This is a genomic window from Stenotrophomonas sp. IS26 (genome assembly GCF_054188265.1).
On the sequence record NZ_JBSZJV010000008.1, the window covers coordinates 56,893 to 160,869 of the forward strand.

Genomic DNA, 103,977 nt, shown 5'->3' on the forward strand with positions numbered 1-103,977 from the left:
TCCAGCGCCTGCTTGATCTGATCCACGTAGTCGCGCGAGTGCGCCTGGTAGTCCTGCTGGGCCCGCAGCAGCGCCTGCCAGCGCGCCTGGTGCTCGCGGCCGGGACCAAACGCCGGGCTCTGCAGCCACGGGCCAAGCTGGCGCTGCAGGGTTTCCAGCAGCTGCAGCAGATCCGGCCCCTCGGCATGGGTGTGCCCACGCGCGCCTTGCAGCATCCACTGCAGCAGCCCGTCGCCCTGGCCCAGCACTGCCGTACGCCACGCCTGCGCGACTTCCGCACTGGTGGTGTCGCGGCCGGCGAACTGCGCAGCCACCTGCTGCATGGTGCCGTACCAGCCACCGGCCTGCTCACGGAAACGGTGCACGGCTTCATCGGCCGGGCCGCTGGCGGCGTTGGGCATCATCTGCGCCCACCAGTCGATCGCCTGCTGCCAGTTGCCCTGCCCCTCGGGGCCGGCGGTATGGCCGGGCGGTGCCGCAGCATGCCGCAGGGCATCGCCCCAGGCACTGAAATACTGCCGCGCCAGGGCCTCTACATCGCCTGCGCCGCTGCCGCTGCCCGCCGTGGTCATGACCGTCCTCCCGTCTCGGGAAACGATGATAGCAATGCCGCGCTGCCCTGCCTCACGGCTTGGGGATGCGCAGGGTCTTGCTGATCATCAGCGAGCCGGACAGCGCGAACAGCAGCACCAGCGGGTGCAGCTGCCACGGGCCCAGCTGCCACTGGCCCAGCCACAGGTCCGCGCCGGTCGCCCCGACGCTGGCCGCCACGGCCAGCACCACCACCAGCGCCAGGCTGGTCGGGATCGGGGTGCCCTCGAAGTACGGCACCTTGTCGCCCTCGCCGGCCAGTGCTTCGGCGGTCACGTTGTAGCGGGCCAGGCGGCTGACGCCGCAGCAGACGAAGTAGCTCAGCACGAGCCAGTCCCAGCCGCCCTGCATGCCGCAGGCGTAGGCCAGCGCGGCCGGGGCGACACCGAAGGAAATGATGTCCGACAGCGAATCCAGCTCACGGCCCAGCGTGGAGCTGGACTTGCGCCAGCGCGCGATGCGCCCGTCCAGCGCATCGAAAATGAAGGCCAAGGGGATCAGGGCCATGCCGAACAGCAGATAGCTGCGCTCGCCATCCTGCAGATACCGTATGGCGGCAAAGACCGCCCCGGTGCCACAGAACGCGTTGGCCAAGGTGAACCAGTCAGCCAGGTGGAACTCGCGCAACATCGAGAAGTGACGTTTCATGAAGGATCAGGTGGCGGCAATCGCAAGAGAGTACCGCGAGCGGCCCGCGCCGGGACAGCGTTCCCTACGCCACCGTACTTCCGCTTGCCGCGCCGTTCACGCCAGCACGACCTGCGGTGAATTTTTGGCCACCCATCTTGACAGCGAGTACCGGCGGGGGCCGGCGGGGCTTATCCACAAACTTGCCCACGAGTCATCCACACCCCCTGTGGACAACTCGATCTCAATAGACGCGACGCTGGTGATTTCTTGATCACCGATCCTCATTGCCGCGGCGCGATCCCCCTTCACGCGCGCGCCCATCGGTGCCATCAGTGGGCTAAGCTGGTGGATGGACTCCGCCGCCGCCAGGTCCTGCCGCCCACCGACAGGAGTCTTGCGCGTGCTTTCCCCCGACCATCTGGCCGCCCAGCTGCGCCACCCGCACGGTGAGCACGCGCTCGTCGTGGCCGAATCGATGAACCGCAGCAACGGCGACCTCAACCGGGCCGCCATCGCCCTGCTGTCAGTGACCCCCGGCGAACAGGTCCTGGAGATCGGCCCGGGCAATGCAGCCTTCGCACCCGATCTGTTGCGTACACCGCACAGCCGCTATGTGGGCGTCGATGTTTCAGCGGCGATGGTCGAGGCGGGCACTGCGGTGCTGGCCATGCATGGGCTGCAGGATCGTGCCGAGGTCCACCTGGGCGATGCCCACGCCCTGCCCCTGGATTCGGCCTGCATCGATGCGGCGCTGGCAGTGAACACGCTGTACTTCTGGGACGAACTGAAATTCCCGTTCGCCGAGCTGGCCCGCGTGCTGCGGCCCGGCGGCCGGCTCTGCCTGGCCTTCGGCGATGCCGCTTTCATGCGCACGCTGCCGTTCACTGCGCATGGGTTCCACCTGCACGAGCTGGCCGAGGTCGAGCAGGCCCTGCGCAGCGCTGGGTTGACCGTACAAGGCTGGCGCGCCCATCACGAAACCGGGCACAGCAACGATGGGCGCGAGCTGACCAAGCACTTCCATCTGCTGCTGGCCCGCCGGTAGTAGCGGCCGTTGGCCGGCCCTACAGCCGGGTGTAACTCCAGGACTGCATGGCGCCATCGCGGTAGGGCATCACGCCATGGAAGGCGCGCGGTTCGTCGTCGAAGACCAGCGGCAGGAAGCTGCGGTCGCCTTCCCACAGCGGCAGGCTGTCGATCTTGTCCACGTCCACCCACTCCAGCGTACCCTCCGGATTGGAGGTCAGCGGCGTGCCGGTGAAGTCATCGATGACGAAAACGAAGCCGAACCAGTCCTCGCCGTTCCTGCCGAAACCCGGCCAGCTGATCGTGCCGCGCAGGCGCATGGTGCCGCACTCGATGCCGGCCTCTTCGCGGATCTCGCGGCGCATGCAGGCGGCGGCGTCTTCATCGCGCTCCATCTTGCCGCCCAGGCCGTTGTACTTGCCCAGGTGCAGGTCACCGGGCCGGGCGTTGCGGTGGATCATCAGCACTTGCTTGCCGTCGGCGGACAGCACGTAGCCCAGGGTGGCCACGATGGGGGTATAGGGCATTTCGCACAGGCTCTGGAACACAGACCCCCGATTATGCGCGATCCGCCCGGGGCCGGCTCAGCGCACCCGGCTCAGGGCACCACGCTGGTGCGGCGCGCGTAGGCCGGTGCCGCCACCGCGCCATCGCGGTGCAGCGTGGCCACGCCGTGGCCGCGCTCGGCCAGGTATTCCAGCCATTTGCCGAGGAAGGTGTTCATCCGCATGCGGTGGCTGATCAGTTCGGCCGGCGGCGGGTACATGCCCATCACGTCCTGCCAGCGGCGACCGACGTAGCAATGCGTGGTCTCGGCCTGGCGGGCGTCACGGTACAGGCGCACATAGGCCGAAGGATCCGGCTGCCCGGTGACCGGGTCGGCGAAGTCGTAGGTCAGGCGCAGCTCGACCGTATAGCGGTGGCACTCGATCACGTCCAGGCGCACATCGAGCCCATCGCCGATCGAGGAGACGTAGCTGCCGGGCATCAGCTCGGACGGTGCGAACAGGCGCACCAGGTGCTGGTAATTCTCGGCGTACAGGCCCATCAGCCAGCTCAGGCGGCTGAGCCGGGGGATGCGTTCGATACGGGGCGATGCCTGGGCCATGGGTCGATCCTACACGTTGATCTCCCAACGTGGGGGCGGCACCGGCCCGGCCAAAGGGGCGGCCCGCAGCCGGTTCACGGACGCAGGGTAGTCCCGGCCCCGGACGAAGGAAGAGGCCCCTTGTTGTTCAAGGGGACGCGCCGGATCAGTACATCTCGCGCTGCAGCCCCAGCGTGCCCAGCACCTTGCTCGAGATTTCCTCGATCGAGGTATGGGTGGTGCTCAACGTCGGGATCCGCTCCATCCGGAACATGGTCTCGGCGGCGGCGACCTCGCGGCGGCAGGTCTCCAGATTCGCGTAGCGCGAGTTCGGGCGGCGCTCCTGACGGATCTGTTGCAGGCGGTCCGGGTCGATGGTCAGACCAAACAGCTTTTTGCGGTACGGGCGCAGGCGCGGCGGCAGGCGGTCCTGCTCCAGATCCTCATCCGTCAGCGGGTAATTGGCCGCGCGGACCCCGTAATGCAGGGCCAGGTAGATGCAGGTCGGGGTCTTGCCAGCCCGGGACACGGCGACCAGGATCACGTCGGCATCGTCGTAATTGATGGCGATGCCATCGTCATGGGTCAGCGCGAAGTTCATCGCGTTGATGCGGCGGTGGTAGGTCTCGAAGTCGACCATGCCGTGGGCCTGGCCGACCCGGGAGTGGCGGTTGACCGCCAGTTCGCGTTCCAGCGGCTCGATGAAGGGGGCGAACACGTCCAGCATCAACCCGCCACTTTCGGCCAGGATGATGCTCAGCCCGCTGTCCACGCAGGAACTGACCACAATGGGCCGAACCTGGTATCGCTCACCCGCTGCACGGATCCTTTCACAGGCTTCCCGCGCTTTTTCCGGATCATCGATGAACGACATTCGGTCGGTGATGAAGCTGAACCCGGAGAACTGGGTCAGGAGGCTATGCCCAATGGTTTCAGCGGTGATACCGGTTCCATCGGACACGTAGAACACCGGACGGATCGTCGACATACGGCTTTTACCCCCTCCGAAGCTTAAAAAGGCCGTCGATACAAGCTTGTGCCGACAGCGGTCTGCCCGGCATCATATCGGCTTCTTCCTACGGACGTGGCCATCCAGCCCGCCTCGGGCGATGGCCAAACGGAGCATCGCGCTTGAACGAGAACATCCTGTGGTTGCACGAACTGCGCCTGGCCGACCTGGCCCGCGTAGGCGGCAAGAATTCGTCGCTTGGCGAAATGATCGGCAATCTTGCCGGTCTGGGGGTGTCTGTCCCCGGCGGTTACGCAACCACCTCTGAAGCCTTCAAGGACTTCATCGCCCACAACGATCTGTCCAAGCGCATCTTCGACAAGCTGGCCACGCTGGACGTGGAAGATGTCGGTGCCCTGACCGTGGCCGGCAAGGAGATCCGCGGCTGGGTGATCGATGCCCCGCTGCATCCGGCACTGGACCAGGACATCCGCACTGCCTATGCCAAGCTCTGCAGCGAAAACGGCGGCGGTGACGTGGCCGTTGCGGTGCGCTCTTCGGCCACCGCCGAAGACCTGCCCGATGCGTCCTTCGCCGGCCAGCAGGAGACCTTCCTCAACGTGACCGGCGCCGACGATGTCGTGCTCAAGGTCAAGGAAGTGTTCGCCTCGCTGTACAACGACCGCGCGATTGCCTACCGCGTCCACCACGGCTTCAAGCACGAGGACGTGTTCCTGTCGGCCGGCGTGCAGCTGATGGTGCGCTCGGGCGTGGGGTCCTCCGGCGTGCTGTTCACCCTGGACACCGAGTCCGGCTTCCGCGACGTGGTGTTCGTCACCTCCTCGTTCGGCCTGGGCGAAATGGTCGTGCAGGGTGCGGTCAACCCCGACGAGTTCTACGTCTACAAGCCCACCCTGAGCGCGGGCAAGCCGGCGATCCTGCGCCGCTCGCTCGGCAGCAAGGCGATCCGCATGGTGTATTCGGATGTCGCCGGTGAGCGCGTGCGCATCGAAGACACTCCGGCCGAGCTGCGCAACACCTTCTCCATCAGCGACGAGGACGTGCAGGAACTGTCCAAGCAGGCGCTGGTGATCGAAAAGCATTACGGCCGCCCGATGGATATCGAGTGGGCCAAGGACGGTGTCAGCGGCAAGCTGTTCATCGTGCAGGCGCGTCCGGAGACCGTGAAGTCGCGTGGCCATGCCACCCAGATCGAACGTTTCGCACTGAATCAGAAGGACGGCAAGGTGCTGGCCGAAGGCCGCGCCGTCGGTGCCAAGATCGGTGCCGGTACCGCCCGCGTGGTGCGCACCCTGGAGGACATGGCCCGCGTGCAGCCCGGCGACGTGCTGATCGCCGACATGACCGATCCCGATTGGGAGCCGGTGATGAAGCGCGCCTCGGCCATCGTGACCAACCGTGGCGGCCGTACCTGCCACGCGGCGATCATCGCGCGTGAGCTGGGCGTGCCGGCCGTGGTCGGCTCGGGCAACGCCACCCAGCTGATCCAGGATGGCCAGGAAGTGACCGTCAGCTGCGCCGAGGGTGACACCGGCTTCATCTACGACGGGATCCTGGAGTTCGAGCGCACCACCACGGATCTGGGCAACATGCCGCCGGCGCCGCTGAAGATCATGATGAACGTGGCCAACCCGGAACGGGCCTTCGATTTCGGCCAGCTGCCGAACGCCGGCATCGGCCTGGCCCGTCTGGAAATGATCATCGCCAGCCACATCGGCATCCACCCCAACGCGCTGCTGGAGTACGACCGCCAGGACGCGGCGACCAAGAAGAAGATCGACGAGAAGATCGCCGGTTACGCGGATCCGATCAGCTTCTACGTCGGTCGTCTGGCCGAAGGCATCGCCACGTTGACCGCCTCGGTCGCCCCGAACCCGGTGATCGTGCGCCTGTCGGACTTCAAGTCCAACGAGTACGCCAACCTGATCGGCGGTACGAACTACGAGCCGCACGAAGAGAACCCGATGATCGGCTTCCGCGGCGCCAGCCGTTACGTCGATCCGAGCTTCTCGGCCGCCTTCGCCCTGGAATGCCAGGCCGTGCTGCGCGTGCGCAACGAGATGGGCCTGGACAACCTGTGGGTCATGATCCCGTTCGTGCGCACTCTGGAAGAAGGCCGCAAGGTCGTCGAAGTGCTCGAACAGAACGGCCTCAAGCAGGGCGAAAACGGCCTGAAGATCATCATGATGTGCGAAGTGCCGTCCAACGCACTGCTCGCCGATGAGTTCCTGGAGATCTTCGACGGCTTCTCGATCGGCTCCAACGACCTGACCCAGCTGACCCTGGGCCTGGACCGCGATTCCTCGATCGTCGCGCACCTGTTCGACGAGCGGAACCCGGCGGTGAAGAAGCTGCTGTCGATGGCGATCAAGTCCGCGCGCGCCAAGGGCAAGTACGTCGGCATCTGCGGCCAGGGCCCGTCCGATCACCCGGACCTGGCCGAATGGCTGATGCAGGAAGGGATCGAGTCGGTATCGCTGAACCCGGATACCGTGGTGGATACCTGGCTGCGTCTGGCCAAGCTCAAAGCCAAGGGGTGATCCTTTTGGCAATGTGATGAACAACAGAACCCCGCTCAGGCGGGGTTTTGTTGTTCAGCGTGGCACTACCGTCAGGCTTCAGCGGGCTCGACCACCTCGGCCGCCGGGTAGTCGGTGAATCCTTCCGCCCCACCCCCGAAGAACGTCGCTTTGTCCGACGGGTTCAACGGCAGGCCCTGCTGCAGCCGCTCCGGCAGGTCCGGGTTGGCGATGAACGGACGGCCGAAGGCGATCAGGTCGGCCCAGCCCTTCGCCAGGGCCTCTTCCGCGCGTTCCACCGTGTACTTGCCGGCGTAGATCAGCGTGCCGCGGTAGATCATGCGCAGCGCTTCCTTGAAGGCCACCGGCATCACCGGGGCGTCTTCCCAGTCGGCTTCGGCGATATGCAGGTAGCCCACCCCGATCGCATCGAGCAGATGCGCAGCGGCCAGGTAGGTCGCCTGCGGCGTGTCGTCCACCGCGCCCTGCAGCGTGGTCAGCGGCGCCAGACGCACGCCGACGCGCTCGGCACCGATCTCCTCGGCCACCGCCTCGGTCACCTCGCGCAGGAAGCGCAGGCGGTTCTGCAGCGAGCCACCGTAGGCATCGGTGCGCTGATTGGCCTGGGAATCGATGAACTGGTTGATCAGATACCCGTTGGCACCGTGCAGTTCGATGCCATCGAAGCCTGCCGCGATCGCATTGCGCGCGGCGGCCGCGTAGTCGCGCACGATCCCGGCGATCTCGTCGATGGCCAGTGCCCGCGGCATCGAGTGCTGCACCATCTCGCCGACGCCGCTCAGCGGGCCACGGCCCTCGGGATCGACGAACACCTTGACGCCGTCGGCCAGCAGCGCTGACGAGGATACCGGGGCGGCGCCGCCCGGCTGCAGGGCCACATGCGAAACGCGGCCGACGTGCCAGAGCTGGGCGACGATGCGCCCACCGGCAGCGTGCACGGCATCGGTGACGCCGCGCCAGCCGGCCACCTGGGCCTCGTCGTGGATGCCCGGTGTCCAGGCGTAGCCCTGGCCCTGCTGGCTGATCTGGGTGCCTTCGCTGACGATCAGGCCGGCCGAGGCCCGCTGGGCGTAGTACTCGGCCATCAGCGGCGTCGCCACGTTGCCCTCCCCGGCCCGCGAGCGGGTCATCGGCGGCATCACGATACGGTTGGGCAGCGCCAGGGCGCCGCGGGTATAGGGGGAGAACAGCATGGGAAATCCTTGATCGGGAGAACCGCCGCAGCGGTGATGCCGACAAGGATGGGGACAGTGCAGACCGGTCAACAGAGCTGCGGCGGCAAAACAGTTGTGCCGCCAGTGCAACGATCGCTCAGCTGCGCTCGGCCGCCAGCATCGAGTAGGCCGCCCGCACGGTCTCATACCCGTAGGTTCGCTCCAGGCGGCGCACGATGAAATGGCCGCGTGCCACGTCCTGGTAGTAGTCGGTGAACATGGTGTTGAGCGTCGCGCCGGCCACCGCCCCCACGATCGGCACCGCCTGCGCGGCGAACTTCTCGGTGACCACCACGCCGAAACGCGCGGCGACCTTCTCCACGAGCTTGGCCAGCCACTTGCCGGCTTCTTTCGGGGTCAGCCCGATCATCACCGGGCTGCCGCCAACCGCGCGGCCGGCCAACTCGGCCGACAGGTGACGCATCACCTCGGCAGTGAAGCCACGCGTGATGTAGTAGCCGGTCTCGCTGGCATCGTCCTTGCCGGAGTTGCCACCGAGCGCAAACACCTCCAGGCAGGCATGCCGGGTGCTCATCTCGCGCAGGTCGAAGCCTTCGCTGCGTGCCACGTCAGCCACGGAGCGCATCATGATCGTGGTGGACACCGGCAGTTCGATGAACAGCGTGGTGAAACCGAAGGCGCCGCCGACCGCACCGGAGGTGGCCGCGGCCAGCTTGTGCCAGCGGGTGGACGCCGCTTTGCCCGGGGTGTTGTCCATCGTCCACAACGCCGCCTGGGCGGATTTGAACAGCGCCGCTTCGACCGCGCCGTGGATGCGGCGGGACACCGAATCCGGCAGGCGTTTGACCGCGAACTCCAGCGGCGAACCGATCAGGTTGGCCATCTTGGCGGTCAGCGTGGGCGATTCCAGCAGGTCCACCGCACGCTGCAGGTCGCGCCAGTCCTGCGAGGTGGGCAGGATCGAGGACTCCAACGGCGGTGGTTGTGGCGAGGTCATGGCGTTCATGGCCGCGATCATAGCGCCGCCGATGTATACCGCTCGTTGCCTCGCCTGCCAGTGGCTGAACGCCCGCGTACAGGCCGCGTTGCCGGGCGACGCCCGGCATTCGGGTCAGGCCGGCAGGCCCGACAGCGCGCCCATGAACTGACGGTAATGGCGCAACTCTTCGATGGAATCATGCACATCGCTCAGCGCGGTATGGCTGGCGGTCTTGCCCACGCCGGCGGCCACGCCCGGGGCCCAGCGCCTGGCCAGTTCCTTGATCGTGGAAACGTCCAGGTTCCGGTAATGGAAGTACTTTTCCAGGCGCGGCATTTCACGGTGCAGGAAGCGACGATCCTGGCAGATCGAGTTGCCGCACATCGGCGAGGCGCCCGCCTTGATCCACTGCTGCAGGAAGGCGATCGTCTGCGCTTCGGCCTGCCCGAGCGTGACGGTGCTCTCGACCACGCGCTGCCACAGGCCGGAACGACGATGCTGGTTACGGTTCCACTCGTCCATCGCTTCCAGCCGCTCGACCGGATGATGGATCGCGAATTCCGGGCCTTCGGCCAGCACCTTCAACTGCGCATCGGTCACCACGGTGGCGATCTCGATGATCGCATCGTTGTCGGTGTCCAGACCGGTCATTTCCAGATCGATCCAGATCAGTCGCTCGCCTTCTGCGCCGTTGTCCGCCATGTGTTCGCCTTGTGCTGGGCCGCCGCTTGCGCCGCGACCTGGAATGGATAAGGCGCCCATGATACCGCCAACCCGTCACGACCCTGTCGCCGTGGAGGCCTTATTCCAGCAGCAGCGGCGGCTTGCCGCGCTTGGCGCGGAAGTAGTTGGTCAGCCGGGTGCTGGCGTCCTTGGCGAGCACGCCACCGTGGATCTCCACGCGGTGGTTGTGGCGCGGATCGCCGATCAGGTCGAACACGCTGCCGCAGGCACCGGTCTTGGGGTCTGTGGCGGCATACACCAGCCGCGCCACGCGTGCGTGCACGATGGCCATGGCACACATCGCACACGGCTCCAGGGTGACGTACAGCGTGCTGCCGATCAGCCGGTGGTTGGTGATCGCCCTGCCCGCCTGCCGCATCGCCACGATCTCGGCATGCGCGCTGGGGTCATGGTCGGCGATGTTGAGGTTCCAGCCTTCGCCGAGCACGGTGCCATCGGCACCGACCAGCACCGCGCCGACCGGAATTTCATTGAATTCACGCTCGGCACGCTCCGCCAGGCCCAACGCGTGGCGCATCCAATGCTCATCCTGGTCGTGCACCGGCACGCCCAGTGGTGGTGGCGGGGCGAGGCGCTCAACCATGGCCGTTGGCCGTGCGCACATAGGCCTCGAATGCGGCCAGGGTGGCCTCGCTGACGTGGTGCTCGATCCCTTCCGCGTCGCGGCGCGCCGAATCGGCGTCCACGCCCAGTGCCAGCAGGAACTGCTCCACCGTCTGGTGGCGGGCGCGCATCTCCACCGCCAGCTGCTCGCCGGCCGGGGTCAGGAACACGCCGCGATATGGCCGCTGGATCGCCCAACCCTCCTTGACCAGCCGCTTGAGCGCCTTGGCCACCGTGGGCTGCGCAACCCCGAGCCGGGTGGCGATATCCACCTGGCGGGCTTCGCGGCCATCGGCGATCAGGTCCGCGATCAGCTCCACGTAATCCTCGACCAGCTCGGACCGGCGCGCCTCACGCACCTGCACGAAGCCCTCGACATGCACCTGGGCATCGATCAGGGGCGAGGTGGCTTTACGGGTCGAGGACGGCATGGTGGCTCCAGCAATAGGCCGGTGGCGAAGGGCTGCGGCGCCCGCACAGTTTACCTCACGGGGGTTTGCGACTGATCCGGGCCGGCCTGGGGCGGCCGGGGCGCCCCGGCCAGCGATAGATGGAGAACAGAATCAAACCGACGTCTCATTCACAGGATCTTTTGTTTGACAAATGATTTTTGGTGCCCGATATATACCCCACCTACTCAGCCATGGACCCGGCCGAAGGCCAAGGAGCAGCATGGACGCATCCGCGCTACGGAAGTACGGCAGCCTCGCGCTGATCATCGTGTTGGCCGCGCTGATGACGGCGCTGGCCGTGCAGAACCGGCAGCTCCGCCAGCAGCAGGCCCTGCTGGTGAGCAAGGTCGAACAGATCTCCAAGGCCGCTCACGGCCTTCCGGAAGGCGCCCAGCCTGAAGCACTCCAGAGCACCGCACTGGACGGCCAGGCGGTCACCCTCGCCGGCCCGGCCAGCGGCCGCCAGGTCCTGTATTTCTTCTCTCCCGCCTGCAAGTTCTGCCTGGCCTCCGTGCCGCAGATCCAGGCGCTGGACGCCGCCGGACGGAACAACGGGAACCGCGCCTTCGAGATGCTCGGCGTCAGCCTGCCGCCCCATGAAAGCGCTGCGGACTACGCGCGCCAGCATGGCTTTGCGTTTCCCGTAGTGAACGATACCGATGACCGAATCCGGCAGCGCTACACCGCGACCATGGTGCCGATGGTAGTGGTGATCCAGGACGGCAAGGTGATCTATCGCCACGTCGGCCAACTCAAGGACAGCTCGGTCAATGCCATCACCGGCGCCTTCGTGGTGAACGCTGCGCGCAGTGCGGTGCCCGTCCCGGCAGGCTGAGTCCCTCTGACGCCGCTCCCGGCGGCGTACCCAAGGTCTGTCCGCACCGGCTCATGGAGCGGATCGACAGTTCGTCGATTTTCCTTCCCATCCGAGGAGTTGAACGATGACGTCGAAACACACGCTGTCCCTGCTTGGCGGCCTCGCCGTCGCCGGCATGCTCGCCTTTGCTTCGGCCGAGGCCTTCGCCACCGCTGCCACGCCCGCCGCGTTGTCCGGCTGCAAGGCGGCACCGCACTGCGACTATGGCGCCAATCCGGACGGCACGTGCTGCCCGCTGACGGATCCACCGGCCCGGTAAACCGCATCGCGCACCACCCGTTGCATCCGCATGATCCACAACAGGAGAAACACCATGAAGTCCAAGAAAGTCGTCTCGGTCTTTGGCGGTATCGCTGTTGTCTGCGCCTTGGCATTTGCTTCGAGCCAGGCGGTGGCAACCTCCAGCCAGCCCAAACAGCTGGAAGGTTGCCCCTACAAGCCCGGCTGCACCTATGGCGGGCACAGCGAGATCCGTTGCTGCCAGCCGGTGTAACACCCCAGCTGCAGCCACACGATCCGCCCGCATCATCCTTGCAAGGAGAGAGTGACCATGATGTCCAGGAAACTGTTGTCGGCCTTCGGTGGCATGACGCTGATCTGCGCACTGGCTTTTGCCTCCGGCCAGGCGCTGGCGACCTCCAGCCAGCCCACGCCACTGGCGGGCTGCGAAGATCAGCCCGGCTGCACCTACGGCGGCCACGGCCTGTATCTGTGCTGCGAGCCGCTGTAAGCACCACGACCATCCCGGCGCCATGCCGGGATGGTTCTATCGGCTTCAGCGTGGTCGACGCTGAAGCGCAGTCTCAAACAGCACGGTGCCTTCGCGATTCTGCGCCACCAGTGTGCCGCCATGCGCACGCGCGAACTCGCTGGCGATGAACAGGCCCAGCCCCAGTCCGCGGCTATCGTGGAAACTGGCCTTGAACGGTTCGAACAACCGCGGCAGCAACGCCTCGGGAATCTGCCCGGCATTGCGCACCTGCAACCGCAGCGGCGCGCTGCGCTCGCCCTCCAGGCGCACCACCACCGGTGCATCACCACCATGCAGCACCGCGTTGCCGATCAGGTTGGACAGCAGCTGCGCCAGGCGATCTGGATCGCCCTGCAAGTGGGCATCACCCTGGACCTGCAGATCGATGGTCGCCTGCGGATGCGCACGCCCGATCTCGGCCACGACCGATGCGGCCACGTCCGCCAGATCGCATTCGGTGCTGTGCAGGCGCAGGCCACCGGTGCGGATCTTCGAGAAATCCAGCAGCTGATCCACCATCCGCGCCATCCGCTGCGCACTGTTCTCAAGGTGGCCAAGCGTGCGCTGCACCGCGCCATCGTCGGGCAGGTCCAGCGACAACTTATCGGCGCACAGCAGGATCGATGCCAGCGGCGTGCGCAGATCGTGCGTCAACACGGCCATCATCGTCTCGTTGAGCTTGAGCGCATGCTCCAGCGCCTCGTTGCGCGTCTTCAGCAGCTGCTTCTGCTGGTAGAGCTCGATGAACACATTGACCTTGCTCATGATCACCTGCGGCTCGATCGGCTTGTGCAGGAAATCCACCGCGCCGGATTCGTAGCCCTTGAAGGCACGCACGGGGTCGTTCGGTGAGGCGGTCAGGAAGATGATGGGTACATCGCGACTGCGCTGCGAGCCACGCATCAGCTCGGCCAACGAGAACCCGTCGATCTCCGGCATGTGCACATCCAGCAGCGCGAGCGCGACCTCATGCTCCAGCAGCAGCTCGAGCGCCTCGGCGCCGGACAGCGCGCACAGGATCTCCAGGCCGGGGCGGCGCAGCAGCGCCTCCATCGCGACCAGGTTCTGCGGGATGTCATCGACAATCAGCAGCTTCACGCAATCGGTGGTGGCAGTCGACCCGGCGGGTTCGATCAGGTTCATCGGGTAAGACCTTTCATACGCGTGCAGATGGAGGTGAGCGGGAGCACGGCATCGGCACCGGCGTGCGCCAGGGCGGATGCGGGCATCATCGAGGAATATGCCTCCTCAGGGCATTGGATCCAGGCTTCGCCGCCGGCCTGGCGGACAGCGGCGATGCCATCACTGCCATCCGCGCTGGCGCCGGTCAGCAGGATCGCCAGCACGCCATCGCCGAACACATCGGCGGCGCTTTCAAACAGCGGATCGATGGCCGGACGCGAGAACAGCACCGGCGGGTCCACCGACAGCGCCAGCGTGGCACGGTCCTCGACCAGCAGATGGTAGTCCGGCGGCGCGAAGGTGACCGTACCCGGCTGCAGGGGCTGCTTGTCCTCGGCCTCGCGCACCGGCAGCGGGCAGCCGGCGTCGAGCAGGCCGGCAATGCGGCTCGGCCGATCACGTGGCAGATGCAGCACCACCAGCACGGGCAGCGCCAGTGTGGTCGGCAGCGATGACAGCAGCGCCTGCAGCGCGCTGACCCCACCGGCCGACGCGCCGATGACCACCAGATCGAACCGGCTGCGTTGCGACGCGCCGCTCATCAGGCCAGCTTCCGATACAGGCGCTGGTCGCGCGCGCAGGCCTCGAACAGGTCGGCATGCGCGCCGAACTGCAGCGATTCCTTGCTGCCCAGCCCGAGGAAGCCGCGATGGACCAGCGCCTCATGGAACAGGCCGATGGCACGGTCCTGCAGGGGCCGCTGGAAATAGATCAGCACGTTGCGGCAGGACACCAGGTGGACTTCGGAGAACACGGTATCGGTGGCCAGACTATGGTCGGCGAACACGATGTTGCGCTTCAGGCGGCGATCGAACACCACGCTGCCGTAGCCGCTGCTGTAGTAATCGGAGAGCGAGCCGGTGCCGCCGGCGGCCAGATAGTTGCGGCTGAACTGCGCCAGCCGGTCCAGCGCGAACGCCCCGGATTCGGCCGCCTGCAGTGCTTCGGGGTTGATGTCGGTGGCGTAGATGATCGCGCGGTCCAGCAGGCCTTCCTCATGCAGCAGGATCGCCAGCGACCACACCTCCTCGCCGGTACTGCACCCGGCGATCCACAGCTTGATCGACGGATAGGTGCGCAGCACCGGCACGGCGTGCTCACGCAGCACCCGGAAATACGGCGGGTCGCGGAACATCTCCGAGACCTGCACGGTGAAGTACTGCATCGCCTGGGCGAAGGTCTCCGGCTCGTGCAGCAGCCGGTGCTGCAGCGCCCCCATGGTCGGGCAGTCGAAGCGCGCCATGGCATGGCGCATGCGCCGCCGCAGCGATGCCAGCGCATAGTCACGGAAGTCGTAGTGGTAGCGCTGGTAGACCGCCTCCAGCAACAGCTTCAACTCCAGGTCGAACAGCTCCGTTTCATTCATCGGCGCGAGCACCACACCCGGCACAGCGAGACCAGCTTGTCCACATCGATCGGCTTGGCGATGTAGTCATTGGCACCGGCCTGCAGGCAGTGCTCGCGGTCGTCCGGCATCGCCTTGGCGGTCAGCGCGATGATCGGCAGGTCGCGCCAGCGGTTGTCGGCACGGATCTCGCGCATGGCGGTCAGCCCGTCCATCTCCGGCATCATGATGTCCATCAGCACCAGGTCGATTTCCGGGCGCAGCTTCTCCAGCGCCTCGCGGCCGTTGCGGGCGATATCCAGGGTCACGCCCAGCGGCTCGAGCACGCTGGACAGCGCGAAGATGTTGCGCACGTCGTCCTCGGCCAGCAGCACGGTGCGGCCATCCAGCACCGCATCGCGGCGGCGGGCCTCGCGCAGCAGGCGCTGCTGGTCGGTCGGCAGCGAGGCCTCGACACTGTGCAGGAACAGGGTCACCTCATCGAGCAGGCGCTCGGGCGAGCGCGCGCCCTTGATGATGATGCTCTTGGAATAGCGGCGCAGGCGCTGCTCTTCATCGCGGGTCAGCGCGCGGCCGGTATAGACGATCACCGGCGGGAACGCGACGGCGTCATTGCCGGCCATGCGTTCGAGCAGGTCATAACCGGTGCCGTCAGGCAGCGCCAGGTCGGTGACCATGCAATCGAAGGTGGAGCCGGCCAGTTCGGCCATCGCCTCGGTGATGGTGCCGACCGCCGTGATTTCCAGCTGGTCGCGGCCGAGCAGCAGTTGCAGGTTGGAGCGCAGCTCGCTGTCGTCCTCGACGATCAGCAGGCGGCGCATGTCGCGCTGGCTGGTGGCCTCCAGCTGCTGGATCGCGCCGAGCAGGCGCTCGCGCGTGGCCGGCTTGATCACATAGCCGATCGCACCCAGCTCCATCGCCACCTGCGAACGTTCCAGCCCGGACACCACGTGCACCGGGATGTGGCGCGTGGCCGGGTCGCGCTTGAGGCGCTCCAGCACGCTCAGCCCGGAGACATCGGGCAGGCCGATATCGAGCAGGATGCCGTTGGGGCGCAACTCGGCAGCCAGACTCAGCGCTTCCTCGGCGGTGCCGGCGACCACGCAATCAAAGTCCAGTTCATGCGCCATCGAGACCAGCGCGCTGGCGAACGCCGTATCGTCCTCGACCACCAGGATCATGCGGCCCGCGCGGCTGCGGCGGCCCCGGTCATCCATCACCTTGGCCGCGGGTGCGGGTGCGGGTGCGGGGGTGGATTCGGCGTGGGCACGGCCCAGCGAAGCAGCGGCAGGCACGGCCGGTGCTGCCACGGCGGCGGGACGTACGTCGTGCACGACGTTGTGGGCGCTGCCGGTACCGCCACCGGCCAGCAGCGGCAGCTCCAGCGTGAAGCAACTACCCCGGCCCGGCTCGCTGGAGACAGCGATGCTGCCGCCCATCCGGGCAGCCAGATCGCGCGAGATCGACAGTCCCAGCCCGGTGCCCCCATAACGGCGGCGGGTGCTGCCATCGGCCTGGCGGAAGGCTTCGAAGATGACCGCGGTCTGTTCGTCGGGAATGCCGATGCCGGTATCGGACACGGCGAACTGGATCCGCCCTGCCCCGGCACTGCGCACCTTCAACGACACGCTGCCGTGTTCGGTGAACTTGACCGCATTGGCCAGCAGATTCTTCAGGATCTGCTGCAGGCGCTGGCTGTCGGCCAGCAATTGGGCCGGCGCGTCCGGCGCGGCGCTGATCTCCAGGCTCAGGCCCTTCTGCACGGCCATCGGCTCGAAGGTTTCCTTCAGGCGCTGCAATACGCTGGACACCGCGAGATTTTCTTCAACCAGCTCGACATGGCCAGCCTCGATCCGCGACAGGTCCAGAATGTCGTTGATCAGCGCCAGCAGGTCGTTGTTGGAGGAATGGATCGCCTGGGCGTACTTGACCTGCTCGGCGGTCAGCGTGCCGTCCTTGTTGTCGGCCAGCAGCTTGGCCAGGATCAGCGAGCTGTTGAGCGGGGTGCGCAGCTCGTGGGACATGTTGGCCAGGAATTCGGATTTGTAGCGCGAACTGGCCTCCAGTTCGGCGCTGTTCTGCACCAGCTGCGCCTGGGCCAGCAGCAGGGCCTGCTGGCGCGACTCCAGCTCATGGGTGCGCTCTTCGAGCTGCACATTGGTCTGTTCCAGCTCGGCCTGCTGCTGCTCCAGGTTGGCCTGGGAATGCAGCAGGCTGCGGCTCTGCTCTTCCAGCTCCTCATTGGCCACGCGCAGTTCTTCCTGCTGGGTCTGCAGCTCTTCGCTCTGGCGCTGGGTTTCCTCCAGCAGTTCCACCAGCTGCGCATTGAGCAGCGCCGCGCGCAGCGCGATGCCGATCGGCTCGGCGCACTGCAGCAGCAGCGCCATCTCCAGGCCACGCGCAGGCGAGACACCTGCCCGGCCCAGCTCGATCACGCCGATCACCACGCCATCGGCGGTGATCGGCCCCAGCAGGCGCTGATGCACGGTAGTGCGGCCCAGGAGGGTATCGATATCCAGCGGGCTGTCACTGTCCTCCAGCCGGCGCGCGCGGCCTTCGCGGATGATCTCGCCCCATTGCCCGGTATGCGCCGGCAGCGTCTCCGGCAGCTGCGAAGGCAGCGCGGCACCACCGACCAGCACCAGCCGCTCGCCCTGCAGGCGATACATGGCGCCGACATCGGCATTGAGCTGCGCGCACAGCGCGCGCATGGCCGCATCGGCCAGTTCACGCGGGGTGGGATCGCCCTGCAGGCTGGTGCCCACCACGTTTTCGCCGGCCTGCAGCCACAGCGCATCGGCCGCTTCACGGCGCGCACTGATGGCCTTCATCACGGTCAGCGCCATCATCAGGAAAGCAACGCCGCCGATGCTGCGGTTGACGAAGGAGAACGCCGAGTTGCTGCTGGACGGGGCCACGTTGTAGCCCACCGCAAGCAGGATGCAGGACCCGATCGCCACCAACAGAGGCACTTCCATGCGGCGCTGGAACAGCGTGATGCCGACCGCCATGAAGTAGGTCAACCAGACCGCGTAGCCCAGCGGCACCACCATCTCCGTGCCCAGCGTGGCGGCCATCAAGGCGGCCGACGCCAGCCAGATCCAACGGTCACGGGCGGTAGGCGCAGAATTCATACCGTGTTCCAGCTCAAAAGGGGCCTGATGGTACCCGAAGCGGTAAACGGGTGTTAAGCGCCAGAAGTCAGCGTGTTTGACGCACGTTCTTGACACTTTCTTCACATGGACGCCCCTACGGTTCGGTCCCTTATCGGGGGAGTCGATAACCGTCGTGGTCCAGGCCGTATCCAGCGTTGCACCGCTCGCCGACGAAAGCCGGCAGCTGAAGCTGTTGATCGACAACGTGAGCGATCACGCGATCTATCTGCTCGATACGCAGGGCAGTATCTGCAGCTGGAACCGTGGCTGCGAACGGGTCAAGGGCTATGCCGCCGAGGCCGTCATCGGCAAGCACGTAAGCCTGTTCTATACCCCCGAAGACCAGCAGCTGGGCGTCCCGGAGCAGGCGCTGGCGTACGCGCGGGACCATGGCCGCTTCGTCGGTGAAGGCTGGCGGGTGCGCTGCAACGGCGAGCGGTTCCGCGCCGGCGAGGTGATCGAACCTGTCCGCGAAGACGGCTGCCTGCTCGGTTTCGTCAAGGTCACCCAGGATGTCACCGAACGCTACCAGGCCCAGCGCCTGCTGCAGGATGCGCAGCGCGCGCACGTGCAGCAGCGCCAACTGGACAATGTGGGCCGGCTGACCCGCGGCCTGGCCCATGAATTCAACAACCTGCTGACCACCATCGGCAACGCCCTGGATCTGATCGCCCTGCGCCCCGGCGCCGACGGGCGTACCCAGGAGCTGGTGGACCTGGCCCATGCCGCCGCCGACCGCGGCTCGCTGCTGACCCGCCAACTCTTGGCCTTCTCCGCTGATCAGACGCTGGTGCGCGAGCCGATCGTGGTGCAGGACTTCCTGCTCGATGCCCTGCCCGTACTGCGCCGCGCCTGCCCGACGGGCATCGAGGTGCAGCTGGATCTGACCTCGGATCTGCCCCCGATCGTCACCGATGGCGTACAGTTGCACAGCGCCGTGTTGAATCTGGTGCTCAATAGCGGCGAAGCGATGCCCCAGGGCGGCACGGTCACGATCACGGCCGAGGTCGAACAGCGGCTGGCGCCGGATCTGTCCCAGCCCATGCGCCGCCACTATGTCGCCATCGCGGTGACCGATCAGGGCAATGGCATGCCCCCGGACATCGCCGAGCGCGCCAGCGAGCCGTTCTTCACCACCAAGGAAATCGGCAAAGGCAGCGGACTGGGGCTGAGCCAGGTGTTCGGCTTCGTTTCCCAGTGCGACGGCTTCGTCGACGTACAAACCGCCCCCGGACGCGGGACCACCGTCCGTCTGTTGTTACCTGTCATTGAGGAAGTCGAGCATGTCTGAGCCCCTACGCGTATTGATGGTCGAAGACCAGCAGGACCTGCGTGAACTGATCGGCCAGGCGCTGCAGGACTTCGGTATCGAAATCCACACCGCCGACGACGGCCCGGCCGCGCTGCGGCTGATGCAGGACCCGGGCGGGTTCGATGTGGTGTTCAGCGATATCAGCATGCCCAACGGCATGAGTGGTGTTGAGTTGAGCGAGCATGTGGCCGATGTACTGCCCAATGCGCGCATCATCCTGGCCTCCGGTTACGCCCGCTCGCAGCTGCCGCCGCTGCCCGAGCATGTCGAATTCCTGCCCAAACCGTATCGTCTTCGCCAGCTGGTGACGTTGCTGCAGTCACCGGTCGCGCCCTGCTGAGCGAGCGCAATGCCGCCAGCGTGAACGCTTCATCCGCGCCGCTCATGCTTCACATCGGTTCTGCATTCCACTGGGGATAGTCGTGGTGTAGTCGGAACAGGGCGCGGTAGATGCTGGACAGAAGTGATGATGTAGATCGGATGGCGCTGATCGAAGCGCTCAACGTGATGGACCCTGCGTTGGGTACTGCGCTGGACCCGATCACCGAACTGGCGGCGTTTACCTTCGGCGTTCCGATCGCGCTGGTGTCCATCTTCGATGCCGAGCACCAGCACATCATCTCGCGCGTCGGGCTGACGCTCACCCGCAACGAACGGCACGCATCGATCTGCGCCTGGGCGTTGGGCGCCAGCGACGTGCTGCAGGTGACGGACCTGCGCCTGGATTCGCGTTTTGCCGACAATGCCCTGGTGACCGGCCCGCAGCAGCTGCGCTTCTACGCCGGCGCCCCGCTGGTTACCAAGGCCGGCATCGCACTTGGCACACTGTGCATCATGGGCCGTGAGCCCCGTCAGTTGTCGGCCGAAGAACAGCTGCAGCTGCAGACGCTGTCACGGGTGGTGGTCGCGCAGATGGAGCTGAAGATGTCGCTGGGCCGGCGCGAGCAGATCAGCGGCCTGCCCAATCGGCAGCAGTTCCAGGCTGACCTCAATGCCCTGTCCCGCCGTGGCCAGGCGCATGCATTCACCGCCGTGCTGCTGGATGTATTCGATCTGCAAAGTGCCAACGAGGCCGGCCAGGCGCTGGGCATGAAGCCGGTGGAAACCTTGCTGCGCCAAGCGGCGCTGCGGGTGCAGGACGTGCTGCGCGATATCGCACAGGTCTATCACGTGGGGGTGACCCGCTTCGCCTTCCTGCTGCCGGACCACTCGCATCACCAGACCGAAGCACTGCTTGACCGCCTGCGCGTCCGCATGCGCCGGCCGCTGATGGCTGGCCGCATTCCGATGTCGCCGCAGTTCCATGCCGGTGTATGCGACTTCCTCCCCGTACCGGGCCAGACCGCGGATCTGGTCCGCAAATGCCTGGTCGCCATGCACCACGCCATCCAGACCGATGCCTGCCTGTGCTGGTACTCGCAGGAACGCGACGATGCCCTGCGCCGGCGTTACCGCTTGGCCTCCGACGCCGGGCGCGGGCTGGCCCAGCACCAGTTCAGCCTGGTGTACCAGCCACGCTTCGATCTGCTCGACGGGCTGCCGGTATCGGCCGAGGCGCTGCTGCGCTGGACCCACCCGATGCTCGGCCCGATCAGCCCCGGCGAATTCATCCCGGTGCTCGAGCGCACCGCGCTGATGCCCGCGATCAGCCGCTGGGTCATCGATCACGCCCTGGCCCAGGCCGCGCAATGGCAGGAGCGCGTGCCCGGCTTCAGCCTCTCCATCAATCTTTCCCCGCGCGACTTCGATGATCAGTGTGTATGGAGCGTGCTGTCCGAGCGACTGCACGCCTACGGGCTCGCCCCCGGCCTGATCGAGATCGAGATCACCGAAGGCCAATGGCTCAATCACCACCCCGCGGCGTTGCCGCAACTGCGCGACATGGCGGCGGCCGGCGTGCCCATCGCGATTGACGACTTCGGCAGCGGCTACAGCAATTTCGGCTACCTCAGCGAGGTGCCGATCAGCCACATCAAGATCGACCAGACGCTGGTCACCGGGCTGGCGCACTCACGCACCGCGCGGCTGAAAGTGGAGGCCATCATCAAGCTCGCGCGGCAGCTCGGGTATCGCACGGTGGCCGAAGGCGTGGAGAACGAAGCCGAACTCTCGCTGCTGCGGCTGTGGGGCTGCGACGAAGCACAGGGCTATCACCTCGCGCGCCCCATGCACCCTGACGCGGTGCTGCAGCTGGTCAGTGGCTGCCGCGCGGGTCCCTTGCCGGATGCCGGCTGAGACCCCGCGACGCGATCGGCAGCCCGGGCGATAATGGCCAGCCCGCCTGCCTCGCTGCCAGACCATGACCGATCTCACCCCGCTGCCCACCCTGCCGCTCGGCCATTACCGCCATTTCAAAGGCGGCAACTACGAGGTCATCGGTATCGTCCGCCATAGCGAAACGCTGGCGCCGATGGTGCTCTACCGGCCGCTGGATTCGCAGGTCGGCCTGTGGGTGCGCCCGTACGAGATGTTCGTGGCACAGGTGGAGGTGGAGGGGCAGTGGCGTGCGCGTTTCGCGCGGGTTGAAGCAAAGGACTGAAAGGCGACCGGTTCGCCCATACCGTGCGATCAGCTCAACGCGGCCCCACGCCCATCCACCAGTTCACGCAACCGCGCCGTCACCGCGCGGAACTGCGCCGGCAGCGTCGCGGCATCCAGTGCATCGACCTGGCGCGACAGCAGCGACAGCGCCTCGGCCATGCTGACCACCGCCTGCCCTGCCTCACCCTGCGCCTCCGGGACATCCAGGTGCGCGCCGATCACACCGGCCAGCACCTCGAAGGCTTTCACCGTAGCGCCATCGAGCCTGGAGGGATTCGGATCGAGCGCGCACAGGGTGCCGTGAAAACCGCCGTCGCGGCGGAACATCGGCACCGAAATGTAGCTTTCGAACCCGTACAGCGCCGGCGTGGGATGGCTCGAGAACACCGGGTGGGTGCTGGCCTGATCGAACTGCACCAGATGGCGATGTTCGCGGATCTCATCGCAGATGGTGGTTTCCAGCACGAGGTCATCGCCGGGTCGCAAGCCAAAATCAAGACGATCATGCACGGCGCAGGCGGTCCAGCGGTCTGCAGTGACGCGCGCCACCGCGACGAAGCGCATGCCGGTCATCGCACTGGCCAGTTCCAGCATGCCCGGCACCGCCGGCATGGCCATCAAAGCGGCCACGTCATCCAGGCGCGGATCCGTGGAATGGGCAAGCGATGCCGCCGGCGCCATGCCGGGACCATCATCGTCCAACGGGTTGTCCAGCGCGGCAAGCCGACGGTTGAGCACCTTCGCGTTGACCTCGTTGAACAGGCCGCGCACGGCGGCCGACAACGCCCTGGCATCGGCAATGGCACCGACGAAATGGATACCCTCCCCGACCAGGCGGATCTGCTCCACGCCGTGATCCACCCGCAGCAATGGCCAGGCCAGACGATGCAGCATTCGCATCCAGTCATTGCGTGGGGTGTCATCCAGCAGCGCGGTCACAATCACGCGCTGCGGCGCCGTGCCCGCTTGCGGACCGGGCAGATCAAAACCGATGAGGGCGGGAAAGCCCGGACGGGTGGACATCGCAACAACCTCTCTGGCGGCACTGCGCAGCCATCGAAGGGGTGGCTTTGGAGCGAAATTGTCGCATGAATGGGCGAGACCGGCCGTGATCGGCTGCCGATCCGGCCCGGAGGCGGACCGCTGACGCTCTCATCCAACGGACGCCCCCTCCAACCACAAGGACGTTTCGATAGGGGCCTGCTTGGGGTGTTGTGGATCGTCGTTCCGTTCGCCATCTTCGGGATCAAGGCGCTGCTGCGGCAGCTCGTGGCGGAGCAGCGATGGACCAATGAGATTCTCAGCCGCGTCCACGGCGACCGTATTCCGCCACCCGCGCCCGAACCGCAACCGTTCAGGGTCGCGCCGTATCCGTGAATGGGAGCGATAAGCAGCGTCCGCCTGGGATACACGGGGGCATCGGCGGTGCGACCAGCGGGGGTGCGAATCCAGCGTTCCATGCGCCCCACTGATTAATGTTGCGCCGCAGCAGTACAATGCCGCGCTTCCCCGATCGACGCCGCCGCCTGCATGAGCTCCTCCTCCGTCCCTCTGGCCGCCCGGCTCTCGCCGCGCGAGCGCACTCTGATCCTGCTGGCCTTGTCGCTGGGCGGCTTCGCCATCGGCACCAGCGAGTTCGCCAGCATGGGGCTGATGCTGGAAATCAGCCGCGGACTGTCCATCAGCGAGACCCAGGTCGGCCACCTGATCAGTGCCTACGCCGTCGGCGTGGTGGTCGGCGCACCGGTGCTGGCCTTCGCCGGTGCCGGCTTCGCCCGCCGCAACCTGCTGCTGGCACTGATGGGGTTCTATGCCATCGGCAACCTGGCCAGCGCGCTGGCGCCGAACTACGGCACGATGCTGCTGGCCCGCTTCGTCGCCGGTCTGCCGCATGGCGCGTATTTCGGCGTAGCAATGCTGGTGGCTGCGGCGATCAGTCCCCCGGCCCAACGCGGCGCGGCGGTATCGAAGGTGCTGCTCGGCTTGTCCGTTGCCATCCTGGTCGGCAACCCACTGACCACGTGGCTCGGCCAGCAGCTCAGCTGGCGCACTGCGTTCGCGGTGGTCAGCGTGCTGGCGATCGCCACCGTGGTGATGATCGCGCGCTTCCTGCTGCCCGATCCGGATGAAGTCCGCACCTCGCCGATGCGCGAACTGCGCGCCTTCAACCGCACCCAGGTGTGGCTGGCGCTGGCGATCGGTTCGGTCGGTTTTGCCGGCATGTTCTGCGTGTTCACTTACCTCGCCCCGACCCTGGTGCAGGTCACCGGCCTGGCCGAATCGTGGATGCCGCTGGCCGTGGGCATCTTCGGTATCGGCGCGATCATCGGCAACGTAGCCGGTGGCTGGCTGGTGGACCGCTTCCAGTTCCGCGCTGCGGCGGTAGTGCTGGTGTGGTCGATCCTGGTGCTGCTCGCCTTCCCGCTGGCCGCGCAGTCGGTGTGGAGCGTGTTCCCGATGATCATCGCCGTCGGCACCATGGGCGCCCTGGCGGCCGTACTGCAGACCCGCCTGATGGATGTGGCCGGCGAAGCGCAGACGCTGGCGGCCGCCTCCAACCACGCGGCGTTCAACACCGCCAACGCACTGGGCCCGTGGTTCGGCGGCATGGCGATCGGCGCCGGCTTCAGCCCGGCGGTGACCGGTTACGTCGGCGCCGCCACCGCGCTGGGCGGCCTGCTGCTATGGGGCGTGGCGATGCTGGTGGACCGCCGCTCGCGCAGCGTGCCGGTGCTGCAGCAGTAAGCGCACCGCCAGCCCCGTCGGCCAATTCGAATCCCTGCCCAGGCAGGGATTTTTTTTATTTCCCCTATCATGGGCATCCGATCAAACCGCGCCACCCGTGCTGTTCCGGCCACGGCCGCAACGATGGCCGCACCTGGATACACCGATGACGTACGAATGGGCCCCGAGCGACTGGGGTCAACGCCTCACGCGATCACCGCACTGGCACCTGCGCCTGGAAGACGACCAGCTGGTCCTGACCGTTGACGGTCGCCCCTGCCCCGCGCCGCTGGAGGCACTGCAGGTGCACCCGCGCCTGCCCTGGGCACGGCTTACCCTGCACCGCGACGGGCATGCCCCGCTGACGCTTGGCGGCTTGAACACGGCTGCGGCTCGACAGTTGGCCTGCACCTTGGCCGAGCTGCGCGGTGAACAGCGCCAGCGCGACCATGTCGCTCTGTTCCAGCAGGCCCACGCCGCGATCCAGCGCTGGCTTGGCCAGGTGCAGACCGCCACCGAACGGGCCGACGAGGAAGCGCTGTGGCTGACCCACGAGCAGCAGCAGGCGCTGCTGCAGGCGCGCCCCACCCTGCCACTCGAGGAAGAGGCGCTGTGGGCGGTGTTCGACAACGCCGCACTGCGCAGCCAACTCGACGGTGATCCCGCTGCGATCGAAGCAACCTTGATGCGGTGGCTGGCCGACTGGCCAGCGACGTGGGCGCGCCGCAATGAGGCGCATCAGGTGCGCGAGCGGATGGCCAGCCGTGCGCTGCTGGATCACGTGGAAAGCCGCCCGCTCACCGATGAGCAGGCCCGCGCGGTGATCTGCTTCGACAACCGCGTCCAGGTGGTGGCCGCAGCGGGTTCGGGCAAGACCTCGACGATGGTGGCCAAGGCGGCGTACGCGATCGAACGCGGGCTGGTCGCGCCCGAGCGCATCGTCATGCTCGCCTTCAACAAGGAGGCCGCCACGGAACTGCAGGCACGCGCCGATCGCGCGTTCCATCGCCTCGGCCTGGGCGAGGTCCGGGTGGAGGCGCGTACGTTCCACGCGCTGGGCCGGCACATCATCGCCCAGGCCACGGGGCGGATGCCGCAGGTGCCGGAGTGGGCCGTGGATGCCACGCAGGGCTTCCACCGGCTGGCCGAGATCATCGACCAGCTCAAGGATCGCTCCCTCCATTTCCGTACCCAGTGGGACCTGTTCCGGCTGGTGTTCGGCCGTGATCTGCCCGTTGCCGGCGGGCCGCTGGAGGCAGAGGAATGGGACAAGGATGGGCAGGTCTACGTGCGTACGCTTCAGGGCGAGCGCGTGCGCAGCATCGAAGAATGCGTGATCGCGGACTGGCTGTTCTACAACGGCGTGGATTACGCCTATGCCCGGCGGCACGCCTTCGATGCCGGCACGGACGAATACCGCCAGTACCGGCCGGATTTCTGCTACCCCGGCATTGCGCTGAACCACGACCACCTCGCCCCGGAGGGACACGGCCAATCGCCGGCGCCTCCAGCTGGCCATCAGCGCTCCCACGGCACCGACCGGATCGAGACCACCTCGCACGAACTGCGCACGGGCGAACTGTTCCTGCGGCTGGGCGATGCGCTGTCGCAGCGCGGTCTCGAACTCGACCCGAATCCCGACCGCGAACTGCCCGAGGGCGGCGCGACACCGATGCCGGATACCGACCTGATCGGCCTGGTCCGGACCTTCATCAGCCACGCCAAGAGCAACGGCCTGCACGTGCAGGACATGGTCGAGCGGCTGCGTCGGCTGCCCGAGGATCACTTCAAGCACCGTTACCGCCTGTTTCTCGAGCTGATCATTCCGATCCTGGACGGCTGGGACGATGCGCTGGTCGCCGAGGGCGGCATCGACTTCGAGGACATGCTCAACCAGGCTGCCGAGCACCTGGAACAGGGCCGCTATGTCGCCCCGTTCGATCTGGTGATGGCCGACGAATTCCAGGATGCCTCGCGCGCCCGGGCCCGTCTGTGCCGCGCGCTGGTGCAGGCGCCTGGCAAGCATCTGTTCGCGGTCGGCGACGACTGGCAGTCGATCAACCGGTTTGCCGGCGCGGACGTCTCGGTGATGACCGGCTTCCTGGACTGGTTCGGCCCGGGCCAGGTGCTCAAGCTTGAACAGACGTTCCGCTGCCCGCAGGCGCTGTGCGATGTTTCCAGTGCGTTCGTGTCACGCAATCCAGCGCAGATACCCAAGCAGGTCCACTCGCTCACCCCGGCGTATGGCGCGGTGCTGCAGGCCTTCCAGGTGGCCTCGCGCGACCGGCTGGCCGGCGCGGTCGAGCAGTATCTGGCCCAGTTGCACCAGCAGTTGCTGACAGGTCAGGTGCCACCAGGCCATGACGGCAAGGTCACGGTATTCGTACTCGGCCGTTACAACGCAGACCGCGCGATGCTGCCGACCACATGGCGGGCACGCCATGGGCAGCACATGGAGGTGAGCTTCCTCACCGTACACCGGTCCAAGGGCATGGAGGCGGACTACGTGATCCTGCCCGGCATGCTGGATCGCCGCTTCCCCAATGCCCGCGCGGATGACCCCGTACTGGCGCTGGCGATGCCGGACGGCGATGCGTACCCGCTGGGTGAGGAACGCCGATTGTTTTACGTCGCGCTGACGCGCGCGCGCCGTTCGGTGGCGATGTTCACCGTGCAGGGCAAACGCTCGGCGTTCCTGACCGAACTGGTCAACGACGGCGCGGTACGCGTGACATCCATGGCCGGTGAAACGATCCACGAACAGGCCTGCCCTGCCTGCAAGGTGGGCGTGATCGTGCCGCGCACCGGGCCGTATGGCGCGTTCCAGTCCTGCTCGGCGTATCCACGCTGCGAATACAAGCCGCCGAAGACAGGGGGCCATGCCGGCTTGCGTACGGTCGCGGGAGCCTGAGCGATGCGCTACCGCTGCATGCGCAGCGCCTCGACCACCAGCGCGAAGGCGGGAGAATGCTGGCGGCGGCTGGGGTAATACAGGTGGTAGCCCGGGAACGGCGGGCACCAGTCCTCCAGCACGCGCACCAGGCGCCCCTGCGCCAGGTGGGGGGCGAACTCGTCTTCCGGCAGGAAGGCGATGCCCAGGCCGTCCAGCGCGGCCAGCACCATGTGCGGCGAGGTGTTGAAGGTCAGCTGTCCATCCACACGCACGTTGACCGCACGCCCCCGGCGTTCGAATTCCCAGGCATACAGCCCGCCACGGGTCGGGAACCGCATGTTGATGCAGCGGTGCGCCGTCAGTTCGGCCGGCACCGTGGGCACGGGCCGGGAGGCGAAATAGGCTGGAGAGGCCGCCGCCGCCATCCGCAGCGGCGGGCCGATCGGTACGGCGATCATGTCTTTGTCGATGCTCTCGCCCAGGCGCACGCCGGCATCGAAACGGTCGGCAACGATATCCCGGAGCCCATAGCTGACATCGAACTCGATGCCGATGTCCGGGTAGTCCTGCAGCAGCGGCGTCAGCCTCGGCAGCAGAAGGGTCTTCAACGGAAAATCGCCACTGGTCAGCCGCACCAGGCCCGCGGGTTTGTCGCGCAGCTCGGTCAGGGCATCCAGCTCAGCCTCGATCTCATCGAACCGGTTGCCGATCGCCGCCAGCAATCGCTCCCCGGCGGCGGTGGCTGACACGCTGCGCGTGGTGCGGGTGAGCAGGCGTATCTCAAGCCGTTCTTCCAGGGCCTTGAGGGCTTGGCTCAGTGCCGAGGGAGTCACCCCGAGCACACTGGCCGCCCGCGTGAAACTGCCCTCCCGGGCGACCGTGACGAAGGCGAGCAGATCATTGAGGTTGCGGCGTGCCATGGGCGCAGTCTGCCACGGCGGATTGATTAGTAAAGCTGCATACCCCCTTCTTCATTCGTTATCTAATCAACGCCCTGCCGCCCCGGCAGACTGGTCCGGCCTCCCCACCTCTCTCTGGACGCCGATGAACAAGACCCTGGCGCTGTTGGCGCTGCTGATCCTTCCCTTGCTTGCCTCAGGAGCCGACATGTCCCACGGCGCAGACAACTTCTACACCAGTGACCAGGTGACCGTGCAGAAGGTCACGTTCAAAAACCAGTACCGCATGCAGGTCGCCGGCAATCTGTTCGTGCCCAAGGCACTGGACCGTTCCACCCGGCACGCCGCGATTGTCGTCGGTCACCCGATGGGTGCGGTAAAGGAACAGAGCGCCAACCTCTATGCCACCCGCATGGCCGAGCAGGGCTTCATTACCTTGTCGCTGGATCTGTCGTTCTGGGGCGAAAGCGAAGGTGAACCGCGCAATGCAGTGTCGCCCGACATCTATGCCGAAGACTTCAGCGCCGCCGTCGATTTCCTGCGCGCGCAATCGTTCGTGGACAAAGACCGCATCGGTGCCATCGGCATCTGTGGCAGCGGCAGCTTCGTGATCAGTGCCGCCAAGATCGACCCGCGGATCCAGGCCATCGCCACGATCAGCATGTATGACATGGGCGGCGCCAACCGCAATGGATTGGGCCATGCCGTCACCGTGGAACAGCGCAAAGCCGCCATCGCCGCTGCCGTCGCCCATCGCGATGCCGAATTCGCCGGCCAGCCGCCCCGTTACACCAGCGGCTCGGTGCATCGGATCGATGCGGATTCCTCGCCGATCGAACGCGAGTTCTACGATTTCTACCGCACGCCGCGGGGTGAGTACACGCCGGCCGGTTCGTCGCCCGAGCTGACCACGCACCCTACCCTCACCAGCAACCTGAAATTCCTGAACTTCCATCCGTTCGCAGATATCGAGACGATCTCGCCGCGCCCGATGCTGTTCGTCACCGGTGAGACCGCCCATTCGCGGGAGTTCAGTGAAGAGGCCTACCGCCTGGCCGGGCAGCCCAAGCAGCTTGTCGTGGTGCCGGGCGCCGGCCATGTGGACCTGTACGACCGGGTGGACCTGATCCCGTTCGATACGTTGACGCAGTTCTTCCGCGCCAACCTGCATTGAACCGGCATCAGGACGTGCTCGTGCCCTCACCGCCGGTGAATGCCACCGCCCGCCAATGGGGCGGCGTGCTGGCGATGTCCCTCGGTGCGTTTGCCCTCGTGGCCGCCGAGTTCATGCCGGTGAGCCTGCTCACTCCGCTGGCGCGCGATCTGCACGTCAGCGAGGGGCAGGCCGGTCAGGCCGTCGCCGTCTCCGGCGCCTTCGCACTGGTCACCAGCCTGATCATCGCGCCTCTCGCCGGCGGGGTCGATCGCAAGCGGCTGCTGCTCGCGCTTACCGTGACCATGATGCTGTCGGCGACGCTCGCCGCATTGGCCCCCGACTTCACCACCTTCATGGTCGGGCGCGCGTTGATCGGCATCGCGATCGGTGGCTTCTGGTCGATGTCGGCGGCCACTGCCATGCGCCTGGTACCACCACACCAGGTGCCGCGCGCGCTGGCGCTGGTCAATGGCGGCAGTGCCCTGGCCATGGTGGTGGCGGCACCGCTGGGAAGCTACTTCGGTGCCGTGGTCGGCTGGCGCGGCGCGTTCTTCCTGCTGGTGCCCGTGGCCTTTGCCGCCCTGCTGTGGAAGATGGCGACACTGCCGCGCATGGAGGCAACCGGTGCGCCCGCCTCATGGAACGTGCTCGGGCTGCTCCGGCACCGCGTTGTGGCGCTGGGGATGCTCGCCACCTGTCTGTTCTTCATGGGGCAGTTCGCACTATTCACCTACCTGCGGCCCTATCTGGAGACAGTGGGCGGCATCACCGTCTCGACGCTGTCGCTGATCCTGCTGATGATCGGCGGTGCCGGGGTGATCGGCACCGTGTTGATCGAGCCGTTCGTGAAGAACTGGCTGTATGTCACCTTGATTGTGCTTCCGTTGCTGATGGCGGCGTTGGCCCTGGCCCTGGCATTGGCGGACCCGGCGCTGCCGCTGACGGCGATACTGCTTGGCCTGTGGGGTCTGTTCGGCACCTCGGCACCGGTTGCGTGGTGGACCTGGCTGGCCAGGACGCTGCCACGCGATGGAGAAGCCGCCGGTGGGCTGATGGTGGCCGTTGTACAGATGGCGATCGCGCTGGGCGCCACCCTGGGCGGCGTGCTGTTTGACGGGCTCGGCTATCGCGCCACGTTCATCGCCAGCGCCGGGGTGTTGATGGCTTCGATGTGGGTCGCGGTGCTTGCCCGGCACGCCAGTCACCGCGGTGCCGCACTGGCGACATGATCATTGTCGTGGCGCCGGCGGCCACCGCTCAGCCGCGCGCAGCGGCCAGTGCAGCATCGATCTGCGCAAGCAACCCACGCCGTTCCGGCACGCCCGGCATCACCCGCACCAGGTTGCGGACCATCCGCAGGTCCTGTTGCCTGCCAAGCTGATCACCCAGCGCATGCAGCGCGCGCGCCTGGTGGCCCGGTCCTGTCCGTTTGACCGAGGCCACGAGCGCACTGTCCAGTGCGGGCATCGCCTCCAGCTGCATCCGCAGGCGACGCACTCTGCGCCGCCAGCGATGCAGGTCCTGCGGATCTGCGGTGCGGGCGGCGCGCTTCTCCGCCTTGGCAGTACGGCGTTCGCTGCGGGCCAGACCCTTGCGGAGATCGCGCGCACTCAGCGCGTCCCATGGCTGCGCCTGGAGTTCACCGGCGATACGCAGCAGCGCCGCGTGACGACGTGCAAACGCCGGGTCGCGCGCCAGCGCCCGGGCGAGCAATACGTCGCGCCGCGCCATCAACCGCCTGCACACCTCTGACCACGGCGGGGCGGGCTGCTGCGCGGCGAGGTGCTGGCAGGTCTCCACCACCACATGGGCATCGCGCAAGGCCGACAACCCGTGGCCGAGCCGGCGCAGGGCCGCGTCAGTCCGGGCGGTCTCAAGGTCGCTGCTCTCCAGCACGGCGAGCAGCGCGCGAAGGCGGCGTATCGTCTTGCGCGCCCGATGCACGGCATCGTGGACATCGGGCTGGAGCGCCAGCGCAGCGGCGATGGCCCTGCACTCACGGTCTGCCAGTGCGCGGGCGGCAGGGCCGATGGCGGGTGGCGACATGGCGGTTTCCCCCGGAGGCGTCGGGGGATTGTACCCATGCCGGCGGTCCGCCAGCTCAGCCCGGGTTGAACATCTGCCGCACGCCCCGAAGCAGCTCGTTCACGCTGAACGGCTTGGGCAGCAACGACATGCCCTGCCCCAGGAACTCATTGCGGACGGCCGCACTCTCTGTGTAACCGGTGACGAACAGCACCGGCAAATGCGGGCGCAATACCCGTGCTGCGTCGGCAAGCTCACGGCCGTTCATGCCCGGCAGCCCCACATCGGACAGCAGCAGGTCCAGCTCGCGGTCCGAATGCAGTTCCAACAGGGCCTGCTGTGCATTGATGGCCTCAACGACCTGATAACCGGCCTCCACCAGCATCTCCCGGACCATCATGCGGACCGAATCGGTATCGTCCACCAGCAGAATCCGCTCGGCGCTGCCACGGGTCAGCTGTGCGGGTGCCAATGTGTCGTGGGCCGCAGACTGGAGCTGCCCCTCGGGCAGCAGCAGCTCGATCTCGGTGCCCTCGCCCCGTTCGCTGGCGATGCGCGCACTGCCGCCGGATTGGCGCGCGAACCCATAGGTCATCGACAGCCCCAGCCCGGTCCCCTCGCCCTGCGGCTTGGTGGTGAAGAAGGGCTCGAATACCTTGGTCAACAGCTCCGCGGGTATGCCGACGCCATTGTCGAGCACGGTCACGGTGATGTAGTGGCCAGGCGCAAGCTCATGGTCGCGCTCGATCTGGGCACGTCCGGCGCGGATGCGGATCAGCCCCTGGCCCGCCAGTGCATCGCGGGCGTTGATGACCAGGTTGAGGATCACGTTCTCGAACTGGTTCGGGTCGGCGACCGCGATCAGCGGTTCAACGCCCAGTTCCAGCTCGATTTCGATGTTCTCACCGATCGATCGCTGCAGCATGTCTTCCAGCGAGCGCACCCGCGCCACGACATCGAAGGTCTGCGGATCGAGCGGCTGTTTGCGGGCAAACGCCAGCATGCGCTGGGTCAGCGCGGCGGCACGGTGTGCCGAGCCCGTCGCGATCTCGACATAGCGCGAAGCCTTGTCCCATTTACCGCTGGAGGCGGCGATCTCGATCATGTCCAGCCCGGAGATGATCGTGGTCAGCAGGTTGTTGAAATCGTGCGCGATGCCGCCGGTGAGCTGGCCCAGCGCGTCCATCTTCTGCGCCTGCATCAACTCGATCTCGGTGCGCTCGCGCTCGGCGATCTGGAAGGCAAGCTCAGAGGTTGCGCTCTCCAGTTCCTGGCGCTGCTCGTTGGCACGCGCATGGTGTTCGGTGGTGTCTTCGATCAGCACCAGGCCCTGCCCTGCGGCCTGGTACGGGGTCACCCGCCACTCGGTCATGCGCACGGCACCGCCGACCCGAAGGCTGAAGGTTCCCTGCCACCGTTCGCCTTCGGCCAGCGCGACTTTCAACGCACTGAGCGGGACGACCTGATCCTGCAGCAGCTGATCGAGTTGACCTGGCCCTGCCTGCTGGCCCAGCAGACGGGTGAACGCATCGTTGGCATCGTGTGCGTTCAGTGACGCATCCAGTACCGCGATCGGGGCATTGATATGGCGGAAAATCTCGCGGAACCGCGCCTCGGTCTCGCGCAGCGCCTCTTCGGCCCGGCGGGCGCGAAGCAGGCTGCGCAGCGTGGCCAACAACACATCCGGATCGACCGGATGGATCAGATAGGCATCGGCGCCGGCGTTCAGGCCGGTGATCATGTCACCGGTGGCGATGGATGCGGCCGAGACGTGCACGACCGGAAGCAACTGCAGCCGCGCGTCCTCACGCAGCTGGCGCACCACATCGAAGCCGCTCATGTCCGGCAGGTTCACATCCAGCACCAGCGCGCCGAAATCATGTTCGGCCAGGCGTGTGAGTCCCTCACCGCCGGTGCCCGCTTCCTCGACATGGAACCCGTGGTGCTCAAGTACGCGGCGCACCGCGTAACGGGTCGCCACATTGTCATCCACCACCAGGATGCGATCAGGACTGGGCATGCGTGGCCTCCGTGGCCAGTGTCAGCGGCAGTACGACATAGAAGTCCGAGCCTTTGCCGATGTCACTCTCAACCCCGACATGCCCACCCAGCAGCTCGGCAAATCGCTTGCACAGGGACAAACCAAGGCCGGTTCCGCGCAGGCGCTTCTGCAGCGGTGTATCCACCTGCACGAAATCCTCGAACAGGGTCGACTGGAGTTCGGCGGGGATACCGATGCCGGTGTCGCGCACGCTGAAGCGCACGGCGCTCTCACCTTCCAGCCGGGTGGATACCACCACCTGGCCATTGGGCGTGAACTTCAATGCGTTGGAAATGAAGTTGCGCAGGATCTGCGCCAGCTTCTTGTCGTCGGTATAGAGCAGCGGCATGACCGGCGGGTCTTCGAATACCAGGTCCACCTGATTGCCCTCCACCAGCGGGCGGAACATGCCACGCAGCGCAGAGAACAGATCCATCAGGTCGAACCAGGCCGGCGAAATGGTGATCCGCCCCGCCTCGATCTTGGCCAGATCCAGCAGGTCGTCCACCATCTCGCGCAGTTCACTGGTCGAGGCGCTGATGAAGCGCACCTGCCGACGCTGCTCCTCGGTCAGCGGGCCATCCATGCCGTCCTCCAACAGGCGCGTCATGCTCAGGATCGAGCCCAGCGGCGTGCGGAACTCATGGCTCATGTACGACAGGAACCGGCTCTTCAGCTCGGACACCTCGCGCAGTTGCTCGGCCTGCTCGTCCAGCTCGGCATACAAGGCGAGCACCCCCTGATTGGTTTCATCCAACTCAGCGCGCAGCGCATCGGCTTCCAGACGCAGCCGTTGCAGCTCCTGATCATCGGGTGAAGCGCTCAATGCAGATCTCCAAGACGCAGGGCAACAATGCCGGCGTCATCCCGGCCACGATCGAAATCACGCTGCAGCACCGCCACGATCAATGCCGGGTGGCGGTGCAGCAGACCGGGGTAGTCACGCAGGCTCCAGCGCGCCTGCAGGCCATCACTATGCATGACCAGCAGCGTGCCTGCCGCGGCGTGAAAATGGAATGGTTGTGCCTTGCGGTACTGCACGCCCACGATACCCGGGTGTGAGGCCAACCCACGCGAACCGGTGGGCTCGCACAGGCTCGCGGCGATATTGCCGATACCGGCAAACTCCACCTGCAGGGTGGCCACGTCCACGCAGGCAACGGCTGCTGCACCGCCCCGGGTGCCGGACATGCCCGCGTGCAGGACGCCGATCAACGCGGCTGCGCCGCCCGCGGCCGTGTGCGCGACCGCCTCCACGCCGGCCCGCGACGCATCGGCGGCGGGCAGTCCATGGCCGAGGCCATCGATCACGGTCACCGCGACGGTCTGTCCGTCGGCGCGGATATGCCATGCATCGCCGCACGCCAGCTCGTGCCGCATCGGAATGCGCAGCGCGCCGTAGGCCACATCGATATCGCGTGGCGCGCGGCTGGCGTAGATCCGCGCCACCACCACCGCCCCCTTGGCATCGGACCAGGCATCCAGCACGGTGGCCTGGCGCTGGATCGCACCGAGCCCCAGCCCTTGGGTGCCCCCGGTCGAGTAGCCGTCTGGAAGACACTCGGCCAGGGAAAAGCCCGGACCGGTGTCCACGGTGCACAGCTCCACACCGTTGCCGCCGCGGCCACAGACCACGGACAGATACATGCGTCCGCCGCGCCCATGCTTGAGCACGTTGGTCGCCATCTCCGTGGCCACCAACGCCGCGCGGCCGGCGTCCATTTCGTCCAGGCCGACATGATCGGCCAGCGCCAGCGCTTCGCGCCGGGCCTGTCCGACCTGGGAGGTTTCTTCGACCAGCACGACCCGCGTTACCTGGCCGGCGAAGTTCAGCTCCATTTGGTGATCGTGATGCGGGTGCCCTGCCCCGGCGCACTCTCCAGTTCGAATTCATCCACCAGGCGGCGCGAACCGGACAACCCCAGGCCCATGCCCGAGCCGGATGACCAGCCATCGGTAAGGGCCTGCGCGACATCAGGGATGCCGGGCCCGTTGTCGGCGAAGACCAGCCGGACGCCTTTGCGCAGGCCTTTCTCCACGACCTCCCAATCCATGGTTCCGCCGCCGCCGTAGATCACGGCGTTGCGGGCCAGCTCGCTGGCGGCCGTGACCAGCTTGGTCTGGTCGATCAGACGCAGCTTGCAGGCCACGCAGATCTGGCGCGCGGCCTGGCGGGCCAGTACGACATCCTGCTCGATGCGGATCGGCAGCGAACCACTGGACGCACTCATGAGGCAGCTTCGTCTTCGTCGGTACGCTGCAGCAGCTTCATGCCCCGCTCCACATTGAGCGCGGTGCGCACGCCACTGAGGGTAAGGCCCAGCTCCACCAGCGTGATCGCCACGGCCGGCTGCATGCCCACCACGACCGTGGTGGCATCCATGATCCGGGCCAGCGACGAAATGGTGGCGATCATGCGGCCGATGAACGAATCGACGATATCCAGTGCGGAAATGTCGATCAGCACACCGCGCGCGGAGGTGCTGCGGATCTTCTCGGTGAGGTCGTCCTGCAGCGTCAGCGCGAGCTGATCATGCATGTCCACCTGGATCGTCACCAGCAGCAGATCGCCCATCTGCAGGATCGGGATGCGCTCCATTTCAGCGGGCGGTCCGGGTGACGGTCTGGCCGGTGCGCTTGAGCGCCAGCGCCAGTGCGTCGGCCAGATTGGCCTTGGTCACGATGCCCTGCAGGTCCAGCCCGAGGTGCACGATGGTCTGGGCGATCTGCGGTCGCACGCCGCTGATGATCGCATCGGCGCCCATCAGGCGGATGGCGGTGACGGTCTTCAGCAGATGCTGGGCCACCAGCGTATCCACGGTCGGCACGCCGGTGATATCGATGATGGCGATTTCAGAACCGGTATCCACGATGCGCTGCAGCAGCGACTCCATCACCACCTGGGTGCGCTGCGAATCCAGCGTGCCGATCATCGGCAGCGCCAGCACACCGTCCCACAGCTTCACCACGGGCGTGGACAGCTCGAGCATTTCTTCCTGCTGGCGCTGGATCACGTCTTCGCGGGTTTTCTGGAACACGCTGACCGTGTGCAGCCCCAGCTGATCGATCAGCTCGGAGATCGCCCACAGCTGGTCGCCCAGCTGCGCCGGGTCATTGGCATACCCCTGCTGGATCACGTCGAACAGCGGTCGCTTGAGCGAGAAGATGAAGCTCGCGGTCTCCGACGAGTTGAATCCCTTCAGCACGCGCTCGCGGGAAAGTTCTTCCAGGAAGCGGCGGATGTCCTGCCACTCCACGCGTGCAATCGAGCTGACGTCGGTGGCCGACACCGCATCGAGGAACAGGCGCCAGAATTCGCGGACCTGGCTGTCCAGCTCGCGGGACGACAGCCGGCCGTCCTGCGCCTGGCTGGAACCGGCCAGATTGCCGGCCCATGCGGCCAGCAGGGGCTCCTGATGGCTGCGGATGAGATCGATCGTGCGCTGCTGCAAAGCCGCCATGGAAAGGGTCCTGAAAGAAGGGATACACCGGGTGGGCTGGCGACCCATCACCGATATGAATGGGGGTCGCAATCTTCAAAGCTTAAATGACTTCAGGAAGATTGGGCATGACGGCAGATGCCGATGGCGTGAAGGTTCCGTGCACCTCCCTGACTCATTCAGATTGTTGCGATAGGCGGTGCGCGTAGCGCCCCTCCATGGGCAGCCCGCCATAACGCATCAGGCCGCCCTAAGGCGGCCTGATGGTGGAGCGGTCAGCGCAGCAGCGCGAACAGGAGCAGCAGCGGAATCGGAATGCCGAGCATCCACAGCAGAATGTACTTCATGGTGTTTCCTTTCTTTGGATGATCAGGTTCACAGGTCGCGGCGACGGCCGCCCCAGGTGGCACTCAGGCTGGCAATGAAGGCACCGATGAGCAGCGTGATGAACAGCCACAGCGCAGCGTAAGCGGTGGCCTTGCGGGCATCGTCCGCCGCCTGCTTGGCCTGCTGCTTGGCGTTGTCCAGGGCCGCACGCAGGCGGGTCTGCACATCGGTCACGCGGGCCTGGGCTTCGGCCTGACTCATGCCCGTCTGTGCCGCCACCAGCTGACCCAGGTACTGCGTATCGGCAGGGTCCATGGTGTCGGACTTGAGGCTGTTGACGATGATGCGGTTGACCTCGGTGCGCACCTCACGACTGTCCGGACGGCGGTCTGCACCCGGCATCGGGCGCGGCGGCGGCGGTGCGCCATTGACTGGCGGTGCCGACAGTGCCGCTGCATCGGCCGGGCCGGCCGGCGGCGCGGGCTGCGCCGCGGTCGGGTTGGCGCGGAACAGCGAATCCACCCAGTACTGCACGTCCCCCTGGTCACTGCCCATCGCGGCCGAGCCCGCACCCGCGGCGGCGATACCACCCGCAGTGGAGGCTGCCGCACCTGCGGTAGCACCAGCCACCTTGGCACCGGCACCGAGAATGCCGCCGATCGCAGAGGTCAGCAGCGCGGCCGTCAGCAGCGTGGCCACGGCCCACGACACGAAACCATGCGCGGTATCGCGGAAGTAGGTTTCATCGCCGTGTAGGTTGCTCCACTTCGTGCGCAGGCGACCGGCCAGATAGCCACCCAGACCGGAGGCTGCGATGGCGGTGAAGGTCAACCAGGCTATGCTGGACCAGCCAAACGTCTCGGCCGTCACGCCTTCAAACGACCACGGCGAGACGGACGACAGGCCCAGGCCCACGCCGAGAATCACCAGGATCAACGAAAGCGCGGCCGCAGCAATCGCACCGGCCAGGATCGCACCCCATGACACGGCGCTGTCGCGCGGAAGATCCACCACCGGCGGTGGGGTGACCACGGCCACGGTCGCCGCAGCGACGGGCTCGGGGTGGGCGTAATCGCCTCGGGTATTCATAGCGTATGGCACTCCTTTTCATGCGCTGCGGACGCAGCTCGCATCGGCAGGCTGCGCTTCAGCTCGTGAAATATGCGAGACGCTGAAAACAAGACGGTGTGGACACCAGGCCTGATCAGACCCGGCGACCGAGCAGCATGATCACACCGACCAGCCCACCCAGCGCACCGACAGCCGCCAGTTCGATGGACGGCTCACGCAGCCGCAATGCCATCACCATGCACAGCGCGCCCAATCCGATGATCACCGCGCCGATGGCGGCCGCACGCGCGGAGCCATAGAAGTGCGTGCGGCGGATCGGCTCGCTGACCGCTGGCTGCTGGCGTTGCCAGGTCGACAGCGCCTGGTCGAATTCGCGCAGCAAGCGATCACGGCTCTGCAGATCGGCCGCACTCACCATCAGTGTCGCCCGGCCCGGCCGCACCAGTTTCAGATAGTCATCGGTGCCCCAGCTGGACAGCTCATCGAAGGGCACCGCATCGCGCCGCGAGAACATCAAACCGTCGGGCAGGACCATCACTTCGTTGCGCGTCGGGAACCCCTGGAAGGCCAGCAGCGGTGGCAGCACCAGGCATAGCATCGCCACCAGGATGGCGACGCCCACCGGGCCGCGATTGAGCACGATGAACATGAAACTGCCCGCCGCCAACGCGAATGCGAGCGGCACTGCCAGCTGGTGCCAGCGGGTGTAGACCGAGACTTGGATACCTTCCCTTGGCGTCACGATGACCTCCCTCCTTTATCGGCCCGCGGCCGAACAGCTCAGGCCACCATGGTCTTCGATGTCGTGCACAGCGGCAAATCCGCTGATATCAAAACGGTTATCAGCCTGCCATCGTCGCGCCTGTGAATATGCTGATGAACATGCGTACCAAGCGGCGATGAACTTTTACGACATTCACGTGGCAATAATCCAGTCACGCCAGGGATGGCACGTGACCGGCCAGGGATGGCCTTTCAGCGGATGCAGTGGAACGGGGGCTGCATCGCCGGCGACTTGGCGCGTCCAAGGGGATTATCTGGAAGCACTCTCATGACACTGGCATTATCCGGTCGCGTTGTCGCGACCCTGTTCCTGGCCTCAAGCCTGTCCTTCGCCGCATCGGCGGCGACCAAGGCACCCTTTCCTGCCGAAGGCGTCTGGCGCGGCGAATTCACCATCGATGGCGACCCCATCCCCTTCAATTTCGAAGTGAAGGGCAAGCGCGCGCAGGACGCGACCTTCACCCTGCTCAACGGCACGCGCACGGACAAATTCAAGGTCACCCCGCGCGATGACGGGACGTTCTCGGTGAGGATGAACACCTACGACGCCGTCCTGGAAGGCAAGGTCTCCGAGGATGGCAAACACCTCGTGGGCCAGTACAAGGACCTGGTGCCCAGCCGCAACGGGGCGCGCAACCTGGCCTTCACCGCCGAACAGGGCGCGGCATGGCGCTTCGTCAAGCCCGGCCAGGACGAGGCGCCGGCGGCGGACCTCAGCGGCAAGTGGGCCGTGCAGACCATCGACAAGGCTGCCCGCCAGGACAAGCGCAACCAGGTGGCCCTGCTCAAGCAGGAAGGAAACCGCCTCTCGGGCGTGTTCATGACCGTCGTCGGCGATACCCGCGAGCTGGAAGGCACCGTACAGGGCAACCGCTTCTATCTGTCCGGCTTCAGCGGGCCGAGCCCGTTGCTGATCCGCGGCACGATCGATGAAGACGGCAACATCCAGGGCGCGTTCGGCAGCGGCATCTACAACGTGGTCAAGTTCGAGGCCGAGAAGAGCGACAAGGTGGAGCTGCCCGATCCGTACAAGCTCACCTTCCTCAAGGATGGCCAGGACCGCATAGATTTCAGCTTCCCCGATCTGCAGGGCAAGCAGGTCACGCTGCAGGACGACAAGTACCGCGGCAAGGTGGTGATCGTTGAAGTGATCGGCACCTGGTGCCCCAACTGCACCGACCAGACCTACTTCCTGGCGCCGTGGTTCAAGCAGAACCATCACCGTGGGGTGGAAGCGGTGGCCGTTGCCTTCGAGCAGGAAGACAACTTCGATTATTTCCAGAAGACCCTGACCACCTTCAAGGATTATTTCGACATCCGTTACGACATCGTGTTCGGTGGTATCGCCGACAAGAAAGTCGCCACCGAAAAACTGAAGGGGCTCAATTACATGGCCGCCTTCCCGACCACGATCATCATCGGCCGCGACGGCAAGGTCCGCGAGATCTATACCGGCTACACCGGCACGGTCACCGGTGAGTATCACCGGGATTACGTGACCCGCTTCAACAGCCTGCTTGACGGACTGATCGCCGAACCGGATCCGTACGCGGCCAGCGCCGCTGCTCCCGCCGCCCCGGCGACGACCGCATCACTGGCGGTCGCCCCGTAACCCGCTGCAGCGGCCAGCGCGTCTGGCCGTTGCTCACCCGCTCCTGCGCTGCCTGCCCGGCACGGCCTCTTCGTGATGCCGCGGGCGACTGCGCGCCACTGCCCAGAGAACTTCACATGCGTACTCCCCTGATACTCGCACTGCTTGCCCTTTCCAGCGCACCCGCCGTGGCGACCGCCGCGCCAGTGACCTATCAGCTCGACCCCACCCACACCGATGTGCTGTTCACCTGGAACCACAACGGTTTCTCCTTCCCGACCGGCCGCGCGGCGATCAGCAGCGGCACGCTCATCTACGATGCGGCCAAGCCCGCTGCGTCGCAGGTGCAGGTGGAGCTGCCACTGGCCGAGCTGGCCACCCACGTCCCGAAACTGGACGAGATCGTCAAGGGCGACAAGCTGTTCGATGTGGCCAAGCACCCGCAGGCCAGCTTCCGCAGTACCTCGGTGGTGTCGCAAGGCACCGGCCGCCTGAAAATCACCGGTGAGCTGACGCTGCATGGGGTGACCCGCCCGGTCGTGCTTGAGGCCACGCTCAACAAAGTGGGCGAACACCCGAGCCGCAAGGTGCCCACGATCGGCTTCAACGCCACGGCCGTCATCCGCCGCAGTGAGTTCGGCCTGACCGGGTTCCTGCCCAACATCGCCGACGAGGTGCAGCTGCGCATCACCACCGAGGGCCAGGGGGCGAAGGAGTGAGTCGCAGCCTTGCCCCGTGGGTTGCCGCGTTGCTGCTCATCCCGTTCGGCGCGGCCGCCGCCGATACCCCGAAGGTCGCACTCGATCCGCGCTTGGAAGCGCGCACCGACGGCACCCGTGAGCTGGTGATCGACGCCCGCATCGAACCCGGTTGGATTCTTTATGCCTCGGATTTCGAGCAACCGCAGATCGGCCCACGGGCAGCGCGGGTGACCCTGGCCGGTGGCGAACATGCGCAGGGACCGCTGCACTCGGTCGCGCCGCGCGAAGGGCACGGCCGCAGTTTCGCCGGCGAGTATCGCTACACCTACTTCAGTGAACGCGGTCAGCTGCGCCTGCCGGTCGCCGCCGGCACCGGACCGGTGAACGGCACCCTGCGTGCCCAGGTGTGCTTCGAGGAGAGTGGGCTGTGCGAGCTGGTCCAGCAGGAGATCGCCGCGCGTTGAGCGCGGCACCGCCATGTCCCGCCCTGTCCGCTCCCTTGCCCTGCTGGCCGCGCTGATCGGCGTGGCGGTACTGGCGCCGGTGTTCTCCGCCGATGCCCCGACCTACGACGGCGATCTCTCCGACAACCCACGCGCCCAGCTGGGCCGCCAGTTGTTCTTCGATCCCATCCTGTCGCGCGACCGTACGGTGTCGTGCGCCAGCTGCCACCAGCCTGCCCGCGCATTCGCCGATGACCGTGCGCTCAGCCTGGGCGTGGAAGGCCGTGTGGGCACCCGCAACACCCCCAGCGTGATGAACAGTGCCGGGCGCACCCGTTTCTTCTGGGATGGCCGCAGCGAAACCCTGGAAGAGCAGGCCCTGGCGCCGATCGCCAACCCGCTGGAAATGGACCTGCCGGTGGACCAGGCAGTGGCCCGGCTGCTTGCAGACCCGGCGTGGGTCGCGCGCTTCCAGGCGACCTACAACGCCGCACCCAGCCCGCGCACGCTGGGCCGGGCGCTGGGCGCCTACCAGAAGACCCTCAATACCGTGGACAGTCCCTACGACCGTTATGCACTCGGCCAGGAAGACGCGATCAGCGACGCGGCCAAGCGCGGCCGCCTGCTGTTCATCACCAAGGCCCAGTGCGTGAGCTGCCACGCCGGCGAGGATTTCACCTCGGACCGTTTCAAGAACATCGGCATCTACAACGGCCGCGAGTTCAATGACGAGGGCCGCGGCGGCATCACCGGCGATCCCACGCAGAAGGGCGAGTTCAAGGTGCCCGGCCTGCGCAACGTCGCACTGACCGCGCCGTACATGCACAACGGCATGTTCAAGACCCTGCGCGAGGTGATCGTGTACTACGACGACCCCGGCAAGGTGATCCCCGATTCGATCGGCCGCGATGCACAGCTGCGCGATCCGCTGCACCTGACCGAAGCGGAGATCGACGATATCGAACAGTTCCTGCACACCTTGACCGATGACCGCTTCGCGTCGCGTGCGACGTCTTCGATGGCCTCCCCTCCATGACCTCTCCTGCTTCGCATCTGCCGGCGCTGCTGGCCGGCGTACTGATGCTCGCGCTGCCCCTGGCATCGCACGCAGCCCCGCCAACACCCCACGCATCCGCCGGCCAGGCCGCGCCCGCCCTGCACTGGACCGATCTGGACGGCGCCCCGGCGGCGCTGGCGCAATGGCGCGGCCGCCCGGTGCTGCTCAACTACTGGGCCAGCTGGTGTGGGCCCTGCCTGAAGGAGCTGCCGGACCTGCAGCATTTCTCGCAGGCGCAGGCACCGCTGCCGAACGGCGTGCAGGTGGTCGGCATCGCACTGGACGACATCGAGGCTGCCAACGCCCTGCGCGACCAGCTTCAGCTCACCTATCGGCAACTGGTGGAGAGCGACGGCCCGCCCGGCAGCGCCGCCACGTTCGGCAACCGCATCGGGACACTGCCCTTCTCGGTGTTGATCGATGCGCAGGGCACGGTCCTGCAGGTCCACAACGGACCGCTGCATCCGGCCGATCTCGAGCGCTGGGCCGCTGCCGCGAGGGGGGCGCCGTGATCCACGCCCGGCACATCGCCGCCGCGGCCGAACGCTGTTGTCCGGGTGCGCTGCCTCACCGCGCCTGATCCGGCGCTACCGCCGTTGCCCGCCCGCCGCATGCCCCTGCGCATCGGCCTTTCTTCTCCCTGGGGATCCTCCATGCTGTCCACGCACCATCGCCTGCCGTTGGCCCTGGCCATCGTTTCCGCGCTCTCCCTGCCCCTTGCCGCCCACGCAGCGCCGGAGACGACTGCCAGTGCCATCACCGCTACCAGCACCGCCACGCTCGATACGGTCACCGTGACCGGCACCCGCGCCCAAGGCCGCACCGTGCGCGAAAGCGCGGCACCGATCGATGTGCTGTCGGCCGAAGACATCCGCGCGGCCAACGCGACCAGCCTGCTGGATGTGCTCAACACCACCGTGCCCAGCTTCAACCTGCCGCTGGAAACCGGCGATCTGAACAGCATGGTGCGCGCCGGACAGCTGCGTGGCCTCAACGCCAGCCACGTGCTGGTGCTGGTGGATGGCAAACGCCGCCACGCCACCGCACTGCTGGGCGCCGGTGGTTTCGGCGGCGCCGCACCGGCCGATCTCGCCCTGATCCCCACCGGTGCGATCGAGCGCATCGAAGTGCTGCGCGATGGCGCCTCGGCGATCTACGGCTCGGATGCCATCGCCGGGGTGATCAATATCGTCACCAACAAGGCGGCGCGTGGCGGCAACGTCTCCTACCGCGATGGCACCTACTTCGCCGGCGATGGCCGTTCGCGCGTGGTGCAGGCCGATGTCGGCTTCGGCATCGGCGATGGCGGCTATCTGCATCTGGCCGCACAGCTGGATGATCAGCACGCCACCGACTACACCAGCCCCGCACGCGATACCTTCCTGTATTACTTCCCGCGCAACGCGGCCGGCACGGCGATCCGGCCCGGTGGCAATCAGGCCAGCAACCCGACGCTACCCGCCGGTGCCACGCCGGATCCGCGCGAAGCCACCCGCGACAACAACGCCTGGCGCAACCGCGGCATCCGCGCGTTCCGCACCAAGACCGCCACCGCCAATGCCAGCCTGCCCCTGGCGGCGACGGTAGAGGCCTACGGGCTGCTGACGCTGGCCCAGCGCGATGCATGGGCACCGCAGAACTTCCGCCAGCCGCTTCGCAACGAAGTGGTGCGGGCCATCGATCCGGATGGCTTCGCACCCACCGAGCACATCGACGAGAACGATGCCGCGCTGACGCTGGGCGTCCGCGGCCAAGCCGGCGAGTGGGATTGGGACCTCAGCAGCGGCTACGGGCGCGATGCGATGGACATCAACCTGCACAACAGCATCAACCCCACTTATGGGCTGGACAGCCAGACCGACTTCTATATCGGCGACCTGCGCTACAGCGCCTGGACCCACAACCTGGATGTGCGCCGCCGGCTGCAGACCGCGTGGCTGGCCGCGCCACTGGAGCTCAGCGCGGGTGCGGAGTACCGCGACGAGCGCTACCGGATCGGCGCCGGCGACGTGCAGTCCTATACCCATGGCGGGCAGCGGGTGCTGGAGGGTCCGTATGCCGGCACCGTACTGGGCATCGGCCTGGGCGGCTCGCAGGCCCTGCCCGGCTACCGGCCGGAAGATGCGGTGGATGTCAGCCGCAACAGCGGCGCGGTGTACGTGGGTGTCGCTGCCGACCTGGGCGCACGCTGGCGGGTGGACCTGGCCGGCCGGCATGAGCGTTACTCGGATTTCGGCAGCGAGACCACCGGTCGCCTGTCCACCCGCTTTGCCCTGCATCCCCGGCTCGCCCTGCGCGGCACGATCAGCAACGGCTTCCAGGCCCCTTCGCTGGCTGCGCAGGCGTACCGCAACACCTCCAATGGCAATTTCTACACCGACCACATCCTGCAGGCCGGCTCGCCGCAGGCCATCGCGCTGGGCGCGCAGCCGTTGCGCCCGGAAACCTCGCGCAGCCTCAGCCTGGGCGTCGTGGCCGAGCCCTGGCCGGGCGCGTCGCTGACCGTGGATGCCTACCGCATCGATGTGGATGACCGCATCGCACTGTCCACCACCTTCCGCGAGGGGCTGTATCCCGGCTCCGGTGCGCTGGTCACCGCGGTGGGCCTCGGCGCGCAGGATGGGGTGCGCTACTTCATCAATGCCGCCGATACGCGCACCGAAGGTGTGGAGGCCACGCTCGAAGGCCGCTTCGATCTTGGTCGCGGCGGCGCCCTGCGCCGGACCCTGGCCAGCAGCCACACCCGCGCGGAGATCACCGGGCTGGCCCCCACACCCGCGGTGCTGGCCGCCTTCAATGTGCCGGTGTTCAGCACCGGATCGCAGAACGAGTTGCTTTACAAGGCGCCGAAGTCCCGGCAGGTGCTGGGCCTTGACTGGAGCTTGGGCCGCTACCGCGTCGGCCTGCGCCAGAGCCGCTACGGGGACATCCAACGCTATGGATCGCCGACCACGGTGGCCAGCAGTGGGCCTTATGCGGGCCAGGCCGAGATCGCCTACGACATCGGCGGCCTCTGGATCACCGATCTGCAACTGGGCGCCACCCTGCCCGGCGGCTGGGACGTGGCACTGAACGCCAACAACGTGTTCGACCGCAAGGTCACGAAACTGCCCGAGCCGCTGCTGGCGGCGAACGAGTACTACCGCTACGCCAATGGGGGTCCGATCGATGGCTCCGGTGGGCTCTGGTCAGCCACCCTCAGTTACCGCTGGGACTGATCCGCGCGCAGCGCAAGGAACACCGTCGCATCCTCACAAATCAGGACGATCGCCTATGCAAAAATAAGGGAACTGTGGCACACCGCGTCGCAGGTGACGGTGTGTGCTCCTGAAAGACCAGGTGCCGCCGTGCCCTTTGGGCGGTGTCCAGCACTGGTAAAGATCAGGAGTCAATGAATGTCCTCGAGGAATTCCGGCGCAAGCGCCTTGGATCTGTCCAGCTGTGCGCGTGAGCCGATCCGTACCCCCGGCGCGATCCAGCCCTACGGATTGATCTTGGTCCTCGACCACCCGACATTGACCGTCAACGCCCGCGCCGTCGCGCGGCCGGAGCTCATCGAGACGCTCGGCGATCCGCTCGGGCAATCCCTTGACACCGTGCTCGGCGGCACGCTGGCCCACTGCAGGCCGCTGCTGGTGGCACTGGAGCAAGGTGCTTCGCACTTCCTCGGCGCGCTTCCGGTCGGCATGGCCGGCCACCACCCTACGGTGGCGCACCGCATCGGGGATGACGTCATCATCGAGCTGGAAGCCCCGGTGCCGGGCGAGCCAGGCTCGCTGGAAGACCTCTATCCCTCGATCCGCCGCTTCATGGCCGCGATCGAGCGGGCGCCCACCACGCAGGCCCTAAGTGAGATCGCCGCGGTGCATATCCGCGAGCTGACCGGCTTCGACCGCACGATGATCTACCAGTTCGACCCGGACTGGAACGGCGCGGTCGTGGCCGAGGACCGCAACAGCGTGTTGCCCTCCTACCTGGATCTGCGCTTCCCGGAATCGGACATTCCCGCGCAGGCGCGTGAGCTGTACCGGCAGAACCGGATCCGGCTGATCGCTGACAGCCACTACACCCCGGTACCGCTGGTGCGCGTGCCCGCGATCGCCGAGGCGCCGCCCACCGACCTCGGCCCGGCCATGCTGCGCAGCGTCTCCCCGGTGCACCTGCAGTACATGCGCAACATGGGCACCGGTGCATCGATGTCGGTCTCGGTGCTGTGCGAGGGCGAACTGTGGGGCCTGATCTCCTGCCATAACCGGCGCGCGCGCCGGGTGCCGTACCACGTGCGCACGGCCTGCGAGTTCATTGGCCAGATCCTGTCGCTGCAGATTTCGCTGAAGCAGCGCGCGGTGCAGGTCGAAGAACGCATTGCACGCCGCGCCATCCAGGTGCGGCTGCTCGGCCGGATGGCCGGCGATACCGACTTCATGGCCGCGCTGGGCCGCGATCAACGCAGCCTGCTCGCGCTGACCCAATCGGCCGGTGCGGCGATCGTGCACCGTGGCGAATGCATCCTGCACGGCGACTGCCCGAGCCAGCGCCAGGTGATGCAGCTGGTCCAGTGGTTGACCGCCCAGCCTATCGAGGGCGACATCTTCTGCACCGACACGCTCCCGCAGCAATGGAAGCACGCCGAAGCCTTCGCCGGCGTCGCCAGTGGCGTGCTGGCCATCTCCATCTCGCAGATCCACGACAGCTTCGTGATCTGGTTCCGGCCGGAGGTGGTCCGCACCGTCCGCTGGGGCGGTGATCCGCGCAAGGAAGAAAGCGAGCAGCCACTGTCGCCGCGCACCTCCTTCGAAGGCTGGAAGCAGACGGTGCGCGAGCAGTCGCTGCCCTGGAACGAGGTCGACCGTGATGCCGCGCTGGAACTGCGCACCGCGATCGTGGACATCGTGCTGCGCAAGGCCGAGGAGATGGCGGCGTTGAATGAACAGTTGCTTCGCAGCAACAAGGAGCTCGAAGCGTTCTCCTATTCGGTCAGTCATGACCTGCGCGCACCATTCCGCCACATCGTGGGCTACTCCGAACTGCTGTGGTCGTCGGCCGGCGAGCGATTGAACGATTCAGAAAAGAGATTCCTCGAGACCATCGTGGAGTCGGCAAAATCGGCAGGGACGCTGGTGGATGATCTGCTCAGCTTCTCGCAGATGGGCCGCTCCACGATGGGCCAGATCGCGATGGACATGACCGCCTTGGCCGACGACGTGCGCCACAAGCTGGACATGGAATACACCGGCCGTGCCATCGCCTGGGAGATCAGGACGCTGCCCAGGGTACTGGCCGACCCCGGCATGCTGCGGCTGGTCTGGCAGAACCTGCTGTCCAACGCGATCAAGTTCACCCGTGACACGCCCGAGCCACGCATCGAGGTGGGCCACCAACGCAATGACACGGAGGACATCTTCTTCGTGAAAGACAACGGCTGCGGTTTCGACATGCGCTATGTGGACAAGCTGTTCGGCGTGTTCCAGCGGCTGCATCACGTCGATGAGTACGAAGGCACCGGCATCGGCCTGGCCAACGTGCACCGCATCATCACCCGCCATGGCGGCCGCACCTGGGCCGAAGGCCAGGTCGGCGCCGGCGCCACCTTCTATTTCACCATTCCCTTTGCTGATGGAGACCACCTATGAGAGATCTGCGACCGATCCTGCTCGTAGAAGACAACCCGAAAGACGCCGAATTGACGATGGCGGCGCTTGCGCGCTGCCAGCTGCTCAACGATGTGACTCATGTGCGCGACGGCGTGGAAGCGCTGGAGTATCTCCGCTGCCAGGGTCCCTATGCAGGCGCCATGCACGGCGGCCCGGTGGTGGTGCTGCTGGATTTGAAACTGCCCAAGCTCAACGGCCTGGAAGTCCTCAAGGAAATCCGCAACGACCGCGCCCTGAGCAGCACCCCGGTGGTGATGCTGACCTCCTCGCGGGAAGAACAGGATCTGATCCGCAGCTACGAACTGGGCGTGAACGCCTTTGTGGTCAAGCCGGTGGATTTCAAGGAGTTCCTCGAGGCGATCCAGGGGCTGGGCATGTTCTGGGGCATCACCAATCAGCCGCCACCGCACGGCACCCTGTTCGGTGGGAAGAGTACAAACGATGGCTGAGGCCGCCACAACAAAGACCATCAGGATCCTGATGGTCGAAGACAGTGCACTGGATGCAGAGCTGATCACCGCGCAGCTGCGCCGCGCCGGGCTCCCGTTCACGGCCGAACGCACCTGGTCGCACCAGGGCATGCTCGATGCCCTGACCACCGCCTCGTTCGATGTGATCCTGGCCGACCACGTGCTGCCAGGCTTCGATGGCGACGCTGCCCTCGCCCTGGCCAGCGAGATCGCCCCCGGGATTCCTTTCATCTTCGTTTCCGGCACGCTTACCGAAGAACTCGCCGTGCAGGCGCTCAAGCGCGGCGCGCGCGACTATGTAGTCAAATCGCGCCTGCAGCGCCTGCCCGATGCCGTGGTCCGGGGCATCCATGAAGCCCAGGAGCGCCGCCGGCTGCTGCGTATCGAGGCCGAACTGCACGACAGCCACCAGCGGCTGAAGCTGATCACCGATTCGCTGCCCGCGCTGATCGCCTACTTCGGCCATGACCACCGCTACCGTTTCGCCAACAACGCCTATGTCGAGTGGCACGGCCGCACGCCGGAGAGCCTGATCGGCCGACATACCCGCGAGGTCGTCGGCGAGGACACCTTCAACAGCATCCAGCAGCACCTGGAGCGGGTCCTGCTCGGCGAAAAGGTGAGCTTCGACCTGCTCTCGCTGCGCAGCGACGGTACGCCCCGCCACGCACAGGTGGACTGCGTGCCCGAGCTGGCGCCGGATGGCGCGGTGCTGGGCTATTACGCCATGGCGCGCGACATCAGCGAGCTCAAGCATGCGCAGTCGCTGCTCAAGGCCAGCAACGAATCCCTGGAACGCCAGGTGGATGAGCGGACCTCGGCACTGCACCGGAGCGAAAGCCGGCTGCAGGCGCTGTTCGAATCCAGTTTCCAGCACCAGAACCTGCTGACCCTGGATGGCCACATCATCGACACCAATTCGGCCTCGCTGGCCGCCATCCTGGCGGACAAGCAGGACGTGCGTGGCAACCTGTACTGCGAATCGGCCTGGTTCGCCGACACGCCCGGCGTTCCCGGCGTGGTCTGCACGGCCATCCTGGAGGCTGCGGCGGGCACGGCGTCGCGCCACGAACTGGAACTGCGCCTGCCAACCGGCAAGCGCACGTTCGATTTCTCCTTCCGCCCCCTGTTCGACCATCAGGCACGGATCACCGCCGTCGTCTCCGAGGCCGTGGAAACCACCGCGCGGCGGCAGGCTGAAGAAGCGCTGCGGCACAGCCAGAAAATCGAGGCGGTGGGCCAGCTGACCGGTGGCATCGCGCATGATTTCAACAACATCCTGACCGTCATCGCCGGCAACATCGAGTACGCCAAGATGCTGACCGACCGGCTCGGCGACACGGCAGGCAATTCCTCACGCGCGCTCGACAACGCGATGAAGGGCGTCATGCGTGCGGCCAACGTCACCCAGCGCCTGCTCGCCTTCTCGCGTCGGCAGCCGCTGAAGAACCTGCCGGTGGATCTGAACGAAGAAATGCGCGGCATGCAGGACATGCTCAAACGGTCGCTGGGCGAGCTGGTGCAGATCGACATGGTGCACAGCCCGGATATCTGGTGCGTGGAGATCGATCCGAGCCAGCTGGAAGCCTCGATCCTCAACCTGGCGGTGAATGCACGCGATGCCATGCCCGAGGGCGGCCGCCTGACCATCGAGATGGACAACATCCACCTGGACAAGGATTACGCGGCGCAGCACCCGGACGTTCCGCCCGGCCAGTACGCCATGGTGCGCGTCCGCGACAGCGGCCAGGGCATGCCGCCGGAGGTCATGGCGCGGGTGTTCGAGCCGTTCTTCACCACCAAGGAGGTTGGCCGTGGCACCGGGTTGGGCCTGTCGATGGTGTATGGCTTCGCCAAGCAATCCGGCGGGCACGTTCTGCTCGATTCCACCGAGGGCAGCGGCACCACGATCACGCTGCTGTTCCCGCGCTCAGCCTCCGCCCTGCCGAGCGTGCGCCCGGCCGATGCACAGGCGCTGGACGCCTTCGAGGTCGAGGCGGAAACGACCGTACTGGTCGCCGAGGACAACGACGATGTGCGCGCTTACACCGTCGATACCCTGCGCCAGCTGGGCTATCGCGTGCTCGAGGCGCATGACGGCCCCTCGGCGCTGCGGTTGCTGGATCGCACCGACGTCAGCGTGGACCTGCTGTTCTCCGACATCGTGATGCCGGGCATGTCCGGCTGGGCCCTGGCCAAGCAGGCACTGGTCCGCAAGCCCGGCCTGCGGGTGCTGTTCACCTCGGGTTATCCGCGCGATATCGACGCAAGCGGCACCATCGCCCTGTTGGCCAAGCCCTTCACCCGCAGCGATCTGGCGCGGTCCATCCGCACTGCCCTGTTGGATGAAAGCCCCACCCAGAGCGGCAGCGCCTTGAACTGAGGCCATGCCAGGCGGTGCCGTGACGGGCACCCGCCCCCGGTCAAGACATGGGGCTGGCACGCGATGCACGGCCGGCTAACACGCACCGGCGCTAAGGTGGAGATCCGCACCGGTGGCGGCACGCCACGAGGATCTCCGCCCGCGATGACTGCCGCACGAACCCACCCACGATGCCGCGTGCTTCTCGTCGAAGACGATGCGCCCATCCGGGAGATGACCAAGGACATCCTCAACGACGATGGCTTCGATGTCCTCGACGTCGGCGATGCCGAGGCCGCGCTGGGTTGCCTCAGGCACGACGGCCCGTTCGACCTGCTGGTGTCCGATGTCGGCCTGCCCGGCATGGACGGTCGCGATCTGGCCACGATCGCCACGACCCTGCACCCGGCAATGCCGATCCTGCTGGTGACCGGCTACGCGGGGCCCGCCGGGGCCCGGCCCGACTTCCGCGGCGAGGAGATCAAACTGCTGCGCAAGCCATTCACGCTCAAGCAACTGGTGACCTCGGTCAGGTCCCTGCTCTGACAGCAGCTGGCCCGGCTACGACGGGTTCCTGATCGCCAACAGCGCGCGGGCACGTCGCTCCAGTTCAGCGGTCGTGAAGGGCTTGGTCAGCACTTCCATGCCGTCCTCCAGCTGGCCCGCGCCCACCGCTGCCGAGGCCGCGTAGCCGGTGATGAACAACACCGGCAACGCGGGACGCACCTGGCGGCCGGCGTCAGCGACCTGGCGGCCATTGAGCCCACCGGTCAGCCCCACATCGGTGATCAGCAGGTCGATCGTCTCATCGGAGCGCAGCAGGTCGATGGCCTGGCCTCCTTCCGGCGCCTGCAACACCCTATAACCCGCGCCGCCAAGCACCTCGGTCAACAGCGCGCGGATCGCTTCCTCGTCTTCCACCACCAGAATGGTGCCGACGCTGGGCGCTGAACGCGCCGGCAGATCCTGTGAGGGTTCTTGGGCGGCGTCCGCAGGGGTCTCGCCGACGAAGCGCGGCAAGTAGAGTTCCACCGTGGTGCCGTGGCCAACCTGGGAATCGATCCGCACCTGCCCGCCGGATTGGCGGGTGAAGCCATAGATCATCGACAGCCCCAGGCCGGTCCCCTGCCCGATCGGCTTGGTGGTGAAGAACGGCTCGAATACTTTTTCGATCACCGCCGCCTCCATGCCGGTCCCCGCGTCCTTGACGGCCAGCCGGACGTAATCGCCCGGCGGCGTATCCAGCGCCGCCGCGCCCTCGCCACGCAGGCTCACGTTGGCCGCGCTGATCAGCAGCGGGCCACCCTGAGGCATCGCGTCGCGGGCATTGATGCACAGATTCAGCAGCGCATTTTCCATCTGCGGCACATCCACCAGTACCGCCCAGGGATCGGACGCCAACTGCGTGGAGATCGCGATCGAAGGCCCCAGCGTGCGCGAAATGATATCCAGCATGCCGCGCACCATCGCATCAGCCACCACCGGCGTGGGCGCGAGCGTCTGCCGGCGGGAGAACGCCAGCAAGCGCTGGGTGAGCGCCGTGGCACGCGACGCGCTGGACTGCGCCATCTCCAGGTAGCGGCCGATGTCGTCATACCGCCCCTGATCGATCCGCAGCTCCAGCAGCTCCAGCCCCACCGAGATGGCGGTCAGCAGGTTGTTGAAGTCATGCGCCAGGCCACCGGTCAACTGACCCACGGCCTCCATCTTCTGACTCTGCCGCAGCCGCTCCTCGGCCACCTGCAACGCGGCGCTGCGGGTCTGCACGCGCTCTTCCAGGGTCAAGGTCAACTCGCGCAGCTGCTCTTCGGCCTGACGCCGCTCGGTCACATCCGAGGCGGTGCCGAACCACTCGGTGATCTCACCGGCGCTGTCCAGCAAGGGCACCGCACGCATCTGCACCCAACGCACACTGCCATCGGCCAGCAGGCTGCGGTGCTCCAGTTCCAGCGGCAGCCGCTGCGCCATCGCACGCGCAATGGCCTGCTCAAGCAGGGCACGATCATCGGGGTGTACGTAGCGTTCTCGCCAGTCGGTGACCGCAGGCAGGCTCTCGTCCGGTGCCACCGGCCCGGTCGCCAGGATCTGACGCATCTCGCGCCAGTCCGCGGTGACCGCATACAGCGACTGCGAGGAGGCGCTCACCAGCGCGCCGAGGCGGCGCTCGCTATGGGCCAGTGCATCGCTGGCGCGGCGCTCCTGGGTGCGGTCGCCCAGTACCTTGACGAAGCCCAGCACGGCGCCATCTTCATCGCGCAGCACGGTCATCGCCCCGCTGGCCCAGAAGCGCTCGCCGGACCTGCGCGCCAGCCAGCGCTCACCACTGACCCCACCCGAGGCCATCGAGACGCCCTGGTTGTGCCGCAACCGCTTGGCCTGGATATCGTCAGCGGTGTAGATCACCTCCACGTTCTGACCCAGCATCTCCGCCTCGGTCCAGCCGAAGATGTGCTCGGCCCCGGCATTCCACAGGGTCACCTTGCCCTGCAGGTCCGAGGCGACGATCGCGTAATCGCTGGCACTGTCGATGATCTGGCGATTGCGCGCCTCCACCTGCCGCATCGTGCGCTGCAGCTCGATGTGGGAGGTGACATCCAGGCCCTGAACGAATACGCCTGCCGTGCTGCCATCCTCACCGGCCACAGGCTGGAAGACGATATCCAGCATGCGCCGGGCCGAGGACGGATCGGACGGGAACGGCGCGTCGTACACCACCTCGCTGCCGATATACGGTGTGCCGGTGCGGTACACCTCATCCAACAGCGGCATGAAACCCTGGTCGACGATTTCCGGCAGCGCCTCCCGGATCGACTTGCCCAGCACATGGCGATTGCCCACCAGCCGTTGGTAACCCGGATTGGCCAGCTCGACCCGATGCTCAGGCCCGCTGAGGAAGGCCATGAACATCGGCGACTTGTCGAACAGCGCGATGAGCCGCTCGTTCTCCTTGGCCAGGCGCTGCTGGGCCACGATGATGCTGGTCACCTCGTTGGTCACGCAGAACGCGCCACCGACCCTGCCATCGTCGAGGAAGATCGGCGAAAACGAGAACGTCCACCAGGTCTCTTCAGGCACGCCCTGACGGCTCATCGCCACCGGCAGGTTCTCGTAGCGGGAGGATTCACCGGCAAAGGCGTTCTCGATCGGCGCGCGTACGGCATCCCAGGCATCGGCCCACAGCTCCCTCAACGGTGCGCCCAGCGCGCCCTCCAGGCGGGGCCCCAGAATCGGGCTGTAGGCATCGTTGAAGAAGAACGTCAGGTCATCGCCCCAGACCACGTACATGCTTTCGGGCGAGGCCAGGATCAGATTGACCGCATTGCGCAGCGCGCCCGGCCAGGTCTCGATCGGCCCCACCGGGGTCGCCTGCCAATCCAGTGCACGGACCTGCTCGGCCATCGGCCCGGTGCTGCCGGGAAAGCGCCCCGCCACTGCGCTCATGCGCACCGCTCCAGAACCACCGGGGGGCGCGTGCCGCGCAGCTGCGCGGCAGACCAGGGAAGGACGGACATCATCGGGGCACCGAACCTTGAACTGAAGGCATTGCAGGAGCTGGGGGAACGGCAGGCAGCGGGGGCCAGCCGGAAGGCGGAAAGCAATGTAAGCCAAGCGGGGCAAATCCATGTCAAGGCCGGCAGACGGTGCCAGCGCCTGGATCGATGTGCACGCGCCCGGGACGCACCGTTGGCGATGATGCGCGCACCTCCCCACCCCACCACTGCCATGGCCAAGCCAACGGGCTCCCGTCTCGTCATCTATGCCGCCCTCGCCGGCAACCTGGCCATTGCCATCGCCAAGTTCGTCGCCGCCGGCATCTCCGGCAGCTCGGCCATGCTCAGCGAGGGCGTCCACTCGCTGGTGGACACCATCAACGAGTTGCTGCTGTTGTACGGCCTGCGCCGTGCCGAGCAGAAGCCGGATACGCTCCATCCCTTCGGCTACGGGCGCGAGCTGTACTTCTGGAGTTTCATCGTGGCGCTGCTGGTGTTCGCCGCCGGTGCCGGTGTATCGGCCTATGAAGGCATCCAGCACATCCGCACCCCCGAGCCGGCCACCAACCACCTGATCAGTTACGTGGTGCTGGGCATCTCCTTTGTGTTCGAAGGCACCTCATGGTGGATCGCGCTGCGCGAATTCCGCGCCACCAAGGGGGCGATGGGTTACTTCGAGGCGTTCCGCCGCAGCAAGGACCCCTCCACCTTCACCGTGCTGCTGGAAGACAGCGCCGCCCTGCTCGGCCTGGGTTTTGCGCTGGTCGGCCTGCTTGCCGCGCAGTTGCTGGACATGCCGGTCCTGGATGGCGTGGCGTCGCTGTGCATCGCCGGCGTGCTGGCGGTCACCGCCTTCCTGCTCGCCCGCGAGACCAAGGGCCTGCTGGTCGGTGAGCCCGCGCACCCGGCCGTCGCCAAACGTATTCTTGCCGTCGCCACCCACGATGCGGACCTGCGCCGCGCCAATGGCGTGACCACGATGCAGATGGGCCCGGACCAGGTGGTCGCGATGCTGAGTGCGGAGTTCGAGGATGATCGCACCACCCCGCAGATCGAGGCCTGCATCACGCGCATTGAAAAGGCGGTGAAAGCCGAGTACCCGGAGCTGGTCGCGCTGTTCGTGAAACCGCAGACGCCGGAGGTGTTCCAGGCGCGGCGGGCAGCGTTGGGGGAACCCCATCCCGACACGTGACTCCCTTGCAACGCGTGCAACATCGCAGGCGCTGCGCACGATGCCGTCACGGATGCCGTTGGATGCTCAGCTGCCATGCGCCGCTTCGCACAAGCCATCGCTGATAGCGAGTCACTCCCCGCCGGCCTTCCTGCTGAGTTGGCGCGGACGCTGGCGGCCGCGCCGGACCACTACAACATCGCCAAGGGTGGCGTGGCCACGGTGCTCGCGCGCGACCATGACGGCTCCATCGCCGTGGCCGACATGGTGTGGGGCCTGGTGCCGCGTTGGTCCAAGGAGCCGGCCACGCCGTATACCACGGTGACCGCACGGCTTGACCGCGCGCCACGCAGCCGCATCTACGCGCAGGCCTGGGCGCAGCGCCCGTGCGTGCTGCCCATGACCGGCTACTACAAATGGGATCGCGAGCGCCGCCCCCCCTGGCCCCTGTTCGTGCAGCGCACGGATGGCCTTGCCCTGCTCGCAGCCGGCTTGTGGGAGCACTGGGAAAGCGACGACGGCCAGCAGCTGGACAGCTTCACCGTATTGACCGGCCCCAACAGTGCGATCCCTTCCCCACTCACACCGGACGGGCCGATCTTCATCGCGCCGGCCACCGCCCTGGACTGGTTGAGTGGCGCCTTCCAGACGCCTGCGGCATTGCGTGCCCGCGCCTCCACCGCGGCGTTGGAGGCCTATCCGGTCAGCCGCGCGTTTCGTGATCCTTCGCGTGACGATTACACCCTGTTGGAGCCTGTCGATCCGGATACCACCGTAGCCAGCACCGAACCGCAGCCATGGGATGGCGATGGATGGGATGAACGCGATGCGGATGAGTGACGTGCAGCGCACGTGAGCATCAACCTTTCCGGCGCTTGAACGGATTCCGGGCCCGCGCGCAGATTTCACCTTCGCGCCACCGCGTTCCCGTCAGGGTGGAGATGCCCAGCAACACGGGCCCTCTCTCTAACCAATTGTGGAGTCAACCATGGACAAGAATCGCACTGAAGGCGCCAAGAACCAGGTCAAGGGCACCGTAAAGGAAGTCGTGGGCAAGGTCACCGGCGACAAGACGAAAGAAGTGGAAGGCAAGATCCAGAAGGGTGTTGGCGAAGTCCAAAGCGACGTGGGCAAGGCGCGCGACGACGCTCGCCGCTGAGTCTTGACCCCACCGCTCTCTGACCCACATCGGGCAGAGAGCAGTGGGAGGCTAGCCGTGTGCATCGCCGGCGTACGCCACCCAACCTCTGAACGAAAGCGCGGCATAGAACAGACTCGGCCGCTCGAATCCTGCCTCCTCCAGCAGCTCGACTTCTTCCTCCGGCGACAGGGTGGGCAATCGGTTGGCGATCGTATCGGCTCGTACAGCGGCCGTCTCACCGCCCAGTCCACGCGCTGTCACGAACGCCGCCCAGCGCTGGAACCACCGGCGTTTCCCTGCCGGATCGCCCGGCACGCTATGGTGCGCAATGATCAGCGGTGCACCAGGCGCGAGCCGACGCCGTAGTGCACGCAGCGTACGCAGGCGCTCTTCGGCCGAGAGAAAATGCAGCGTCAGCAAGCAGGTGGCGCCATCGAATGCGATAACTGGCGCACTGTCGATATAGCCTGCGATGAGTTCCACCTGGGCCGACAGCGCATCCCCGAGCACGCGCTTGGCGAGCCCCAGCATCTCGGCGGAAGGATCCACGCCGGTGAAGTGCCAGGCAGGACTCGCCTCGGCAAAGGCCTTCAACTCCATGCCACCGCCAGCCCCGAGCACCAATACGCGCCCATGTGGCGGTACGTGTTCGGCCAGCAGAACGTGGGCCATCTGATGCAACGCCTGGACGCCCGGTACCTGGCGGACCAGGTTGTCGGTGTACTGGGCGACGGCATCGGGATCGGAGAAGGACATGCAGGCCACCTTGTTCACAGTGGCGCATAATGTAACCTTATTGGTTACATTAAAGATCGCATCACTCCAGCAACCCCATCAATGCGTGGTGTACCGCCACCCCCGCCAGCGCGCCCTCACCCACTGCCAGCGCGATGCTGCCCGCCATCCGGGCCGCATCGCCGCAGGCGAAGACACCCGGCACCGTGGTCTGCTTGGCCGAATCGGTGGTGATGCAGCCGCCGCCCTTCAGCTCACAGCCCAATTGCTCGGCCAGATCACTGGACAGCCGCGAGTGCGGCGAGATGAACAGCGCATCCACCGCCACGTGCCGCCCATCGGCGAGCACCACTGTGGCGGTGTCTTCCACGCGCTGCACCTGGGCCGACTCGATCACGACGCCGCACGCCTCCAGTCGTGCACGCTGCTCGGCATCGATGCTGGCGGATGCCTCGCTGCAGAACAGCGTGATCTGCCCCCAATCGCACAGCAGCAGCGCCTGGGCCGCACCGCCATCCTTCGCACAGCCAATCACCCCGATGCGCCCCTCAAACACCTCGTAGCCGTGGCAGTACGGGCAATGAAAAACGCTTCGGCCCCAGCGCTCGCCGATGCCTTCGATGTCGGGCAGGTCGTCGGTTACCCCGTGGGCCAGGATCACTCGATCCGCCACGAATGTCTGGCCGTCTTCGACCGTGACCTGGAAGCTTCCGCCGTCATCGATCGGCTGCGCCGCCACCGCCGTACCGGTGAGCCAGGTCAGGGTGGGATAGCGCAGCAGCTCGTCACGCGCCTGGGAGGCGATGTCCGCCGGCGGCAGGCCTTCCCTGCCAAGAAACCCATGGGCGACGCGGGCATTGCGGTTGCGTGGCTTTCCCCCGTCGATGATCAGCACGTTGCGCCGGGCGCGCACCAGCTGCAGCGCTGCGGACATGCCGGCGTAGCTGCCGCCGATGATGATCACGTCGTACTTTCCGTTCTCTGGCGCGGGAGTGGACATGGGGCTTCCAAGGCTGGGCTGAGGGCATCATGCGCCCGCCCATCGGCTACAGCCTGTGAGGCAGCAGGATTCGACGCGCATGCCCCTGACGGCGGGATGAGGGCTTGAACTCCCTGGCAGGTAGCGGCTACGTTTCCTGTACGCCCTGCGTGGAAGAACTGCGATGCGTTCAAGGTTGATACGCTCCTACCCGGCAACCCGTGCAGCAACGCTGACTGTCGCCCTGTTCGCAGCCGCCGCGGCAACCGCCGCTGAGCCGCCCAGCTTCTTCTCCGCGCTGGATCACTACGGCAACGAGGACTACGCCGCCTGCAGCACCACCTTGGGTGAGCTGTACCGCCAGGACCTCCCCTTCCCCGACGGCGGCGAACTCCTGTTGATCGAATGCACAGCCGCTGCGGGCGATCATGCTGCGGCGTTTGCATACGTTGATGCCCTGCTCGCGAGCGGTCGCCTGCCGCTGGGCGACCTGCGCACGAAACAACGGCCCGGGCTGGACGCACTGCGTGCCGATCCGGCGTGGCCGGCGGTGCTGCAGCGCGTGGTCGCCGAAGAGAAGAAGCGCGAGACGCTGCGCGATGCGCCCCTGCGACTTGAACTGTTGGCGCGTGAGGCCAAGGATCAGGCAGCACAACATGCCGCCATCGCGGCAGGCGGCGGAGATGCGTGGGGGCAGACCGCGCCGGTGAAGGAAGCCAATGCGACCTGGCTGAAGGGCATCATCGCCGAGAAGGGCTGGCCGGGTATCGCGCGCGTCGACCGCGATGGGGCCAAGGCCGCATGGGTGATCGTGCAGCATGCCGATCATGATCCCGCGTTCCAGGCGCAGGCACTGGCCTTGATGCAGAAAGCCGCTGAAGCCGGCGATGCCGATGCCGCTGACGTGGCGCTGCTTACGGATCGCGTGTTGCTGGCGCAGGGGAAGCCGCAGCGTTACGGAACGCAGTTCGGGGATGCTGCCGATGGCGCGATGGAACTGCGGCCCACCGAGGATATGGAAACGCTGGATGCACGGCGGCGTGCGGTGGGCTTGCAGCCGTTGGCGGCGTACAAGGCGATGCTGTCGGAGATGTATGGCAAGGCGGTCAGATAGGAGGCTGCCGTTCTCTGCGCTGGCGGGCGTGTGTCCCGATGCCGGTACTGGTCATACACCTTCAACGCGACAGTGGCATCCTGCATGTTCGTACGGGAGCCCAATGATGCGGACAACGGGAAATCTTCTTGCAGCAGGTGCTGTCACGCTGAAGGTCGGCGTGGTGTTCTGGGTACTGGTGGCTTGGCGGACGCCCGGCGGCGAGCCCTGGGACGCGCCTGCGTTCTGGACCGTCGTCTATCCCCTCGCACTGGCCATTGCCGCAGTGCTAGGCGCGTGTTTTCCCCGTAAGGCCTGGCTATGGGGACTGTTGCTCATGGTGCTGCAGGTGCCGGTGGTGGCCGTGATGTCGGGCGTTGGCCCGTTGTTGCTGGCCGGGCTGGTATATGCCCTGGTGCTGGCGTTGCCTGCGATGGCTATCGCGGCAGTGGCGGGCGCGCTGCGTCGCCGCCTGTATGGGAGGGTTTGAGACGCTCAGCGCTTCGCCGGCTGCCACCCTGCGCGCATGGCATCCGCAGGGTGGCAGAACATGCGCTCGCCGTGGCTCAGGTCGATGCGCGTGCGCTCGTAGTCCCGCTGGCCGGGCACATGGTAGATCTTCCTGCCCTCGCGGGAGATGTTGCCCTTGATGCGGCACCCGCCCGACGACGACTGAGCGGCCACCGGGGCTTGTCGTGCCGTCTGGTCACGCTTGCTGCGCCGATAGTCAGCTGGCATCTGGAATGGCCCCTGCCAGAGGTTCCGCTGGTGCTGGCGCGCGTCGGCTTCGTCCGCGATGAATGCCGTGGCGTACTGGCGATACGCGACCGCCCAACCGGAGCGCACCATCCACCGATTGACCGACGCCCCCTGGACAAAGCACTCCGCCACCACCCGGCCGTAGCGGTCGGTGTCCTTGGGCTGGCAACGAACGGTCTTGTCCAGCAGATACTCATCCAGCACGGCGGCTGACCGCCGGCCACAGGGCCAGGGACGTCCGTCTTTGGCGGTGCATTGCTGGGCGCTTTCCGGCGCATCGATGCCCCAGAGGCGGATGCGCTGCTTCGCCACGGTGAGAGTGTCCCCATCCGTGACCGTCGCGCGGCCAACCAGCTCTGCTGCCATGCCAGGAACCGAAGCAAAAACCAACAACAACACCACCAGACCTTTCAACATCATCAACAACAACGTCCTCTAAGCGCATGCTCGTATGCGGGCGCCAGTTCAAACAGGGCTGAACATTTTAGCGGAGGTGGAGAAAGGACGCCGACCACATCGACGGCCCTTCAATTCGGACGTGTTTTCCTGGTGGGGTCGTCACATATGAAACGCCGGGCCTGCCGAGAACGTCGGCGAGTTCACCCTGACCCGCAACGCAATGAGCAGACTGGCGAGGAGCATCACCGCTGCAGCCACAGTGAGGACTGCGACGATGCCGCCCAATCCGAACACCAGGCCGCCCAAGGCAGCGCCCGCGGCGATGGAGGACTGCACCGCTGCAACCACCATCCCGCCCGCACTCTCGGCCTGATCGGGCACCGCACGTGCGACCCAGCTCGACCACGCCACCGGCACGCCACCGAAGGCCAGGCCCCAGAGCGCGACCAGGAGTGACAGCCCGCCAGCGCCCACCGGCAACAGGAGCATGCCCAGAGCAGCTACGCCAACCACGGCAGGCATGATCACCAACGTGACCTTCATACTGCGCTCCATGAGCCAGCCGGCCAGCAGTGTGCCGACAAAGTTCGCCACACCAAAGCCGAGCAGAATCAGCGCCAGGCCATCAGCGCTCATCTGCCCCAAGCTCTCCAACGCTGGGCGGATATAGGTAAAGAGCGAGTACTGACCGGTGTGTGCCAGAACGCAACCGAGCATTCCGACTGCAACACCCGGCCGGCGTAGGAGCCCCACCACCGACTCAGGGGTCGCCGCCTTGCGCGGCGCCATTCGGGGCAGCGTGAACCACTGGAACGCAAACGTGAGTCCCCCTACCGCCGTCGCCGCCCAGAAGGCGCTGCGCCAGCCCAGCAACCCGCCGAGGTAGCTCCCCAAAGGAACCGACACCACCGTGCCGACCGCAATCCCGCTGAAGATGATGGACAGCGCGCGAGGCACGCGCTGTGACGGCACCAACCGCATGGCCACGGCCGCTGCCATGCTCCAGAAACCGCCCAGCGCAATGCCCAGAAGCACGCGCATCAGCAGCAGGACCCCCATGCTGGATGACAACGCCACCAAGGCGTTGGAGAGGATCATCAGAGCCGTGAAACCCAGCAGCACCCGCCGCCTGTCTATCGAACGGGTCAGCCGCGGCACAAGCAGGCCAGCAAACAGCGCCACAACTGCGGTGACCGTCACCGCTTGGCCGGCCAGCGCCTCCGACACCCCGAGGTCCGCCGCCATCGGCGTCAACAGACTGGCCGGTAGATATTCCGCCGTGAGCAGCCCGAAGACCCCCATGGCCAGCGAAAACACCGCCACCCATGCCGATGAAGAAGGCTCCCCGCTCCCCCTGTCCACAGAATCAGGCGTGTTCGCGGCATCAACTACGTTATTGCTCATCACAGATCCCAGTACATTCGTGCAGCCGAGAGTCTAGGGAGGCAGGGCAGGATGATCTATGATTGTCCAACCTATATTTTTGATCGAAGCCCCGGTCCGCTCAATGATCCACGCTCCACACCAGTCCCAGCCCACCGACCTGATCAGCGAGCTGCTCACCGGCATGCGGCTGCATGGCGTCCAATACCGACGCATCCAGACCGGGCCGACCTTTGGACTTGGATTTCCGCCGAAGCCAGGCCATGCCTACTTCCATTACCTGGCCGTACGCAGTGCGATCCTTCGAGGCGCGGACGGAAGCCAACACGTTCTCTCCGCCGGGGATGTCGTGCTTCTTCCCCGCGGAGAAGGCCACGCACTGGTGTCGGGCGAGGACCATCCCGTCCAGAGCCTGGAAACGATAGACGCCGCCCCACTGGGTGACACGGTGAGCGGGATAGACACGTGCCCGAGTACACATGCCGTGCCAAGCGCAGTGCTTTTCCACGGATGCATGCTGTTCGATCTCGGTGGCATGCAAGGGTTGAGCAAATTGATGCCGGCCGTGATGTTGGCCGATGGCAACGCCACTGCGTTCCCTGGGCTGTTGCCGATGGTCGACGCGATGAAGCGCGAGGTGTGCTCCGGACGTATTGGCTATGCAGGCATACTCGCCCGGCTGGCGGATGCCGTCGCCGCCATGATCGTGCGTGACTGGGTCGAGCGCGGTTGCGACGGAGCCTCCGGCCTGGTCATGGCCATGCGCGACCCTCGCCTGTCGCTGTCGTTGCTTGCCCTGCACAGAGACCCCGGGCGTGACTGGACCGTCGAAGCGCTGGCTGCAGAATCCAACATCTCACGCTCTGTCTTTGCGGACCGGTTCCAGAGTGTGATTGGAACCGCGCCCCTGCGATACGTGACTGAGCTGCGAATGCAATTGGCGAGTCAATGGCTGAGCCAGCAAAGCCTATCCATCGAGGTAGTGGCAGAGCGTCTTGGCTACGCGTCGCAGGCTGCCTTTAGTCGCGCGTACAAGCGGGTCATGGGGCACTCGCCTGGCGCGACTCGGCGGGGACATCGCTTGGCCTTGGCATAGCGGGCAGTTTGGTCAGTGACTCAAGCTGCCTGAGCTTCGTGAACGGGCTGCAATTGGTTGGCGATCGCATCGGAACGCGCCACCGCTGGTCGAATGCGATCAGCGGTGGTGTGTCACGCCCCCTTCGGGGCGCTTTGTGCTGATAGCGATCGGTGGCCTGGGATTGTTGGGTGCATCCATGCACCCAACCCTTCCGCGCTGCTCGCTCCAGGGCCAGCCGTTCGGCTGTCCGGATTCGCTCCCGGCGAATCCGTCGAACCCGCGCGGCGTCGGCACCCTTTTCTCTCCGCCAGATACGCAAAACGCCCCTTTCGGGGCGCTCCGTGCTGATAGCGATCGGTGGCCAGGGATTGTTGGGTGCATCCATGCACCCAACCCTTCCGCGCTGCGCGCTCCAGGGCCAGCCGTTCGGCTGTCCGGATTCGCTCCCGGCGAATCCGTCGAACCCGCGCGGCGTCGGCACCCTTTTCTCTCCGCCAGATACGCAAAACGCCCCTTTCGGGGCGCTCCGTGCTGATAGCGATCGGTGGCCAGGGATTGTTGGGTGCATCCATGCACCCAATCCTTCCGCGCTGCGCGCTCCAGGGCCAGCCGTCCGGCTGTCCGGATTCGCTCCCGGCGAATCCGTCGAACCCGCGCGGCCTCGGCACCCTTTTCTCTCCGCCAGATACGCAAAACGCCCCTTTCGGGGCGCTTTGCGCTGATAGCGATCGGTGGCCAGGGATTGTTGGGTGCATCCATGCACCCAACCCTTCCGCGCTGCGCGCTCCAGGGCCAGCCATTCGGCTGTCCGGATTCGCTCCCGGCGAATCCGTCGAACCCGCGTGGCCTCGGCACCCTTTTCTCTCCGCCAGATACGCAAAACGCCCCTTTCGGGGCGCTTTGCGTATCTGGCGGAGAGAGTGGGATCGGATCACCACGGATCTAACCAATTCTCTCCGTTGCAGAAAGCCTGTTTGACAGGTTTCCTTTGGATGTTTCCTCGATCATAGCCAGTCTTGGGTACGGTTGGTACTGCTTCCCCGGATGACCAGGCCTCCCACCGATGGAGGAGCGGTCGGCTAGCAAACCAGCCAACCAAGGCGGCCCGATGGCCGCAGGGGCGGAGATACATCTAAGGATGAGATCTATGGTCGAATTGGATGTTCAGATATGTGAAATTTCTCTCATTTCTCATTTGGCGACTATGGGCATGGGTGCTTGGATAGGCTTTCTACCAACGAAAGGAAGGCCCTATGCGCCACGACACACAGCTCCACATCGCCAGCCAATTGCTCAGCGCCCTCATGGTCAGCACCCCGAGTCGGGACATTGACGATCGCGACGTAGATGTTCGGCATGCTTTGGATGTCGCCGCCGAACTGATTAGGCAGTGGGGACCGACTACGCCCCCTGGGGGCTTTACTCCCCCGCCCGCAGCCGGCACATCGCTGAGAATGCCCGTTGACCGCTCACTCCCACCACCGGAAATGCCGGAATCAATGGAGCAATGGCGGAGCAGCAGGATCAACACGCCGATGCCCGGTCCGAAGCCAAAACTGGGCAGACGACCTGGTCTGCACTGAGTAAGAAGAGGCCCCGCAACTGCGGGGCCTCTCGCTTTATGGATTCGGCGCCGAAGGACGCGATGTCGGACCAGGCCGAGGCACCAGCGGGTCCTTGCGCACCGACGGCGACACGAATGGGGGGAACTCATCGCAAGACTGAGCCAACTCCGACGCTTGTTGAAGGATGTCGCTTTCGGCGGCGTCCAGCGCCGGCTGAGTCGCCATCTCTTGGGCCTTAGCCAACTCGATTGACCGCATCTCGAGCACAGCCAGACGCCTCTCTCGGCGTTTGGCCCATTCCTTGGGCGACCACTGGCTCCCTTCTCGTGGGTGGTCCGCGTTGAAGCTCTCCCACTGCTGCTGCGCCATGTGGTGAAGACGGTCTGCTCGCCGGACCGCGCTCTCCCTCCGCCCCCTTCTCAGCAACGCCTGCTTGAGCGAGCGGATCTTGACCGCAACAGGTGCGACCAACGGGTGTGCCTGGGCGGTGTCACCAAAGCGGACCACGTGACGGCGCACACCTGCAAGCCACTCCCTAACAACGCCCAAAGCCAAATCAGCGCGGGCCTGGGTGATCTCCCACAGGTCTCTCAGTGCAACATCAATCCACTCGAGGCAGTTCCACTGCCTCGGGGGGCGCTCTGGCCTCAAGACACCGTTCTCAATGGGAGGTAGGCGAATGCCCATCACTCCCTCAATCCTGAGATCGCCGACCGCGAGGAACGGCGCGGCAGACTTCTGCTTGGCTCGCTCAGCGAGGGCAGCCCGGTGATCGTGCGTGGGAGGAAGTCCAATGGCACGCCCCTCAGCCACAGCGTCTTGGATCAGCGATTCGAACTCTTGGTCGTTTTCCTGCTGAATCGACAGGTTGGTCTCTTCGACGTGGGTGGCCTGACCTCTCCTGGCAAGCGCCGTCGCGACCTTTCCTTGATGCCGGGTAGGCTCCCTAGATAGCAGCGTTGCCCGAATCGGATCACCGTCCAACAATGCTGTCTGGGACTGCTCCTCCAAGCTGCGATGGTCCACCCGGGAACGGATGCCAGCCGCCTCCAGATGCGAGTTGATCGTGGACGCCACGGCCTCGCGAACCCACTCCACCTCGATACGCCCCGTCGGACCACCATCCAGCTCTGTGGTCTTGTCACCAAACCTCTCTCCGGTGATCCGTCGTGTGCTTGCCAGGATGTGGACGTGGTGGTTCACACCGTCAGTGGTTGGCGGCGAATGGATGCTTGCTTGGACGACGAACCCATAGCGGGCTACCAACACGTCAGCAATCGCCCAAGCAAGTTCACTGCGCTGTTCGGCATCGAGCTCGTGTGGCAGCGACACTTCGAACTCGCGTGCAATCGTTGCGTCTTTGCGACGCTCGGCCGCTTCGACCGCGGGCCAGAGTTCGCCTGGAATTAGGGCCCATGGCGGCGCTCCTGGAGGGCCCAGGCAGCTGCTTGCGACGACGCCACCGCGGCGCCGATAGTCGTGCACTTGTCCTGTCTGAAAGTCTTTAAGGCGCAGGCCGCCGCGATAGGCGGCCGCTGCGACGGCGGACTGGCCTCGCGCACGGCTGAAGGTTTTGACGCTGGTGTGGTAGATAGCCATTGAGATCTCCGTGATTGGTCGGAGTCTTTATGCTTTTGTTTTTTCTCTTCGCAAGCGGGAATCCGCTTGGGGTCCAAGGGGCGAAGCCCTTTGCGCACGTGTAACGGAGTTACACCTAAGTGCGCTCTTGCACTGTTCTTTTAAGCATGTTTTTTGAGCGCTCATTGAGCGTTGCACGTTCGTACATTTTCAGATGCGAGCGATCTTGACGGCATCAACTTCTTTGGTTGACTGGTTTCAACCTCATGAAGGAATTCACCATGACCGCAACCAATCACTACCATGAGCGCATCCAGAGGGCCACCGAGCGGCTCGCCCAGCTTCAGGCGCGCGAGCTGTTGGCATCACAACGTCAAGCGAGCAAAGCCAAGCAAGCCCAACGTCAGGAAGAAGCGCGCCGCCGCCGCCGTGTCGCAGCGCTGGTTTACTTGGCTGCTGCAGAAACACTGGATGACGCAGAACTCTTGGGCGCGCTTTTGATCCACCAGCAGAGCCGCATCGATGATGAAATCCGAAAGGATGCCCGCGTCGTCGGCAAAGCGAAGCTGCACGACTCGGCTGCTCTACATTGAAGCGTTCGATCTGAGTGCTGGCTGCCAAAAAGCTGAGCGGCCAGCCATTCTGTCAACTCTCTCTACGTTTCATGTGGAATGACTGAGTCCGGACCCGGGCAGGGCTTTCCTATATGGCCCAAGCTACTACGACCTTCCCGAGGCCCACCGCTGATCCCAATCCCCCGAGTATGAGAAAAGCTGCGGGCACGCAACAACCCAAGGCCTTCCCCATTTTTCGCTGGCGTCCCGCACGCGTGAGCGGCACACCGATCTGTCTGGACAACTTGGATTTTGCCGCTGACAAGCCGCTTGCTCGTTTCCAAGAAAAGCCTGGTATTCCTCTCCGCCTTCCCATTGCATCCTCCTTGAGCAGCACTTCGTCGACTTGTGTCCCAGACTACTTTAACGCAACGTCCACTGAGGTCCTGGGGCGCCAACCAGCGGAAATCCTACATGTTTTCCGCATGAGCCCAAATCGATGGCTCGCTGAATTGGCAAACTAGGTCGAGGGCTTCCCGAATCAAATCCGTCCCTATAGAGTCTTCGGTCCAGCTCCGTGAAGAGTCTGAGCCCGCATTCAGCGGCCTCCAAGAATCGCCTCTCGGACCAAACTCGCTGGAGATCAGGTGGCTCAGCCGGCTCTACCCTGAAACGCAAGCCGGGCATCGGTCCCGCCTCTGGCGTTACTATGGCCTTAAAGGAAGCGCCGTAGGCAGGGGGCCACGTGGCGAGAAAAAGGAAGCAATCCGCCGCCGGCTGGATCGTCGGTGTATTGGTCGTTATTTGGCTGATTCCAAAAGAGATTTGGATCGGTCTCGGCATCGCCACACTTATAGGATTTGCCCTATGGGTCTGGCTCAGATGGCGGGCTGAGAGGAAGGTCGCCCCAGCCACAGCACCGGTGTCAGAACCCACTCTGGCAGAGCTCATCCAATCCTCAGCGCCCAGGGCAGTGCCCAAGGAGCCCGTCAGGCGGCCGACGTCGATTCGCGACGAGGCAGCTATTCCTGTCGGGCCATCTAAGGGTTCTGGCCCGCCCGCCCTCCACTCTTCCGGCTTGGGTGGCTCACCGTCCCAAGTGCCCGGCCCGGTTTCTCACGGGGCGGCGGCCGGCGGCCCAAGCACAATTGAAATGGCCCTTTCGCCTCCAGACGCGGGGACTTCCCCGGGGGTTCTTACCAGTGCCGCCCTTGCCATGGCCGATGAGCACGACCTAGGCCCGGACTTTTCGGTCTCACAGCTAGAGCCAAGCAACCAGAGCCTGGAGACCTCCACTCATTCCGCCCCCCGTAAGAAAGCTGGAAATCTGGCAGAGGCAATGAAGGCCGTAGCCGAACGCTCTGCTGCAGGAAAGGCTGCCCAGACCTTTGCGGAACAGGTGCAGGTCCAAATTCCCGGAGCAGCAGACGTAGCTCAAAGGCTCGCAGCATCTTTGACGGCCCATGGGGCCCAGGTGACTGGCGCAAGCCGGCCCGGGAACTTGAAGGAAGTGAAAGCACATATTGCCGAGCATGGAGCTTCCTACACGGACCCCACCCAAGTTGAGACGGAACTGAGGACCAGCGCTGACGATGATCGCGGACCGTCTCAAGGTCAGCAGGCGCCGCCTGCCATCGCCAGAGCTGTCCCTCCACCATTGCCGTCAGCAACGGGGCCCGCTACCGGAATGGAAGAACTGCATCGCGTCGTCATCGCTTCTGACACTCCCTCAAAGGAGTTCATCGTCCCTCGCCCGCCCGAAGGCTGGGCGAAGACCCGATGGCTAGGCGCCGATGAGACGATCGAGATCGGGGGCGTAGCCATTCAAGGCGGCCTCTTCTACACGGGCGTCAAGCTCGACTCCCCCAATGGCGACACCGAGCCCAGCTTGGTCAACAGCGTCTTGGCCGTCGCTCCATATGGCGATTACAGAGGCTCCACCAACTACTGGCTGGCCTACGCTCAGCTGTCACCCAGCGAGCGGCGGGCCTACCTGACCTGGTTGGCATCGGACCGAACCGACAGCAATTGCTCAATCAGCTACGTCCGTCTCTACTTCTTCGGCCTAGAGCGCCGCGTCCTGCTTGATTCGGTGACCGACCCAGAATCGAGAAAAGACTGGCCTGCTATCAAGCAGGCCCTCCGAAAGCTGGGCTCCACCTATGGAGAGATCTATGGTCCTATCCGTGGATATACCAACAGCTTGCTGGACTGGATGGAGCTGGATTCGGTCGAAGAGAAGCTCTACTCAAAGCCAGTTCCCCTGTTTGATCGCTCCTACGAACTCCCCTTCTACGTCCGCTTGGCGCTGGGCCAGTGTTCGCTTGACCGGGCACCCATCCCTGCTCAATTGGCTCTGGCCTGGATTCGGCTAAACCCGGAGGTTTCGCTGCGAACCGCGGCAGTCCGGTGCGCCGATGAGTTCGATCGCCTGTTTATCGAGCGCTATCACGAGCTGTTTGGCAGCGGCATGGTGCTTCCCAAGAACCGCACCAAGCTGAAGTTCGCACGGCAACCAGCTTCGCCCGCCCTGTATGGCGTCTCCCTCAAGCCCAAGACGTTCGGAGACGTTCCTGACGTCACGGCCCTTCGTGCCCCACTGAAGGGCCTGCTCGAGGTTGTTCAGCAGTGTACCGACGAGCTCGGCCCCTACAGCCGATTGGTTGGAAGATCTTCCGTTTCAAAGGATGCGCTGGAAGCGCTGCTTTTGCTGCCGCCCAGCATTTGGCCTGAGAGCCAAAGAAGCACCCTCCGTTCAATTGCAGAGGACGTCCAAGCAGGCAACATGACGATCCAGTTGGAAGAGCTGAGCGCTCGGTTCGGCCCAAGCCTCGGCCCTCTCGGCCGGGAAAGGGTTCGCGATCTAGCCCGGGTATTGGAAAGCATGAATGTCGGGATGGAGCCAAATGTCTTGGAGGGAGCACGTGCACCTTCTGAAGCCGATCCGATCGTGATCTTTGCGCTTCTACCTGGTCAGTCGCACAAAACAGATGCCGCAGCGTATCAAACAGCCATCCTTACCCTGCAGCTCGCCTCGGCGGTTGCCCAATCAGACGGCTCCTTCAGCGCGCAGGAGCTGGCGCATCTCTCCCTAGAGATCGACGGCTGGTCTCACCTTAGCGTGGCAGATCACGGTCGACTGCGTGCTCACCTGGACTTGCTTGTCGCGTCGCCCATTTCCCTGCCATCACTGCGGAAAAAGCTCGATCCGCTGGACAGTGCCACCAAAGAGGCGATTGCGGCTTCCATGGCAACTCTCGCCCAAGTGGACGGAATGGTGTCGCCGGAGGAGGTGCGCTTTCTAGAGAAGGTCTACAAGGCCCTAGGTGTCGAACCCAAGCGGATCTTCAGCGACATCCATGCGCCGAGGCCGGGCAAAACCCAGTCCCAGTCCACTCAGTCCGCTTCGTTGCAGCTGGATCCCGAGCGCATCGCCGCGCTGCAGCGCGACACGGCCAAGGTGTCCGCCCTCCTTGCGACCATCTTCACGGAGGACGAGCCCAACTTCAGCCACGAAGATGCTCCTTCTGCATCTCTGGAGGAAACGCCTGAGGTCGGCAACGGCCTACTTGGCCTGGATGAGTCTCACAGCGCATTGCTCCGGCTGATGCTTTCTCGCCCGAGCTGGACGCGTGCCGAGCTCGAGGACGGCGCTGCAGACCTTGAGTTGATGCTGGATGGTGCGCTGGAGCAGATCAATGATGCCTCCTTCGACGCCTATGACATCCCCTTCTCCGACGGCGATGACCCGTTGGAGATCAATCCCGAGTTCATTGAGAAGATCGAGCAATGAGTAACCCTATTCGAACTAAAGACCGCGACGCGGTCGTCCAGTCTCTTCGCGCTGGCGTTGTCCCCCGCGCAGGACAGCACCTGATACAAGTTGGCCGCGCTCGCGAGGTGGAGACGCTGGTCGGCGACATCGACCGGCTCGCCGATGGTGGGTCCTCCTTCCGCTTAGTGATCGGAGAATACGGCTCCGGCAAGACGTTCTTCCTCAACCTGGTTCGCGCCATTGCCATGGAGCGAAAGCTGGTCGTAGCCAGTGCGGACCTGAACCCGGATCGCAGGCTTCATGCATCAGGCGGACAAGCCCGTTCGCTGTATGCGGAACTGATGCGGAATCTGGCGACGCGAACGAAGCCAGAAGGCGGCGCATTGCCCGCAGTGGTCGAGAAGTTCATCGCTACTGCAAAATCCGAATCCAAGGCAAAAGGTGTCCCTACCGAACAAGTCATCCGCGCCAAGCTGGAACAACTGACGGAGCTGGTCAACGGCTACGATTTTGCGGACGTCATTGCGGCTTACTGGCGCGGGTTCGAGGAAGGAAATGAACAGCTGAAATCCGATGCCATCCGGTGGCTTCGTGGTGAGTTCACGACCCGTACGGATGCCAAGGCCGCGCTCGGCGTGCGCACAATCGTTGACGACGCATCCGTCTATGACCAGCTCAAACTCATGGGCAGGTTCATCCACCTCGCCGGCTACAGCGGGTTGCTCGTATGCCTAGATGAGTTGGTCAACCTGTACAAGCTGGCCAACGCTCAGGCACGAAATTCCAACTACGAGCAGCTCCTGCGCATGCTCAACGACTCGCTCCAAGGAACGGCAGTTGGCTTAGGCTTCGTGTTGGGCGGAACTCCTGATTTCCTGATGGACACTCGCCGCGGTGTCTACAGCTACCAAGCGCTGCAAAGCCGCCTCGCACAGAACACCTTTGCCACGAACGGCCTGGTCGACTTCAGCGGACCTGTGGTCCGCCTCTCCAGCCTTACTGCAGAAGACTTCTACGTTCTTTTGACCAAGATCCGCCACGTCTATGCCGGCGGCGACCAGGCCAAGTATCTCCTTCCTGACGAGGCCGTTCATCAGTTCATGGAGCATTGCGCCAACCGCATCGGCGACAGCTTCTTCCGCACCCCTCGGACCACCATCACCGCCTTCATCAATCTGCTTGCTGTGCTTGAGCAAAATCTTGGCACCGACTGGCAGTCCTTGATCGGCGCGGTCGAGGTCAAGCCTGACCTTGGCGGCCAGGGCGACCTTGATGTGGTCGAAGATGACGAACTGACCTCTTTCAAGCTGTGAGCACATGAGCACCTCCAGCGCCTTCCATTCGCTTCATCCCGGCGTCCAGCGCTACCTATGGGCGGAGCAATGGGAAGCATTGCGGGAGGTGCAGGAAATGGCCATTCCGGTCATCCTGCCGGCAGATCGCGATGTCGTCATCGCAGCCAGCACCGCATCAGGAAAGACCGAAGCAGCGTTCCTTCCGGCCCTAACCCACCTTCTGAACGGCGATACAGATGGACTGATCGTCTACATCAGCCCCCTCAAGGCACTGATCAATGACCAGTTCGGGCGGCTGGATCGCCTATGCGAAGATCTGGATATCCCCGTTTGGCCGTGGCACGGAGACATCGGCTCAACTACAAAGCAGCGCTTCTTCAGGAAGCCAACGGGCGTCTTGTTGATCACCCCCGAATCCCTGGAGGCGATGCTGTGCAATCGCGGCACGTCTGTGGCGGGCATCTTCAAGGAAACAGCCTTCGTCATTGTCGATGAGCTCCATGCGTTCATTGGAAGTGAGAGAGGAAAGCAACTCCAGTCGCTCATGCATCGTGTGGAGGTCGTCCTGGGACGGAGAGTCCCTCGGATTGGGCTGTCGGCAACTCTAGGAGACATGCAGGCTGCGGCGTCCTTCCTCCGCTCAGACGGCAGGGCCGCAATCGTCGATGCCCCGTCGGGCAACAACGAACTCCAGCTGATACTTAAGGGGTTTGAAGAGCCTCCTGCCCCCCAAGATGCCAAGCACGAAGAAGTGGCACCGCTAGCCGTTGCCAAGCATCTGCATGAGGTGCTTTGCGGCACGAACAATCTGATTTTTCCCAACAGCAGACGCGAGGTAGAGCGCTACACCCACCTCCTGAACGAGATCAGCGAGCAGGCCAATCGCCCGCGGGAGTTCTGGCCGCACCACGGCAATCTTTCCAAGGAGATTCGCTCAGACACGGAAGCTGCGCTCAAGCAGAAGGAGCGCCCAGCAACCGCAATCTGCACGAATACGCTAGAACTGGGGATCGACATAGGCGCCGTGAAGAGCGTGGCTCAGATCGGGACGCCGCCTTCCGTCGCCAGCCTGCGGCAGCGCATGGGTCGATCAGGTCGCCGCAAAGGCGAGCCGGCTATCCTCCGCGGATACGTCATCGAGGATGCGATCGACTCCAACTCCGATCTGAAGACCCGCCTGAGGCTGGACACCGTTCAGTCCATCGCTTCTGCATTGCTCCTCATCGACAAGTGGTTCGAACCACCCGTCGCCGGCGGCGCTCATCTGTCGACACTGGTGCAGCAGCTTTTGTCTGCAATCGCCCAGTATGGCGGGCTGCGCGCCCCTCAAGCGTATCAGCTGCTGTGCGCGTCCGGCGCGCCGTTCCAAGGGCTCTCAAGCGAATCGTTCGTAGAACTCCTGCGCCATCTTGGGAAGCAGGACGTGCTCACCCAGGACAGCTCCGGGTTACTCCTCCACGGGCTGATCGGCGACAAGCTGGTCAATCACTACTCCTTCTACGCTGCTTTCGTGGCGGACGAGGAGTTCCGCATTGTCGCGGCGGGGAAAACCCTGGGAACCTTGCCAATCACGCAAATGCTCGCGGCCGGCCAGCGCATCCTCTTTGGTGGACGCACCTGGCTAGTGGAGCAGGTCGATGAGGCACAGAAGACGATTTACGTCTTGGCAGCCAAAGGTGGAAGCCCCCCGATCTTTAACGGAAGCGGAGGGCGTGTGCATACCCGTATACGTCAGACGATGCGTGCGCTCTATCGCGGTGAACTACGTCCAACATTTCTGGACGCTACGGCGAGCCGCTTCTTGGAGGAAGGCAAGAGCGCCTATGAGCACCTGGGGCTCGACGAGAACGTCCTACTGGACCAAGGAAGCCATTTCCTCCTCCTCACATGGGCTGGGGACGCTGCCAACGAAGCCATTGCGTGCCTCCTCGGCGCGAGAGACGTCAACGCACAGGCCGGCCGGCTCGGCGTTGAGGTCACCAAAGGCTCGCAGACCCGCAACCATCTGCTGGAAGAAATCGCAGCAATCGCGTCACAGCCTGCACCAATGAGCGAGGAGCTGCTGGTCAAAGCCAAGAACCTCGCCAGCCAAAAATGGGACGGCCTGCTGCCCCCGCGCCTTCTCAAGCACTCCTACGCTTCGCTGCGCTTGGATGTAGCTGAGGGCATGGACTGGCTGAGGGCATATCAGACTGTCAGTCAGACCGGACCTTGAGGCGCAACCTCAAAGGCCCGTCCAGCCACCTAAAGCGTGGAGGGCTCAGTAGAAGAATGCCCGAAACGGGATCTGCGGGTGGCGCTTTGGGCGCGTGAAAGACCTGCGGAGTTCGCTCCCAGCTCCTCCGCCCCATCGTGGGGCGGACGAGCTCGCCTGCTGAAACGTCGATACTTCTGACCCTTCAACTTGTCATATCACTGATCATCATCCGTTGCCCGACTCCCGGTAGGCGGATCTTTTGGCCTAAACCTGCCAGGCCTCTCAGTTCGCCTGACAGCCTTGAGGACCAGGTCCCTGAGGTCTTCAGACAGGTTCGGAACCTTCCTTAGGGCGTCGCGAAACATTGGCGACGCAAAGAATTCGGCATAAGGGCTCCCGTGGTCAGTCTCTGCCATGAAACGCAACGGCTCTTGATCAAGGTGGCGAAGCGCAGACCCAAATAGGTCTTTTTCAAAGTCCGGGTCGATACGTGAAGCCTCGCGCCGATAGCCCTCGTAGGCTGTCGCCAAGGATGCTTTAAATGAATAGTCCTCGGCTAGACGGAATCGCTGAGCTATCTGACGGGTCGCCAGCCACGCTACCCACAGCGGCGCAGCAAGGGAAAGCGTCCCAAGGGCGACTTGAACCCAAAGCAATGACATGAACTGCTGGGCCGTCGGGTCCTTCGTCAGTTCGGAGATTGCTTGGACTCTCAGGTAGCCAAGATAGGCACCGGCGCCGAGCGCGCCGATCAAAAGCCCAACCCACCATCTGACCGATACCCGGAGGGCGTTTGCCCGACTATTGAAAGCCTCAGCGAGCGCATGGCTGGTCGTGGCGCGATACACGGCCTCGATCCCGTCCAGCACCTTTTTGGCCTCGACCTCCAATGCCTCCATCCGAGTGAACGACGACGCAGCATCATCTGCTGCAACCTTAGACTTCGACGCAGCTTCAACTGCAGACTGATGTGCTGCGGCAACGTCCTTGCGTGCATTTGCAATCATTTCAGCATCGACCGGAAGGTCGCCGATCAGCTGTGCGCCCTGCTTGATTTCGGCCAACTGGGCTTCGAGGGCCTCTCGATCCACAACAATGGCATCCAATGCCTTCCTGGTTAGCTTCAGTTGACGCCGCAACCTACCCGGCAGCGTCTCTGGGTCCGGCTCGGCCCAAGCCCCATTTGGGAACAGAGTGCGCTCCCACTGATTGAACGTCTCAAAATACGCCCAACCTCCCTGACCTATGTTACCGCTCGTTAGATTGCCCAAATTCCCAGTAAGCATGCTGAGCTGGGCCGGAAGGCTGGCGATCAAGACCGCTTGATCTTGCTCGTCACCATCACTGGAATCGAAGCTAAGATCGGCATCCCTAATCCGCTGGGCCAATCGTGCCGGAACAGCGGCAACTTCTTGGGGCGTCAGCGCAGGCGCCATCCAACCAATCTGCTGTTGAAGGGGGTTGGTCACCCCACTAAACGTCCGCTCCACCGCGGATGCAAAATCATCCAACGCACTGCACGCCGCTTCGACCTGCTCATCCATAGATAGCCCCCCCGTCGTCAGCGCATTGTAGGGGCAGATGCCGCCTCAGGCGCAACCCGGCGTCATGCCAACTCGAAAGGAGATACTGGCCCAAAGCCACTCGGCCAGGCGCCCGTCGCTTGGTTAGGCAGGCGCATTCAGCTTCTATCGTCATTACGATAGAACCTGGCTCGGGAAATCAATTGGCTTAAAGTGACCAACTTCTGCCCAGCACACGGTCCACCGAGGATCAGACTCCCTAGCCACCAAAAGGACGCCGGCAAACGGCTTGACATCCTTTGATATCGCCATATGGTCTGCCGGCCGGAGACCACTATGCGCGCCCCATCGATTCGATACACCGTCCGCTATTTCACCTCTTTGGGCTACACCATCGAGCAAACAGACCCCAAGTTTGGCCTAGGGGATTGGAAGATCAGCGGCGCCGGATTGCCCCTAGATGGCCGCACCTTCAGCACTAGGGTCTTGCTCTGGGTTGAGTGGATGGATTACGTCGCCGAACGGATCTATGAAGACTTCGTAATCAAAGAGATTCAGACCCATTGGATCAATGCCAATCACGCAGACAGGGTGGCGTTTTCCGCAGAACTCAGAGAATGGGGCCGTGGGGTACTTTCACCCAGATTGGAGCAAATTGTCAGTAGCGCACCAGGGTGGAACACCGACAAGCTGCCTCCCGACTGGAAGAAACGGATTAGAAAACTGCTTGGCAGCGACCAAACCTATCGACCCCTCTGGCTCGTGCTTTGGGAGCTAGACGGACAAGTTGTCGGCAGCAGTTTATCGGACGGATAATGGCGCCACTCTTCCTGGGAGACGGCTGTGCCAAATATTCTCCATGCTTCACTTGAGCTAGCCACAGCGCTCATTTCGGCAATGAGCAAGTCCCAGCGCGAGCATGAGGAAACGCTCACCGGCACGCTGCTTGGATCCCTGCTGAGCTCCAACACCCTGCTCAGCCTTGTCTCCGCTCATTTAGACATCATGCCCACGAAGTGCTGGTGGGGCTCTTACAGCAAGTACCAATCAAAGGAGCAGGATGAAACCGAAGCAGGCAGTGGCGCCGATTTCGCACTTCTGACGCTGCTCGAAAGCGGCGGAGCGCGCCTCGCGATATTTCAGGCTAAGCGTGGCGAACTCAAAGATGGAGGCTGGGTGTTCGACGCAAATCGAGTACCCCAGAAGCGAAAAAAGCCTGGCGCCAAGGACCGCCGGTCGCAGATGATCGTTCTGACTGAGACAGCAAAGCGTTTGGCGACTCTAGCCCCACTCACAATAGACGAGGCGTCTCAGCTTTTGCCAACGGCGCCGAGTGAGCCTACTCCGCAAGAACTGGCTCAGACAGATCTGAGCGAATTTGACTGGATCCATTACCTCATCTACACATCCGGCGGCACCGAGTCCATTGCGTTGCGTCACCTCAGCGAAGCCTACCTGAAGGAGGTTGGAGGCCAGAGGTCGCCAACCACCGTGCACTTAGATAGGCGAATCGTTCCGTTTGTGAAGGTTGTTAGTAATGGTTGCGGGATCGAGGGAACTCATTGGTTGAATTTCAAGGATGCTGGGACCGCAATCATGGCGCTGCCCGCCCTATTGCCACTCGTCCCTGTGGTGGTAGGAGATTCGACCGGTTCGCATGGTCCCATGCTAGAGGCGGCGCTTGGCCTAGCCCCGCTTTCCCTCGATCTCAGCGGCGGCGAAGTGGAAGCGCTGATCGCGGCACTGAACGCTGCGCCAGGGGAACCCGAGTGGATACCTCGAACGCCAAGCTGACCTGACCAGCAGGCACCACCACGGCAGTCGAAGGGCCTCGGAATGCCGTCCGCAACCATTGGAGCCCATTTGCTGCGCTGGCAACGCTGACCCGAGTCTCAAACGGGGCAAAGCGCTTGCTGACTCTCTCCTCCTACGCCTGGACAGATAATTCGAGCAAGTGCCGCAAAGCGCCTGCTCGATCTTCCCAGTGGTCGACGTTCCAGGACGGGTGGTAAACCCAAGTCATCCACGCCGCCCCACCTTCGTACTTCAACCTCCATACTTCGCGTTCCTCCACGTAGCGGCGCTTGCGAGCGCCTTGATTGACACGCGCGGCACGAAAGAGAGGAATACGCTGTGCGACCTCACCATGGCGGAACTGGCGCCATGCAGTCCGACCGAGCACAAGAATGACGGTGGGACGCAAGACGGGAAGCACCGTCTTCACCAAGACGTCCCCACCTAGGCGCAACTGCTCGTTGCGAGGCCTGTGACCCGCGTGAGACCCGGCGAAGGCCTGCGAGAGATTTAAGAAGCTTACGTGTCTCCAGGCATCAGCCGCTATCTCAACAGGAGGCAACTCCTGGCAAGTGACGATGCGATCCAACTCATCGAAGAACTTTCCGCCGCCTTTCCGCTGACATGTTGCCATGTCATTAAAGGTGCCGCGGGTGAATCCACGAGTGACCGCAGGGTCATCAGTCGAGCCTTCGCAGCGGTAGTGCGACTCGCCCAAAAGAAGCACACGGTGTCCTCGAGGACCAGCCATGTAGTGCTTTCCGACGTACGGCAGAAAGGCGACAGACTCCGGCCAGGCCTCTTCTTGCAGCGCGAATGGATCGATCATTTAACTATCCCCAGCAGTGGCCATGACTCATGGAGGCGGTAGCTCGATCGCACGATCGTCGCCGAATCAGAAGGGGTTCTTACTGGCCTCCACAGTAAAGACGCTGATGCTCGCCAGCACCTTGCGGCGTTCGTTGTATCGACGCCCCAGACACCCGTCCAGCACATAAGTGCCGACGTTCGTGCGCACCACCTTATTGCCCTTGTCCTGATTCCAGATGTTGTAGAGCGAGCCGCTCCGGACTTCTTCCGTTCCGCCGGCGTAGCTGGGACATCTCTCCACGGTCCGACTGTCTGTGACCTGTGGCGCGCCAAACTTTTCCTCAATTTGTGCGGCCACCGTTTTGACCAGCGCCTCGCTGTCGTCCAGGTTTACATACATGCTAGTCAGCGTACCGCCATTGAACGTCAACGTTGCTTTTAGAGGGCCGTCGCTCCAAGGGGTCTGAATCTTCGTATCAAACCGCTCTTCCCCGGGCTTCAACTCCACCGGCCTGCCACCCGGGCTTTGGTATGGCCCAAGAGGAGCGGCCAAATGAACGCCACTTTCAGGAAGTGCCGTGACCTGCTCGGGCGTCAAGCCTAATTGGAGCGAACCGATGCCAGTCGGCCCCTGCGCCCAAGCGTCCATGCAAACGAATACTGCCAAACAAAGGAGCCAACGACCGATCTTCATTCCATCCCCCTAAAACGTGATTAGTCCGAGCTTAGAAAGCTCAAAAACGTAGTCTTGACTATCCAGAACCATCTGTCATTTGACAAAGAGTACTGAGGCCACTGCCCGAGACCCTTGCAGAAAAAGAGACTAAGAGCCCAACTGCGCGAGCTCGTCGCGCATCACTTCACCTCCCCCAGCGGCAGAAGCCGCTCGACCTCCTCCCGATTCCTTAGAACGATCTGCTGCCTGGTCGCTGGACGAGCACACTCCTCTTCTGCCAGTCCCAACTGCTGCAGAACATAGAAGAGCAGCGATTGCCGACACGTTAGTACGCACTCTCCGTCCGTCATCCCATAGTCGAGCTCGATCACTGCGCGGTGGGCCGCTTCCAGACCAGGGTGAGGGGCCAGAACCAACTGAACCATGGTCGACCACGCTAGGTCCTCCTCTCCCCTGCTGCGATCTACCTCTCTTCCCGATACTTCTAGAATTCGAGACAGCAAGAAGTCCCGAAACTCGCCTTTCTGGTGGCAGTAAGCCCGCATGTGCCACCGATACCCATCACTGGCGAGCGCGTGAGGCGTCAATAGACGCTCGGATGGGACAGGATTCGAAAGAGACTGGTAGCGCACGTTGAGCGCCCGATTCTGCCTAATTGCCTCAACGACACAGATGACAACAGACGCATCCAGTCGCCGCCAAGGCCTCGGCACGACTGCGACTGGCGGATGACCACCAAGAAAACTGCCGTAAGGAAGGTCTGGGCTCACAGCCACCCTGAGCAGATCCTCGAGGTAGCGGACGTGGGAGCTAGAAGGAAAAACCGCGTCAAACGCCGCCGACGTCCGGTAGACCCTGTCGCTGGAGTCGTACTCTAGGTTACCTGGGGCACGGCGCTGATACTCGGCCAGGTCGAGCGATGCTTGGGGCGTAGAAATCCCGAAGAACCCCGTGAGGTCGCTCCTATTCAGCTGCCCACCCCACCTAAGTCTGTAGTCGATGAACTCCAACCGACGCTCCTGGCCCCAGCGAGACCCGGACCTAGCGCCGAGCGCGGGAAGCTTAGGATGCGTTTCTTGGACGTTGCTCATGTGGATCACCCGGACCGGATAAATACTAGACGCGCATAGTATCTATGCGTATAGTTATGCTACGTGAAGAGACCGTGACGTGCAATCCGGCCTCCGATTCGTCTACGCCGTGCCCGAAATGCAAACAACAGAAAAACCTTTGTGAACCATGGATCTGGTGGACGAAGTCGCTCTTTTTTGCGCTGACCGAGATGCCGGACTTCATATAACTATGGAGTAGTAGCCGCATGCCGCTTACCAACACCCAGCTTCTCTACTATGACAGCAACGTGCTGCGCCTTCCCGCGGACAAGCGCACGGAGTACCACCAGCAGGTTGATCGTCTGATCGGCGCCTTGAGCAAGCGGGTGCACGACCAGACGGAGATCAAGATCACGAAAGTCGTGAAGGCTGGCTCCTTCGCCAAGTACACCATCCTACGTAAGACGTCAGAAGATCCGGTGGACGTAGACGTGGTGTTCTACATCTCCGGCCGTTCAGTGGACCAAGAAACCCTGAGCAGCCTGAGCGAGCTGATCTACAAAGCACTTATAGAGCTCTATCCAAACAAGTCGGTCGAAGACTTTGAGATCCAGCGCAAGGCCGCCACCGTAACGTTCATTGGCTCGGGCCTGAGCGTCGACATTGTTCCAGTCATCGAGGACTCGTCGAAACCCGGCTTTGGGTGGCAGTTCGACATCCATGACGGGACAAAGATTCAAACCTGCGCTCCCTGCCAAATAAAATTTGTCAGGGACCGGAAGGATGTCGACAAAGACTTCCGAACCTTGGTGCGACTGGCGAAGAAGTGGCGCAACCATGCTTACATCAAACCGCTCAAATCGTTTGCCATCGAACTGATCATGGCTCACGTCCTGGCGAAGTATGGCAAGGATGGAACGATTGAGAAGCGATTTAGGGACTTCCTGCTCTACATTGCACAGTCAGGGCTTAAGGAGAAGATCTCCTTTCCCGAGAACGGCTCCGTTGTTCCCACCTTCGAACATCCCGTAGTCATCCTTGATCCGGTGTGCAGCAGCAACAACGTCGCGAGCAGGATTTCCGAGGCCGAACGCCAAGCAATTGTCGACGCGGCAAGCGAAGCCTGGGAAACCGCAAACTTCGCCTCCGCAGAGAACGACACTGAGATTTGGAAGGAGATTTTTGGACCTCGATTCAAGGTGGAGGACGACGCGTGAGTCAGACCAGCACTTCTACTAATACCTACTCTGTCGCCGACATCGAAGCAGTGATGCGTCGAGTCACAGCAGACTTGGTCATGATCGCCTCGAGCACGGGTGCCATTACGGAAGCGAAGGCTCGCAACTGGGCGCACGACATGGAGCTCTTGGCTAGCAAGGGCTACTTGCGCATGGCTGACCTGACCCTGCTAAGCGGCGGTATTGAGCAAATGGCGACTCGCTTCACTGTCGAAGCAGAGTCTGGAAGCCTCAAAATGAATCGCCCCGGTGGGCTCATGTGGCCGAAGGTGGCCAACCCCGACCTGCGTATCGTGCTTTTCTACAATGACTCTTATGACCAGGCGGCCAGAGAGAAGATGCGAGACAAGCTGAAGGTCGGTTGGGTTACCTCAACCGCAGACACCAGCCATTCGTCCCTCAGCTTGAGTTCGAATCGCAGCTACTCAAGCAACTCATATGGAATGCAGCGCGAGGACTATAGCCGATGAGCCAGGAAAGTGTATTCGATGCAAAGATCGTCCTCCCGGACCCGAAGCTCGCCCTGCGCGAGAAGACGCTGCTGGGATTCAATGATCGATACGACAGGATCCATGATCAGCTTCGGCTGCTTCTCAGCCTGAGCGAGCTCGATGCGTGGAGCAAGAAGCACCACAAGAGCAAGATTGCCCTGTGCGGCCTCGTATCCGAGCAGTACCCCCTGGTCATCTTCCATGGTGACGTAGGGACTGGCAAAACGGCGACCGCCGAGTGTGTCGTTAATCGCTTGGCGAAAGAATCGCGGACCGAGGACTCGCTTCTCTTCAGACTCAGTAATCGAGTTCGCGGCGGCGGCAAGGTCGGTGAAATGGGCACTCTCCTCAATCAAGCGTTTCAAGAGGTATGTCAGTCGGCGGGCAAGGCGCGCCGAGCCTTCCTGATCATTGACGAAGGTGACTCAATCGCAGCATCGCGCTCCCAAGAGAACAGCCACCATGAAGACAAGGTGGCAGTCAACACTCTGATTCAGGGCGTCGATGATCTCCGTCGTTACGGCGGACGGGTCGTTGTGATTCTTTGCACGAACCGACTCTCTGTACTCGATGCGGCCCTGCGCCGTCGGGCCGCAGTGGTTGAAGAGTTTTCCCGTCCCACCGACAGCGAGCGCCGCCAACTTTTGACGATGGATCTGGAAGGGCTCTCACTCACGACGAAGCACATCGAGCAGCTTGTAGCCGCCACTGGGGCGCAAGGTGAACAGCCTGGCTGGACGTACTCGGATATCCGAACGCGCCTTTACCCGACGGCCATGGCTCGCGCCTTTCCTGATCGCCCACTGTCCTTCGAAGACATCCATAGCGCCGCAACTTCACTTCGGCCGTCTCCAGTCATGGAGGACCGGTAATGGCGCCCCCCTCCCTGCTTGGCCGGCGAATCCACATTGCCGGGAGCATCTCCAAAGATTCCTGCACGGCCGCCCCCCAGGAAGTGGAGCGCGCGAGACAGAGCGTCGAGCTCTTGGTCAAGGAGCTGGTGGCCCGCGGTGCAGCATTCGTGGTGCCGATCGACGCCGAGAAGCCCCGTGAAGATGGGTTGCCCATTTGCTTTGACTGGCTAGTCCTAAAGACGATCTTTAACAACTTGGCGTCGCGGCCTGCGAGTGCCACCGGCCCTCTCGTCTTTGCCGTAAAGCACCATAAGAACGAGGATCAAATCCCGGAACAGTACGAAGATCTATGGGCTACGATGCGCTCGTCGGACTTGGTGCAGATTGAGTCTGCTGCGCATTGGAACATGAATGCCAAGCGAATGGAGGCGCAGGCTCGCCATGGCGACATCCTGATTACGTTGGGTGGCGGTGAAGGCGTTCTCTTCTTGGCCAATCTTTACCATGACGCAGGAAAGCCAGTTGTTCCCCTGACGTTCAAGCTGGAATCTGCAACAACGGGCTCGCAGAAGATCTTCGATTTTGCGTCCACCAGCAATAACGCCAAGCGCCTTTTCCTAGTCGAGGGAGCCCCCAATGAGCACGGCTGGCTGAACCGAATCGAGGTCACGTCGCGCAAGGCAGTCGCCGATTGCGTCAAGGATGTGATCGGACTGGTCGAGTCGCTGGTACCTCCACGGGCTTTTGTCGTGCGGCTCCTTAACCCGAGTCACCCGGACTTCGAGAGCGTCGAGAGCTTCTTCGACAACGTCGTCCAGCCTGTGATGGAGAACGAGCTGGGCTACAGACTGACGGTGGTCGATGGCCGCCAGTCATACGACCACGCCCGCATCGACGAGGAGATTTTTGCAAAACTGCATCGCAGTAGGGTCGTTCTGGCCGACATCACAGGTGGACGTCCCAACTGCTTTATCGAACTCGGCTATGCGCTCGGCCGAGGGCTGCCCACGATGTTGATGGCAAAAGAGGGGTCGGATCATCCCTTTGATATCACCACCCTGTCCGGCCATCACTGGAAGCCCACGGGAAGCACGGTAGAACGTCGGAAGGCATTTCTTGAACACTGGAACGCCATCAGGAATCGCCCCTCCCTTGTCCCTACCGAGCCGCTGATTCCATGACAAAGAACCTGGAAGTTTTCATTTCCGTTGACGTCGAAACGGCCGGCCCCATTCCGGGAGAATATGCACTGCTCTCCATTGGCGCTTGCGATGCATATCAGCCAGGACGCACCTTTTCGTGCCAACTCAAGCCCACTACTCGCAAGGCTGATCCTAAGGCGTTGGAAGTGGCCGGGCTTTCATTGGATGAGCTGGATCGGACAGGCCTTGAGCCTGAAGCTGCAATGGGGAATTTCCGTGACTGGGTACTGGAAGTGGCTGGCGCGGAAGCCGATCCAGTCTTTGTAGGCTTCAATGCCGCGTTTGACTGGTCCTTTGTCAACTACTATTTCCACCGATACCTGTCCACTAACCCGTTCGGATTTGCCGCGCTGGACATTAAATCGCTCTACATGGGGGCAACGAATTGCACGTGGGCAGGTACCAAGTCCAGCCACATAGCCAAGGCGCTTCACCCTAAGCTCGAAGGGACACACGATGCCCTTGAAGATGCGCTTTACCAGGCCGAACTCTTCCGTCGAATCCGATCTGTAGAACGGTAGCGACAAGCCACGAGGCGGAGGGGCCCTCCGCCCCGCTTGAGCAATCATCGGCTCCGCCTCTCCTAGACCTCCCCAAGTCTAATGAAGAGATTCAGTTGAGCTCAGCTAGGCGAGCACGGTAGGCGTCACTAACGCACGAACTGTCCCCGCACGCGTCGCGCACCTCCCTTCTCCAGCGTCCTTGGTCCGTGCTTATAGAGCTAGGATCGGCGGAATGGGAACGTGCCACCTTGAAGGCCTCGGCCGTTTCGCTATCTAGCCGGGCCAGCTCACCATCGGCACATATCATTTGCTCCACTGACGATGATGCCCTGGAGCAGTCAAAGCTAGGGCTGGGGGCGCCCAACGACGGCTCGACCTCCTCGACGTCCGTGTAATCATCTGACTTTACCGATGCCAGGTCGTCAAAGTCCTCCTGCGCCGCGGGTGCGGGCTCACTTGCAAGCGGAGCCGCGGCGGGCTCAGGCGCTTTCTGCTTGCTTTGAAGGTTGGAGCGGATCGCAGCTCCGATGCCGATGAGATCACCAGGAAGCACGCGCACCTCCGCCAAGTGGTCCCCGTCGACGACTTGAGAGGTGTACTCGAGCCGAAGTTTGTAGACGTCCTGGCCGGGGTTGTTGAACGGAGCGGTGAGGTCCGCCTCGCAGCTGTAGCGGCTGATTGCCTCGTCAAAGCTGGTGGGGTGCGCCAAGGAAATGGCCAGAACCTCTCGCAGCGCCTTTGCGTCCAGGGAGGCTGCGGAACTGCCCGCGCCCAGCTCCCGCTGGATGATGCTTCTGATCAAATCCAGCGTGCTTTCATCACCGCAAGCCGGAGGCTTGCTCGCGCCGCAACCGGCCAGCAACAGTGGTATCAACGCCACACTAAAACCAACGATCTTTCTCGACGTCCTGTCCTCGCGCATTCTGGCTGGAATAACTTGATGCTCTATCGGCTAAATGCGTCGTTTCTTTAGCTTTCAGAGCCTACAAGCCCCCAGGGGACCCATCCGGGCACTATGCGCCGCCAGTTAAGCCTTAGGAGCTGGGCCACAAATACAGGGCAGCGCGCTCGTCGTCTAAAGCTACACAAGCCCATCAGTCCGATAGGCTCCGAGTCGCCTTACAACCGCTTTGGAACCGGGAGCAACCCAAGAAGGAGCCGTTGCGACCGTTCCGCGACTGAAGCACCCCTTGCTTGCATACGGGGCATTGGGCACCTGCCCGTGTGCTCGCCGGCAGTCGCTGGGTTCGAGGTTTGACCTGGAATTTCAAAGGCGCGTCTTGGTCCGCCTTGAGCTTGAAGGTGCAAGCAGGGAAGCGACTGCATCCGTGAAAGTCGCCGTAAGGTCCCGACCGCAGCTGCAGGATCCCACGCCCACACTGTGGGCACGGCTCCAAGGCCTCACCATCGATGGGTTCGATCTTGAGGTGCCCTTGCTTCACCAACTCCACCAGAAAGCGCGAAGGCTGGCTGAGGGTCGTATACAGCCTAACCTGCTTACGGGCACGGGTCATGGCCACATAGAACAAGCGCCGCTCCTCCGCTACAGGGAAGGGGTCGGGTGCCGGCATGGCTAACTGCAGCGCAGGGTCGTCTTGGATCTGGCTCGGAAACCCTCGGTTGCCCTCCACCACGTTCAGGATGAAGACGTACTCTGACTCCAATCCCTTGGAACCGTGGGCAGTTCGATACTCGATGCTCAGCTTGTCGCCGAAGCGGCGTTGCCACACGTCCAACGCACCCGGCCTGTCATCCCGGTAGCGCCCCAGAAGCATGACGGTGATGTGACGCCCCTTGAGCGGCGTCAGCTTCCCGCTTACAGCCAGGTGGTGCATATGGGCCAATTGCTTCTCCACATGACCCACGATGCTCGCCTGCTCCGCGAACCCGTAGGCAAGGAGTGGGGTCTTGGTCAACGGATTGGTGGTCTTGACATTTTTCTTGATCTGCGCGGGATTGGCCTGGATGAACCGGCTGGAGATATCGCAAAGTTCCGGGGGGCACCGGAACGTGGTGCCCAGGGACAAGCGCGTGGCGTGGGCGAAAGTCTTCTCAAATTCGGTCATCACGGTAATGTCCGATCCAGCGAAGCGATTGATGCCCTGCCAGTCGTCGCCCACCACGCAGAGGTGCGCTGGCGGATCAGATTGGTTCGACAACGCCTTCAACAGCCGAATGCGGGCCCGTGAACTGTCTTGGAACTCATCGGCCAGAATAAGAACGAACGGGCTCTTGTAGGCACCAGACTCCACGTGCCCCGCGGCCAAGATCAGCATGTCCTCGAAGTCAATGAAGTTGCCGCGCTGGAGGCGCCGCTCCCATTCCTCGGCGATCCGCTCGTAGAGCGCCAAATACATGCGTAAGCGTGCACCAAACCCGTCCTGAGACTGGGCTATCAGTGCGGCTTGCAGATCTTGCCGGGTAAGACCGTTGTTCTTGACGTGCTGCTGGAACACCCGGAACGAGCGGGCCAAGTCCTGCGCCTGCACAGGCGACAGTCCTCCCCCCTCCCTGTCAGGCTCAAATACCAGGCGCACACCGCGCGCCAACAGTGCCTTTGCCAAGGTAGGGATGGCCTCGCCGATCAGCAGGCCATGCGATGTGGTCTCAAACAGGGCCGTCCCGAACTTGGCGTGGAGCTCCCGTTTCCACTCGACCCCCGCCAGATAGTCCTTGAAATGCTTGGGCGCATGCCCTTTCCCGTTAAGGGCGAAATGCTCGTGGTACAGCTGAATTTCTGGGTAGTAGAAGTCTGGAAAATACTGCCGGAACTGGTGATCGGCCGTGTCGTGCTCGTAAGCACGCTCATACTCGTAGGTCACGCCGTTGTAGAACAACCAGTCGGCGATCGTACGCTCCTCTTTGCTTTTGACCACCTCACCACGGGCCGTACGGAAGCCACGCACGCCGTTGCCGTAGGCCTCGGGCTCGTCCGGTTGGCCCCATTTGCCAACATCCCGCGCGTATACGGTCCGGAACATGTCCCAGTCACGTTTGAATGCCTTGTCCTGTTCGCACAGCACTTGAATGATGTCGCCCACCTCCCTTACATCAGCGCCGGGGTTACCGGGATCGACCCAAGGGGCAAGGGACGGCTTCTTGCCCGTGGCCTTCGCGATAACGTCAATGCCAAAAGCGTGGAAGGTGCTGGACCGGACACTCTCCACCTGAGGCACCCCCCTCAACTGCTCTGCAATGCGAACGCCCACTTCCTCGGCGGTAGCCTTATTAAAAGCCAGCAGCAATATCTGCTCGGGCTTGGCCAAACCTTGGTGCAAGGCATAGCCAGTCTTGGCCACCATCGTGGAGGTCTTGCCCGACCCAGCCGCGGCGACGACCATCACCGCATCGTCCATGCAGATGCAAGCAAAGATCTGTTCTTCGGTGAGGGGGTTCTTTTCCACCGTCTTGAAGAAGCTATCGCACGCGACCCTCTGGATCTCCATGTGTTCGCTATTCGAATTCCCATAGCGCAGCCGCAGGGTTTCCTCCGGCGATGACTCCCCAACAGCCTGCTTCCAAGTCTTGGTTTGATGCTTGGGGGCTGGGTGGGATGCCAGAAACCGACTCGCCGTCCCCTTCGGGATCCAGCGCCCTTGACCGGCAAAGGCCAGAGCTTCTTCGATCCATCGCTTGAACTTCTCATCGAAGGCGGCCTGCGATTGGGCTGCGTTGACACGAGCTTCCTCCGCCACCTTTGGATCGACCGGGCGAGGCTTAGGCGGCTTCTTGCCGAAGATCGCGCCCAGAAGCCACAGCACCCCAATGAATATTAGAAACTCCACTGCCCCACCCTCGGTCTTTCTGCCCCGCGCCCTGGGGGACCAATGATGCCATGAGGACGCCAATCCACGGCGAATATCGCGCAATCTGACCAGTTATGTATCGAGGCCCACCCGTCCACAAGATTATTGAGGGTGTGCTGTTGTTGAACGAAATCCGGCCAACTGTGCGCCGACCGAGGAGGCTCGGGAGGCCGCGTTCGTCTGGCGAAGCAGCAAGTCATGATTGGCTGAGAGGCAGCGTAATCCGAGGCCAATGCCCCAGTTGACCACGGAATCGGCTCCAACGACAGGCTTGGAGTCCAGCCAACCAGACCCCTAGAATAGGCCCAGAGCCTGTAGGAGCCGCCCTTAGCTTTGCTGGGCTCAGCCTTCCAAGGCCACGACCACACATTCCATCGGAAGACGCGACCAACGCAAGGAAGAACATGCGCACCCCAACCGCACCCACCATCCTTGCACTACTCATGGCGTTGGTCTTGACGGCTTGCGACAGCAGCCGCGGCCTTCGCACAGAAGTGGAAAGGCTTGGCGAACAAGTTACCCGGAGTCGCGAGCAATGCGACCAAGCCCGCGAGCTGGAAACCCGAGACTCCAACGAGGTTCGACAGCGTCTGATACGCATTGGCGAGCTGAAGGCCGACGAGGAGTGGGACAAGTTGGTCAACACAGGAGAAGCCGGCACTACTGAGCTGCTCATCCAGGCAAAGAGGCGGATGTCGGACCCTGATTACCAAGCCAAGCGTGATCGAGAGTTGGCAGACCTCGATCGAGAGATAGCCCTATATAAAGAGGACCAGCCTCGCCGACGCGAAGATCGGCAGAACGCATGCGCGGCGTTGATCGCCAGCAATGAGGCTTATCGGACGGCGAAAGCAAGGCTCACCGATGCCACCGAGAGCTCCAAGTAGACCTGTGTATCGCTCCCTCTTGGACGAGCATTCTCACCGATCTTCCGTTGCGTCGCGCGACTCAATGCGGTCTTGAGCGGCATATGCCCCCTTTCAAAGGTCGGCGCAACCGGCTGAGCCGACATTAGTAGGCTTACCACACCCTGTCGGGGCCTACCAAGGAATGTCGTCGTCGAGTTCGGTGGCAGCTACCGCTCCAGTCTCTTGGCCCGCCGCGGGGGACATAACTTCCAACAACCGCTCACCTTGTGCCAGGAGGTGGTCGTAAGTCATAACGGTGATCCCATGCATACGCCGGTTGAGCCCATGGAGCGCTCGTTGCTGTTCATCGCTCCAATCATGAGAGCGCCCAATGACGATCGTCGCCCGCGGGTGATAGGCCACTACTTCCTTGTGGTCGAGAAGCCCTCTAGCAGCGAACTCGTGAAGCATGTCTAAGTATCGGTGGCATTGCCCCAATGCCTTGGACACATCGGCGGAGAAATAGAAGTTCTTGTGCGCTTTGTCGTAAAGCAGCACGTCCATGTCCGGCCGCTTCAGTTCTACGATGTCCCTGTAGCCTGCGATGACGTTAGGCAACATTAGGTCGATGTTGTCGCCCGTCGTAATCGACCGCACCTCATCCCGGACGACGTAAGCGTTCCCGAAAGCCCAACAATGCTTCTCACACCACGCCTGGTAGACCTGCTCAGCTGATTCTCTACGTCCCAGGCTGGAGCGCAGTTCAGCGACCGCGGATCGCATTTCATTGAGGCGAATGGACCCTCGCAGCGCCACTGTCAGCTCTTGGGTCAGCTCCGTGCTGGCGAGGTGCTCGACCAGCTCAGAGTGCGATAGGACTTTGGTCAGCGCACCAACCAGTGACTGCGGATCATGACCGGTAAGGTCGACTGCCCCGTTCGCCACCTTGATAAGAATGAACTCCCCAGCCTCAGACTGCTGGGCCAAAGGCAGATGGGTCTGAAGGTACTTAAAAAGCTGGAGAGTGGCTTCTTCGGTGAGAGTAAGCGATTTCAGCTTGTCCTCAACCAAGGGGCGTCCTTTCCCGCCCTTGAAGCCCTCCAACTTCACCGAGAACCCAGTGCGATCACTGTGCGGGATGAACCATCCGATTGCTTGAAGGAGGCTTTGACTGGTCTCGTTCAACACAACAGGCGGGACGAAGTCGACCTTACCGCTACTGGCCTGCTTCCTGACCACTTTTGATATCGAGGACGATTTGCTCATCTCGCCAGCTTTTTCCAGTGACAGAATGGCGTGTTGAAAGAAGCCGCAACTGAAGCGGCCAGCTTGAAGTCGAGGGTATCACCCCTACCAAAGAAGAACTCAAGCCTAGATAGACACTCCGGCCCAGACGGATAAGGCATGGGCGTGCGGACCGCAGATGTGGCCCCACCTTGACGAAGCAGCAGCCTGCGCTAACTTGACTAATCCCAGGAGGGCATCATGAACAGCAATGAGAAGCGACCCAAAAAACCAGAGAGACCAAACGCTGACGAGCTAAAGACAGAAACTCGAATCGTCATTGGGATTTTCGTGGTTGGCATAGCAGCGATTTATGCACGCTTCGCCGGGTGGATAAGCTGACGAAGCTAGGAAATTCTAACAAACTGCTCAGCGCAAAGGAGTAGCGTTCCGACGATGATGCCGGCAGAGCCAATGTAGGTGCGCTTAGAAGATCTCAAAAAAGCCTGAGCAATATTCTTCGAACTGATCATCGCTCGGCCAGCGTCTTCAACCTCGGAAGTGCTCCAGCGCCGCTCGATTTCATCCTTCGCTTGGCTCAAGCTCCTCTTCACCTCAAGCTCCGAGATAACTTCTACGATAATGTCCACTACCTCTGATCTCGTTGTATAACGCGTCGGGCTTTGACTCTCATCTGAAATAACCCTTCTTGCATGCGAGATCAGCTGGCTAGGCAATATCACGCCGGATGCAATACAGGCTGTTCCGCCGATAACGCATAGATTCCCGAGCCTGACCAGCAGCCCATTTGTTGGCGGCCAAAATGTCAGGGCGATCAAAAGCATGAAAAGCGCAAGATACACATAGGGGAGGCTGTCATAAACGCACTCACGCCATCCTCTAGTCCCCGCATTTCCCACGCCCTCAGCACTGCTTGATTGGGTGTCCGGTTCCTTCCATGCCATAACTTTCCCTGCGGCTCCTTGAGGCTGGAGGAACTATATCCCATTGGCTGGTTGCAGTAGGCTGCGCCTTGCCTATTTCGAGGATTTCAGCCCCACGCAGCAGCGTAAGATCCGCGAAGCGATCGGACGGAACGTCAGTTCGAAGCCGCCTAAACGAGCCAAGGCCGCCAGGGCTCAAAAGATAGACCTGACGCTCCGGTTCTGGCTGCCCTTCAGCGGTGAGACGTGGTCTGGCCGAGGGCGCCCGCTAAAGGCATTCCTTGCCTGGGAGGGAACCGTCGCACATACCGAGTGGAAGAAGCGACACCCCGGCGAGTGATTTCCCCCTTGCCCGGGGTGAGCCAGGCCGTAGCTGAACTGCTTCGACCCCCCAGCTTATCGACAGCCCCGCTGTCGACACATCTTAGGCAGACCCGCGAGGCCCCGCCCCTCTTGTTATCAAGAGACTTCAGAGCCTTGGAGAGGTGATGAGTCTGGGCGTTGAGCCACGCTGGATCTGGTGGGCTGGGGCCTGAGCTCCGCCCAAACCACAACTCTCACTCCGAATCGCCATTACCACCCAACAAATACCCCACGAAATAACCAAACATTCATCCTAGGTACAGCTTAATTTACTAACTAAAATTGGCTGTTTTGTTAGGAAAGTCATTATTGAACAGTATAGGCGATCTCCAAGATTTGGCCAGCCCGCAGATACTGAATCTACTTAAATATAGAGTCGCAGGCCGCTTTTACACATAAAAAAATGGAGAGCCCTTCGTCCATCGCAGCGTCGCATCCGCCAATCCTAAAGGTGTTATTCCACGTAGGGGACCACAGGCCATCACGCATTGACTTGACAAATAGCTTCCGTATCAAGCTTACATATACCAGCGGAAGCAACGAAAGTGGAAAATGCAAAGACCACACCAAGCCCATCTCAGGCCGATGCTGGCGACAGCACCGTTAAGATTGAGTTTGTAAAAGTCGGAAGGGTTAAGTTCTGCGGCGTAGAAATCAGCAACGCAAAGTCCAGAACACATTTTGAAGAACTTCTTCGCTTCGCCCTAGAGAAGACCGCGCGCCCTGGAGCCCGCAAGAACGGCACAATCTACCCGCCCTCACTGCCCCTAGCCACGCCGGCGGGCTTGTTGTCAGAAGAGATAGCGGACTACCTCCTGCACATGAAGCGGAGGAACATCCGGCCCTCCTCTATCGAAGCATCGGCTCGATCCCTCTCAAATCTTCAGAAGGTTTGTGGAGATATTCGCGTTACACATATCGAAAGGCGTCATATCTACATGCTTTGCGATCTATTGAGGTGGCAGCCACGTTCGCGCACCCATGCGGGTAGGGAGCTGAAGCTTCTATCCGCCGAAGAGCTGATAGAACTAGGCAAGAGCATGGATGTTCCCTCCCCTGCCACTTCTAGTTTTGCGCTTCAGCGAGCACTTCTAAGCGCTTTCTTCAACGCACTGCTCAATGCAAAGGCCATCGCTGCCTCGCCGATGGATGCATTCGGCAAGGTCCGCAAAGATCTTGTCGGCGTGCAGCCGAAGCGCAATCGTTCGCTTGGTGATGTAGAGCTTCAACGCGTCTTCGAACCAGCCAGCTTTGCACCTTGGGCAAAGAAATGGCCGCACCGATGGTGGGGACCGATCCTCGGCCTCTACACTGGCGCACGCATAGGCGAGATTGCTCAGCTGAAGGTCGCGGATATTTCCTTAGAGGAAGACACGTGGTTTATCTACCTCCGCGTCACCGCCGACGATGACCTTGCGCAGGCGAAAGGCGCAAAGAGCAGACAAAGCCTGAAGGGCCCCTCAGCTATACGAAAAATTCCAATTGCACAGCCCCTGCTGGATGCTGGCTTCCTAGAATTCCTGGAGGACATCAAGGAGGCCAAACATCCGCGCCTCTTCCCGCATCTCTCTGCGGGTATCAACCAAAAGACCGGTGAAACAAACGCGCGCTACAGCCAGGCATTGGTGCACCAGTTCGGTGCTTACATGAAAACTCTTGGCTTCTCTAAGGGCACCAGCTTTCACTCATTTCGCCACACGCTGATTAACAGCCTGATCAGCAAGGGATACACAACGTCGCAGATTGCGTTGATCACCGGCCACTCAACGATAGGGCAAGTGAGGGAGGATGAAGCACCTGTTATCAAAGGAGCCTATGAGGGCATGCTGCCGGAACAAGCTCGCCCGCTATCCATGAGGATGCTCGAGGACTTTACGCCTCCAGTCGTTCTGCCAAAGTATGTACGAGGACAGTTCAAGGAGCGACTACGGGACAAGAAGAGCTTCTATCCGTAGGTGAGTCGGGAAGTTCCGATCCCTTTTCTGCCCTAGGCGACACCCGCAAATCGGTCTTGTTGACACCGCTTTTCACTCGGTCCACTATTGGTCCTAACAACACCACTTTTGGAGTCGAGATGGAGACTACCGTCACCACCGCCCGCGCCGCAGAGATAGTAGGCATCGGCTACGAGGGCTTGCGTAGCTACCTCAAGCGGGGGCTCTTGGGCCGCAGCGGGGTTCTAATCCCGATGGTGGGCAAAGACGCTGCCGCCCCGGATCTGAGCACCGTCCGCGCATCTTGGAAGCGATTTGGTTTCACTGATCTCTGCCTGATGCGGCTGGCGAAGCAACTGATAGAAATGGGACTGACCTACGACCAGGCCAACTCGGTAGTGTCCCAAGAGGGTCTGAGGCGGCTGTTCCGGACAGGGGCACCCTCCACCGATGCGGCTTTGGTCTGTTCCCCTCCCTACCACCACTACTGGGTGTTCAAGGGGGACGAGCGAAGGCACCTCCTTGATCGGCTTTCCGAGATTGGGGACGCTGCGATTCTCATCAACCTTGGTGCCACGGCCACCCATGTTTGGCGGCAGCTCTCCGAAGATTTAGACCCCGCCCAATGAGGGGATGCGCGCCGCTAGCTCACCCGCCGAGTCGTACTCCCCTCGGTCCCGCGGCCCGCTCAATGCCGCACCGGTTTCGATCGAGCTGGCAAAGCCACTCGCCACGGCACCTCAATGCGGGCTGCAGGTTGGAGATCAGGCCCACAATGCCTCTTTGATTAGGGCTTGCCGCGACCCGCGCTTACACCGTATAACCCGATTGTCAGTCGCAGAAGCGCAGGCTTGTGCTCGGCCACCTTAGGGGCCGGGCGCCCGAGGTCCACCCAATGGGGGCGCGGGAATCCTTATCGATTCCGGAGTCCACCATGACCAGCAAGACACTTAGAGCTCTCCGCACCCTTGCCTTCCAGGAACAGTCTGGTCGTTGCTACTACTGCGGCATGAAAATGTGGGAAGCCTCCCCGGATGAACTAGGTCTTCGCGCACGTTCGGCTGCTCCGTTCAGATGTACCGCTGAACACCTAGTTGCCAAGCAGGACGGGGGCAAAGACTCCAGGCACAACGTGGTAGCTGCTCACGCTACCTGCAATCACCGCAGGCACAAACGGGCAGCGCCCGCCCCATCTGCAGATGAGTTCAAAGTACTGGTGCTCCGTAGGGTCGCACAGGGAAAATGGTGGCCCTCTGCAAGGATGCCTTGGCATGACATTTGAACCCTCCACCCTGGATCAGATCCGATGGTCTGACCACAACTTCGTTGCCTTCGCTGGCTTAGACATGCATGCACTCACCATGTTCCGCGACGAAGTGGTGGCTCCTTCGCTGGACGCTTTAGAGCACAAGATTTCCGCACTGGAGCAAAGCGAGAACTCGGCCGAAAGAATCTTTGGAGCAGACTCATATGCAGCCCTTCATCACCGGACAGTTGAAGGCTTTCTGTTGACCACTCAATCCATGCATGAGAGAGGGATTCGTAGCCTTCTCCTTGCGATCGCCAAGCACAGGGCCTGGGACGCCCGCGCTCAACGAGGCATTCAACGCAGCGACTGGTCTGAAGATAAGGCGGCCAGCATTCCGGGACACTTCAAGAAGCTGCTCGACGCTCCGATTCAGCTCTTCGGAGACTATCAAGACCTCAAGGTGCTCAGAGTATTGGCTAACGCTCTACGCCATGGGGATGGATCCTCCGCCGAAGAACTCCATACGTTGTGCCCATCGCTCTGGTCCCATTGGCTGGCCCCCGGCACCGTGTTGAGCATCGCCGGCATCGAGATCAGCGTCCCAGCTGGTGCGCCATCCCACCCCATCTTCGCCGCTATTACGCTCCCTCGCAGTTTGTTGGAGCAGATGCTTTTCTCTGTTGTCGCCTTCTGGGAGGACATAGAATTTGTTAGGTGCAACTCTTTCTCCCAGAGGGATGCATCGACCGAGAGCCACATTGCGGCGCTCCGAAATAAGCGTACTCACCGGCACTCGGCTCGCGTATGGAGTCCGGGATGATGTCCGGGAGGCCTGATCGATGAACATGGCAAAGCGCCCCCATGCTTAGGGCGGGCGCACTGGATAACCAAGCCCGACAGCAATCGCCAAGCAAGTAATTGGCCCTGACTAAGACGAGGCGCGATGGGCCTGTTTGACTCAAGGACGTCGGGCCCACAGACCAAACTACCCGACATCCCGCATCCTCGCCGATGGACATTCCACCCGCCGACTGGACGCGCGATGCACCGTCCTCCACAGGGCCTGCATGGGGCTAATTGACATGTGCACCGCTCGCGATAGATTGCGACCGGAGACTGGAAAATGCACCAAAAAAAACACACAAAATACTTTGACTCCTGCGGGTTTCGGCTGACCTCCGGGCGTTCTGCTTACATCCTCGCAGTTTGCGCTGATCGGGAGCCCTCGGATCTGGGGCGTTCGCTGTGCGGAGAATATGACACGCTGGAGGAGGTATGGAATGCATGGCAGGTCGCCACCATACGCGCCCTGCAATACGAGGCGTGTGACCAGTGGATTGACAGATTGATTCAGGAAGGTCGCACCGATGACCACCGACGAGTGATAGAGGCACTTAAATCCGCACCCCGCCTTCCCCGAGATCTACAGGATGAGATGGATATCATGCTGATGAGTCTTCCACATCTCCCGACGAACTGGCACCAAACTGCCAAGCGACTGCTGACCCAACGCTCCGCGCCTTAATGACGTTGCAAGGCGATCTATAAGGCGACATCATCTGGTCATGCTTCCCAATGGATAGGCAGATGATTGCAAGAGGCGAGAACAACAAGAGCTACACAGAGTTGGACATCGCGAAGGCCAAGGAGCTGGCAGAAATGCGCTCGACTGTTCTTCGCAATGAGCAACAACAGATCGTTGTTCCGGTAAACCATCCAACGAGCAAGCACTTCAGGGTCATTGGAAGTGCTCCGGCAGAACGCCTACTTGGCGATGCTCATAACTCGACGCATAACAAATGCATAATCTATTTGAAGCGCATGTTGGAGAAGTCTGGCGATGCATTTCAGATCGTCACTCTGGTTCCGACTTTCAGCGCTTACATCCACCCTAAAAGTGGACGAGTCGCGGCAAAGAAGAATGAGAAGAAGCGGTATGATTTCCAGCCAATCTTCAAGTCACGGGCCGGCAGCGACTACAAATGGTTCACGGGATCGGATGCACGGGTTCGCTATCCAGACGGCAGCTACATTGAATCAGATCTTTGCGGCAAAGCCACATCTTCATTTTGCGCCAGTCACTCTCAACCGGACATTGTTTTGGAGGTCATTCGGAAGCATCCTCCGGACTTCGCCACATTTGAGAAGCTCCTTGAACTATCAAGGAATAATACGTTCGTTCTTTTCTTCATCATTCCGGAAGACGACGTTGAGTCACAGATGAACCGTGCATGGCCGATTCCTCAACTTGACCTCCGCGTGTCCTTTTACCTCAAGGATGGGCTGTTTTATGAGTCGGGCATCCACATCCCAGAGACAGGAGCCACCCGTTTAGAGGCCTACGCACAACTGGTCACCGGGGTTCTGGACAGCACCAAGAAGGAGGTCCTCAGCATCCAGAAATACGAGGCCAGACGCAACAGCGCCCAGACCACTCTTGACTCTGCCGCAGTCCATAAGAAGACATAGCGCCTCCAAAGCACATCGTTAGTGAATCCCGGAACTACGGGCAACAGGGGTTACGAATTTACTGCCTGCGGCCTTGCCGAAGATGCTCCGTTGCACGATAAGCCTGGGCGAGCTTGACCCGCGTGCACCTACAGCCCACCACGGAGGCACTGGAGATAGTGCAGCTTCCGGACTAATCTTGGCCCTCCCATCCCTAGCAAAACTTCTCATGAGCATTGATCTTAGCGGCCTGTCGGCCAAGGACTTGCGCTCCTTAATCACCGCAGCTGAAAAGCAACAGACCAAAGTCCTCACGCGCCCCAAGGCCTCCGCTATGCGCGCCAAGATCAACAAATACGTGCGTGACCATGGCTATACGATTGAAGAGCTATACGGAGCGCCGGCCAACTTGACGGACCCGCCGGCGAAAAAGAAAGGGGGAAGGAAGTCGACAAAGTCGAGTGGCGGCAAGGTGGCTCCTAAATATCGGAACCCCGCCAACGCAAGCGAAACGTGGACCGGCCGCGGCAGGCAACCCCGATGGATGGCAGCCCTAGTAAACAGCGGCAAGTCACCCGCTGATTTCTTGATCAAGTAAGCAAGAGGCCGCTGGCCTGCGTGAAGGCGCCAGCGGGCCCGAACCCAAGCTCTCGGCAGTCCTTTTGCCTCGGACATAACTGTCGCCCTCTAAACGCGACATTTAGACGGGGCGCGACTAGACGTGGGCGACCTGCCTGGTTGAGACCAGGGCGTGGGATCGCCCCCTCACCAAGCCGCGCGTCCGCACCCGTGCTCTGACTGATTAGTGAGACCGCCTACTTGATGAGCCCGGCGCAAGAAAGGCTAAATTGCCCACGCTCAGTTTGCTCCTACGCCGTAGTGGGCTGGAAGCAAGTGGTTCTTGCGTTGTGTGTCCCTCGAACGGGCAACACTACACGCCGTTTGCCAAGGGCGCAGGCGGAGGCAAGCAAGGAGCTAGAGCTCAAGAAGGGCTCGGATGGAGAGCCTAGGCGTACAGTCTCACAGATTTCTAGCTGTCACCCCCCCCCCAAGGCCCCGGTGCGAGGCTATTGAGCTAAGCTCTCGCCATGCCCCTTGGCTTGAATGGCTATGAGAGGCAATGAGGGTTGTCCGGAGGTGTCTGGATGAGTTGGTGCAGAGCCCCGTCGATGGCGCCACCAACGCAGGCCTCGTCCCCCAAGCTTAGCCGACCAGCAATATGACCGGGCGTATAGAGCGCAGCATTCAATGCAATTGGCTTACATGGAGTTTCCGATGAACCCGCATTTCTCGTTCGACGCACCGGAGCGCACCCGCCCGAAGGGACTGTATGCGCAAGTGGATTTTATCGAACCGTTGGGCGAAGGGTTGGCCTTGGTCGGCTTGGACGGGGTGGAGGCGGAGTGGTTCGCCGAATTCAGCGAGCGCTGTGGTCTGAACAACAATGCCGCGAGCGCCGACGCATGCGAGGAGTTCTTTCAAGAGGCACCGCTGTTCCACCTGCAGCTGACCATATTCTTCGACGAGGCGAATCGCCGGTTTAGGCCAAAGGCCAGGCGCTGGATGTTTCTTGAGCTTTCCGATGAGGGCCAACTACTCGGGCAACTGTATCCGAACCTCTTTTCCCCGCCCCAGACTGTGGCATTTGACGCTTTGCGCCTTCCACTGATGCACCGCAGGAGTCAGCAGCTGAACAACCTCATGTTTTTTCCAAGCAAAGCTCTGATGTCCCGCGCAAGGCCCAAGCCCAAGCCCACGGCCCGGCACATTGAGGAGCTAGCGGTGCTCGATGTGGGCCAGGGGTCGGCCAATGCATTGCTGTGCCGCGAAGGCGTTGCGCGCATCTACTTTGACGTGGGCTGCGGCGTATACCGCAATGCTCCCACGCGGCCACCGAACATCAGCTTCTGCCAGTGCGCGGACCCTATTGTTGTCCTTTCCCACTGGGACGCAGACCATTGGGCTGGAGCCACCATTGATACAGGCCTTCTGACGCGCACCTGGATTGCCCCCATCCCAGAGACGATCAAACACATTGTGTTCCTGATGAACATTTGGGCCGCGGGAGGAAGAACGCTTCTGCTCAGCACTTCGGCCACTGTTCGCCTAGGTTCTGGAATCAAGCTCGTTCGTTGCAAAGGGCCTGCAGGTGACCGCAATGAGTCAGGACTGGCGCTGATCGCCGAGCGCAGAGGCAAGCGTTGGCTGTTGCCTGGCGATGCCAGTTACCACAACATTCCAGGGGCCCTAAAACATCCCATTACGGGCTTGGTGGCCACCCACCACGGGGCCCGCGTCCATGGCGCCGGCGCTCCGGTGCCCTTGCCGGCGCTCGACTACGCCCGGTTGGCCTATTCCTTCGGCCCTGGTAACGCGCACGGAAAGTACGGGGTCTCCCACCCTCGCCCTGCGGGAGTGCACGCGTATGATGCAGCCGGCTGGACTCACACTGGCTGGGCCGTTCCCGCGCCTGGCAACGCTAACGTCGGCCCTCCGGGTCACGCCCGAGCAACGGCACACCACCCCACCACTCATTTGGATGGCATCCGCATCGGCTGGACCGTGCCAGCCGGCGCGCTCCCGCACTTGGCCGCCTGCCCAAAGGCAATGGCCCTTACGCAAACGTAGGGGCATCCCGCCATTCCATTCAGCAACGCGCCGGAGCAGTCCCCGTCACGGCGATTGGCTGCTGGGAAGACGATCAAACGCTGTCAAAAGCCTCTCAGCGTATGCGTAGGCCGCGCTCTCGACGCGGCAATGACTGAAGCTGCTACACCACAGGAAGAGCAACACCCCCGAAACCAGCAGTGTCGTGCCGCCCTCAAAGCCTGGGTGCAGCAGCGACGACCAAGTAAAAGCAAGCGGATTGAGGGTCAACGCTCCGGTCATAAGCAGGCCCACGAGCACGCCGGCGGCAGAGGTCGCCACGCCAAATGGGCGCAGCGCCGACATGTTCCGGAAGAAGCCGTAGGAGATGTTCTCCTTAAACACCAACGCTTCCGTGCCGCGAGTCCTCTCCCGCAGCTTGGCAACAGCGTCCTCGTAAGCATGGTCGGCCTTGCCCGGGCTGCCCCTTTCCTTGGCAGCCGACGGAACCTCTGCTTTCAGCTTTTCCTGGATCGCCTTGTGATACCCGGCCTTCGTAACAGGGTTCAGTCGCTCGTTTCGGTGACGAAGAAGAATAGTGGAAGGCATGCCTCCCCACTTCCTGACCAACTTCTCTTCGAGCTTCTTGCCCTGGAAGCGCACCACGCTGGAGAGCAAGAACGGCGCGCAGAAAGTCGCAATGACGGTCGCCACAACCTGCATAGTGTCGAGCTCGTCTCGAAACGCTGCAATGAAGGACACGGTCAGCGGCATCAGCACGATCAGAGCAGGAGCAAGCCTAGCGTTGCGATCATAGGGATCCGATACTTGGGCAAGCAGCTGACCTAGAGCAATAGGATTGGACACGTTGGTCTTCGCTCCCTCAGTCCTGCTCGTAGTCGGGCGGATACGGGGTCTGCTCGATGCTTCCCCAGTTGGCCCGCGAGATGCCGGTGGAGAGCAACACATCCCGACCTTCCGTGGCACAGAAATGTGCACCCCGGTGGATCATCGCGCGCACCACGACTTTCCTAGGGTGCGCCGTGTCGGCCTTGGCGGAACTGCACACCGCATTGAAGTTGTACCCGTCCTCCTGGGACTGTAGCGGCTCGCCCAACCAGCGGTTGAGGACCTCGGTGTTGACGTTTCGACGCCCCCCGTGGTGTGGCACTTGAAATCCCCAGACGCCAGGCAGCGTCCCACCCATCGCCTCCAAGTGGTCGGCGGCTTCAGTGAGGCCGTTACGACCCGTGTCTCCAGTCAGAAGCACGCGCTTGCCATTGATGACGATGGTCTGCACCACGCTCATCTCGTTCTCTTCGCTGGTCCCACCGACTGGGAAGAATTCCTGCCCCCACAAACCCTGTACCAAGTTCTTGGCAGCCTTGGCCAACGCAGCCAAGCCTTCGAGAGACGCCTCGACGAGCGTGCGCTCCCTCGCTGCCTCTGGCGTGCGCTCGGATGCGACCACGAGGTCCAAGTAGCGGGCACGCGTCGGGGCCAGCACCAAAAAATCGCCGATGCAGGCGCCTTGGAACGGGTCGCGGATAGGGATGTTCTTCTCAAGCGCAAGTTCCTCCAGCGCCGCCGGCCCCGGATACAGCTTGCGCAGGCGACTACGCAGAGCATCCACGGAGTTGTAGGTCTCAAACCGGGGGAGAAGCTCTTGCGCATAGAGCCAAGGCCGATGCATCCAAAGCTCCCCCACTTCGCAACGCTCAAGGACCTTGCGCAGGCCGTTTGCGTGATCGCTGTCCGGATGGGTCAGCACCACCGAGTCAACCTTGCCGGTACCGTAGTGCTTGGCGATGTGTTCGACCAGGCGATCACCGGTCTCCAGGTAGCCACCATCCACCACATGGATCCGGGTCTGCCCATTCAACTCGTAACGCACGCCAATGGCGTCACCGCTTTTGGAAGTTTCAACCCCTAAGAAATCCAACTCGATACTATCAGCCACGTTTAGCCCCCTGTTGTCTAAGGTTACTCATCTGAGCAAGGTTGAGACGAAATGCTCCGCCCGTTGGCGGGAACCGCCATCAGAGGAGAATCTTCTATTAAAAAGGCCCTGAATACAGACGGGCCATGCACCACAAAGCCGCCAAGACCTGCCGGCCTAGTTCGCCGCCACTGGCAGCCGCCCGTCCTTGCTTTTCCAGGCATGGGGCAATGCTAGCCGCGCCCGCTACATTCCAACTAAAGCCAGCTTCCAACATGACTTTTCCGTCGTCATGCAATCGTTGACAGGCCTGTGCGGGTCAATAGACCGCCTTCCCCATAGCGACCAAGGCTGCACGCAGCCCATCGGAACCGAACTTCGCCAGCAGCGCGGCGGCCATGTTTGGATCCAGCGCACAGTAGGACATGTAGCCCTTCTCGTTAAGGTAGAGCGCATAGAACCCGCTAAGTTTGGGCTGACCGAGCACCTCGTAGACGCCCTCTTCCAAGATTGGAATGTGGAGATGCTTTGGCGTGCCATCCGTGTGCCTGGACTGCACCTTCTCACTCATCCACTGCCGCCTGCCATCCGGAAAATATCTACGAACCACCGACTTTTTCTCCGACTTGTTGCACTGGAGAAAGATGCCTCGCTGTCCTCCAACCGTGCCCAACGTCAGCTTATCTCTGTACGACACCCTTGACGCCTCCAACTTCTCTGTTAGAAATCCACCAATCCACCGAACGGGCACAGCAACCGATGTACTGGCTTGAAATTTATTCACGGCACGTTGGCACAGCCCGCGTGGAAGGCCTAAGTAAGGCTCAACTCGACGCCATCGCCCCTTTCCTGGGCGGAGCAGGCCTTGCCAGCTCCTTCGGCATTTACCACCCTGATGGAAGCACAGAACTTCTGGGAGGTTGCCTGGCCGCCTCGTTGGAGGAGGACGGCGTGCACTACCTGCACATTGAGACTCCGGATATCACCCATTAAGCACCCGGCCAACATCGTGTTCATACGCATTTTGACCTGAGCCTCGGGTCGCAAGACCCGCTCAGAAAGTGGGCAACTTCTCCAGGTTGTCGCGCGTCGATTCATCCCGCACGGTCTTGAGGTAATCGGTCTTGACCGACATAATCTCCAGCGCCGCACCGAGCCGCCACCCACCGTCCGGCTTCCGGACGATGGTAGTGAAAGTCACATTCTTTTCGACCGACTCGATGACTTGAGGACGCGTCACGTCGCTGTAGCTACCTTCCTTGAAGGTGCCGTTGGTCTTATCAACCCTATGCACACGCAGCTTTGCAATGTGCGAGCCATCGCTGTTGTATTGCACAGCGGAAACATAGAAATCAGGATGCGCCACTTAGACATTTCCTTAACAAAATGCTCGGCGACATTAAACGACTCTTGCTTGCTTTATACAATAGGAAATTCCCTACCCCCGACTAAAGGCGAAAGGAGTCAAGAAAATGACACCCGGCGCTACAAAGGGGCCCACCCAGCAACGCATTGCAGATGACCTACAAATCCGAGCAACTTAATTCGGGCATGCAAACCTGCTCAGCATACCTATATGCCTGGCAAAAGATCGGAGTAGCCGTCAGAATTCTGACTCATTATTTACCTCCGAAAGCGCATTGGACAAGCCTGCTAGATGCGCGCTGTGCCTGTAGAGTCAAGCAGTCCTGATAGCCGCATCG

93 protein-coding genes (1 of these 93 only partly in view) are annotated in these 103,977 nt (G+C 63.3%); 50 read left to right on the top strand and 43 right to left on the bottom strand.

All coding sequences use genetic code 11. The annotated features are described in order from the left end of the window. Together phaE and ACW6W5_RS09260 are read right to left on the bottom strand one after the other, a co-directional pair. On the bottom strand, nt 1-572 hold the 5' portion of the coding sequence (phaE, locus tag ACW6W5_RS09255; RefSeq protein WP_226956578.1) for a class III poly(R)-hydroxyalkanoic acid synthase subunit PhaE. Its footprint begins 547 nt before the window's first position; only the first 572 of its 1,119 coding nucleotides appear in the window; the start codon lies at nt 570-572; the stop codon falls past the left edge of the window. A gap of 52 nt (nt 573-624) precedes the next feature. Then, nucleotides 625-1,239, bottom strand: coding sequence for a CDP-alcohol phosphatidyltransferase family protein (locus tag ACW6W5_RS09260; RefSeq protein ID WP_152151241.1), 615 nt, complete (start codon nt 1,237-1,239; stop codon nt 625-627). 376 nt (nt 1,240-1,615) lie between these two features. On the opposite strand from ACW6W5_RS09260, the gene ACW6W5_RS09265 reads away from it, so the two are divergent. Beyond that, nucleotides 1,616-2,266 carry a class I SAM-dependent methyltransferase gene (locus tag ACW6W5_RS09265; RefSeq protein WP_226956577.1) on the top strand — a complete coding sequence of 217 codons (651 nt, stop codon included), beginning with the start codon at nt 1,616-1,618 and terminating at the stop codon, nt 2,264-2,266. Between the two features lie 19 nt (nt 2,267-2,285). On the opposite strand, the gene ACW6W5_RS09270 is transcribed toward ACW6W5_RS09265, so the two are convergent. The 3 genes from ACW6W5_RS09270 to ppsR form a co-directional block, all read right to left on the bottom strand. Beyond that, nucleotides 2,286-2,774, bottom strand: a complete 489-nt coding sequence (locus ACW6W5_RS09270; protein WP_026069931.1) for an NUDIX hydrolase — start codon at nt 2,772-2,774, stop codon at nt 2,286-2,288. Between the two features lie 71 nt (nt 2,775-2,845). Beyond that, entirely contained in the window at nt 2,846-3,355 is a 510-nt protein-coding gene (locus tag ACW6W5_RS09275) for a DUF1249 domain-containing protein (protein ID WP_152151237.1), read from the bottom strand. Nucleotides 3,356-3,500: 145 nt separating this feature from the next. Further along, nucleotides 3,501-4,322, bottom strand: coding sequence for a posphoenolpyruvate synthetase regulatory kinase/phosphorylase PpsR (gene ppsR / locus ACW6W5_RS09280; RefSeq protein ID WP_019184148.1), 822 nt, complete (start codon nt 4,320-4,322; stop codon nt 3,501-3,503). A gap of 143 nt (nt 4,323-4,465) precedes the next feature. Between ppsR and ppsA the strand changes: the two genes are divergently transcribed. Then, nucleotides 4,466-6,844: a phosphoenolpyruvate synthase gene (ppsA, locus tag ACW6W5_RS09285; protein WP_152151235.1), complete on the top strand. Its 2,379-nt coding sequence runs from the start codon at nt 4,466-4,468 to the stop codon at nt 6,842-6,844. A 71-nt stretch (nt 6,845-6,915) separates the two neighbouring features. On the opposite strand, the gene ACW6W5_RS09290 is transcribed toward ppsA, so the two are convergent. From ACW6W5_RS09290 to mntR, 5 genes are all read right to left on the bottom strand, one after another. After that, nucleotides 6,916-8,037: an alkene reductase gene (locus ACW6W5_RS09290; protein WP_152151232.1), complete on the bottom strand. Its 1,122-nt coding sequence runs from the start codon at nt 8,035-8,037 to the stop codon at nt 6,916-6,918. A 118-nt stretch (nt 8,038-8,155) separates the two neighbouring features. Next, nucleotides 8,156-9,016 (bottom strand): EcsC family protein, encoded by an 861-nt coding sequence (locus ACW6W5_RS09295; protein ID WP_121041096.1) that lies wholly within the window; start codon nt 9,014-9,016, stop codon nt 8,156-8,158. Between the two features lie 114 nt (nt 9,017-9,130). Continuing rightward, complete coding sequence (gene orn / locus ACW6W5_RS09300) at nt 9,131-9,700, bottom strand: oligoribonuclease (protein WP_152151230.1); 570 nt, start codon at nt 9,698-9,700, stop codon at nt 9,131-9,133. Nucleotides 9,701-9,800: 100 nt separating this feature from the next. Then, complete coding sequence (gene tadA, locus ACW6W5_RS09305; protein ID WP_088435395.1) at nt 9,801-10,325, bottom strand: tRNA adenosine(34) deaminase TadA; 525 nt, start codon at nt 10,323-10,325, stop codon at nt 9,801-9,803. Next, nucleotides 10,318-10,776 (bottom strand): manganese-binding transcriptional regulator MntR, encoded by a 459-nt coding sequence (gene mntR / locus ACW6W5_RS09310; RefSeq protein WP_121037359.1) that lies wholly within the window; start codon nt 10,774-10,776, stop codon nt 10,318-10,320. The genes tadA and mntR overlap by 8 nt, the downstream gene beginning before the upstream one ends. Before the next feature lie 241 nt (nt 10,777-11,017). On the opposite strand from mntR, the gene ACW6W5_RS09315 reads away from it, so the two are divergent. From ACW6W5_RS09315 to ACW6W5_RS09330, 4 genes are all read left to right on the top strand, one after another. Further along, nucleotides 11,018-11,632, top strand: a complete 615-nt coding sequence (locus ACW6W5_RS09315) for a peroxiredoxin family protein (RefSeq protein ID WP_193222740.1) — start codon at nt 11,018-11,020, stop codon at nt 11,630-11,632. Nucleotides 11,633-11,738: 106 nt separating this feature from the next. Next, nucleotides 11,739-11,933: a hypothetical protein gene (locus ACW6W5_RS09320; protein ID WP_152151226.1), complete on the top strand. Its 195-nt coding sequence runs from the start codon at nt 11,739-11,741 to the stop codon at nt 11,931-11,933. Between the two features lie 54 nt (nt 11,934-11,987). Further along, nucleotides 11,988-12,167: a hypothetical protein gene (locus tag ACW6W5_RS09325; protein WP_121037368.1), complete on the top strand. Its 180-nt coding sequence runs from the start codon at nt 11,988-11,990 to the stop codon at nt 12,165-12,167. Nucleotides 12,168-12,224: 57 nt separating this feature from the next. Further along, a complete protein-coding gene (locus tag ACW6W5_RS09330; protein WP_121037371.1) occupies nt 12,225-12,404 on the top strand; it encodes a hypothetical protein in 180 nt (59 codons plus the stop codon). A 45-nt stretch (nt 12,405-12,449) separates the two neighbouring features. Here the strand turns inward: ACW6W5_RS09330 and ACW6W5_RS09335 are convergent, their stop codons facing one another. From ACW6W5_RS09335 to ACW6W5_RS09350, 4 genes are read right to left on the bottom strand one after another with little or no spacing between them, the layout of a single operon-like run. After that, on the bottom strand, nt 12,450-13,568 hold the full coding sequence (locus ACW6W5_RS09335) for a hybrid sensor histidine kinase/response regulator (RefSeq protein ID WP_152151224.1): 1,119 nt from the start codon (nt 13,566-13,568) through the stop codon (nt 12,450-12,452). After that, complete coding sequence (locus ACW6W5_RS09340; RefSeq protein ID WP_152151222.1) at nt 13,565-14,149, bottom strand: chemotaxis protein CheB; 585 nt, start codon at nt 14,147-14,149, stop codon at nt 13,565-13,567. Before ACW6W5_RS09340 ends, ACW6W5_RS09335 begins: the two co-directional genes overlap by 4 nt. Further along, nucleotides 14,149-14,997 (bottom strand): CheR family methyltransferase, encoded by an 849-nt coding sequence (locus ACW6W5_RS09345; RefSeq protein ID WP_183073658.1) that lies wholly within the window; start codon nt 14,995-14,997, stop codon nt 14,149-14,151. Before ACW6W5_RS09345 ends, ACW6W5_RS09340 begins: the two co-directional genes overlap by 1 nt. Continuing rightward, entirely contained in the window at nt 14,970-18,086 is a 3,117-nt protein-coding gene (locus tag ACW6W5_RS09350; RefSeq protein WP_152151221.1) for a response regulator, read from the bottom strand. Before ACW6W5_RS09350 ends, ACW6W5_RS09345 begins: the two co-directional genes overlap by 28 nt. A gap of 154 nt (nt 18,087-18,240) precedes the next feature. Here ACW6W5_RS09350 and ACW6W5_RS09355 point away from each other — a divergent pair, with 154 nt between their 5' ends. From ACW6W5_RS09355 to ACW6W5_RS09370, 4 genes are all read left to right on the top strand, one after another. Beyond that, a complete protein-coding gene (locus ACW6W5_RS09355; RefSeq protein ID WP_152151219.1) occupies nt 18,241-19,398 on the top strand; it encodes a two-component system sensor histidine kinase NtrB in 1,158 nt (385 codons plus the stop codon). Continuing rightward, nucleotides 19,391-19,759, top strand: coding sequence for a response regulator (locus ACW6W5_RS09360; RefSeq protein ID WP_121037386.1), 369 nt, complete (start codon nt 19,391-19,393; stop codon nt 19,757-19,759). The genes ACW6W5_RS09355 and ACW6W5_RS09360 overlap by 8 nt, the downstream gene beginning before the upstream one ends. 140 nt (nt 19,760-19,899) lie before the next feature. After that, entirely contained in the window at nt 19,900-21,654 is a 1,755-nt protein-coding gene (locus tag ACW6W5_RS09365) for a putative bifunctional diguanylate cyclase/phosphodiesterase (RefSeq protein WP_226956575.1), read from the top strand. Nucleotides 21,655-21,718: 64 nt separating this feature from the next. Continuing rightward, on the top strand, nt 21,719-21,958 hold the full coding sequence (locus tag ACW6W5_RS09370) for a DUF1653 domain-containing protein (protein ID WP_152151218.1): 240 nt from the start codon (nt 21,719-21,721) through the stop codon (nt 21,956-21,958). 29 nt (nt 21,959-21,987) lie between these two features. On the opposite strand, the gene ACW6W5_RS09375 is transcribed toward ACW6W5_RS09370, so the two are convergent. Beyond that, entirely contained in the window at nt 21,988-22,983 is a 996-nt protein-coding gene (locus ACW6W5_RS09375) for a GAF domain-containing protein (RefSeq protein ID WP_226956574.1), read from the bottom strand. A 186-nt stretch (nt 22,984-23,169) separates the two neighbouring features. Here ACW6W5_RS09375 and ACW6W5_RS09380 point away from each other — a divergent pair, with 186 nt between their 5' ends. The 3 genes from ACW6W5_RS09380 to ACW6W5_RS09390 all read left to right on the top strand — a co-directional run bounded on the left by ACW6W5_RS09380 (nt 23,170) and on the right by ACW6W5_RS09390 (nt 27,595). Further along, a complete protein-coding gene (locus tag ACW6W5_RS09380; protein ID WP_193222750.1) occupies nt 23,170-23,337 on the top strand; it encodes a hypothetical protein in 168 nt (55 codons plus the stop codon). 153 nt (nt 23,338-23,490) lie between these two features. After that, nucleotides 23,491-24,705, top strand: coding sequence for an MFS transporter (locus tag ACW6W5_RS09385; protein WP_121037395.1), 1,215 nt, complete (start codon nt 23,491-23,493; stop codon nt 24,703-24,705). Between the two features lie 145 nt (nt 24,706-24,850). Next, nucleotides 24,851-27,595, top strand: a complete 2,745-nt coding sequence (locus ACW6W5_RS09390; RefSeq protein ID WP_152151216.1) for a UvrD-helicase domain-containing protein — start codon at nt 24,851-24,853, stop codon at nt 27,593-27,595. An 8-nt stretch (nt 27,596-27,603) separates the two neighbouring features. On the opposite strand, the gene ACW6W5_RS09395 is transcribed toward ACW6W5_RS09390, so the two are convergent. Beyond that, the gene (locus ACW6W5_RS09395) at nt 27,604-28,497 is read right to left on the bottom strand and encodes a LysR family transcriptional regulator (RefSeq protein ID WP_152151215.1); all 894 of its coding nucleotides are present in this window, start codon (nt 28,495-28,497) and stop codon (nt 27,604-27,606) included. A 124-nt stretch (nt 28,498-28,621) separates the two neighbouring features. On the opposite strand from ACW6W5_RS09395, the gene ACW6W5_RS09400 reads away from it, so the two are divergent. Beyond that, the gene (locus tag ACW6W5_RS09400) at nt 28,622-29,650 is read left to right on the top strand and encodes an alpha/beta hydrolase (RefSeq protein WP_152151213.1); all 1,029 of its coding nucleotides are present in this window, start codon (nt 28,622-28,624) and stop codon (nt 29,648-29,650) included. A gap of 20 nt (nt 29,651-29,670) precedes the next feature. Then, complete coding sequence (locus ACW6W5_RS09405) at nt 29,671-30,861, top strand: MFS transporter (protein WP_226956573.1); 1,191 nt, start codon at nt 29,671-29,673, stop codon at nt 30,859-30,861. A 28-nt stretch (nt 30,862-30,889) separates the two neighbouring features. On the opposite strand, the gene ACW6W5_RS09410 is transcribed toward ACW6W5_RS09405, so the two are convergent. The 9 genes from ACW6W5_RS09410 to ACW6W5_RS09450 form a co-directional block, all read right to left on the bottom strand. Further along, on the bottom strand, nt 30,890-31,678 hold the full coding sequence (locus ACW6W5_RS09410; RefSeq protein WP_152151211.1) for a CHAD domain-containing protein: 789 nt from the start codon (nt 31,676-31,678) through the stop codon (nt 30,890-30,892). Between the two features lie 55 nt (nt 31,679-31,733). After that, nucleotides 31,734-33,677, bottom strand: a complete 1,944-nt coding sequence (locus tag ACW6W5_RS09415; RefSeq protein ID WP_152151209.1) for a response regulator — start codon at nt 33,675-33,677, stop codon at nt 31,734-31,736. Then, entirely contained in the window at nt 33,664-34,524 is an 861-nt protein-coding gene (locus ACW6W5_RS09420) for a sensor histidine kinase (RefSeq protein WP_121037414.1), read from the bottom strand. Before ACW6W5_RS09420 ends, ACW6W5_RS09415 begins: the two co-directional genes overlap by 14 nt. Next, a complete protein-coding gene (locus ACW6W5_RS09425) occupies nt 34,521-35,537 on the bottom strand; it encodes an ATP-binding protein (RefSeq protein WP_152151207.1) in 1,017 nt (338 codons plus the stop codon). Before ACW6W5_RS09425 ends, ACW6W5_RS09420 begins: the two co-directional genes overlap by 4 nt. Continuing rightward, complete coding sequence (locus ACW6W5_RS09430) at nt 35,528-35,929, bottom strand: anti-sigma regulatory factor (RefSeq protein WP_121037420.1); 402 nt, start codon at nt 35,927-35,929, stop codon at nt 35,528-35,530. The genes ACW6W5_RS09425 and ACW6W5_RS09430 overlap by 10 nt, the downstream gene beginning before the upstream one ends. Further along, on the bottom strand, nt 35,926-36,297 hold the full coding sequence (locus tag ACW6W5_RS09435; RefSeq protein WP_019184175.1) for an STAS domain-containing protein: 372 nt from the start codon (nt 36,295-36,297) through the stop codon (nt 35,926-35,928). Before ACW6W5_RS09435 ends, ACW6W5_RS09430 begins: the two co-directional genes overlap by 4 nt. Before the next feature lies 1 nt (nt 36,298). Beyond that, on the bottom strand, nt 36,299-37,159 hold the full coding sequence (locus ACW6W5_RS09440; protein WP_121037423.1) for an STAS domain-containing protein: 861 nt from the start codon (nt 37,157-37,159) through the stop codon (nt 36,299-36,301). 354 nt (nt 37,160-37,513) lie between these two features. Beyond that, nucleotides 37,514-38,554 carry a hypothetical protein gene (locus ACW6W5_RS09445; RefSeq protein WP_121037426.1) on the bottom strand — a complete coding sequence of 347 codons (1,041 nt, stop codon included), beginning with the start codon at nt 38,552-38,554 and terminating at the stop codon, nt 37,514-37,516. A 115-nt stretch (nt 38,555-38,669) separates the two neighbouring features. Next, nucleotides 38,670-39,278, bottom strand: a complete 609-nt coding sequence (locus ACW6W5_RS09450; RefSeq protein ID WP_152151205.1) for a hypothetical protein — start codon at nt 39,276-39,278, stop codon at nt 38,670-38,672. Nucleotides 39,279-39,587: 309 nt separating this feature from the next. On the opposite strand from ACW6W5_RS09450, the gene ACW6W5_RS09455 reads away from it, so the two are divergent. From ACW6W5_RS09455 to ACW6W5_RS09500, 10 genes are all read left to right on the top strand, one after another. After that, on the top strand, nt 39,588-40,931 hold the full coding sequence (locus ACW6W5_RS09455; protein ID WP_152151203.1) for a peroxiredoxin family protein: 1,344 nt from the start codon (nt 39,588-39,590) through the stop codon (nt 40,929-40,931). A 116-nt stretch (nt 40,932-41,047) separates the two neighbouring features. Further along, the gene (locus tag ACW6W5_RS09460; protein ID WP_121037434.1) at nt 41,048-41,629 is read left to right on the top strand and encodes a YceI family protein; all 582 of its coding nucleotides are present in this window, start codon (nt 41,048-41,050) and stop codon (nt 41,627-41,629) included. Further along, nucleotides 41,626-42,075, top strand: a complete 450-nt coding sequence (locus ACW6W5_RS09465) for a protein-disulfide reductase DsbD domain-containing protein (protein WP_152151201.1) — start codon at nt 41,626-41,628, stop codon at nt 42,073-42,075. The genes ACW6W5_RS09460 and ACW6W5_RS09465 overlap by 4 nt, the downstream gene beginning before the upstream one ends. Before the next feature lie 13 nt (nt 42,076-42,088). Beyond that, nucleotides 42,089-43,090, top strand: a complete 1,002-nt coding sequence (locus ACW6W5_RS09470; protein WP_121037440.1) for a cytochrome-c peroxidase — start codon at nt 42,089-42,091, stop codon at nt 43,088-43,090. Next, a complete protein-coding gene (locus ACW6W5_RS09475; RefSeq protein ID WP_152151199.1) occupies nt 43,087-43,623 on the top strand; it encodes a TlpA family protein disulfide reductase in 537 nt (178 codons plus the stop codon). The genes ACW6W5_RS09470 and ACW6W5_RS09475 overlap by 4 nt, the downstream gene beginning before the upstream one ends. A 141-nt stretch (nt 43,624-43,764) precedes the next feature. Further along, complete coding sequence (locus tag ACW6W5_RS09480) at nt 43,765-46,329, top strand: TonB-dependent receptor plug domain-containing protein (protein WP_152151197.1); 2,565 nt, start codon at nt 43,765-43,767, stop codon at nt 46,327-46,329. 177 nt (nt 46,330-46,506) lie between these two features. Further along, a complete protein-coding gene (locus ACW6W5_RS09485; protein WP_121037449.1) occupies nt 46,507-48,744 on the top strand; it encodes an ATP-binding protein in 2,238 nt (745 codons plus the stop codon). Further along, nucleotides 48,741-49,214 carry a response regulator gene (locus tag ACW6W5_RS09490; protein WP_152151195.1) on the top strand — a complete coding sequence of 158 codons (474 nt, stop codon included), beginning with the start codon at nt 48,741-48,743 and terminating at the stop codon, nt 49,212-49,214. The genes ACW6W5_RS09485 and ACW6W5_RS09490 overlap by 4 nt, the downstream gene beginning before the upstream one ends. Next, nucleotides 49,207-51,618 carry a hybrid sensor histidine kinase/response regulator gene (locus ACW6W5_RS09495; protein WP_152151193.1) on the top strand — a complete coding sequence of 804 codons (2,412 nt, stop codon included), beginning with the start codon at nt 49,207-49,209 and terminating at the stop codon, nt 51,616-51,618. The genes ACW6W5_RS09490 and ACW6W5_RS09495 overlap by 8 nt, the downstream gene beginning before the upstream one ends. A 144-nt stretch (nt 51,619-51,762) precedes the next feature. After that, nucleotides 51,763-52,143, top strand: a complete 381-nt coding sequence (locus ACW6W5_RS09500; RefSeq protein ID WP_183073659.1) for a response regulator — start codon at nt 51,763-51,765, stop codon at nt 52,141-52,143. 15 nt (nt 52,144-52,158) lie between these two features. Here ACW6W5_RS09500 and ACW6W5_RS09505 read toward each other — a convergent pair whose 3' ends face one another. After that, nucleotides 52,159-55,038 carry a hybrid sensor histidine kinase/response regulator gene (locus ACW6W5_RS09505; RefSeq protein WP_226956572.1) on the bottom strand — a complete coding sequence of 960 codons (2,880 nt, stop codon included), beginning with the start codon at nt 55,036-55,038 and terminating at the stop codon, nt 52,159-52,161. Between the two features lie 282 nt (nt 55,039-55,320). On the opposite strand from ACW6W5_RS09505, the gene ACW6W5_RS09510 reads away from it, so the two are divergent. The 3 genes from ACW6W5_RS09510 (at nt 55,321) to ACW6W5_RS09520 (ending at nt 57,418) form a co-directional block, all read left to right on the top strand. Next, nucleotides 55,321-56,280, top strand: coding sequence for a cation diffusion facilitator family transporter (locus ACW6W5_RS09510; RefSeq protein ID WP_152151190.1), 960 nt, complete (start codon nt 55,321-55,323; stop codon nt 56,278-56,280). Nucleotides 56,281-56,355: 75 nt separating this feature from the next. Further along, the gene (locus ACW6W5_RS09515; RefSeq protein ID WP_121037464.1) at nt 56,356-57,099 is read left to right on the top strand and encodes an SOS response-associated peptidase; all 744 of its coding nucleotides are present in this window, start codon (nt 56,356-56,358) and stop codon (nt 57,097-57,099) included. Nucleotides 57,100-57,247: 148 nt separating this feature from the next. Continuing rightward, nucleotides 57,248-57,418 carry a CsbD family protein gene (locus ACW6W5_RS09520; RefSeq protein ID WP_019184192.1) on the top strand — a complete coding sequence of 57 codons (171 nt, stop codon included), beginning with the start codon at nt 57,248-57,250 and terminating at the stop codon, nt 57,416-57,418. A 51-nt stretch (nt 57,419-57,469) separates the two neighbouring features. Here the strand turns inward: ACW6W5_RS09520 and ACW6W5_RS09525 are convergent, their stop codons facing one another. Beyond that, the gene (locus tag ACW6W5_RS09525; protein ID WP_121041106.1) at nt 57,470-58,156 is read right to left on the bottom strand and encodes a class I SAM-dependent methyltransferase; all 687 of its coding nucleotides are present in this window, start codon (nt 58,154-58,156) and stop codon (nt 57,470-57,472) included. A gap of 61 nt (nt 58,157-58,217) precedes the next feature. Then, the gene (locus ACW6W5_RS09530; RefSeq protein WP_152151189.1) at nt 58,218-59,135 is read right to left on the bottom strand and encodes an NAD(P)/FAD-dependent oxidoreductase; all 918 of its coding nucleotides are present in this window, start codon (nt 59,133-59,135) and stop codon (nt 58,218-58,220) included. Nucleotides 59,136-59,298: 163 nt separating this feature from the next. Here ACW6W5_RS09530 and ACW6W5_RS09535 point away from each other — a divergent pair, with 163 nt between their 5' ends. Continuing rightward, entirely contained in the window at nt 59,299-60,228 is a 930-nt protein-coding gene (locus ACW6W5_RS09535) for a DUF6624 domain-containing protein (protein WP_121037470.1), read from the top strand. A gap of 103 nt (nt 60,229-60,331) precedes the next feature. Further along, nucleotides 60,332-60,697, top strand: coding sequence for a hypothetical protein (locus ACW6W5_RS09540; protein ID WP_152151187.1), 366 nt, complete (start codon nt 60,332-60,334; stop codon nt 60,695-60,697). A 5-nt stretch (nt 60,698-60,702) separates the two neighbouring features. Here ACW6W5_RS09540 and ACW6W5_RS09545 read toward each other — a convergent pair whose 3' ends face one another. Both ACW6W5_RS09545 and ACW6W5_RS09550 read right to left on the bottom strand, forming a co-directional pair. Beyond that, complete coding sequence (locus ACW6W5_RS09545) at nt 60,703-61,386, bottom strand: thermonuclease family protein (protein WP_152151185.1); 684 nt, start codon at nt 61,384-61,386, stop codon at nt 60,703-60,705. 138 nt (nt 61,387-61,524) lie between these two features. Next, on the bottom strand, nt 61,525-62,769 hold the full coding sequence (locus tag ACW6W5_RS09550) for an MFS transporter (protein WP_152151183.1): 1,245 nt from the start codon (nt 62,767-62,769) through the stop codon (nt 61,525-61,527). Nucleotides 62,770-62,827: 58 nt separating this feature from the next. On the opposite strand from ACW6W5_RS09550, the gene ACW6W5_RS09555 reads away from it, so the two are divergent. Next, nucleotides 62,828-63,844 (top strand): AraC family transcriptional regulator, encoded by a 1,017-nt coding sequence (locus tag ACW6W5_RS09555; protein ID WP_152151181.1) that lies wholly within the window; start codon nt 62,828-62,830, stop codon nt 63,842-63,844. A gap of 1,601 nt (nt 63,845-65,445) precedes the next feature. Here ACW6W5_RS09555 and ACW6W5_RS09560 read toward each other — a convergent pair. After that, complete coding sequence (locus tag ACW6W5_RS09560; protein WP_152151179.1) at nt 65,446-66,990, bottom strand: MobA/MobL family protein; 1,545 nt, start codon at nt 66,988-66,990, stop codon at nt 65,446-65,448. Between the two features lie 260 nt (nt 66,991-67,250). On the opposite strand from ACW6W5_RS09560, the gene traD reads away from it, so the two are divergent. From traD to ACW6W5_RS09580, 4 genes are all read left to right on the top strand, one after another. Continuing rightward, a complete protein-coding gene (traD, locus tag ACW6W5_RS09565) occupies nt 67,251-67,562 on the top strand; it encodes a conjugal transfer protein TraD (RefSeq protein ID WP_152151430.1) in 312 nt (103 codons plus the stop codon). A gap of 1,648 nt (nt 67,563-69,210) precedes the next feature. Further along, nucleotides 69,211-71,316, top strand: a complete 2,106-nt coding sequence (locus ACW6W5_RS09570) for a tellurite resistance TerB family protein (protein ID WP_152151174.1) — start codon at nt 69,211-69,213, stop codon at nt 71,314-71,316. After that, nucleotides 71,313-72,611, top strand: coding sequence for an ATP-binding protein (locus ACW6W5_RS09575; RefSeq protein ID WP_152151172.1), 1,299 nt, complete (start codon nt 71,313-71,315; stop codon nt 72,609-72,611). Before ACW6W5_RS09570 ends, ACW6W5_RS09575 begins: the two co-directional genes overlap by 4 nt. Before the next feature lie 4 nt (nt 72,612-72,615). Then, nucleotides 72,616-74,808, top strand: a complete 2,193-nt coding sequence (locus tag ACW6W5_RS09580; RefSeq protein ID WP_152151170.1) for a DEAD/DEAH box helicase — start codon at nt 72,616-72,618, stop codon at nt 74,806-74,808. A 197-nt stretch (nt 74,809-75,005) separates the two neighbouring features. Here the strand turns inward: ACW6W5_RS09580 and ACW6W5_RS09585 are convergent, their stop codons facing one another. After that, entirely contained in the window at nt 75,006-76,334 is a 1,329-nt protein-coding gene (locus tag ACW6W5_RS09585) for a hypothetical protein (protein WP_152151168.1), read from the bottom strand. A gap of 315 nt (nt 76,335-76,649) precedes the next feature. Here ACW6W5_RS09585 and ACW6W5_RS09590 point away from each other — a divergent pair, with 315 nt between their 5' ends. Together ACW6W5_RS09590 and ACW6W5_RS09595 are read left to right on the top strand one after the other, a co-directional pair. Then, on the top strand, nt 76,650-77,129 hold the full coding sequence (locus ACW6W5_RS09590) for a hypothetical protein (protein ID WP_152151166.1): 480 nt from the start codon (nt 76,650-76,652) through the stop codon (nt 77,127-77,129). Between the two features lie 81 nt (nt 77,130-77,210). Further along, nucleotides 77,211-78,107, top strand: a complete 897-nt coding sequence (locus tag ACW6W5_RS09595) for a hypothetical protein (protein WP_152151164.1) — start codon at nt 77,211-77,213, stop codon at nt 78,105-78,107. A 133-nt stretch (nt 78,108-78,240) separates the two neighbouring features. Here ACW6W5_RS09595 and ACW6W5_RS09600 read toward each other — a convergent pair whose 3' ends face one another. The 3 genes from ACW6W5_RS09600 to ACW6W5_RS09610 form a co-directional block, all read right to left on the bottom strand. Then, nucleotides 78,241-78,936 (bottom strand): hypothetical protein, encoded by a 696-nt coding sequence (locus tag ACW6W5_RS09600; RefSeq protein WP_152151161.1) that lies wholly within the window; start codon nt 78,934-78,936, stop codon nt 78,241-78,243. Nucleotides 78,937-79,002: 66 nt separating this feature from the next. Further along, nucleotides 79,003-79,611, bottom strand: coding sequence for a hypothetical protein (locus tag ACW6W5_RS09605; RefSeq protein WP_152151159.1), 609 nt, complete (start codon nt 79,609-79,611; stop codon nt 79,003-79,005). Between the two features lie 161 nt (nt 79,612-79,772). After that, nucleotides 79,773-80,603: a helix-turn-helix transcriptional regulator gene (locus tag ACW6W5_RS09610; protein ID WP_226956571.1), complete on the bottom strand. Its 831-nt coding sequence runs from the start codon at nt 80,601-80,603 to the stop codon at nt 79,773-79,775. A gap of 308 nt (nt 80,604-80,911) precedes the next feature. Between ACW6W5_RS09610 and ACW6W5_RS09615 the strand changes: the two genes are divergently transcribed. The 5 genes from ACW6W5_RS09615 to ACW6W5_RS09635 are packed head-to-tail and all read left to right on the top strand — an operon-like array spanning nt 80,912 to nt 84,951. Continuing rightward, nucleotides 80,912-81,862: a CBASS oligonucleotide cyclase gene (locus ACW6W5_RS09615; RefSeq protein ID WP_152151155.1), complete on the top strand. Its 951-nt coding sequence runs from the start codon at nt 80,912-80,914 to the stop codon at nt 81,860-81,862. Then, the gene (locus tag ACW6W5_RS09620) at nt 81,859-82,353 is read left to right on the top strand and encodes an HORMA-1 domain-containing protein (RefSeq protein WP_152151154.1); all 495 of its coding nucleotides are present in this window, start codon (nt 81,859-81,861) and stop codon (nt 82,351-82,353) included. Before ACW6W5_RS09615 ends, ACW6W5_RS09620 begins: the two co-directional genes overlap by 4 nt. After that, nucleotides 82,350-83,246 (top strand): AAA family ATPase, encoded by an 897-nt coding sequence (locus tag ACW6W5_RS09625; protein ID WP_152151152.1) that lies wholly within the window; start codon nt 82,350-82,352, stop codon nt 83,244-83,246. Before ACW6W5_RS09620 ends, ACW6W5_RS09625 begins: the two co-directional genes overlap by 4 nt. After that, on the top strand, nt 83,246-84,409 hold the full coding sequence (locus tag ACW6W5_RS09630; protein ID WP_152151150.1) for a hypothetical protein: 1,164 nt from the start codon (nt 83,246-83,248) through the stop codon (nt 84,407-84,409). The genes ACW6W5_RS09625 and ACW6W5_RS09630 overlap by 1 nt, the downstream gene beginning before the upstream one ends. Next, on the top strand, nt 84,406-84,951 hold the full coding sequence (locus ACW6W5_RS09635; protein ID WP_152151148.1) for a 3'-5' exonuclease: 546 nt from the start codon (nt 84,406-84,408) through the stop codon (nt 84,949-84,951). The genes ACW6W5_RS09630 and ACW6W5_RS09635 overlap by 4 nt, the downstream gene beginning before the upstream one ends. A gap of 91 nt (nt 84,952-85,042) precedes the next feature. Here ACW6W5_RS09635 and ACW6W5_RS09640 read toward each other — a convergent pair whose 3' ends face one another. Both ACW6W5_RS09640 and ACW6W5_RS09645 read right to left on the bottom strand, forming a co-directional pair. Then, nucleotides 85,043-85,855, bottom strand: coding sequence for a lysozyme inhibitor LprI family protein (locus tag ACW6W5_RS09640; RefSeq protein WP_152151146.1), 813 nt, complete (start codon nt 85,853-85,855; stop codon nt 85,043-85,045). Nucleotides 85,856-86,027: 172 nt separating this feature from the next. Continuing rightward, complete coding sequence (locus tag ACW6W5_RS09645; protein ID WP_152151144.1) at nt 86,028-88,694, bottom strand: UvrD-helicase domain-containing protein; 2,667 nt, start codon at nt 88,692-88,694, stop codon at nt 86,028-86,030. A 449-nt stretch (nt 88,695-89,143) separates the two neighbouring features. Here ACW6W5_RS09645 and ACW6W5_RS09650 point away from each other — a divergent pair, with 449 nt between their 5' ends. Beyond that, entirely contained in the window at nt 89,144-89,626 is a 483-nt protein-coding gene (locus ACW6W5_RS09650) for a hypothetical protein (protein ID WP_152151142.1), read from the top strand. A 153-nt stretch (nt 89,627-89,779) separates the two neighbouring features. Here ACW6W5_RS09650 and ACW6W5_RS09655 read toward each other — a convergent pair whose 3' ends face one another. Both ACW6W5_RS09655 and ACW6W5_RS09660 read right to left on the bottom strand, forming a co-directional pair. Next, the gene (locus tag ACW6W5_RS09655; protein WP_152151140.1) at nt 89,780-90,853 is read right to left on the bottom strand and encodes a Shedu anti-phage system protein SduA domain-containing protein; all 1,074 of its coding nucleotides are present in this window, start codon (nt 90,851-90,853) and stop codon (nt 89,780-89,782) included. A gap of 365 nt (nt 90,854-91,218) precedes the next feature. Next, complete coding sequence (locus ACW6W5_RS09660; protein ID WP_152151138.1) at nt 91,219-91,776, bottom strand: hypothetical protein; 558 nt, start codon at nt 91,774-91,776, stop codon at nt 91,219-91,221. Nucleotides 91,777-92,663: 887 nt separating this feature from the next. Between ACW6W5_RS09660 and ACW6W5_RS09665 the strand changes: the two genes are divergently transcribed. The 7 genes from ACW6W5_RS09665 (at nt 92,664) to ACW6W5_RS09695 (ending at nt 100,377) form a co-directional block, all read left to right on the top strand. Then, a complete protein-coding gene (locus tag ACW6W5_RS09665) occupies nt 92,664-94,073 on the top strand; it encodes a site-specific integrase (protein WP_152151136.1) in 1,410 nt (469 codons plus the stop codon). A gap of 119 nt (nt 94,074-94,192) precedes the next feature. Beyond that, a complete protein-coding gene (locus tag ACW6W5_RS09670) occupies nt 94,193-94,681 on the top strand; it encodes a hypothetical protein (protein WP_152151135.1) in 489 nt (162 codons plus the stop codon). A gap of 386 nt (nt 94,682-95,067) precedes the next feature. Beyond that, nucleotides 95,068-95,334, top strand: coding sequence for an HNH endonuclease (locus ACW6W5_RS09675; RefSeq protein ID WP_226956584.1), 267 nt, complete (start codon nt 95,068-95,070; stop codon nt 95,332-95,334). Then, entirely contained in the window at nt 95,324-96,121 is a 798-nt protein-coding gene (locus tag ACW6W5_RS09680; RefSeq protein WP_152151131.1) for a hypothetical protein, read from the top strand. Before ACW6W5_RS09675 ends, ACW6W5_RS09680 begins: the two co-directional genes overlap by 11 nt. Nucleotides 96,122-96,888: 767 nt before the next feature. Next, a complete protein-coding gene (locus tag ACW6W5_RS09685) occupies nt 96,889-97,770 on the top strand; it encodes a hypothetical protein (RefSeq protein ID WP_152151129.1) in 882 nt (293 codons plus the stop codon). Nucleotides 97,771-97,978: 208 nt separating this feature from the next. Further along, a complete protein-coding gene (locus ACW6W5_RS09690; RefSeq protein WP_152151127.1) occupies nt 97,979-98,347 on the top strand; it encodes an H-NS histone family protein in 369 nt (122 codons plus the stop codon). A gap of 677 nt (nt 98,348-99,024) precedes the next feature. Next, nucleotides 99,025-100,377, top strand: a complete 1,353-nt coding sequence (locus ACW6W5_RS09695) for a ComEC/Rec2 family competence protein (RefSeq protein ID WP_152151125.1) — start codon at nt 99,025-99,027, stop codon at nt 100,375-100,377. A gap of 45 nt (nt 100,378-100,422) precedes the next feature. On the opposite strand, the gene ACW6W5_RS09700 is transcribed toward ACW6W5_RS09695, so the two are convergent. The 4 genes from ACW6W5_RS09700 to ACW6W5_RS09715 all read right to left on the bottom strand — a co-directional run bounded on the left by ACW6W5_RS09700 (nt 100,423) and on the right by ACW6W5_RS09715 (nt 103,640). Then, the gene (locus tag ACW6W5_RS09700; RefSeq protein ID WP_152151122.1) at nt 100,423-101,202 is read right to left on the bottom strand and encodes a hypothetical protein; all 780 of its coding nucleotides are present in this window, start codon (nt 101,200-101,202) and stop codon (nt 100,423-100,425) included. A 16-nt stretch (nt 101,203-101,218) separates the two neighbouring features. Continuing rightward, nucleotides 101,219-102,295 carry an MBL fold metallo-hydrolase gene (locus ACW6W5_RS09705; RefSeq protein WP_152151119.1) on the bottom strand — a complete coding sequence of 359 codons (1,077 nt, stop codon included), beginning with the start codon at nt 102,293-102,295 and terminating at the stop codon, nt 101,219-101,221. Nucleotides 102,296-102,593: 298 nt separating this feature from the next. Then, nucleotides 102,594-102,845 (bottom strand): hypothetical protein, encoded by a 252-nt coding sequence (locus ACW6W5_RS09710; protein ID WP_152151117.1) that lies wholly within the window; start codon nt 102,843-102,845, stop codon nt 102,594-102,596. Nucleotides 102,846-103,328: 483 nt separating this feature from the next. Then, complete coding sequence (locus ACW6W5_RS09715; RefSeq protein ID WP_152151115.1) at nt 103,329-103,640, bottom strand: DUF3892 domain-containing protein; 312 nt, start codon at nt 103,638-103,640, stop codon at nt 103,329-103,331. Between the last annotated feature and the right edge of the window lie 337 nt (nt 103,641-103,977).

Bases quoted from the DNA above. Each gene is read 5' to 3' on its own strand.
- ACW6W5_RS09455 (WP_152151203.1), top strand. From the start codon at position 39,588: ATGACACTGGCATTATCCGGTCGCGTTGTCGCGACCCTGTTCCTGGCC.
- ACW6W5_RS09675 (WP_226956584.1), top strand. From the start codon at position 95,068: ATGTGGGAAGCCTCCCCGGATGAACTAGGTCTTCGCGCACGTTCGGCT.
- ACW6W5_RS09395 (WP_152151215.1), bottom strand. From the start codon at position 28,497: ATGGCACGCCGCAACCTCAATGATCTGCTCGCCTTCGTCACGGTCGCC.
- ACW6W5_RS09275 (WP_152151237.1), bottom strand. From the start codon at position 3,355: ATGGCCCAGGCATCGCCCCGTATCGAACGCATCCCCCGGCTCAGCCGC.
- ACW6W5_RS09550 (WP_152151183.1), bottom strand. From the start codon at position 62,769: ATGAGCAATAACGTAGTTGATGCCGCGAACACGCCTGATTCTGTGGAC.
- ACW6W5_RS09520 (WP_019184192.1), top strand. From the start codon at position 57,248: ATGGACAAGAATCGCACTGAAGGCGCCAAGAACCAGGTCAAGGGCACC.
- ACW6W5_RS09360 (WP_121037386.1), top strand. From the start codon at position 19,391: ATGTCTGAGCCCCTACGCGTATTGATGGTCGAAGACCAGCAGGACCTG.
- ACW6W5_RS09290 (WP_152151232.1), bottom strand. From the start codon at position 8,037: ATGCTGTTCTCCCCCTATACCCGCGGCGCCCTGGCGCTGCCCAACCGT.
- ACW6W5_RS09640 (WP_152151146.1), bottom strand. From the start codon at position 85,855: ATGCGCGAGGACAGGACGTCGAGAAAGATCGTTGGTTTTAGTGTGGCG.
- ACW6W5_RS09535 (WP_121037470.1), top strand. From the start codon at position 59,299: ATGCGTTCAAGGTTGATACGCTCCTACCCGGCAACCCGTGCAGCAACG.
- mntR (WP_121037359.1), bottom strand. From the start codon at position 10,776: ATGCCGTCCTCGACCCGTAAAGCCACCTCGCCCCTGATCGATGCCCAG.
- ACW6W5_RS09330 (WP_121037371.1), top strand. From the start codon at position 12,225: ATGATGTCCAGGAAACTGTTGTCGGCCTTCGGTGGCATGACGCTGATC.
- ACW6W5_RS09435 (WP_019184175.1), bottom strand. From the start codon at position 36,297: ATGGAGCGCATCCCGATCCTGCAGATGGGCGATCTGCTGCTGGTGACG.
- ACW6W5_RS09480 (WP_152151197.1), top strand. From the start codon at position 43,765: ATGCTGTCCACGCACCATCGCCTGCCGTTGGCCCTGGCCATCGTTTCC.
- ACW6W5_RS09595 (WP_152151164.1), top strand. From the start codon at position 77,211: ATGAGCAAGTCCCAGCGCGAGCATGAGGAAACGCTCACCGGCACGCTG.
- ACW6W5_RS09445 (WP_121037426.1), bottom strand. From the start codon at position 38,554: ATGAATACCCGAGGCGATTACGCCCACCCCGAGCCCGTCGCTGCGGCG.
- ACW6W5_RS09270 (WP_026069931.1), bottom strand. From the start codon at position 2,774: ATGCCCTATACCCCCATCGTGGCCACCCTGGGCTACGTGCTGTCCGCC.
- ACW6W5_RS09485 (WP_121037449.1), top strand. From the start codon at position 46,507: ATGTCCTCGAGGAATTCCGGCGCAAGCGCCTTGGATCTGTCCAGCTGT.
- ACW6W5_RS09630 (WP_152151150.1), top strand. From the start codon at position 83,246: ATGGCGCCCCCCTCCCTGCTTGGCCGGCGAATCCACATTGCCGGGAGC.
- ACW6W5_RS09410 (WP_152151211.1), bottom strand. From the start codon at position 31,678: ATGTCGCCACCCGCCATCGGCCCTGCCGCCCGCGCACTGGCAGACCGT.
- ACW6W5_RS09560 (WP_152151179.1), bottom strand. From the start codon at position 66,990: ATGGCTATCTACCACACCAGCGTCAAAACCTTCAGCCGTGCGCGAGGC.
- orn (WP_152151230.1), bottom strand. From the start codon at position 9,700: ATGGCGGACAACGGCGCAGAAGGCGAGCGACTGATCTGGATCGATCTG.
- ACW6W5_RS09605 (WP_152151159.1), bottom strand. From the start codon at position 79,611: ATGAAGATCGGTCGTTGGCTCCTTTGTTTGGCAGTATTCGTTTGCATG.
- ACW6W5_RS09370 (WP_152151218.1), top strand. From the start codon at position 21,719: ATGACCGATCTCACCCCGCTGCCCACCCTGCCGCTCGGCCATTACCGC.
- ppsR (WP_019184148.1), bottom strand. From the start codon at position 4,322: ATGTCGACGATCCGTCCGGTGTTCTACGTGTCCGATGGAACCGGTATC.
- ACW6W5_RS09325 (WP_121037368.1), top strand. From the start codon at position 11,988: ATGAAGTCCAAGAAAGTCGTCTCGGTCTTTGGCGGTATCGCTGTTGTC.
- ACW6W5_RS09460 (WP_121037434.1), top strand. From the start codon at position 41,048: ATGCGTACTCCCCTGATACTCGCACTGCTTGCCCTTTCCAGCGCACCC.
- ACW6W5_RS09660 (WP_152151138.1), bottom strand. From the start codon at position 91,776: ATGGCATGGAAGGAACCGGACACCCAATCAAGCAGTGCTGAGGGCGTG.
- ACW6W5_RS09515 (WP_121037464.1), top strand. From the start codon at position 56,356: ATGCGCCGCTTCGCACAAGCCATCGCTGATAGCGAGTCACTCCCCGCC.
- ACW6W5_RS09615 (WP_152151155.1), top strand. From the start codon at position 80,912: ATGCCGCTTACCAACACCCAGCTTCTCTACTATGACAGCAACGTGCTG.
- ACW6W5_RS09320 (WP_152151226.1), top strand. From the start codon at position 11,739: ATGACGTCGAAACACACGCTGTCCCTGCTTGGCGGCCTCGCCGTCGCC.
- ACW6W5_RS09655 (WP_152151140.1), bottom strand. From the start codon at position 90,853: ATGAGCAAATCGTCCTCGATATCAAAAGTGGTCAGGAAGCAGGCCAGT.
- ACW6W5_RS09530 (WP_152151189.1), bottom strand. From the start codon at position 59,135: ATGTCCACTCCCGCGCCAGAGAACGGAAAGTACGACGTGATCATCATC.
- tadA (WP_088435395.1), bottom strand. From the start codon at position 10,325: ATGGTTGAGCGCCTCGCCCCGCCACCACCACTGGGCGTGCCGGTGCAC.
- ACW6W5_RS09545 (WP_152151185.1), bottom strand. From the start codon at position 61,386: ATGATGTTGAAAGGTCTGGTGGTGTTGTTGTTGGTTTTTGCTTCGGTT.
- ACW6W5_RS09555 (WP_152151181.1), top strand. From the start codon at position 62,828: ATGATTGTCCAACCTATATTTTTGATCGAAGCCCCGGTCCGCTCAATG.
- ACW6W5_RS09505 (WP_226956572.1), bottom strand. From the start codon at position 55,038: ATGAGCGCAGTGGCGGGGCGCTTTCCCGGCAGCACCGGGCCGATGGCC.
- ACW6W5_RS09375 (WP_226956574.1), bottom strand. From the start codon at position 22,983: ATGTCCACCCGTCCGGGCTTTCCCGCCCTCATCGGTTTTGATCTGCCC.
- ACW6W5_RS09415 (WP_152151209.1), bottom strand. From the start codon at position 33,677: ATGCCCAGTCCTGATCGCATCCTGGTGGTGGATGACAATGTGGCGACC.
- ACW6W5_RS09585 (WP_152151168.1), bottom strand. From the start codon at position 76,334: ATGGATGAGCAGGTCGAAGCGGCGTGCAGTGCGTTGGATGATTTTGCA.
- ACW6W5_RS09650 (WP_152151142.1), top strand. From the start codon at position 89,144: ATGCGCACCCCAACCGCACCCACCATCCTTGCACTACTCATGGCGTTG.
- ACW6W5_RS09315 (WP_193222740.1), top strand. From the start codon at position 11,018: ATGGACGCATCCGCGCTACGGAAGTACGGCAGCCTCGCGCTGATCATC.
- ACW6W5_RS09260 (WP_152151241.1), bottom strand. From the start codon at position 1,239: ATGAAACGTCACTTCTCGATGTTGCGCGAGTTCCACCTGGCTGACTGG.
- ACW6W5_RS09685 (WP_152151129.1), top strand. From the start codon at position 96,889: ATGATTGCAAGAGGCGAGAACAACAAGAGCTACACAGAGTTGGACATC.
- ACW6W5_RS09470 (WP_121037440.1), top strand. From the start codon at position 42,089: ATGTCCCGCCCTGTCCGCTCCCTTGCCCTGCTGGCCGCGCTGATCGGC.
- ACW6W5_RS09365 (WP_226956575.1), top strand. From the start codon at position 19,900: ATGGCGCTGATCGAAGCGCTCAACGTGATGGACCCTGCGTTGGGTACT.
- ACW6W5_RS09475 (WP_152151199.1), top strand. From the start codon at position 43,087: ATGACCTCTCCTGCTTCGCATCTGCCGGCGCTGCTGGCCGGCGTACTG.
- ACW6W5_RS09580 (WP_152151170.1), top strand. From the start codon at position 72,616: ATGAGCACCTCCAGCGCCTTCCATTCGCTTCATCCCGGCGTCCAGCGC.
- ACW6W5_RS09295 (WP_121041096.1), bottom strand. From the start codon at position 9,016: ATGACCTCGCCACAACCACCGCCGTTGGAGTCCTCGATCCTGCCCACC.
- ACW6W5_RS09525 (WP_121041106.1), bottom strand. From the start codon at position 58,156: ATGTCCTTCTCCGATCCCGATGCCGTCGCCCAGTACACCGACAACCTG.
- ACW6W5_RS09570 (WP_152151174.1), top strand. From the start codon at position 69,211: ATGGAAGAACTGCATCGCGTCGTCATCGCTTCTGACACTCCCTCAAAG.
- ACW6W5_RS09490 (WP_152151195.1), top strand. From the start codon at position 48,741: ATGAGAGATCTGCGACCGATCCTGCTCGTAGAAGACAACCCGAAAGAC.
- ACW6W5_RS09350 (WP_152151221.1), bottom strand. From the start codon at position 18,086: ATGAATTCTGCGCCTACCGCCCGTGACCGTTGGATCTGGCTGGCGTCG.
- ACW6W5_RS09680 (WP_152151131.1), top strand. From the start codon at position 95,324: ATGACATTTGAACCCTCCACCCTGGATCAGATCCGATGGTCTGACCAC.
- ACW6W5_RS09430 (WP_121037420.1), bottom strand. From the start codon at position 35,929: ATGAGTGCGTCCAGTGGTTCGCTGCCGATCCGCATCGAGCAGGATGTC.
- ACW6W5_RS09400 (WP_152151213.1), top strand. From the start codon at position 28,622: ATGAACAAGACCCTGGCGCTGTTGGCGCTGCTGATCCTTCCCTTGCTT.
- ACW6W5_RS09670 (WP_152151135.1), top strand. From the start codon at position 94,193: ATGGAGACTACCGTCACCACCGCCCGCGCCGCAGAGATAGTAGGCATC.
- ACW6W5_RS09425 (WP_152151207.1), bottom strand. From the start codon at position 35,537: ATGGAGCTGAACTTCGCCGGCCAGGTAACGCGGGTCGTGCTGGTCGAA.
- ACW6W5_RS09390 (WP_152151216.1), top strand. From the start codon at position 24,851: ATGACGTACGAATGGGCCCCGAGCGACTGGGGTCAACGCCTCACGCGA.
- ACW6W5_RS09575 (WP_152151172.1), top strand. From the start codon at position 71,313: ATGAGTAACCCTATTCGAACTAAAGACCGCGACGCGGTCGTCCAGTCT.
- ACW6W5_RS09625 (WP_152151152.1), top strand. From the start codon at position 82,350: ATGAGCCAGGAAAGTGTATTCGATGCAAAGATCGTCCTCCCGGACCCG.
- traD (WP_152151430.1), top strand. From the start codon at position 67,251: ATGACCGCAACCAATCACTACCATGAGCGCATCCAGAGGGCCACCGAG.
- ACW6W5_RS09495 (WP_152151193.1), top strand. From the start codon at position 49,207: ATGGCTGAGGCCGCCACAACAAAGACCATCAGGATCCTGATGGTCGAA.
- ACW6W5_RS09590 (WP_152151166.1), top strand. From the start codon at position 76,650: ATGCGCGCCCCATCGATTCGATACACCGTCCGCTATTTCACCTCTTTG.
- ACW6W5_RS09335 (WP_152151224.1), bottom strand. From the start codon at position 13,568: ATGAACCTGATCGAACCCGCCGGGTCGACTGCCACCACCGATTGCGTG.
- ACW6W5_RS09690 (WP_152151127.1), top strand. From the start codon at position 97,979: ATGAGCATTGATCTTAGCGGCCTGTCGGCCAAGGACTTGCGCTCCTTA.
- ACW6W5_RS09710 (WP_152151117.1), bottom strand. From the start codon at position 102,845: ATGAGTGAGAAGGTGCAGTCCAGGCACACGGATGGCACGCCAAAGCAT.
- ACW6W5_RS09340 (WP_152151222.1), bottom strand. From the start codon at position 14,149: ATGAGCGGCGCGTCGCAACGCAGCCGGTTCGATCTGGTGGTCATCGGC.
- ACW6W5_RS09635 (WP_152151148.1), top strand. From the start codon at position 84,406: ATGACAAAGAACCTGGAAGTTTTCATTTCCGTTGACGTCGAAACGGCC.
- ACW6W5_RS09440 (WP_121037423.1), bottom strand. From the start codon at position 37,159: ATGGCGGCTTTGCAGCAGCGCACGATCGATCTCATCCGCAGCCATCAG.
- ACW6W5_RS09540 (WP_152151187.1), top strand. From the start codon at position 60,332: ATGATGCGGACAACGGGAAATCTTCTTGCAGCAGGTGCTGTCACGCTG.
- ACW6W5_RS09510 (WP_152151190.1), top strand. From the start codon at position 55,321: ATGGCCAAGCCAACGGGCTCCCGTCTCGTCATCTATGCCGCCCTCGCC.
- ACW6W5_RS09500 (WP_183073659.1), top strand. From the start codon at position 51,763: ATGACTGCCGCACGAACCCACCCACGATGCCGCGTGCTTCTCGTCGAA.
- ACW6W5_RS09600 (WP_152151161.1), bottom strand. From the start codon at position 78,936: ATGATCGATCCATTCGCGCTGCAAGAAGAGGCCTGGCCGGAGTCTGTC.
- ACW6W5_RS09385 (WP_121037395.1), top strand. From the start codon at position 23,491: ATGAGCTCCTCCTCCGTCCCTCTGGCCGCCCGGCTCTCGCCGCGCGAG.
- ACW6W5_RS09695 (WP_152151125.1), top strand. From the start codon at position 99,025: ATGAACCCGCATTTCTCGTTCGACGCACCGGAGCGCACCCGCCCGAAG.